The organism is uncultured Sphaerochaeta sp., from assembly GCF_963676625.2.
Lineage (GTDB): Bacteria > Spirochaetota > Spirochaetia > Sphaerochaetales > Sphaerochaetaceae > Sphaerochaeta.
This window is the reverse complement of sequence record NZ_CAXXYB010000008.1, coordinates 230,687-346,029: the sequence shown is the minus strand read 5'-3', so window position 1 is coordinate 346,029 and position 115,343 is coordinate 230,687. Positions and strand designations below refer to the sequence as shown.

At 42.4% G+C, this 115,343-nt stretch carries 109 protein-coding genes (2 of these 109 running past the window's edge); 75 read left to right on the top strand and 34 right to left on the bottom strand.

Annotated elements, in window-relative coordinates; all coding sequences use genetic code 11:
• The 7 genes from ACHZBG_RS12230 to ACHZBG_RS12200 form a co-directional block, all read left to right on the top strand.
• Positions 1 to 225 carry the 3' end of a uroporphyrinogen decarboxylase family protein gene (locus ACHZBG_RS12230; protein WP_320129741.1) on the top strand. Its footprint begins 735 nt before the window's first position, so only the last 225 of its 960 coding nucleotides appear in the window; its start codon lies off the left edge, out of view; its stop codon occupies positions 223 to 225.
• Between the two features lie 244 nt (positions 226 to 469).
• A complete protein-coding gene (locus ACHZBG_RS12225) occupies positions 470 to 1,129 on the top strand; it encodes a GntR family transcriptional regulator (RefSeq protein ID WP_320129740.1) in 660 nt (219 codons plus the stop codon).
• Between the two features lie 38 nt (positions 1,130 to 1,167).
• Positions 1,168 to 2,439 (top strand): L-serine ammonia-lyase, iron-sulfur-dependent, subunit alpha, encoded by a 1,272-nt coding sequence (locus ACHZBG_RS12220; RefSeq protein WP_320129739.1) that lies wholly within the window; start codon positions 1,168 to 1,170, stop codon positions 2,437 to 2,439.
• A 131-nt stretch (positions 2,440 to 2,570) separates the two neighbouring features.
• A complete protein-coding gene (locus ACHZBG_RS12215; RefSeq protein ID WP_320129738.1) occupies positions 2,571 to 3,524 on the top strand; it encodes a uroporphyrinogen decarboxylase family protein in 954 nt (317 codons plus the stop codon).
• A 120-nt stretch (positions 3,525 to 3,644) separates the two neighbouring features.
• Positions 3,645 to 5,006 carry an ABC transporter substrate-binding protein gene (locus ACHZBG_RS12210; protein ID WP_320129737.1) on the top strand — a complete coding sequence of 454 codons (1,362 nt, stop codon included), beginning with the start codon at positions 3,645 to 3,647 and terminating at the stop codon, positions 5,004 to 5,006.
• An 88-nt stretch (positions 5,007 to 5,094) separates the two neighbouring features.
• Positions 5,095 to 5,964 (top strand): sugar ABC transporter permease, encoded by an 870-nt coding sequence (locus tag ACHZBG_RS12205; RefSeq protein ID WP_320129736.1) that lies wholly within the window; start codon positions 5,095 to 5,097, stop codon positions 5,962 to 5,964.
• A gap of 13 nt (positions 5,965 to 5,977) precedes the next feature.
• The gene (locus ACHZBG_RS12200; RefSeq protein ID WP_320129735.1) at positions 5,978 to 6,814 is read left to right on the top strand and encodes a carbohydrate ABC transporter permease; all 837 of its coding nucleotides are present in this window, start codon (positions 5,978 to 5,980) and stop codon (positions 6,812 to 6,814) included.
• A 211-nt stretch (positions 6,815 to 7,025) separates the two neighbouring features.
• Here ACHZBG_RS12200 and ACHZBG_RS12195 read toward each other — a convergent pair whose 3' ends face one another.
• The gene (locus ACHZBG_RS12195) at positions 7,026 to 7,988 is read right to left on the bottom strand and encodes an AEC family transporter (protein WP_320129734.1); all 963 of its coding nucleotides are present in this window, start codon (positions 7,986 to 7,988) and stop codon (positions 7,026 to 7,028) included.
• Between the two features lie 195 nt (positions 7,989 to 8,183).
• Here ACHZBG_RS12195 and ACHZBG_RS12190 point away from each other — a divergent pair, with 195 nt between their 5' ends.
• The gene (locus ACHZBG_RS12190; protein ID WP_320129733.1) at positions 8,184 to 8,780 is read left to right on the top strand and encodes an N-acetyltransferase family protein; all 597 of its coding nucleotides are present in this window, start codon (positions 8,184 to 8,186) and stop codon (positions 8,778 to 8,780) included.
• 89 nt (positions 8,781 to 8,869) lie between these two features.
• Here ACHZBG_RS12190 and ACHZBG_RS12185 read toward each other — a convergent pair whose 3' ends face one another.
• Entirely contained in the window at positions 8,870 to 9,742 is an 873-nt protein-coding gene (locus ACHZBG_RS12185) for an AraC family transcriptional regulator (RefSeq protein ID WP_320129732.1), read from the bottom strand.
• Positions 9,743 to 10,061: 319 nt separating this feature from the next.
• Between ACHZBG_RS12185 and ACHZBG_RS12180 the strand changes: the two genes are divergently transcribed.
• The 5 genes from ACHZBG_RS12180 (at position 10,062) to ACHZBG_RS12160 (ending at position 14,441) form a co-directional block, all read left to right on the top strand.
• A complete protein-coding gene (locus ACHZBG_RS12180) occupies positions 10,062 to 10,634 on the top strand; it encodes a hypothetical protein (RefSeq protein WP_320129731.1) in 573 nt (190 codons plus the stop codon).
• A 61-nt stretch (positions 10,635 to 10,695) separates the two neighbouring features.
• The gene (locus ACHZBG_RS12175) at positions 10,696 to 12,009 is read left to right on the top strand and encodes an extracellular solute-binding protein (RefSeq protein WP_320129730.1); all 1,314 of its coding nucleotides are present in this window, start codon (positions 10,696 to 10,698) and stop codon (positions 12,007 to 12,009) included.
• Positions 12,010 to 12,079: 70 nt separating this feature from the next.
• A complete protein-coding gene (locus tag ACHZBG_RS12170; RefSeq protein WP_320129729.1) occupies positions 12,080 to 12,979 on the top strand; it encodes a sugar ABC transporter permease in 900 nt (299 codons plus the stop codon).
• A gap of 2 nt (positions 12,980 to 12,981) precedes the next feature.
• Positions 12,982 to 13,800 carry a carbohydrate ABC transporter permease gene (locus tag ACHZBG_RS12165; protein ID WP_320129728.1) on the top strand — a complete coding sequence of 273 codons (819 nt, stop codon included), beginning with the start codon at positions 12,982 to 12,984 and terminating at the stop codon, positions 13,798 to 13,800.
• 14 nt (positions 13,801 to 13,814) lie between these two features.
• A complete protein-coding gene (locus ACHZBG_RS12160) occupies positions 13,815 to 14,441 on the top strand; it encodes a hypothetical protein (RefSeq protein ID WP_320129727.1) in 627 nt (208 codons plus the stop codon).
• On the opposite strand, the gene ACHZBG_RS12155 is transcribed toward ACHZBG_RS12160, so the two are convergent.
• The 9 genes from ACHZBG_RS12155 to ACHZBG_RS12115 all read right to left on the bottom strand — a co-directional run bounded on the left by ACHZBG_RS12155 (position 14,438) and on the right by ACHZBG_RS12115 (position 23,400).
• Complete coding sequence (locus tag ACHZBG_RS12155) at positions 14,438 to 15,655, bottom strand: alkaline phosphatase family protein (RefSeq protein WP_320129726.1); 1,218 nt, start codon at positions 15,653 to 15,655, stop codon at positions 14,438 to 14,440. The two genes, ACHZBG_RS12160 and ACHZBG_RS12155, sit on opposite strands and share 4 nt — an antisense overlap.
• A 296-nt stretch (positions 15,656 to 15,951) precedes the next feature.
• Entirely contained in the window at positions 15,952 to 16,323 is a 372-nt protein-coding gene (locus ACHZBG_RS12150; protein ID WP_320129725.1) for a hypothetical protein, read from the bottom strand.
• Between the two features lie 166 nt (positions 16,324 to 16,489).
• On the bottom strand, positions 16,490 to 17,248 hold the full coding sequence (locus ACHZBG_RS12145) for an ImmA/IrrE family metallo-endopeptidase (RefSeq protein ID WP_320129724.1): 759 nt from the start codon (positions 17,246 to 17,248) through the stop codon (positions 16,490 to 16,492).
• Entirely contained in the window at positions 17,245 to 17,592 is a 348-nt protein-coding gene (locus ACHZBG_RS12140; protein WP_320129723.1) for a helix-turn-helix transcriptional regulator, read from the bottom strand. Before ACHZBG_RS12140 ends, ACHZBG_RS12145 begins: the two co-directional genes overlap by 4 nt.
• A gap of 617 nt (positions 17,593 to 18,209) precedes the next feature.
• Positions 18,210 to 19,127 carry a DUF1861 family protein gene (locus ACHZBG_RS12135; RefSeq protein WP_320129721.1) on the bottom strand — a complete coding sequence of 306 codons (918 nt, stop codon included), beginning with the start codon at positions 19,125 to 19,127 and terminating at the stop codon, positions 18,210 to 18,212.
• Positions 19,128 to 19,133: 6 nt separating this feature from the next.
• Positions 19,134 to 20,189, bottom strand: a complete 1,056-nt coding sequence (locus tag ACHZBG_RS12130; RefSeq protein WP_320129720.1) for a glycoside hydrolase family 130 protein — start codon at positions 20,187 to 20,189, stop codon at positions 19,134 to 19,136.
• A 65-nt stretch (positions 20,190 to 20,254) separates the two neighbouring features.
• Positions 20,255 to 21,079, bottom strand: coding sequence for a carbohydrate ABC transporter permease (locus tag ACHZBG_RS12125; protein WP_320129719.1), 825 nt, complete (start codon positions 21,077 to 21,079; stop codon positions 20,255 to 20,257).
• Positions 21,080 to 21,091: 12 nt separating this feature from the next.
• A complete protein-coding gene (locus tag ACHZBG_RS12120) occupies positions 21,092 to 21,979 on the bottom strand; it encodes a sugar ABC transporter permease (RefSeq protein ID WP_320129718.1) in 888 nt (295 codons plus the stop codon).
• Between the two features lie 35 nt (positions 21,980 to 22,014).
• Complete coding sequence (locus ACHZBG_RS12115) at positions 22,015 to 23,400, bottom strand: ABC transporter substrate-binding protein (RefSeq protein ID WP_320129717.1); 1,386 nt, start codon at positions 23,398 to 23,400, stop codon at positions 22,015 to 22,017.
• A gap of 440 nt (positions 23,401 to 23,840) precedes the next feature.
• Between ACHZBG_RS12115 and ACHZBG_RS12110 the strand changes: the two genes are divergently transcribed.
• Positions 23,841 to 24,842, top strand: coding sequence for a LacI family DNA-binding transcriptional regulator (locus ACHZBG_RS12110; protein ID WP_320129716.1), 1,002 nt, complete (start codon positions 23,841 to 23,843; stop codon positions 24,840 to 24,842).
• 514 nt (positions 24,843 to 25,356) lie between these two features.
• Positions 25,357 to 26,529, top strand: a complete 1,173-nt coding sequence (locus ACHZBG_RS12105; protein WP_320129715.1) for a DUF4143 domain-containing protein — start codon at positions 25,357 to 25,359, stop codon at positions 26,527 to 26,529.
• A gap of 223 nt (positions 26,530 to 26,752) precedes the next feature.
• Here the strand turns inward: ACHZBG_RS12105 and ACHZBG_RS12100 are convergent, their stop codons facing one another.
• Both ACHZBG_RS12100 and ACHZBG_RS12095 read right to left on the bottom strand, forming a co-directional pair.
• Positions 26,753 to 27,733, bottom strand: a complete 981-nt coding sequence (locus ACHZBG_RS12100) for a TAXI family TRAP transporter solute-binding subunit (protein WP_320129714.1) — start codon at positions 27,731 to 27,733, stop codon at positions 26,753 to 26,755.
• Positions 27,730 to 29,700 (bottom strand): TRAP transporter permease, encoded by a 1,971-nt coding sequence (locus ACHZBG_RS12095; protein ID WP_320129713.1) that lies wholly within the window; start codon positions 29,698 to 29,700, stop codon positions 27,730 to 27,732. Before ACHZBG_RS12095 ends, ACHZBG_RS12100 begins: the two co-directional genes overlap by 4 nt.
• Before the next feature lie 692 nt (positions 29,701 to 30,392).
• Here ACHZBG_RS12095 and ACHZBG_RS12090 point away from each other — a divergent pair.
• Both ACHZBG_RS12090 and ACHZBG_RS12085 read left to right on the top strand, forming a co-directional pair.
• Positions 30,393 to 30,674 (top strand): hypothetical protein, encoded by a 282-nt coding sequence (locus ACHZBG_RS12090; RefSeq protein ID WP_320129712.1) that lies wholly within the window; start codon positions 30,393 to 30,395, stop codon positions 30,672 to 30,674.
• Positions 30,671 to 31,762: a helix-turn-helix domain-containing protein gene (locus ACHZBG_RS12085; protein ID WP_320129711.1), complete on the top strand. Its 1,092-nt coding sequence runs from the start codon at positions 30,671 to 30,673 to the stop codon at positions 31,760 to 31,762. Before ACHZBG_RS12090 ends, ACHZBG_RS12085 begins: the two co-directional genes overlap by 4 nt.
• A gap of 161 nt (positions 31,763 to 31,923) precedes the next feature.
• Here ACHZBG_RS12085 and ACHZBG_RS12080 read toward each other — a convergent pair whose 3' ends face one another.
• Complete coding sequence (locus ACHZBG_RS12080; RefSeq protein ID WP_320129710.1) at positions 31,924 to 33,087, bottom strand: ROK family transcriptional regulator; 1,164 nt, start codon at positions 33,085 to 33,087, stop codon at positions 31,924 to 31,926.
• Between the two features lie 259 nt (positions 33,088 to 33,346).
• On the opposite strand from ACHZBG_RS12080, the gene ACHZBG_RS12075 reads away from it, so the two are divergent.
• The 7 genes from ACHZBG_RS12075 (at position 33,347) to ACHZBG_RS12045 (ending at position 42,336) form a co-directional block, all read left to right on the top strand.
• Positions 33,347 to 34,828 (top strand): sugar ABC transporter ATP-binding protein, encoded by a 1,482-nt coding sequence (locus ACHZBG_RS12075; RefSeq protein ID WP_320129709.1) that lies wholly within the window; start codon positions 33,347 to 33,349, stop codon positions 34,826 to 34,828.
• A gap of 22 nt (positions 34,829 to 34,850) precedes the next feature.
• On the top strand, positions 34,851 to 35,813 hold the full coding sequence (locus tag ACHZBG_RS12070; protein ID WP_320129708.1) for an ABC transporter permease: 963 nt from the start codon (positions 34,851 to 34,853) through the stop codon (positions 35,811 to 35,813).
• A gap of 126 nt (positions 35,814 to 35,939) precedes the next feature.
• A complete protein-coding gene (locus ACHZBG_RS12065; RefSeq protein ID WP_320129707.1) occupies positions 35,940 to 36,887 on the top strand; it encodes a sugar ABC transporter substrate-binding protein in 948 nt (315 codons plus the stop codon).
• Between the two features lie 66 nt (positions 36,888 to 36,953).
• Positions 36,954 to 37,715 (top strand): ThuA domain-containing protein, encoded by a 762-nt coding sequence (locus tag ACHZBG_RS12060; protein ID WP_320129706.1) that lies wholly within the window; start codon positions 36,954 to 36,956, stop codon positions 37,713 to 37,715.
• 17 nt (positions 37,716 to 37,732) lie between these two features.
• Entirely contained in the window at positions 37,733 to 38,902 is a 1,170-nt protein-coding gene (locus tag ACHZBG_RS12055; protein ID WP_320129705.1) for a Gfo/Idh/MocA family oxidoreductase, read from the top strand.
• A gap of 434 nt (positions 38,903 to 39,336) precedes the next feature.
• Positions 39,337 to 40,638: an MATE family efflux transporter gene (locus ACHZBG_RS12050; protein WP_320129704.1), complete on the top strand. Its 1,302-nt coding sequence runs from the start codon at positions 39,337 to 39,339 to the stop codon at positions 40,636 to 40,638.
• 555 nt (positions 40,639 to 41,193) lie between these two features.
• Entirely contained in the window at positions 41,194 to 42,336 is a 1,143-nt protein-coding gene (locus tag ACHZBG_RS12045) for a DUF4172 domain-containing protein (protein ID WP_320129703.1), read from the top strand.
• A gap of 251 nt (positions 42,337 to 42,587) precedes the next feature.
• Here ACHZBG_RS12045 and ACHZBG_RS12040 read toward each other — a convergent pair whose 3' ends face one another.
• Positions 42,588 to 43,745: an ATP-binding protein gene (locus ACHZBG_RS12040; protein WP_320129702.1), complete on the bottom strand. Its 1,158-nt coding sequence runs from the start codon at positions 43,743 to 43,745 to the stop codon at positions 42,588 to 42,590.
• A 217-nt stretch (positions 43,746 to 43,962) separates the two neighbouring features.
• Entirely contained in the window at positions 43,963 to 45,240 is a 1,278-nt protein-coding gene (locus ACHZBG_RS12035) for a DUF4143 domain-containing protein (RefSeq protein WP_320129701.1), read from the bottom strand.
• A gap of 496 nt (positions 45,241 to 45,736) precedes the next feature.
• Between ACHZBG_RS12035 and ACHZBG_RS12030 the strand changes: the two genes are divergently transcribed.
• A complete protein-coding gene (locus ACHZBG_RS12030; protein WP_320129700.1) occupies positions 45,737 to 46,198 on the top strand; it encodes an outer membrane beta-barrel protein in 462 nt (153 codons plus the stop codon).
• 350 nt (positions 46,199 to 46,548) lie between these two features.
• Here the strand turns inward: ACHZBG_RS12030 and ACHZBG_RS12025 are convergent, their stop codons facing one another.
• Positions 46,549 to 47,610, bottom strand: coding sequence for a Gfo/Idh/MocA family oxidoreductase (locus ACHZBG_RS12025; protein ID WP_320129699.1), 1,062 nt, complete (start codon positions 47,608 to 47,610; stop codon positions 46,549 to 46,551).
• Between the two features lie 353 nt (positions 47,611 to 47,963).
• On the opposite strand from ACHZBG_RS12025, the gene ACHZBG_RS12020 reads away from it, so the two are divergent.
• From ACHZBG_RS12020 to ACHZBG_RS12000, 5 genes are all read left to right on the top strand, one after another.
• Positions 47,964 to 48,878 (top strand): sugar ABC transporter permease, encoded by a 915-nt coding sequence (locus tag ACHZBG_RS12020; RefSeq protein ID WP_320129698.1) that lies wholly within the window; start codon positions 47,964 to 47,966, stop codon positions 48,876 to 48,878.
• A gap of 5 nt (positions 48,879 to 48,883) precedes the next feature.
• A complete protein-coding gene (locus tag ACHZBG_RS12015) occupies positions 48,884 to 49,732 on the top strand; it encodes a carbohydrate ABC transporter permease (RefSeq protein WP_320129697.1) in 849 nt (282 codons plus the stop codon).
• Between the two features lie 27 nt (positions 49,733 to 49,759).
• Positions 49,760 to 51,040 carry an extracellular solute-binding protein gene (locus ACHZBG_RS12010; RefSeq protein ID WP_320129696.1) on the top strand — a complete coding sequence of 427 codons (1,281 nt, stop codon included), beginning with the start codon at positions 49,760 to 49,762 and terminating at the stop codon, positions 51,038 to 51,040.
• Positions 51,041 to 51,111: 71 nt separating this feature from the next.
• Complete coding sequence (locus ACHZBG_RS12005) at positions 51,112 to 52,017, top strand: glycoside hydrolase family 43 protein (RefSeq protein WP_320129695.1); 906 nt, start codon at positions 51,112 to 51,114, stop codon at positions 52,015 to 52,017.
• Positions 52,014 to 54,089 (top strand): hypothetical protein, encoded by a 2,076-nt coding sequence (locus ACHZBG_RS12000; protein WP_320129694.1) that lies wholly within the window; start codon positions 52,014 to 52,016, stop codon positions 54,087 to 54,089. Before ACHZBG_RS12005 ends, ACHZBG_RS12000 begins: the two co-directional genes overlap by 4 nt.
• Before the next feature lie 171 nt (positions 54,090 to 54,260).
• Here the strand turns inward: ACHZBG_RS12000 and citG are convergent, their stop codons facing one another.
• The 5 genes from citG to citD are packed head-to-tail and all read right to left on the bottom strand — an operon-like array spanning position 54,261 to position 58,452.
• Positions 54,261 to 55,160, bottom strand: a complete 900-nt coding sequence (citG, locus tag ACHZBG_RS11995) for a triphosphoribosyl-dephospho-CoA synthase CitG (RefSeq protein WP_320129693.1) — start codon at positions 55,158 to 55,160, stop codon at positions 54,261 to 54,263.
• The gene (citX, locus tag ACHZBG_RS11990) at positions 55,132 to 55,722 is read right to left on the bottom strand and encodes a citrate lyase holo-[acyl-carrier protein] synthase (RefSeq protein WP_320129692.1); all 591 of its coding nucleotides are present in this window, start codon (positions 55,720 to 55,722) and stop codon (positions 55,132 to 55,134) included. The genes citG and citX overlap by 29 nt, the downstream gene beginning before the upstream one ends.
• Positions 55,709 to 57,247 (bottom strand): citrate lyase subunit alpha, encoded by a 1,539-nt coding sequence (gene citF, locus ACHZBG_RS11985; RefSeq protein WP_320129691.1) that lies wholly within the window; start codon positions 57,245 to 57,247, stop codon positions 55,709 to 55,711. Before citF ends, citX begins: the two co-directional genes overlap by 14 nt.
• A 9-nt stretch (positions 57,248 to 57,256) precedes the next feature.
• Positions 57,257 to 58,153, bottom strand: a complete 897-nt coding sequence (locus tag ACHZBG_RS11980; protein ID WP_320129690.1) for an aldolase/citrate lyase family protein — start codon at positions 58,151 to 58,153, stop codon at positions 57,257 to 57,259.
• The gene (gene citD, locus ACHZBG_RS11975) at positions 58,153 to 58,452 is read right to left on the bottom strand and encodes a citrate lyase acyl carrier protein (protein ID WP_320129689.1); all 300 of its coding nucleotides are present in this window, start codon (positions 58,450 to 58,452) and stop codon (positions 58,153 to 58,155) included. The genes ACHZBG_RS11980 and citD overlap by 1 nt, the downstream gene beginning before the upstream one ends.
• A 360-nt stretch (positions 58,453 to 58,812) precedes the next feature.
• On the opposite strand from citD, the gene ACHZBG_RS11970 reads away from it, so the two are divergent.
• From ACHZBG_RS11970 to ACHZBG_RS11940, 7 genes are all read left to right on the top strand, one after another.
• Positions 58,813 to 60,396, top strand: a complete 1,584-nt coding sequence (locus tag ACHZBG_RS11970; protein WP_320129688.1) for an ABC transporter substrate-binding protein — start codon at positions 58,813 to 58,815, stop codon at positions 60,394 to 60,396.
• A gap of 74 nt (positions 60,397 to 60,470) precedes the next feature.
• Complete coding sequence (locus tag ACHZBG_RS11965) at positions 60,471 to 61,415, top strand: ABC transporter permease (protein WP_320129687.1); 945 nt, start codon at positions 60,471 to 60,473, stop codon at positions 61,413 to 61,415.
• Between the two features lie 13 nt (positions 61,416 to 61,428).
• Positions 61,429 to 62,250: an ABC transporter permease gene (locus ACHZBG_RS11960; protein WP_320129686.1), complete on the top strand. Its 822-nt coding sequence runs from the start codon at positions 61,429 to 61,431 to the stop codon at positions 62,248 to 62,250.
• Positions 62,251 to 62,261: 11 nt separating this feature from the next.
• Complete coding sequence (locus tag ACHZBG_RS11955; RefSeq protein ID WP_320129685.1) at positions 62,262 to 63,218, top strand: ABC transporter ATP-binding protein; 957 nt, start codon at positions 62,262 to 62,264, stop codon at positions 63,216 to 63,218.
• Between the two features lie 5 nt (positions 63,219 to 63,223).
• The gene (locus ACHZBG_RS11950) at positions 63,224 to 64,198 is read left to right on the top strand and encodes an oligopeptide/dipeptide ABC transporter ATP-binding protein (protein ID WP_320129684.1); all 975 of its coding nucleotides are present in this window, start codon (positions 63,224 to 63,226) and stop codon (positions 64,196 to 64,198) included.
• Between the two features lie 15 nt (positions 64,199 to 64,213).
• A complete protein-coding gene (locus tag ACHZBG_RS11945) occupies positions 64,214 to 66,046 on the top strand; it encodes a CocE/NonD family hydrolase (RefSeq protein ID WP_320129683.1) in 1,833 nt (610 codons plus the stop codon).
• Between the two features lie 19 nt (positions 66,047 to 66,065).
• On the top strand, positions 66,066 to 67,103 hold the full coding sequence (locus ACHZBG_RS11940) for a LacI family DNA-binding transcriptional regulator (protein ID WP_320129682.1): 1,038 nt from the start codon (positions 66,066 to 66,068) through the stop codon (positions 67,101 to 67,103).
• 133 nt (positions 67,104 to 67,236) lie between these two features.
• Here ACHZBG_RS11940 and ACHZBG_RS11935 read toward each other — a convergent pair whose 3' ends face one another.
• Positions 67,237 to 67,986 carry an NERD domain-containing protein gene (locus ACHZBG_RS11935; protein ID WP_320129681.1) on the bottom strand — a complete coding sequence of 250 codons (750 nt, stop codon included), beginning with the start codon at positions 67,984 to 67,986 and terminating at the stop codon, positions 67,237 to 67,239.
• A 519-nt stretch (positions 67,987 to 68,505) separates the two neighbouring features.
• On the opposite strand from ACHZBG_RS11935, the gene ACHZBG_RS11930 reads away from it, so the two are divergent.
• From ACHZBG_RS11930 to ACHZBG_RS11850, 17 genes are all read left to right on the top strand, one after another.
• Positions 68,506 to 69,492, top strand: a complete 987-nt coding sequence (locus ACHZBG_RS11930) for a hypothetical protein (protein WP_320129680.1) — start codon at positions 68,506 to 68,508, stop codon at positions 69,490 to 69,492.
• A gap of 110 nt (positions 69,493 to 69,602) precedes the next feature.
• Positions 69,603 to 70,877, top strand: coding sequence for an extracellular solute-binding protein (locus ACHZBG_RS11925; protein ID WP_320129679.1), 1,275 nt, complete (start codon positions 69,603 to 69,605; stop codon positions 70,875 to 70,877).
• 78 nt (positions 70,878 to 70,955) lie between these two features.
• Positions 70,956 to 71,843: a sugar ABC transporter permease gene (locus ACHZBG_RS11920; RefSeq protein WP_320129678.1), complete on the top strand. Its 888-nt coding sequence runs from the start codon at positions 70,956 to 70,958 to the stop codon at positions 71,841 to 71,843.
• A complete protein-coding gene (locus ACHZBG_RS11915) occupies positions 71,836 to 72,669 on the top strand; it encodes a carbohydrate ABC transporter permease (RefSeq protein WP_320129677.1) in 834 nt (277 codons plus the stop codon). Before ACHZBG_RS11920 ends, ACHZBG_RS11915 begins: the two co-directional genes overlap by 8 nt.
• The gene (locus ACHZBG_RS11910) at positions 72,669 to 73,397 is read left to right on the top strand and encodes a glycerophosphodiester phosphodiesterase (protein ID WP_320129676.1); all 729 of its coding nucleotides are present in this window, start codon (positions 72,669 to 72,671) and stop codon (positions 73,395 to 73,397) included. The genes ACHZBG_RS11915 and ACHZBG_RS11910 overlap by 1 nt, the downstream gene beginning before the upstream one ends.
• Positions 73,398 to 73,502: 105 nt before the next feature.
• Entirely contained in the window at positions 73,503 to 74,186 is a 684-nt protein-coding gene (locus ACHZBG_RS11905) for an ABC transporter ATP-binding protein (protein ID WP_320129675.1), read from the top strand.
• Positions 74,183 to 74,806: a hypothetical protein gene (locus tag ACHZBG_RS11900; protein ID WP_320129674.1), complete on the top strand. Its 624-nt coding sequence runs from the start codon at positions 74,183 to 74,185 to the stop codon at positions 74,804 to 74,806. Before ACHZBG_RS11905 ends, ACHZBG_RS11900 begins: the two co-directional genes overlap by 4 nt.
• Before the next feature lie 173 nt (positions 74,807 to 74,979).
• Entirely contained in the window at positions 74,980 to 76,491 is a 1,512-nt protein-coding gene (locus ACHZBG_RS11895; protein ID WP_320129673.1) for a sulfatase, read from the top strand.
• 10 nt (positions 76,492 to 76,501) lie between these two features.
• Positions 76,502 to 78,199, top strand: coding sequence for a glycoside hydrolase family 3 N-terminal domain-containing protein (locus ACHZBG_RS11890; protein ID WP_320129672.1), 1,698 nt, complete (start codon positions 76,502 to 76,504; stop codon positions 78,197 to 78,199).
• 12 nt (positions 78,200 to 78,211) lie between these two features.
• Positions 78,212 to 78,865: a beta-phosphoglucomutase gene (gene pgmB / locus ACHZBG_RS11885; protein WP_320129671.1), complete on the top strand. Its 654-nt coding sequence runs from the start codon at positions 78,212 to 78,214 to the stop codon at positions 78,863 to 78,865.
• 15 nt (positions 78,866 to 78,880) lie between these two features.
• Complete coding sequence (locus ACHZBG_RS11880; RefSeq protein WP_320129670.1) at positions 78,881 to 80,002, top strand: anaerobic sulfatase maturase; 1,122 nt, start codon at positions 78,881 to 78,883, stop codon at positions 80,000 to 80,002.
• A 42-nt stretch (positions 80,003 to 80,044) separates the two neighbouring features.
• Positions 80,045 to 81,562, top strand: a complete 1,518-nt coding sequence (locus tag ACHZBG_RS11875; protein ID WP_320129669.1) for a sulfatase — start codon at positions 80,045 to 80,047, stop codon at positions 81,560 to 81,562.
• 179 nt (positions 81,563 to 81,741) lie between these two features.
• On the top strand, positions 81,742 to 83,406 hold the full coding sequence (locus ACHZBG_RS11870) for an ABC transporter substrate-binding protein (protein ID WP_320129668.1): 1,665 nt from the start codon (positions 81,742 to 81,744) through the stop codon (positions 83,404 to 83,406).
• Positions 83,407 to 83,469: 63 nt separating this feature from the next.
• Entirely contained in the window at positions 83,470 to 84,444 is a 975-nt protein-coding gene (locus ACHZBG_RS11865) for an ABC transporter permease (protein ID WP_320129667.1), read from the top strand.
• Complete coding sequence (locus ACHZBG_RS11860; RefSeq protein WP_320129666.1) at positions 84,437 to 85,324, top strand: ABC transporter permease; 888 nt, start codon at positions 84,437 to 84,439, stop codon at positions 85,322 to 85,324. Before ACHZBG_RS11865 ends, ACHZBG_RS11860 begins: the two co-directional genes overlap by 8 nt.
• Positions 85,325 to 85,335: 11 nt before the next feature.
• The gene (locus ACHZBG_RS11855; RefSeq protein ID WP_320129665.1) at positions 85,336 to 86,322 is read left to right on the top strand and encodes an ABC transporter ATP-binding protein; all 987 of its coding nucleotides are present in this window, start codon (positions 85,336 to 85,338) and stop codon (positions 86,320 to 86,322) included.
• A gap of 2 nt (positions 86,323 to 86,324) precedes the next feature.
• A complete protein-coding gene (locus tag ACHZBG_RS11850; RefSeq protein ID WP_320129664.1) occupies positions 86,325 to 87,272 on the top strand; it encodes an oligopeptide/dipeptide ABC transporter ATP-binding protein in 948 nt (315 codons plus the stop codon).
• Positions 87,273 to 87,366: 94 nt separating this feature from the next.
• On the opposite strand, the gene ACHZBG_RS11845 is transcribed toward ACHZBG_RS11850, so the two are convergent.
• Together ACHZBG_RS11845 and ACHZBG_RS11840 are read right to left on the bottom strand one after the other, a co-directional pair.
• Positions 87,367 to 87,852 carry a hypothetical protein gene (locus ACHZBG_RS11845; protein ID WP_394699393.1) on the bottom strand — a complete coding sequence of 162 codons (486 nt, stop codon included), beginning with the start codon at positions 87,850 to 87,852 and terminating at the stop codon, positions 87,367 to 87,369.
• Between the two features lie 3 nt (positions 87,853 to 87,855).
• Complete coding sequence (locus tag ACHZBG_RS11840; RefSeq protein WP_320129662.1) at positions 87,856 to 89,085, bottom strand: ROK family protein; 1,230 nt, start codon at positions 89,083 to 89,085, stop codon at positions 87,856 to 87,858.
• A 387-nt stretch (positions 89,086 to 89,472) separates the two neighbouring features.
• On the opposite strand from ACHZBG_RS11840, the gene ACHZBG_RS11835 reads away from it, so the two are divergent.
• The gene (locus ACHZBG_RS11835; protein ID WP_320129661.1) at positions 89,473 to 90,306 is read left to right on the top strand and encodes a MerR family transcriptional regulator; all 834 of its coding nucleotides are present in this window, start codon (positions 89,473 to 89,475) and stop codon (positions 90,304 to 90,306) included.
• A 97-nt stretch (positions 90,307 to 90,403) separates the two neighbouring features.
• Positions 90,404 to 91,387, top strand: a complete 984-nt coding sequence (locus ACHZBG_RS11830) for a serine hydrolase (RefSeq protein ID WP_320129660.1) — start codon at positions 90,404 to 90,406, stop codon at positions 91,385 to 91,387.
• Between the two features lie 235 nt (positions 91,388 to 91,622).
• On the opposite strand, the gene ACHZBG_RS11825 is transcribed toward ACHZBG_RS11830, so the two are convergent.
• The gene (locus ACHZBG_RS11825; protein ID WP_320129659.1) at positions 91,623 to 91,775 is read right to left on the bottom strand and encodes a lmo0937 family membrane protein; all 153 of its coding nucleotides are present in this window, start codon (positions 91,773 to 91,775) and stop codon (positions 91,623 to 91,625) included.
• A 366-nt stretch (positions 91,776 to 92,141) separates the two neighbouring features.
• Here ACHZBG_RS11825 and ACHZBG_RS11820 point away from each other — a divergent pair, with 366 nt between their 5' ends.
• On the top strand, positions 92,142 to 92,465 hold the full coding sequence (locus tag ACHZBG_RS11820; protein WP_320129658.1) for a hypothetical protein: 324 nt from the start codon (positions 92,142 to 92,144) through the stop codon (positions 92,463 to 92,465).
• A gap of 13 nt (positions 92,466 to 92,478) precedes the next feature.
• On the opposite strand, the gene ACHZBG_RS11815 is transcribed toward ACHZBG_RS11820, so the two are convergent.
• Complete coding sequence (locus ACHZBG_RS11815) at positions 92,479 to 93,402, bottom strand: mechanosensitive ion channel family protein (RefSeq protein WP_320129657.1); 924 nt, start codon at positions 93,400 to 93,402, stop codon at positions 92,479 to 92,481.
• Between the two features lie 294 nt (positions 93,403 to 93,696).
• Positions 93,697 to 93,969 carry a hypothetical protein gene (locus tag ACHZBG_RS11810; RefSeq protein ID WP_320129656.1) on the bottom strand — a complete coding sequence of 91 codons (273 nt, stop codon included), beginning with the start codon at positions 93,967 to 93,969 and terminating at the stop codon, positions 93,697 to 93,699.
• Positions 93,970 to 93,997: 28 nt separating this feature from the next.
• Here ACHZBG_RS11810 and ACHZBG_RS11805 point away from each other — a divergent pair, with 28 nt between their 5' ends.
• The 7 genes from ACHZBG_RS11805 to ACHZBG_RS11775 all read left to right on the top strand — a co-directional run bounded on the left by ACHZBG_RS11805 (position 93,998) and on the right by ACHZBG_RS11775 (position 102,976).
• Positions 93,998 to 94,759 carry a MerR family transcriptional regulator gene (locus ACHZBG_RS11805; RefSeq protein ID WP_320129655.1) on the top strand — a complete coding sequence of 254 codons (762 nt, stop codon included), beginning with the start codon at positions 93,998 to 94,000 and terminating at the stop codon, positions 94,757 to 94,759.
• Positions 94,760 to 95,049: 290 nt separating this feature from the next.
• The gene (locus ACHZBG_RS11800) at positions 95,050 to 96,204 is read left to right on the top strand and encodes a BMP family ABC transporter substrate-binding protein (protein ID WP_320129654.1); all 1,155 of its coding nucleotides are present in this window, start codon (positions 95,050 to 95,052) and stop codon (positions 96,202 to 96,204) included.
• Between the two features lie 65 nt (positions 96,205 to 96,269).
• The gene (locus tag ACHZBG_RS11795) at positions 96,270 to 97,766 is read left to right on the top strand and encodes an ABC transporter ATP-binding protein (RefSeq protein ID WP_320129653.1); all 1,497 of its coding nucleotides are present in this window, start codon (positions 96,270 to 96,272) and stop codon (positions 97,764 to 97,766) included.
• Positions 97,751 to 98,818, top strand: a complete 1,068-nt coding sequence (locus ACHZBG_RS11790; RefSeq protein WP_320129652.1) for an ABC transporter permease — start codon at positions 97,751 to 97,753, stop codon at positions 98,816 to 98,818. Before ACHZBG_RS11795 ends, ACHZBG_RS11790 begins: the two co-directional genes overlap by 16 nt.
• The gene (locus ACHZBG_RS11785) at positions 98,815 to 99,771 is read left to right on the top strand and encodes an ABC transporter permease (RefSeq protein ID WP_320129651.1); all 957 of its coding nucleotides are present in this window, start codon (positions 98,815 to 98,817) and stop codon (positions 99,769 to 99,771) included. Before ACHZBG_RS11790 ends, ACHZBG_RS11785 begins: the two co-directional genes overlap by 4 nt.
• A 63-nt stretch (positions 99,772 to 99,834) precedes the next feature.
• Positions 99,835 to 101,595, top strand: coding sequence for an adenine deaminase (ade, locus tag ACHZBG_RS11780; RefSeq protein WP_320129650.1), 1,761 nt, complete (start codon positions 99,835 to 99,837; stop codon positions 101,593 to 101,595).
• A 16-nt stretch (positions 101,596 to 101,611) separates the two neighbouring features.
• Positions 101,612 to 102,976, top strand: coding sequence for an amidohydrolase (locus ACHZBG_RS11775; protein ID WP_320129649.1), 1,365 nt, complete (start codon positions 101,612 to 101,614; stop codon positions 102,974 to 102,976).
• 481 nt (positions 102,977 to 103,457) lie between these two features.
• Here ACHZBG_RS11775 and ACHZBG_RS11770 read toward each other — a convergent pair whose 3' ends face one another.
• The 4 genes from ACHZBG_RS11770 to ACHZBG_RS11755 all read right to left on the bottom strand — a co-directional run bounded on the left by ACHZBG_RS11770 (position 103,458) and on the right by ACHZBG_RS11755 (position 105,763).
• Positions 103,458 to 104,492, bottom strand: a complete 1,035-nt coding sequence (locus tag ACHZBG_RS11770) for a nucleotidyl transferase AbiEii/AbiGii toxin family protein (protein WP_320129648.1) — start codon at positions 104,490 to 104,492, stop codon at positions 103,458 to 103,460.
• Positions 104,493 to 104,502: 10 nt separating this feature from the next.
• Positions 104,503 to 105,237 carry a DUF6577 family protein gene (locus tag ACHZBG_RS11765; protein ID WP_320129647.1) on the bottom strand — a complete coding sequence of 245 codons (735 nt, stop codon included), beginning with the start codon at positions 105,235 to 105,237 and terminating at the stop codon, positions 104,503 to 104,505.
• 179 nt (positions 105,238 to 105,416) lie between these two features.
• Positions 105,417 to 105,674 (bottom strand): hypothetical protein, encoded by a 258-nt coding sequence (locus ACHZBG_RS11760; protein ID WP_320129646.1) that lies wholly within the window; start codon positions 105,672 to 105,674, stop codon positions 105,417 to 105,419.
• Entirely contained in the window at positions 105,653 to 105,763 is a 111-nt protein-coding gene (locus ACHZBG_RS11755; protein WP_394699404.1) for a type II toxin-antitoxin system YafQ family toxin, read from the bottom strand. Before ACHZBG_RS11755 ends, ACHZBG_RS11760 begins: the two co-directional genes overlap by 22 nt.
• A gap of 65 nt (positions 105,764 to 105,828) precedes the next feature.
• Here ACHZBG_RS11755 and ACHZBG_RS11750 point away from each other — a divergent pair, with 65 nt between their 5' ends.
• Positions 105,829 to 106,098: a hypothetical protein gene (locus tag ACHZBG_RS11750; protein ID WP_320129645.1), complete on the top strand. Its 270-nt coding sequence runs from the start codon at positions 105,829 to 105,831 to the stop codon at positions 106,096 to 106,098.
• 144 nt (positions 106,099 to 106,242) lie between these two features.
• Here the strand turns inward: ACHZBG_RS11750 and ACHZBG_RS11745 are convergent, their stop codons facing one another.
• Positions 106,243 to 106,368 carry a hypothetical protein gene (locus tag ACHZBG_RS11745; RefSeq protein WP_320129644.1) on the bottom strand — a complete coding sequence of 42 codons (126 nt, stop codon included), beginning with the start codon at positions 106,366 to 106,368 and terminating at the stop codon, positions 106,243 to 106,245.
• Positions 106,369 to 106,834: 466 nt separating this feature from the next.
• Here ACHZBG_RS11745 and ACHZBG_RS11740 point away from each other — a divergent pair, with 466 nt between their 5' ends.
• The 8 genes from ACHZBG_RS11740 (at position 106,835) to ACHZBG_RS11705 (ending at position 114,366) form a co-directional block, all read left to right on the top strand.
• A complete protein-coding gene (locus ACHZBG_RS11740; protein ID WP_320129643.1) occupies positions 106,835 to 107,929 on the top strand; it encodes a C4-dicarboxylate TRAP transporter substrate-binding protein in 1,095 nt (364 codons plus the stop codon).
• A 105-nt stretch (positions 107,930 to 108,034) separates the two neighbouring features.
• Complete coding sequence (locus ACHZBG_RS11735) at positions 108,035 to 108,568, top strand: TRAP transporter small permease (RefSeq protein ID WP_320129642.1); 534 nt, start codon at positions 108,035 to 108,037, stop codon at positions 108,566 to 108,568.
• Complete coding sequence (locus ACHZBG_RS11730) at positions 108,565 to 109,893, top strand: TRAP transporter large permease (RefSeq protein ID WP_320129641.1); 1,329 nt, start codon at positions 108,565 to 108,567, stop codon at positions 109,891 to 109,893. The genes ACHZBG_RS11735 and ACHZBG_RS11730 overlap by 4 nt, the downstream gene beginning before the upstream one ends.
• 32 nt (positions 109,894 to 109,925) lie before the next feature.
• Positions 109,926 to 110,570, top strand: coding sequence for a cysteine hydrolase (locus ACHZBG_RS11725; RefSeq protein ID WP_320129640.1), 645 nt, complete (start codon positions 109,926 to 109,928; stop codon positions 110,568 to 110,570).
• 176 nt (positions 110,571 to 110,746) lie between these two features.
• On the top strand, positions 110,747 to 111,547 hold the full coding sequence (locus ACHZBG_RS11720) for an N-acyl homoserine lactonase family protein (protein ID WP_320129639.1): 801 nt from the start codon (positions 110,747 to 110,749) through the stop codon (positions 111,545 to 111,547).
• Positions 111,548 to 111,569: 22 nt separating this feature from the next.
• Complete coding sequence (locus ACHZBG_RS11715; protein ID WP_320129638.1) at positions 111,570 to 112,811, top strand: Tm-1-like ATP-binding domain-containing protein; 1,242 nt, start codon at positions 111,570 to 111,572, stop codon at positions 112,809 to 112,811.
• Positions 112,808 to 113,431: a class II aldolase/adducin family protein gene (locus tag ACHZBG_RS11710; RefSeq protein ID WP_320129637.1), complete on the top strand. Its 624-nt coding sequence runs from the start codon at positions 112,808 to 112,810 to the stop codon at positions 113,429 to 113,431. The genes ACHZBG_RS11715 and ACHZBG_RS11710 overlap by 4 nt, the downstream gene beginning before the upstream one ends.
• Positions 113,432 to 113,709: 278 nt before the next feature.
• Complete coding sequence (locus ACHZBG_RS11705; protein WP_320129636.1) at positions 113,710 to 114,366, top strand: GntR family transcriptional regulator; 657 nt, start codon at positions 113,710 to 113,712, stop codon at positions 114,364 to 114,366.
• Positions 114,367 to 114,716: 350 nt separating this feature from the next.
• On the opposite strand, the gene ACHZBG_RS11700 is transcribed toward ACHZBG_RS11705, so the two are convergent.
• Positions 114,717 to 114,839, bottom strand: a complete 123-nt coding sequence (locus ACHZBG_RS11700) for a hypothetical protein (RefSeq protein WP_320129635.1) — start codon at positions 114,837 to 114,839, stop codon at positions 114,717 to 114,719.
• Here ACHZBG_RS11700 and ACHZBG_RS11695 point away from each other — a divergent pair.
• The gene (locus ACHZBG_RS11695) at positions 114,789 to 115,001 is read left to right on the top strand and encodes a transposase domain-containing protein (protein WP_394699403.1); all 213 of its coding nucleotides are present in this window, start codon (positions 114,789 to 114,791) and stop codon (positions 114,999 to 115,001) included. The two genes, ACHZBG_RS11700 and ACHZBG_RS11695, sit on opposite strands and share 51 nt — an antisense overlap.
• 332 nt (positions 115,002 to 115,333) lie before the next feature.
• On the top strand, positions 115,334 to 115,343 hold the 5' portion of the coding sequence (locus ACHZBG_RS11690) for a hypothetical protein (protein WP_320129634.1). Its footprint extends 485 nt past the window's final position; the window shows 10 of its 495 coding nt (coding positions 1-10); it begins with the start codon at positions 115,334 to 115,336; its stop codon lies off the right edge, out of view.

The following is a 115,343-nucleotide window of genomic DNA, read 5'->3' as shown; positions in this document are numbered from 1 at the left end:
TTGGAGGAAGGTCGTTCCTTGTTTTCTGGAAAAACCATCATGGGAGGGCTCCCCAACCGCACAGGCGTTTTAGTTGATGGAAGCCAAAAAGAAATTCAGGATTCCGTAAAGGCCATTATACATAAGATGGGAAGGACAGGCTTTATTCTTGGCTCTGATTGCACCTTGGCTACTGAACAAGACCTGGGTAGGGTTCGCTTTGCTGTTGAGGCTTGTCGGAGATAATACCAGGGAAAATCTGGTTTTTATTATGCAACTATTTAAAAAAAGGAAAGTAACATGTATGTTTATGGACACAACCGTCTGAAAATATTCTATAGTGTTATTGGTTTCTGGTAAAAAGTTTCGCGAGCTGACATAAAATGCTGGCTGTTATTTGTTGGATCACGCGACACATGCAGTTCAAACCAAGGGTTTGCTCTGGATGGAGTCTGGGTGTAACTGCAATTAAGAGTGTTGGGAGAGTTGAATGGATACGAAAGGATCACTTAAAGAAATGGTGTACAACAACTTGGTGAAGGATATAACCTCAGGTGTCATCCAGCCAAATGAAATCATCACTGAAGGATCTTTGATAAAACGTTTCCAAGTCAGCAAAGCTCCTGTTCGCGAAGCTCTCATTGAACTCTGCAAGGATAACTTTTTAAATAGTTTGCCAAGGCTGGGCTATCAGGTGGTTGTTTGTTCCCTCAAGGAAATCATAGACATCCTGGATTTTCGGGTGGATCTGGAGATTAGCAATTTACGAAGGGCTTTTCCTCATATTACGGAAGATTCCCTAAAAGTCTTTGATACCTATAAACTTTGGGAATTGGAAGAATTTTCCCATAAGGACATTGCAGAAAATTGGTTTCATAACCAGAAATTTCATTTATTGCTTTGCTCGATCAGTGGGAATGGTTATACCTATAGAAGTCTTGAACAGTTATTGAAGCAGAATTCTCGGTTTTTTTCCCAGTATTATTCGTATGCCTGGGTACATGAGACAGAATCCATGGGAAAGTTCCATGAATCTATTTTACGTGCGTTACGAAACGGTGACTTGGAAACAAGCTGTAATCTCCTTTCTGCTGATATCAATGCAGTAAAGGAACAAATTCAAAGAGTGATACTGAACAGCACTACCTGACGTTTCTTGATTGCCTTCTATTTGAAAAGGTAATAAGAATGCTTGTATCTGAAGACTATCTGCAAATTCTCAGGGAGGAACTAGTTCCTGCCCTAGGCTGTACTGAGCCTATCGCCCTTGCTTTTGGCGCTGCCAAGGCCAGGGAAGTCCTGGACCTTGTTCCCGACCATATTCAAGTGGCCTGTAGTGGCAATATCATCAAGAATGTAAAAGGAGTCGTTGTTCCCAACACCCAAGGGATGAAGGGAATAGAGGCTGCTGTAGCAATCGGGATGCTTGGAGGTTCCTCAAAACTGGGGCTGGAAGTTCTTTCCTCTGTATGCCCTGAGCATATCGGCTTGGCCAAGGACTATCTTGGGACCCATGCAATTGAGGTGTCGCTCCTGAATTCCAGGGAAAAACTTCATTTTGTCATTACGATGTCAAACGGTGACCATATCGCAGTGGTCGAGATTGTGCGACAACACACGAATATCGTGCGAATCGAGCATGATGGAAACGTTGTATTCTCCAAAAAATCAGAAGAAGACATAACCCAAGAGATTGTGGATAAGCGAACCTTTCTCACGATCAAGGGAATTTTATCGTTTTCCCAACAGGTTGCCTTGTCTCAATTGCTTCCCATCATTGAACCTCAAATAGTTTGCAACAGTGCAATCTGTGAAGAAGGGTTGTTGCACAAGTGGGGTGCGTCTGTTGGCAGCAATATACTCAGGACTCTTGAACCAACGGTCCAAACCCGGGCAAAGGCAGTCTCTGCCGCAGGTTCTGATGCGAGGATGAGCGGGTGTGAAATGCCAGTGGTAATCAACAGTGGAAGTGGTAACCAAGGTATAGCAGTTTCAATTCCTGTCATCGAATTTGCCAAGGCTCATTCCATCGAAACTGAACGGCTGGTCCGTGCCCTGGCACTCAGTAATTTGGTTGCAATCCGGCAAAAAGTAAAAATAGGGAGACTGTCGGCTTACTGTGGGGCAGTCAGTGCCGCCATTGGTGCAGGTGCAGCCATTACCTGGCTTTCGGGAGGTTCTGCAGCGCAGATTGATGAGACAATCTCCAATACCCTGGCCATTATTTCCGGAATGGTTTGTGATGGGGCAAAACCTTCTTGTGCTGCAAAGATCTCTGTAGCGGTGGATGCTGCCTTTCTTGGCCATTCCCTGGCAATGGCTCAGGATAATTTCATTGCGGGAGAGGGGTTGGTCTCTTCCAATATCGAGGATACCATCGATGGTATAGGAAGGCTTGCAAGTGAGGGAATGGAACAGACTGATTCGGTGATTCTTTCCCTGATGGTCAAAAATAGATAGACTACCAGACTTTTGTTCCAGAACAAATCAAATAAAAAACTTGACAATACCAATGCTGTCGAGCTTATACTGATATTACTAATATGATTAGTAGGCATATGAATAATAATTTCAATGAGAGTGTATGAAGAATGGATAAACGAGAACTTTTGCTTGCGACATTACAGGGAGAAAAAACAGAGCGAATTCCTTGTGGATTTTGGTACCATTTCGATGATTCCTGCAAGTACGGTCAAGCCGCGATACAGGCCCATGTTGATTTTTATGAAAAGATAGATGCAGATATTCTGAAAGTAATGAACGAATACAGTTATAGGATAGACCGTGAGATCAAAAATCCCCGGGATTGGAGAGCTGTTCGTCCTTCCTCTTTTTCCGATAGTCCCTATACAGGGTACTTAGATGAGTTCAAGGCCTTGAAGAAAGCTCTGCCCAGCGAGGTTCCATTGTTTGCTACGGTCCATGGGGTTTTGGTTTCTGCCTACCATGCAACGGAAAAGCCTGGGAATTTCTCAAATCCCGACAATATGGTGTCACGACATCTGAAGCAGGATCCAGAATCCGTAGCTGTCGGGTTGCAAGCGATTGCCCAGACGTTGATCGCTCTTTGTGAGCACCTTGTCGAGGCTGGGGCCGATGGCATCTACTATGCGGCCTTGGGAGGGGAAGCGTATAGATTCGAACGGAGTTTGTTTGAATCGTATGTAAAACCTTTCGATAAGCAGGTCATTGAAGCCATCAATGGTATGGGAGCCAAGAGTATCCTGCATATTTGCAAGGACCAGATAGTCTTGCCAATGTATCAGGGAATTCCTGCGGATATCATTAACTGGGATATTCATGATTGTCCCTATTCCTTATCTGATGGCAGGGCTCTCTTCCCAGGGAAAACCCTACTTGGTGGTTTTGACGATAGGTCAGGGGAATTGGTTGATGGGTCTCTTGCAAGTATTGAACAAGCGGTTGAGGACATGGTAGCCGTGGCTGGGCGAGAACGTTTTATTATCGGATCAGATTGTACTTTGCCCACTGATGTTGAACCTTGGCGATTGAATGCCGCCAAGAAACAGGCATCTTTATACTAGGTTTCTTACTGCAAAAGCTATTGTCTGCGTTTGCAGGAGAGGTGATAATCAGGGATGTTATAGAGGAAATCCCTGAAAAAAATCTAAGAGGAGAGCCGAGTCCTCTACTCGGGACACACTATGAAAAGAGCGTTGGTCATTGCAATCATGGTCAGTTTGTTGGTTGTGCCACTGTTTGCACAAGGATCCAAGGAAGGGCCGAGTCCATCTGATACTTCCAAACAGGTTTATCCTGATGGCACCCTGTTGATCTGGTCTACAGGTCAGCCACAGTTCCGAAAAATGTATTATCAGGATTGGATTGAGCGTAATCGCGATATCGCCCCTGGTGTCAATATTGCGGTAGAGACCATTTCGACCATGTCGGAGGGACAGCAAAAATTGGCAATGTATGCATTGTCCGGTGATACCGGTTCCATGCCAGAGGTCATCATGCTGGATGCCGTTGGTATCGTCAATCTTGTTTCTGCCGGATTGCTTCAGGACATGACATCCTTTTATACTCCCCTTGCCAATGAGTTCGTTGATGGAGCTGTTTCTGATGCTACCATTGGCGGTAAGGTTTATGGTCTGCCAGATGCTGTTCGTCCACAATTGCTATTCTATAATGCAGAGATTTTCAAGAAATATAATGTTGATCCTTCCATGATGTCCACGTTTGAAGGTTATTATGAAGCTGGAAAACTCTTGAAAGAGAGAAGTAATGGAGAGGTCTATCTTTCCTATATCGATCCTGGTACGTATACCTGGAGATATTGGGGCAGACGTGGTTTGATGCCCCAGGCAAATGCCCGGATTTGGGATGAAAAGGGAAATATCGTAATTGGACAGGATCCCGGAGCGAAACGTGCCCTGGAGTATTTGGCCAAGCTCAATGAAGCAGGTCTCTTGTACAAGACTCGTATGATGCAACAACCCTTGTATGAGGCTACCGACGACGGAAAGATTGCTACATACTATATCGGTGCTTTCTGGGATGAATTCCTGCGGAAAAACATCACGACCACTGCCGGGGACTGGAAAGTAATGAATGTTCCTGTGTTCAAGGAAATTGGTACGGGAGGAGCACCTGTTTCCACTTCTTTCTGTTTGGTTGACACTGGATCCAATGAGTATACAAAATTGTTCCAGATGTTGTGGTATGATTTCCAGACCAATACTGAAGAGAGAAATTCCTGGGTAGCGGAGATGGAAAAATTAAAGGGACCGTATAGCAACCCTGTTGCCAAGAATGTTCTTGCCGATTCGTTCTGGCAGGCTCCTTCTGAGTTCTATGGTGGGCAATCCTTCAGGAAAGCGGAAGGGGATGGCTTGGCCAATTCATCCAAGAATATGACGGTTACCGCCTCCGATGCTGAAGCCGATACCATCATCAGTGCTGAGCTTGAGAAATATATTGCCGGCGAGCAGACCATGGACCAGGCTATAGCCAACATGGATAAAGAATTGAAGATAAGAATCAAGAAGGTTCTCATTCCCTAGATTTTGATTTTTGAATGTCGACCGGAGTGGCCCACTTCGTACTGAAGTAGGGCCACTCTCCTTGGAAAACGTAAAGTGGGGAGGGATAATGTTTAAAATCCTAAAAAAGTACCGAATGCCATACCTGTTTATCAGTCCTTTTTTCATTCTGTTTTTTTTGTTTCAGTTGATTCCCATCGTATGGACTGGTTATATAAGCTTTACGGAATGGAATGGGTTGAAAACACCCAAATGGGTTGGTCTGGATAATTATAAGCTCATGATGCAGGATTATATGTTCAGCGATGCATTCCAAAATACAGTGGTCTACTGGCTTGCCGGCATCATCGGTATTCTTCTGTTTGCCCTTTTGATTGCACTCAGTCTCAACAGCGATCGGTTGAAATTTGGACGATTTTTCAAGACAGTGTCCTTTCTTCCCTATGTATGTGCTTCCGTAGCCATGGGATTGATTTTTGGCATGCTGTTTGATGAGAATGCAGGGTTGATCAACGAAATACTGATTCATCTAGGTGGTGGCAGGATTCCTTGGCTGACCAGTAGTGCCTATGCAAAGATTCCAGTAATTCTCTTGTTCAACTGGCGAATTACTCCCTGGTTCACAATCATTATCCTTTCAGGCTTGCTCAATATCTCCAAGGAGTACTATGAGGCTGCCACGGTTGACGGAGCCAGTATCATTCAACAGTTTTTCTATATTACGCTTCCCCTTTTAAGGAATATCCTGTTTTTCTGTACATTGACGATTACCGTCGATACCTGGAAGATGTTCAACGAATCCTATATTCTCCCGGGCCCCGGTTCCTCAAATACCTCCCTGTTTCAGTTGGTGTACCAATATGCCTTCAAGACGTTTAAGCTTGGCTATGCTTCTGCGTTGAGTATGGTTTTGATTTTTGTCCTTCTGGCAATTTCAGTAGTGCAATTTGCTGTTCGACGACGACAAGGTGAAATCTAGAAGGAGCCTAGCAATGAGAAAATCCCAACAAACCTTCAATACTGTCTTGGTTAATGGTTTTATGGCACTGGTGGTCATTGTCTGCCTATTCCCGGTGCTTTGGATGTGTATAATTTCCATCAAGACTGTCGGTGAAAAAGTCTCCGGCTTTCATGCCTTGGTGATTGGCAACCCGACTTTTGAAAATTTTCGACGCTTGTTTGATCTTATTCCTATTTGGAACAATTTGTTCAATAGTATGTTTACCACGGTAATCGGCACCATCACCACCTTGTTCTTTTGTGCTTTGGCAGGGTTTGCCTTTGCCAAGTATAAATTCCCGGGCAGAAATTTTCTTTTCTACTTTGTCATCGCAACGATGATGATAAGTGCCGAAGCCGGTGCCATTCCCTTGTTTGTGATCATGCGGAAATTGCATCTTATCAACAGCCTGTGGTCGTTGATCATTCCAAGAATCGCCACTGCCGTAGGAATTTTCTATTTGAGGCAATATATCCTGGAAGTTCCCGATGAACTGATCGAGGCCTCCAGAATTGATGGTTGCAAGGATTTTGGCATTTTCATACGAATTGTGGTTCCCATCATCAAGCCTGCACTGGCTTCCTGGGCTTCGATTACCATGATTGCAAGGTGGAATGATTTCTTCTGGCCCTTGTTGTTCTTGAACAAGAATACGAAGTATACCCTTATGGTTTCAGTATCCATGCTGCCCGTCAGTGATGGACTGGCCACTCCCTGGCAAGTCATCCTGGCAGGTACTACCTTGGTCATTGTTCCCAGCATCTTGTTGTATCTTGCCATGCAGGGATTCCAGAAGTCAGGAAGTATGGCAGGCGCGGTTAAGGGATGATGCAAGGGCGTTGAGACTTTGGATGTCGTTGATAGACAAGATTTCACCCAGGGGACTGTTTTCGGTTCCTGTGGACGAGAGAGAATCTGGTACGTGCCGGGTTCTCTTTTTGATGCATCGGGAATCAGTTGAAATGTCAGAAAAGCGAAAATACGCAGTTGAATCCTATCTAGGCACACCTATCTTCTTGCAAAGGACCATCCCTTGATCCCTAGGCCAACAAATATAGGTACAGCGGCAATACGGCCAGGAAGACCAGGTTGCTCAAGGCCACTGCCCTGGTTGCAAAGACCCCGTCGCCTTTGCATTCTATCGTGAGAAGTGCACTCTGGGTCATTACACAGGCAGCTACCTGGATGATCAGTACATCGGAAGTTACTTTTGAGATGACACCTCCAAGCTGCCGGGTCAATCCTATGGAGAAATACATAAGAAGAGGTGCCAATAGAAAGCGAATGAAAAAGACTGCCAAGGTGTCTTTGTCAGGCATCATATCTTTCCAGTTCATGGTAGCAAGGTACATGCCGGTATAGAGCATGGAAAGAGGGGTTACCATGCTGCCGATGTAGGCAAGGGTATTGATGACAGGAGTGGGTAGCTTGATGTTCAGCAGGGAAAGGGCAAGTCCGATTATCAGGCCAAGGATAGGGGGGTTGAGCAGGAATTTCTTGCTGCGCTTCCAAAGGCTCAATTTCTCCATCGCAATTCCTGAGAGTATTGTTCCGTCTTTCATCAGACCTGAGATCCCGAGGGTCCAGCAGACGAGTGTCGAGGACAAAAAGGTGAGCATGACTCCTGGCAAGCATTCCTCCCCGAAAAGAATCATGCTGATGGGCAATCCAATGAACAAGGTATTGCTTATAGCTCCCATCATGGCAAAGGTTCCCCTCCTGCCTTGTCGCACTTTCAACAGGACGGCAATAAGGTACGAGAGGTAGTATAGACAGATTTGCATGATAAGAGGCATTGGCAAGAGGGGAAGCAACTCCAATAGTTGCTCATGGGAGAACATCGAAGTCAGACTATTGATCAACATGGCAGGGACTGCGACCAAGACGATGAACTTGCTGAGAAAGGCCATGGTTTCCTGGGTGACCCAATTCTTCTTGTAGATAATAAATCCACAAAGGAACAGGAGCATTATTGTCATGATTGCTTCGAAGGCCTTGGCCATAGTAGTACTCCTTATCATGCAAAAAGGCTTGAAAAGGGAGAAGCCTCTTGTAGAACTGGTATCAGGATACTAGCAAGAATCCAAAGATTTTGGAACCTGGCCAGGAGCGCGAATTGTCAATCCTTATGTATACGGTCATGGCAAAAGACTTCTGAAAGTTGCTATACTTGTATCATCGCGATAAGAAAGGTATCCATGATGAAGACAATCAGGTTTGTGCAAAAAGCAGATGCTGCAAGGATTTTGGGTATATATGAACCCTATGTCAAGGAAACGGCGATTACCTTTGAATATGAAAGTCCTTCCTTGGCAGAGATGCAAAATCGCATCAAAAAAATATCAGCTGACTATCCCTATATCGTCTGTTTATTGGACGAGAAGATCATCGGCTACGCCTATGCGCACAGACAGATGGAAAGATCCGCCTACCAATGGAATGCGGAGCTCTCGGTCTATGTCGATGAAGACTATGTGCATTGTGGGGTGGGCAAGGCACTGTACGGCGCCCTTATCGAGATATTGAAATTGCAAAATATCCAAAATGTATACGCAGGTATCACGTCACCCAATGAAAATAGCGAAAGACTGCATGAGTATTTTGGGTTCAAGAAATTGGGCGAATACCATAACACGGGGTATAAATGCGGAGCTTGGCATACGGTAGCCTGGTTTGAAAAGACCCTTGGTGACTACACTCTCGATCCTGGACCTTTTGTATCGATCAAGGAGTTTGACAAGAGAATGCTTGGGAAAATTCTCGATCGTCACTGTACTATGGTCCATTTTGCTTGAATGCGGTGGAAAGAGATTCTGTAATTGCGTAAGGGTTTCTCCAAGAATATGTATTCAAACTTGAAAGATTTGCTTGCTTTTGCCAAGAGTCATTGTTGTTTTTCTTTGCGGAGTTCTCGGGGAGAAACGCCGAAATGGTGCTTGAATGCGGTGGAAAGAGCTGCTGGGGTGGAGAAACCGATCATCTCTGCAACCTCTGAGAATACCAAGTCCGTGTTCTCTATCAGAACCTTTGCTTGGTCCATCTTTATTGTCCTTACTCTTGCAGCAGGAGAGGTTTGATAGAGTTTCAGGCAAAGTCGGGTGAGGTGGGCTCGGCTGAGGTGCATTTCCTTGCATAGCTCGTCGATACCCCAGTTTCTCGATAAATTTGTCGAGACCTTTTGCCAAAGAAGCGAGAATTGTTTGCGATATCGAACAAAGTGATGTTCTTCTGACCATTCCAGTCCCCGTTTAAGTGTAATGAGAAAGAGCTGGCAATAAAGTTCCTGGGCTTTCGGGCTGTCCTGATCGAAATAATGATCTTCCAGGATAGCGGAAAGAAAGAAATCCTTTATGGTGTTTTGTTGAGATAATTCATAGACTTTCCAGTCATCAATGGCAGGAATGAACCAAGGGGAACTCTGATCGAAATTCATCCAGATGCTTTCCCATATATCAGGGCCATGGGTTTTTTCAAAATGTGCTTGTCCCGTAGCGCAAGAGAGAAAAGCCTTGCCTGGTTCGAGAAGAAAGGTTGTACCATCCTCCATGATGAATTCCCCGCACCCTGAAAGGCAGAGAACCAGAACATGGAATCCCCTGTTTGCTATTCGCTGGATCCAGAATTGCGAGTCAAGGAGGCAATAGGCTCCTTCAATGATTTTGGCAGAAGCATAGGGGGCTTTTGCCAGTAGGGGGGCTGTCAGGTATCGTTCCTTGCACCCCGGGGAGGCATGTACAATTTCTTTCTGGGCTTTCATGCTCTGTATATTAGCATTCACCAAAACCGGGATACAAGAATAAAATGAGTCAAAATGAAAAGTTTTCGATTCAATCAAGTATTGTGATGCCAATTCTTTATAAGTATGATAAAGAACAATAAGCTGTACTATAAATTGTTCTAAGTTCTTTATTTATAGTATGTTGTATTTTTTTGTATTAAAATAAGTTTTTTAGGATTATACGAATTCATTTACTGTTTCGCTGTGTTTCTGATAACACATTTGATAGATTTTGTTTTTATAAGGAAAGAGGGAAGTTATGTATCTTACTTTCCTCAATATGCAAGGAGCATGAAGTATGGACAATTTTCCGTATGACCATTGGCAGAAATACCAGACCCGTTCGGGAATGCCTGCTGATTTGGTGATTTCAGCGGTGCAAAAAGAGATCAGGAGAAATCATCCTGAGAATGCAGCCACTCTGGCTTATGAAATGTTGATTACCAGTGAAGAACTGGAGGAATATCTCTGGTTCAGGTTGAAGACCATCAGTGTAGAGGATGTTGGCTTTGGCAATCCCATGGCACCTGTGATTATCAATAGTCTGGACCAGATGCGCAAGACCATCAAGCAAAGTGGTGATCGCGGGCTTATGGCTATACATGCTGTACGGTATCTTTGTCAATCGGTCAAGGATCGTAGCAGCGATGAGATGTATTGCTGGATACAAAAAGAGTATGCAAAGGGTGCTCTTTGTCCTAGTATTCCAGATTATGCAGTGGATAAACATACGCTCAAAGGTCAGGAATCAGGGCGGAATGAAAAAGATTTCTATATGGAAGGTTCCAAGGTTGAACCTGAGTGGGAAGGGCGTGATCGTACCTATCGTGAACGATTGCTCGCAATGCTTAAGGAATCAGAGATCCAATAATCAAAATACGGTGCCGTCCTGTTGGGATTGGGCACCGTTTTGTTATAGGTGAGGAGTAAAAATGAAAAGAAAAGTGTTACTGATTTGTATGCTGGGAATCGGGCTGCTTTCTTCCGTGTTTGCCGGGGGGGCACAGGAAACGAAAGCCCAGAATGCCGAAAAAGTGGTCACCACGGCAACCCGTTCAACGTATGCCAATGAAAAATGGTATAATGACATGAATGCTGCCTTTACCGCGGAAACGGGTATCAAGGTCCAGGTAGAGGCTACACCTGGAACAGGAGACGATCATGTCACCAAAGTCAATATTGACTTGCTTGCCGGCGGTACCGTTGACGTCATTGAAACCCTCGGCCCCCGTGATTATGGTGCCCGACTTGATGCAGGGTTCTTCATGCCTTTGGGTAAAGCCCTTTCTGATAGAGGAATTGATGTAAAGTCCATCTGGGGCAAGTATATTGAATACCAGAAGGATGGTTCTTTCTACGCACTTCCCTACAAGCAGGAAATTTTTTGCATATTCTATAACAAGAAGGTTTTCGACCAAGCAGGGGTCGCCTATCCTAAAGCTCCCTGGACCTGGGATGATTATGTACGTATCGCCCAGGAGATTACCACAGCTTCCGATGGCAAAGCCTATGGTTCCTTCATGAATCTGGATACTCCTTGGTTGTATATGGTTGCCTCCCAGAAAGGAATTCCTTTTTATAAGGAGGACGGTAGTTGCAACTTCGACAATCCGGAGTTTGCCAAGTCTCTCAAATGGTATAAAATGCTGGGAAATGATCTCAAGGTACAGATGGGAGTCAAGGAATTGAAGGCCTCTGGGGCCGAGTGGAATTATTACGCAACCGTAGACAATCTTGGCATGTTCTTGCAAGGCAACTGGTATACCCGGCTATTGAACAGTCAAGAGGATTATCCCAAGGATTGGAAGTATGGAATCGTGGCAGTTCCTACAAGTGGTACGGCCGAGAGCATGAATAATTTCAATTCAATGGGGTACATCTCCATCAACAAGAATGCAATCCATCTTGACACCGCGCTTACGTATGCCGTTTGGCGTGCAGAGAACCAATGGAAGTTCGAAAGTGGCATTCCTGCCTTGGTCAACCTCAGCGCCGAAGAGCAAGATCAAATCTTCAAGGCCACCGCCGATGCTTCCAACCAGAGCATAACCACTGATGATTTGTATGTTGCCTTGATTGACAATGGCTTGAATGTCATTCCTTCGGATATCTGTGGTTCCGTCGGTGCGGAGTATAATAATATACTCAAGCAAGAAGCTGAATTGTATCTTATGGATCAACAGAGTCTTGAAGTCACTATCAAGAATATCTGCAGTCGGGTCAACGAAGCAATCAAGAATACGTAATAATCGTTTTCGCCTGTTCCATCGAGTGCCCGATTCGGGGCACTCGATGATGTTTCAACGAGAGGGAGCAATGCAAAGAAACCTTCGATACAAGCAAGAGACCTGGACGGCAGTGCGATTCATCTCTCCTTTCTTCCTATTCTTTATTATCTTCAAGTTTTATCCCCTGGTGTACGGGATAGTTGTCAGTTTCCTGGACAGGAATTCAATACGCAAGCTTAATTCCACTGTTTTTATGGGGATTACCAACTATGTGAGAGTACTCAGCTCCGCTACGGTTCGCCTTTCTTTCTTGCATACGCTTCAATATTCGGTGATTTATGTGTCCCTTACCATGATTCTCGCACTTCTTATGGCAGTTTTCCTCAACAAGAAATTTGTTGGCCGAACTGCGGTCCGTACCATGTTCTACATACCTTACGTTACGAATCTCATCGCGGTGGGTATTGTCTGGAAGTACCTGCTCAATCCGTTTGAAGGGCCAATAAACACCTTTTTGGGAAATCTCGGATTACGTGGGGATCGTATGCCCCAATGGCTTTCAGGTACTTCGATGGCATTGCCTACCACTGCCTTCATCAGTACCTGGGTTACTCTGGCTTTCAGTGTGATAACCTTGTTGGCTGCCTTGCAGGAAATTCCCGCTACTTTCTTTGAGGTTGCTGAAATAGAGGGAGTATCAAGAGCCCAAAGACTTCGTTACCTCATCCTTCCCGCGCTTAAGCCTACCTTGGGGTTCTTGCTGATGATGAATGTGATCAATTCCTTCAAGAATTATACCGTGGTGGTCGCCCTGACCAATGGGGGACCTGGCAATGCGACACGGGTAGCCTCTTTCCAGATTTACGAGGATGCCTTCCAGTATTATAAGTTCAGTTATTCTTCTGCGTATGCGGTGTTGCTTACCCTTTTTATCCTGTTGGTTACCTTGGTTTTGATGAAACTGAGGAAATGCTGGGAGGAGGATTGAATATGCCTGCCATAAAAAAGAAACAAAGATTCTTTACCCTTTGTATGTGGATCCTTGCCCTGTTGATGATCTATCCGTTCATTATGATGGTCGTTCTTTCCTTTAGGCCCCAGGGATTGGTCTATAAAGGCCTTCTCTATCCGATCAAGCCGATTGCATCCAATTTCCTGACAGTCCTTACCAATGAGTATTTTGGCTCCTGGTATCTGAATACGATAGTGACGGTAGTGCTTACGATTGTCCTGCGTCTGATAGTAACGCTTCCTGCAAGCTATGCTCTATCACGATTACGATTTCCGGGGCAACGTGTATTGATTCTTTTTTTCCTGGCTACCTATATGGTTCCTGCAGAAACCACCATGGTTCCACGCTATCTTTATTTCAAGAATATCGGACTGCTCGATAGTTTATGGTCAATTGTTCTGCCGGAGATGACAGAAATTCTATATCTAGTGCTTCTGATGGAGTTCTTCAGGGCTATTCCCAAGGATTTTTCCGAAGCCGGTTATATTGATGGGGCTTCCCATCGTCAGATTCTCACCAAGATTTTCATTCCTCTTGCTGGTCCGTCTCTGGCAACTGTCATCCTGTTTAGTTTCATCAATATTTGGAATAACTTCCTCGATCCGTATTTGTTCATCACGACGACCAGTCGGCAGCTCATTACTCCTGCGTTGAAGTATTTCCAGGAACGGGGAGGAGCAAATATTCCTGTTCAGATGGCCGGGGCAAACCTGGCAATCATCCCGGTAATCATACTGTTTACCTTTACGCAAAAGTATTTCGTGGCCGGAGTCTCGTCTTCCGGCATAAAAGGTTAGAGAGGAGAGCATAAATGAGTGAGTTCATGTCATATGATCCTTGGTCAAACATCAAGACCAGAAATGGAATCGCGGGAGATGAAATCATCTCCATGCTGCAGAAATCAATCAGGAGGGGTATGGAGCATAATGCGCTCTGTGCTGCCTATGAGATGTATATTACCAGTCCCCAATTCGAAGACAAGATGTGGAGACGGTTATTGGCAATCAGTGTAGAAGACATCGGGTTTGGCGACATTGGGGCTCCTGGGCTCATATATACTTTGTCAAACATCAGAAAGGAGTTTCTGTATACCGACGGGGACCGCCCGATGTTCTTCGTCCATGCAATCAGATATTTGTGCAAGCTTCCCAAGGAACGTAGCAGCGACAACGTAAAGAACATGCTTATCAAGGAGTTTGCCCATGGGAGAGGGGCGGAAGTGCCTGATTATGCCTATGATATGCATACGGTAAAGGGAAGGGAGATGGGACGGGATGAGGTTCAATTCCTTACCGAGGCGAGCAAGGTGATTCCCCAATTGGAAGGAGAGGATATAAAGCAAATCTTTCAGGAGTACCTTGCTTATTGCGAAAAAGAAAAGCAGGATGTTTCCCGGCCTGAAGTTCAACCCTTTGAGTACAATAGCTGGCAATTCTAGCAAATAGGCAATACAGTGCCATCCATCCCTTCTGTTTCGATTTCAAGCAGACTAAGGATGGTCGGGGCTTCATCTACCATGCGGGCTTGGTCCAGGACCAGGCTTTTTTTATTGCAAACAATAAACGGAGGTTCGGGTCCCGTATCAGAAAGATAGCCATGGTTCGCCATGGAGAAATCTTGGGGAGAGGGGTCGTCAAAGAGGATTGAATCCTTCTTGCCGAAGGCATAGCCATTGCCAGCTTCCAGGACAAAGGAAAATGGTCCATCGAGGTGAAAGACTTGAAAGTCCTTGCGATCCATGACGCTGGCAATGGCCATAGGATAGTCTTTTTGAATTTCAACAAGGGCTTCCTTGGCCTGTTGTTGATCGATGTTACGGATATGGATTTGGGAAGAGCAACCACAGGAGTAGCCAAAGATTTGCCAGTCTTGCGCATCATGGTAGTAGCCTCTTTCCTTTAGTAGTGCGTTGAGGTTGCATAGGGTATGGATATCTTTTTGTCCATGATCGCCCAGGAGAACAAAGGTTGTCTGCTCCAGAATTCCTGCTTCCTTGGTGGCTTCAAGGATTTTTCCCAGACATTCGTCAATAAAGACATACGCATGGGAAAGCCCTGTTGGAGAAGTGCCAAGTTGATGTTTCTGGTGATCCAGATAAGAGAGATGAGTGCATAGCAGGTCAGGTTTTGCCAGCTTGATGATGTCAGCGGTACAAGATGTGGCAAATAGGTCGAAACCAGGGGTGGTCATCCAGGTCAGCAAGTGCTTGTGTTTCTCGAAAATTGGTTTGGATAGAGGGGAGTCGACAGAATCAAAGATTGGCGTCGGGTCCTCCCCTGGATTCTTGGCCCAGATTTCCGCAATGAGGTAGTCGCTCGGAGCGCCGCCCATGACAGGCCAGCAAACGCAGCCACTTGTCAAACCCTTTTGCCGGATAATGTCGATCAAGGTTGGTCTTTTGATATCCTCATGATACCAATTCCACTTTCCTGTCCTATAGTCGGTGTTATGGAAGATACCTGTCTTGTCAGGATAACAGCCTGTCATGATAGTTGCATGACAGGGATAGGTAAAGCTGGGATAGGGACTGTGTACCTTCAAGGCTCCCGAAAACCCTTCAAGCAATTCTTTGCAGTGGGGTTGCGCAAAGAGTTCTTTCAAGTCTTCTGTGGATAAGGCATCTATGCTGATGACAAAAACATGGTTGTGCATATGCCCTAGTATAATGGATTTGCAGTTTGATACATACACCCATATCGGATATACAATCAAAAGGAATGGCTTTTATGGTAGGCAAATCCAATTGAGTTTGTCATGGGAATTGTTGATTGGAAATTGTACTGCCGGGAGATCTGAGCCGTAAATAACAGGAAGTTGCGACGGTTGGATACCTGTAATACTTTTATATTTAATGCTTGGAAACAATATTTGTACATATTGAGGGATGAAAAAAATCATAGGGGTTCATCAATGGTTTCATGATTTTGAAACTGAAAATAGTAAATCATTTAGGAATGTGAGTGACAAGAAAGATAATCTGAAAACGTCAGAGCCCCTAATTTTCTCTTTTTCTGAAGCATGGAAGCCCATATTGAATTTCCTTCAGTTTCAGAAATAAATTGCTGGTGAAAAGCTTCAACCATAATCATTCCTGTTGTCGTATGTTTTAACGTAAGTTCTTGGGTGTAGGCAAGGACATCAGATAAATTATTGCTTGCAACGATTCCTCCATTGGTTTTTGCCAAGGCAATTGCTGCTGCTTCTCCTTTGCCGATTATGGTGTGATTGTTTCCTGGTTGGGTTGTGAGTTTATCATATAATTCATATTCATCAGTTCCTACCATGATAGCTTTCTTGATGAATTGTTTGTTGTTTATCATTATATCGATTCTATTCCTCAATGCCCTGATCCTGGGGTTATTGAAAGATAATTCTGTATAAACTGGAGTAGGTAGTACGAGTCTTCCCGGGTACAATTTGTGCAATAGGCCCTCTTCTTCCACCCATAAAAAAGCAGATAGACAATCGGTATCGAAAAAAAGAGGATCAGTCAATGTTTTTCTCTCCCGTTTCCAAATCGTCTCCATATACAATGTCATCCCTGAAAGCTTCTAAAAGCAATTCTTCATATTTTCCGGAGGAGACCACATTCGAATTAAAGAGATCATCTGCCAGTTTTATATAATGTCCCAAGGTTGTTTTGTTCTTGTCCGTGGGAGTTGGTTTATAAAGGGAAACATCATAACCCAACTTTGCGGCAGATAAAATGACATTTCTCTTCATTGTTTCCGCTTCGGTTGCTTTGAGTTGTTTTTCTTCTAGCAAACGTATCAGCATGGCTTGCCTGCTGACACCAAAGTGCTGTTCCAATTCAACTACGTCGGCAACGGTAAGTTTTCGGTTTTCTTCCCCTCTTATTTTCATGATTTTATCGTAGAGTCCTGTTTGTGGCATAAGCAGATATGAAGCAAATATATCTGCTGAGCGTTCAATTTCATTGCCTTTGCCGATAGTGATTTGGCAAATTACCGATGAAGAACCTTCGTCATAATAATAATGGTATAACTCATGTGCAAGAGAAAATCTTTGACGCCCCAATGACATGCTGGAATTTACTGCAATAACGGAAGACTCATCCTCATGGAGAAAAACTCCGCTAATATTATTTCCCAATGGATAAAATACGATGGTTAGTTTTTTAATGCTTTGTACCAATGCAAAAATATCGATGGGAGAAGAACTATCCTCTTCCAGTCTTTTTCGTACGGCAGAGGCTTTGTTGCTAATGGACATTCTATCAATCATGCCTTGACACCTTTTGACAATTTTTCCATCTGTACTTGATTCAGCGCAATTTTGTTTATGATTGCCAATGCCTCTAGATCTTCTTTATCCAAGGCTGTAGTCCGGAAAGCAAATTCAATTGGCTTAATGCAATCATTGTTTGAAATAAGTGCAGAGATAGAACAGCAAAACAAGGCAGATAATGCATCAAGCATGTCTGAGCTGATCACCCGTTCCCCTGATTCGAATTTCGATACGAGGCTTTGATCTACATTGAGATACTCGGCAATATGTTTTTGTGTCAAACCAATTCTTTCGCGTGAGACTTTTAGTCTTTCTCCGATAATTTTCATATCGACAGCCATGGTATGTTACTCCTTCTATGTCAACTCCATCCATAGTATATCGTATTTTTGTCATAATTACAAATATAATAATATAAATAATTATGACAAACTCATGTTATATAAATCTATGTATAGCAGGCAAAGTAGGCCTGTGTTGACTACTTTTCCTTGATGCCAGCAGTTTATTTGCAAGTTGAATAATGAAATATTGGATTGAATCCGAAGTGTTTTATGTACCTGTGAAAACGACTTGCAGAATTAAGGTGATGTATTTGCTATTTTGCTGATTGTGGGATGATATAAAATCATATTTTAGATTGTCCCATTATTAAGGAGATTTTCAATGCCATATATCAATCGACATATCACCAAGGCCCTTGATCTCCTCTCTTCTTCTTTCCCGTAGAGATAAAGAAGACAGCTATGCCAAACAAGCAGGATGCATCAAATTTCTACATCATGGAAAGAATCAAGGGAAAGAAGATTGGTCCAAAGATCGTAATCTGTGGTTCTGATGCAGTAGGAATCCTGGGTAAGAATACTTTTTCTTTGCCGGTGAGTTATCTTTAGGAGTTATTTGTTTATGGTAGGAGGATCTTCCTTTGTCATTGTTTATAGCTGCCTTTCAAGGTTCCTCAGGCAAACAAATTCTTGAATACGACGGTCTGGACCTCGGCATCGCCTACACCCAGATAGAGCTTTGAGTTTCCATCCTTCTGTACACAACCACCAGGAAAGATGACATCCTGCAAGTCAGGACGTTTGGAAGGGCCTGGCAATAGATCCCTGCGTTCCAGGATGATCGAAGGTTCCTTCATTAATTTGCCCGTTGCCGGGTCAAGGGTGAACGTCATTGGATAATAATGACGTTCCATATCGGAAGAAAAACAGGCAATGTGTCCCAGTATTCCCAGCAAACCATTGGGCAGCACTTGCACCTGATTCACTCCTCCCCATTCGTCCTCGGCAAACAATCCCAGTAGGGGAGCCTGCTCAATTGCTTCGATCGAGAGTTCTTTGAGGGAATCCAGCACCATGAAACCAATCTGTCCCCTGCCGGCTCCCTGGGTTTTCTGTGGGCGAGAGAAAAGGGCGATCTTTCCGTTGGGCAAGGAACAGAACCGCAGATCCTTCATGCCCCTCGGTCCTGTGAAGAATGGTGTATTGATTGTAAGCTCGTCATAGTTCATAAATACCGTTTTCCAGCCTTGAACTTCTTTCTTGGAAGAAAAATCAACCTGGACACCACCAAGCAACAACGAGGTTCCCAAAGGTATCCAACAGGGATCCTGAAGAGGTAAGGAGGGTGAGCCAGGAATTCTTTTCCAGCAATCGCACGCCTTGTCCGGTTCAAATAACAGGATTCTGGAAACTTCGCTATTCCTGCATTCAACACGTGCAGGAAGCACAAATTCTCCGTCAAGAAGCAAAGGGTAGGCAGGATTATACACATCCTTACCTTCCTGTCCCTCAAAGGACAACCGCTTGTTATCAAAGAATTGTATACCCTTTGCCCGATAGGCTTTCAGCAATGCCTCTACTGTATAGTTCATGGATTTCTACTCCAGTATGGTTTCCAGGGGAATGTCAACACGACATACGCTGTTGTCCGCAGCTCCATAATATATCACGACATCCGGTCCTTCGAGAAATGCAGTACAAGGAAAGACGGTTTCTGCAAAGAATCCCGAGCGTTCATAGGTTTCCTCCGGGGTAAGGATCGGTTGGCTCGTCCGTGATAGAACTATGGAAGGATCATCCTTATCAAGAAGAAGAGCACCCATGGAATATCGTTGCTGTGCATCCACTCCATGATAGAGTACCAGCCAACCTTGGGGAACACGGAGAGGAGGAGCTCCTGCCCCTATTTTCCTGCTTTCCCATTCATTGCCTGTTTCGCATCCGCATAGCGGAGTATGATTGCCCCAATGCAGCAAATCAGGTGAATCGGCAATCCATATATCAGAATCTCCGATGGTTCCCTCAAGGCTCGGTCGGTGCAAAAGGTAATACCTTCCGTTGATTTTCTCGGGAAAGAGTACTGCATCCTTGTTTGGTGGCGGCAAAATCATTCCCATCCGTTCAAAGACTTGGAAATCCTTGGTGGAAGCCAGGGAAACCCCGACTCCATGGCTGCTTACCGAGGAATAGGTAAGGTAGAGGCAATCTTCAAGAGAGGTTACCCTGGGATCTTCCATACCCCATTCCTCAAGGAGGGGATTAGGCATCATACAGGGTTTCTCACCAATCGAAAAATGGACCCCGTCTTCTGAAACGGCAAGTCTGAAGCTGGAGAGACTGGTCAGGGCTATGACTTTTCCGTTCATTTTATTCTTTACTATTCGATTATCGGAAAAATCCAGCTCAGGATTGTTCAGCTTGAAAGACTGGGAGGCAAGCTTTCCTTCTGGCCCTATATACGGGACAGTCAGGTTGTCAGGAAGCGGTGAGTCGAGGATTTCCGCCGTTCGACAAACCAGATAGGTCTTGCCGTTCAGTCGGGTTCCTCCACAATTGAATATTCCCACGACCTGCATGTTTGGTGTGGTAGGGGTTACTTCATCGATAGTTATGACAGGGTTTTCCCTACATCTACGAATGGTCTTGTTATACATGATTGCTCCTTGCCAGGGCACGGAGCATTGTCTGTGCCTTTGGAATTAGAATTGCTAGTTGAATGCTATTTGAATTGCATTGTAATTCCTTGCTTGAAGTACTTCGAAAAAGCAAGGAACAGGATAAGGACAGGGAATGTAAGGATTACGGAAGCCGCATATAACGGACCGGGAAGATTGCCCATGGGTTTAAATTGGGTCGTAATGAGTACATTGAGGGTTTGCATTTGTATAGAGGGTGCCATCAACATATCCCACATCAGTTCTGACCACCTTCCTAAGAAGATCGATAGGAATACGATGACCGAAATAGTCCTGCAGATAGGGAATGCAATAGTGAAAGCGATACGCACTTCACTGGCCCCGTCGATTCTGGCTGATTCAAAGATAGAAGTTGAAAGGGTCTTGAAATAGTTATAGTACATCAATACGCCCCATAGGGAGACCGTATAGGGAATAATCAGGCCCAGGTAGTTGTTGACCAGCGGTCTGAGGAGCATGTACTGGGGTACCAGCAGGATTATGGTCGGGAAGAACATCTGGAACAGAAGCAAATTATAAATGGTCTTTGCCCCGTTGAACCTGATTTTGGTCATGGCATAGGCGATCAACAGTCCAGTTACCAATGAAACCGTAGTCGAGACGGTGCTGACGAAGATAGAATTGAACATTGATCGAATCCACATCATGCGGTTATCAGCTCCCCCGTTGGTCATCAGGTACTTGTAACTGTCCGCTACCAAATGGTGGGGAACCATGCTTGCATCGACTTCTGTCCAGGGTGTGAACGATTGGAGGAGAATATAGTAGTAGGGGAAGAGCGATATAAAGGCCAGGACCAAGGCAATGACCAATGCAATTCTCATACTTTTTCGTTTTTGTCTATTCATCGTATTTCCTCCCTATTCCATGGTTTCCACGTAACGGTTTGTTATGGCTATGACGATACGTAACGTAACAAAGATACAAATCCCGAGCAGGATGGCAATCATGGCCCCATAGCCGGATTTGAAACTGACAAATGAGGTGTTGTACAGCAGTAATTGCCAGGACAAGGTTGATTTTGCCGGGCCTCCACCTGTAAGCAGGTAGGGCTCGGTAAAGATGCTGTACACCAAGCCAGTGGCGAGGATGATGACACTCTGCATGGAAGTGGTGATCATCGGTATCACGATTTTCCAAAACCGCTTGAAGCCACTTGCCCCGTCTATTTCGGCGGCTTCCAGGATTTCTTGCTGGATGGCTTCATAGGAGGCGAAAAGAAATAGGGAGTAGTATCCGGAGACCTTCCATATGATAATTACCACAATGACCCAGAAGGCTACCGCCGGGTCGGTGAACCAACCAATGTTCAAGTTCCAGCTGGTGCGAAGATAGGTGTTGAATGCCGAGCTATAACTGAAGAAATAACGAACAAATACAGAGGTTGCGACTCCTGAGGTAAGAAACGGTACGAAAAAAATAACCGAGAAAATACCTTTGAATCGTGCAGGTAGATTGTGCAATACCGCGGCGATGCCTATCGAGAATATGCAAACAAGCGGTACAATCGCCACAAGATATTTCAATCCATTGAAAAATACCTTGTGCACGTTCGGATCGGAAACCGCTTTTTTAAGATTGTCGAGGCCAATCCAATTCCAGGAAAGTGCCATCAGGTTCCAGTCTGTACCGGCCAACCAGAATGCCCAGACCAAAGGTACGGCAAACAGGATGATCGCATAGAGTAGATACGGGGTGACGAAGGCCCACCCCGTTGTATTTTCTTTGCCATGGAACTTTCTTTTCATTTTGGAACGACCTCTTCAACCATTTGTTGATATCCTTATTGCAGGGAACCTGCGGCCTTCATATCTTCCATTGCCTTCTGTACATATGTTGTGGCATCGGGAGCGGTGAATGGCTTGAGGGTGGCAGTTTTCAGGATATAGGCACAAAGTCCATTTTCACCCAAGGCGGTAAGGATGTCCGACATTGAACCATTTGCCATTGCCGGGATCGAATTGGGAATGAGCTTTGCCTGATCTTGAAGAATCTGCTTGCCGGCGATGTACTCAGACAGGATCGGGTTGGTGGTTGTATCCCCACGCATCGGAAGCATCCCGGTGGTCTTGAACCAATCGAGATCGGTCTGGGCGTTGCGTTGTTGCGAATAGACCCAGGATATGAAAGCTATGGCACCTTTGTGCATTTCTTCCGTTACGTTACCACCTTTGTAAAAGACAATGCCTTTTGCATCAGCAAAGGTGTAGGGGGTATCACCCTTTTTCAGAACGATTGGTGGCCCGTAGATATAGTCACCGTCAAGTCCGTACTTCATACCTGCGGCATCGTATTTTGATACATCCCAGGGAGCAGTGATCTGCACGACATACGGTACATCTGTTTTTTCGAAAGCTGTGGTATCCTCAGCCATCTGGATGGTATCGCCAAACATACCCAAGAATTCGAAGACTTGTTTTGCTGCTTGAGGATCCATTGTCAGTTTATTACCTGTCACCAGACTTTTCCCCTGGGAAAAGGCATCGTACTGCATCTCGAAGTCATACCAACGATTCCACCATAATTCAGGGCGTCCGAGTTCGGAACGAAGGAATACATGGCTGATTCCCAGCTCTTTCATACGGGTATCCTTGAGTTTCTCGAAATTTACCAACAAGGTCTTTATATCGTCCACGGTTGTCGGGACACGGTCGGCGAATCCCAATTCCCTGAGAGCCTTGGAATTCCAATGGTACCCCATGGCATTGGCATAGATGGGAATTACATATTGTTTACCATCGATCTGCCAACCGGGTATGATGCTCTCCATATTTCTCGCAGTTATGATGTCCTTGAAGAACTGGTCGTCCTGCAAGTCATAGATACGACCTGAGGCAACCAGGGTAGAAGCAAATCCCCTGTTGATATTCGTGGAGAGGGCGGGTGCAGTATTGGTTGCCAAAGCATTCTGGATCCCTGCTTCCGAAGATGGGGTTTCCGGCATCATTTGTACTTTGACTTGTACTGTTTTGCCATCAACTTGAATGTTTGCTGCATTGAACTGCTGGACGATGGCATCCCAGAAGTTATATTGACCTTGGTTTGGAGCAGTGGAAAAATTTACTGTCACTGATTTTTGTGAAGCTGAAGAGGTTTCAGAATTTCCGTTGGCATAGGCCATGCTTCCAAGGGTGGCAAGTGCCACTACCCATATAAGCATTTTTTTCATAGATATCTCCTTTTGTTCGATACATAGAATTGCTTTACATATTAGTTATATATCTACTTTACACTTCTGTCAAATATTATATTTGTAACGTTAAATATTACGTTACAAAATACTTGATGGAGTAATTTCCGATAGAAATAGGCATGTTCTTGTATTGCATTATTGAAGGAGTTTACCAGTATCGGCAGGTCTGTTCAGCTGAATAATGAAAAAATAACTTTATATATTTAAATATGATATAAGAATATGAAGGACAGTGGAAGCATTTGTATGAAAAGCTTTTGGAAAATACAGGAAATGAGTTTGTTGTCTGTTTTTCCAAACAATTGATATGTTTCTAGGTAAGGGGCGTAGGCCATGAGAAATTGTGACTGAAATCCATTTTGTAACGTTACAAATCTACGTTACTATGGTATAGTAACCACCAGGAGTGGATTGTCATGGGGAAAAAAGCTACGCTTGAACAGATTGCACAGCAGGTTGGGACTAGCAAGATAACGGTTTCCCGTGCCTTGAAAGGACAGAGCGGTGTAGGGGATGACCTTCGGCAACAAATCTGGCAGGTCGCTTCCTCCCTTGGCTATGAGCATCAGCGACTCAGATCGAATGGACGTAAGTTGCATATTGCCTTTCTGGTTCCCAAGCGATTCTATTTGATTACCGATTCTTTCTATCATGTCATCTACTATCATTTGAATATTCTTTGCAATGAGCAAGATTTGGATCTGTCTCTTTTCATTATGGAAAAAGATGATGAGGAACAGGGACGCCTGGTTGATGGCATTGAAGCTTGTGACGGTATTATCGTGGGAGGGGAAGTCTCCCGGATGGCCATGCAGGCCGTTACAAAGACGGCAAGACCCTATGTCGTGGTGGATTACGATCCGATGGATGATCATTCTGATTGTGTTATCATCGATAATTACCGTATTGGTGCAGTATTGGCTGAATATCTTTACCAGAGAGGCTATGGTCGAATTGGATTCGTAGGTTCCTTGACGCAATCATCCAATATTGCCGATAGAATCCTGGGATATCGTAAGATACTATATACAAAGCATCTTACCCTGCAGGATGAATGGCTTGTGGATAATTACGACAAGGATACGGATAATTACCTGCTCGATATCCGATTGCCGGACCCGTTGCCGGAGGCTTTTATCTGTCAATGCGACAGGGCTGCCTACTATTTTATGGAACGGCTGAAAAGTCGGGGAGTTCAGATTCCCTCGCAAGTGGCTATCGTCAGCATTGATAACACGGAGATGGCTGCTTCAACGACTCCCTCCTTGACCAGTATGAGCATCGATAAGCGACTGTTTGCCATCGAGGCCCTCACGCTTTTACAGGAACGACGTCAGGGACGAACCCAAGTCAAGCGAATCTATCTGGACGCCCAACTTGTGGAGCGGGATTCTGCGCCGAAAAAAGAACGGAAATAAATGTTGTTACCCAGCAGAATAACAGGGAAGCTGCGAGTAAGGTTATTCCCTTTTGAAGGATTTCAATAGGTTGTATCTTTATATTTTGATACTGACCAAGCTTTTTGAATTTTTGTACATTGATGTCTTGAAAAGCTTGGGGTATTCGAAAACCAGTGACGGGGAAAAGATGTCCAAGATAGACCTGGTTTTGTTTGCAGGTGAATAGTTTTTTTGGTCTCGCTTACCGAAAGCTTGTTTTTTGTACCCTGGTCGTAAGCTTGGCGACGGTGTCCAAGGTCTCCGTATATGTCGGCATGTTTGGCTTCAGGCATATGGTGATACTGTAGCGATACTTTTGACAGAGCTCCTGGAAGTTGCCCCAGTTGCAATTCTTTTTCATCCCTATCCTTTGTACTGTAGTAAAATCAGGCATTTTTTTTACTTTTTATCATTTTCAGAAAAAGTCAGTCTGTATTTGACGTAAACATTAATTGCGTTTATCATGATATATGTTAAATAGGAGTTGTTTAAAATGGAACATGATATTTACATACAACGAACTCTTGCACTGAAAGAGAAGCTCGAGTCCAAGTCGCAATTTCTTCTGGGACCCCGGATGACAGGGAAAACTTCCTATATACGTAATGAATTGAAGGATATGGTTAGCCTTGGCTGGAACCTGCTTGACGGTAGGCTTCGCATGAGGGTTCTTTCCGATCCTGGATTGCTTCATGAAGAGATTGAAGCGCGTGATTTACATGATTGCATCGTGGTGATTGATGAAATCCAGAAAGCACCGCTGTTGCTGGAGGAAGTGCACCTTCTCATTGAGGAGAGGAATATCAGGTTCCTACTTACTGGTTCAAGTGCAAGAAAACTTCGCTCAGGCGGTGTTAATCTTTTGGGAGGAAGGGCAGGTCATGTCACCATGCATCCCTTGGTTTACCCGGAGATACAGGAAACCGGCTATTCCTTGGAAAGAATTTTCGAGTCAGGACTGTTGCCGGCATGTTTTTGCGCAGACAACCCATCTGAGGCTCTTGGCGATTATGTCGACTTATATTTGAACGAAGAGATACAGGCCGAAGGTGTGACCAGAAAATTACCTCATTTCTTTCGATTCCTGGAAATGGCTGCATTATCAAATACGGAGATGCTCAACTTTACCAATATAGCCAGCGATGTGGGGGTTACCCGACAGGCTGTTTCCGACTGGTATCAGGTTCTCATCGACACGCTCATAGGGTATGAGCTTCCATCCTTCAAGAAAGGGAAAAAGAGAAAGACCTATGGGATTTCGAAGTTCTACTTCTTTGATCTTGGAGTTGCCAGGGCCTTGCAGAATGCCCCTGTTCCGACTGTAACCCAGACCGAATATGGAAATTTTTTTGAGCACTATATGTTCATGGAACTCAGGGCTTATCTTGATTATGTCCAAAGCAAGTTGGTGCTGAGTTATTGGAGGACTACAAGTGATTTCGAGGTTGACTTCGTAATAGGAGAAAGAATAGCTATAGAGACAAAGACTACAAAAAAAACAGATGCCAGGGATTACAGGGGATTGAAGGCTTTCATGGAGGAAGGGATATGTAGCAAATATCTTTTGGTATGCTGTGAGGAACGTCCAAGAAAGCTGGAAAATGGTATTGAAGTCATGCCTTGGAAGTATTTCCTGGATCTTCTCTGGAGTGGAAAAATCCTCTAGACCCAGATTTTTGTCATGATAATCTGATCTCTATATCCTGAGGCTGTGGAGGACTTTCTTGCCTTGCATTCGGTAAGCAATTTCCCATGATGAAGAATGCCCGTTAAAATTGGATGGAAGAATAGGTATAATGTTTACTGATGTAGATGATTCGAAAAATATTGGGGCCAGTTTTTACTGATCCCAATAGAGAACCCGGAGGTTTCGCTCCGGGTTGGTACGTTTACAATAATCCGATTTCCCTGTAGTAGCGTGCAGCCCCTTCGTGAAGAGGAAGTCCCGCAAGATCCTTGACGGCGTCTTTCGAGTTTACCTTCTTCAGCGGTGCCTGGGTAGCTTTCAGTTCATCGAAATTCTCCCAGAAAGTTTTGGTCAGTTCATATACGACGTCTGCATCAACCCTGGCATCGGTACAGATGGTAAGTTTGATAGCTGAGGTAAGCACATCGCTGTCCTGTTTGGGATAGGTTCCCGCAGGTATTGTATAGGCACCATACCAGGGATATTTTTCCTTGAGCTTTGCAATAAGGCTTTCATCGATATTGAGCAATTTTCCTCCTGCAGTGGAGAGCATCTCGGTTACTGCGGCATTCGGGATTCCTGCCATGATCCAAGCTCCGTCGAGCTGTTTGTTGCGCATGAGGTCGATGGCTTCGGTAAAGCCGACATACTGTACTTTCAGTCCATCTGGATAATCGATGCCACTGGTCTTGAGGTGAATGCTGGTTTCAACTTCAGTAGTTGATCCAGGGGCTCCTGAGGCGAAACGCTTGCCGGCCAAGTCTGCAAGTGAGTTGATACCACTGCTGTCGGTTACCACAACCTGATTTGGATTGGAGTAGAGGCCGATCATAACCCTGAGGTTGGGGTTTGCCCTTCCCTCGAAAGACCCGATTCCATTATAGGATTCATACATGATGGAAGTCACGGCCACGCCAAGTTGGGCTTCTCCGTCAGCAATCATGTTGAGGTTTGCAATTCCTCCTGCGCTGGCTTGGGCACTGGCGCGCACATTTGGAAGCTTGGTGTTCCATAGGTTGCACATTGCAGCCCCGAGGGGGTATACGGCCCCTGTGGTTGCCGCGGTCGGGAAGTTGATTACCGTCTTTTGCGATTTTGCACCGGATTCCTGCGTTCCTGCCGCGAACAACGTAACAGGAATCAAGAGCGCGACGAGCAATAGAAGTACTCTGGATTTTTTCATGTTTTTTCTCCTTGCCTAGTGTTTTTTTTCTGCATGTATTGGATGAAAATGATAGTTGCGGAAATGAGCAATGCAATGATATCGGTAACGAGGTTTGTTGCGATGAACAACAACCCGGCGATAACAATCAAGATTCTTTCAAGGATGTTGAGTTTTGCGAACAGGTAACCCTGCAACCCTGCGGATAAGGCAATGACCCCGATTGATGAGGTCAGGATTGCCCTGAGTGTTAGCCAGAGAGGAGTGCCTGCGACTGTACCCAGTAAAAGGATGGGATTATTCAAAAAGAAGAAGGGCAGGATGAATCCAGTCAGTCCCAGTTTGACCGCTATGAGACTCGTTTTTGTCTGATCCGAGTCTGCTATTCCGCTGGCAACATAACTACTCATTGCCACTGGGGGAGTGATGTTGGAAAGGCAGGCATAGATAAGGCAGAACATGTGGGCTGCCATGGGAATGGCCCCGGCCTGTATCAAGACAGGTACGGCGACGGTGGAGACAATGACATAGGCCGCAACCCCGGGAACACCCATGCCCAGGACTATGCTCATGAGCATGACCATGAAACCACCGAGATAGAGTTGCCCGTCACCGACAACTCTCAGCATGATATAGCCGAAGTTCAACCCTAGGCCGGTAAGGGAAACCGTACCGATTATCACGCCGATGAGTGCACAACTCATACCAACGGTGATGGCTGAACGGGAGCCCTCGACTGTAGCCTGGACAATGATTGACCAGGTCATTCTCGTCTCTTTTCTGAGCCAAGAGGCGAATATCGTGGCAAAGATTGAGACTACTGCCGCAAAGAGGGGAGTAAAACCAAAACAAAGTAGGGTGATGAGAACTACCAGGGGAATGACCAAATGCCCTTGTTTCTTGATTACCTGCTTTGCTATCGGGATATTCTCCTTGCTCAGGCCTGAAAGGCCAAGGCGTTTGGCTTCAAAGTGAACTGCAAAGAGGAGTGTAAGGTAGTAGAGAAAAGCTGGGATGCAGGCAGCCAGCAATACGGTTGTGTAGCTTACTCCCATGAATTCAGCCATCACGAAGCCTACGGCACCCATGATCGGGGGCGCAAATTGCCCTCCGGTTGAGGCAACTGCCTCGACTGCCGCGGCGAATTCTTTTTTGTATCCGGTTTTCTTCATCATCGGAATTGTGATGGTGCCTGTAGTGGCAACATTGGCAATTGCCGATCCGTTGATCATCCCCAACAGTGCACTGGCGAGAACGGCAACCTTAGCCGGTCCTCCGGCAGTTCTCCCCACCAAGGTCAGGGCAAGGTCATTGATGAACTGGCTGAAGCCACTGTATTTCAGATAGGAACCGAAGAGCACAAAGAGAAAGATGTAGGTTGCACTGACTCCGATACCTACGCCAAAAATTCCTTGGCTGCCCCAAATCATATGGTTGAGGACTCTCTTGAGGCTGAAACCGACATGCCCCAATTCTCCGGGGATGAATTTTCCTAAAAAATTGTACAGCAAAAAGATCAGGCCAAGGATTGCCAGGTTCTTGCAGGCACGTCGGGCTCCCTCAAAGAGGAGGATGAGCACGACTGCAGCGATTACCAAATCGAGTGTCAGCAAATACCCTCCGCGTTTGGCTATTACTGTGTAATTTTTCAAAAGATAGGCAAAGGTAAAGATGGTCAATGATAAAAGAATGATGTCCCAAACCGGAGGAAGGGTGCGAGAGAGTTTCTCCTTTCTATAGGTCGGGAATAATAAAAAGGTAAAGCTCAAAAGGGCAAAAAGATGCCAGGTACGCAAGGTCATCACATCGATTGTTCCGAGGGTGTTTGCGTAGATCTGGAAAATTGCCCATATCATGAAGAGGACAGTCACAGCCTGTCCAAGCGGTCCGGTATAGGTGCGTAATTTGCTATCGGGTTCTTTTTCTCCCAAGAGTTCCTGAGCCTTGATCTCTTCTTCCGTCAACAAGGCTTGTGTGTGTTGTTCCATGAATACTACCCCAAAAGTTTACTCCAATCTATTGGGTGTTCAGCCTTTTGTCAATTTAGATATACGGTGTTTTGTATATTTATGAGAATGTCATACTAAATCTGATGGAAATAGTGTCCATATCCTATGATACATGATTTTCCGATCCTAAATAGTGTAGCTAACCTTTCAAGGTTTCTTTGTGATTTGAGAAGACGAGTGTTTGATAGGGAGCCTGGTTGTCGGAGGAGTTTCATGCCATCAAACGCGTTTTTAGAAGTTTCATTAGGTTATACTGCTTAATTATGACACCAGCCAAGTTTCTTGACTTTTCTGTACGGAATTAGCTTGAAAAGCTTGGTTCCAGTTATATGGCATTGGTGTTGATGAACCATTCTTCCTAAATGTGGTTTCAAATTAGGGTGTTTAATAGATTCCCAGGAAAATGCTGGTTTTTCAATTGTTTCCACAGAGAAAAATACTTTTTGAAGCGTAGTAGGTAATATTTGAGTAGGGTAATAGTAATCGGATTTGCGGGTTTTTCGGTTTTCGCCCTCTCTCCAGGAGCGTCTTGGGAAAATGTGTAAAATGATTAACATTGTATGTTAATTAAATATTGACATGGTAGGCTCATGAAAGTATATTTCAAGACGAGGAAGTTACAGAAGCAATGCTCTGGGAATCGAGAGATGATTAAAATCTTTGGTCAGAAAATGAGTAGTAAGATACAGCAACGTCTCATGGAATTGCATGCTGCTGATTCGCTTTCAGATATTTCTCATCTACCACCTGTACGCTGTCATGAATTGGAAAATCGGGGAGGTGTCTTTTCGATTGATCTGGAATACCCCAATCGCTTGCTCATTATTCCTGTAAATGATCCTATTCCCTTGAAAGAAGAGGGTGGTATCAATCATCAGTATGTCACTGAGATCGAAGTGATTGCCATAGAAGATACCCATGACAAGAAGAACCAACGGAGGGGCTCCAAATGAGCACACTAAAAAAGGCTAAACGTATGTATGAATATTCTCCGGATTATGCAGTTCCTCCAGGACAAACCTTGCGTGAGGTGATTGAAAACCTTTCCATGACGCAAAAAGACCTTGCCTTGAGAACTGGACTGACTGAGCAAACAATTGTACGTATCATCAAAGGTATTCAGGCCATAACGTTTGAAACGGCGAACAAGTTGGAAATGGTGACAGGCGTTCCTGCCCGGATGTGGAACAATCTGGAGATGCAGTACCGGGAGCAATTAAGTAGAATAAAGCAAGCCAAGGAGCTTGAACAGGGAATTGATTGGTTGCAGGACATCCCCACCTCTGAACTAATATCGCGTGGGGTAATTCATAGTGAAATCAATAAGGCAGGCTTAGTTCAAGAGACCTTGAAGTTTTATGGCGTCTCCAGTGTTGAAGCTTGGCACGGCGTTTGGTGTGATCCGAAAGTAGCTGCCAGGCGATCTGATTGTTTTGAGACCCAGAGTGGTTCTGCCTCTGCCTGGATTCGTTTAGGCGAGTTGCAATCTCAAAAAATTGCCTGCTTGCCATTCAATGAAGAACATTTCAAGAATGCAATACAGGGTATCCGCACCCTGACAATAAAAAGCCCGGATGTTTTTATTGATGAGATGCGTAAGGTATGTGCGGACTCTGGGGTAGCGCTGGCATTGGTTCGTGAGCTCAAGAAGGTTCCCTGGAATGGCGCCTCAAAATGGCTTTCCCCGAACAAGGCCATGATCTTGCTGAATTTGCGAGGAAAGGGTGAGGATATCTTCTGGTTTTCATTTTTCCATGAGGTCTATCATATTCTTCATGGGAGCAAAAAAGAACTCTATATTGCTGAAAAAAATAGTATTGATGGAGAAGAACAGGAAGCTGATAGTTTTGCTGCCGATATCTTGATTCCAGAAAAATACAATGTGCAGATTGCCGGATTTACTTCAAAGCAAGAAATACTTGATTTGGCAAAGAGTCTTGCTATCAGTCCCGGTATCGTAGCGGGACGGTTTCGGCATCTGACAGGAAAGTGGACGTACTTCCAAGACCTAACGAAAATATTTGATTGGACAGAAGGATAGTAAAGTAATGCAAGGCTGTTTCTTTACTGTGCAAGGGCAATAAGAGATCCAAGGTAATCTGTTTTATATCCTGGGCTCGCTATAGAATATTCCCTTCTCTATCCCGAAGCATATACAATTATTTCGTAAAGTTTATTAAAGACAAATGGCTTTAATGATTTTTAAATAGGTATAGTTTTTAAGGGCGTATCATGCAATTCGTCTTTGTTTCTTTTTAAGAGATAATCGTTTCTCACATAAAGGGCTACTCCTATTATTGATGCATTTCCATCCAATTGAGAACAAACAACATTATTCTCATCAGAGAATAATGTTGACTTTGATTTGTTGAGTTTTTCCACCATTTTTGGGAAAGAAGATTTAAGATTATATCCTCCAATAACAATTATATCAGGATCTAATACCAAAATGGTGAGTTGCATTGCAAAAACAAGATCATCGATATAATCATTTGCTACATCCAATGCAACGGGATCCCTTTCTTTTACCAAATCCCAAAAAGCTTCTCTTGTTTCCAATGTACGGCCTGTTTTCTCTTTGTATCCTTTTAGAAAGGAAGTATCATCCAAATATTCGGTTAAACACCCTCTCTGTCCACAAGAACACATTCTGCCATTTCTTTTCACAATTATATGACCTATTTCACCTGCCATATACTTGGTCCCTCTGTATAAGGAATCGTTAATAACAATGCCAGCACCAAATCCACCCATTATGGAGAAGTAAACAACATTATGATAATTTCTTGCTGCTCCTAATTTCCATTCCCCATAGCAACCTGCATTGGCCTCGTTCTCAAAATGAATAGGGACGTTTAAAAAGTAGTTATATTTCATTAAACTTTCATTTCGTATGTGAATTTTCGGGGCAATAACCAAATCATGGGACTCTTCGTTGATAATACCAGGAACAGAAATGCCTACGCCAATAAGTTTTTTTATCTGTATATTGTTATTCAAAAGAATATCTTTCATATTCTCGAATAATTGGTTCATCAATTTTTCTACACTAACATAGTTATCAGTTGATAGAATTTGTTCGACTACAGGGTTCAATCCAAAATCAAAAAGTGTTACAGCTAAAGTATCGACGCGAAAATCGATTCCAAAAACGTAACAGCTTGTATTGTTCAGACCTACAATTACAGGTTTTCTCCCTCCTGTAGATTCTCCGTGATTTTGCACCAACAGTCTCTCTTTGACTAAATGGTTTACATTTGTAACGACGGTCGGAAGGCTGATTGATAGTTTATTAGCTATATCTACTTGGCTTAATGGGCCACATGCATTGATTAACTGAATTATTTTATATTGTATTGTTTTCATTTTCTATTGTTAAGAAACATAATAAAACGAAATGAGTAAATCAATCAATATGTTTATTTGTAAACTTTTTATTTTTATTATTTATAAATATAGTTTAATAATTATATAAATTATTTAAATATAACATATTAAATAATAAATAAATATATAATAAACTATAAAAATAAAAATACTTGACAAAGTAAAATTGGGGGTGTAATAACATACTATGTAAATTGTATTTAGTAAGTTATGGAAGTTTTAAAAAGAGGGTAATGTGGTGGCTGAGTATATTCTTGAAATGAATAACATTAGCAAAATCTTTCCAGGTGTAAAGGCTTTGGATGATGTTAGTTTCAAATTGAAACCAGGGAGCGTGCATGCTCTTATGGGAGAAAATGGTGCAGGAAAGTCTACCTTAATGAAGATTCTTGTCGGTAAGTATGTTCCTGATAGAGGAGAAATTATCTATCAAGGAAGAAAAATCCAAAATTATTTTCCTGGAGAAGCAATTAGTATGGGAATTACTATGGTGTATCAGGAATTGTCTTATGTACCCCAACTATCAATCGCTGAAAATATGTTTTTAGGAAGAGAGCTTGTTCATAAGTTTGTGATAAACAAGAAAGAGATGGAGTTGGCAACAGAAAAATATTTAAGCAAAGTAGGAGTTCACTTGGATCCAAATTTATGTATGAAAGATTTGAGTGTGTCTGAACGGCAAATGGTAGAAATTGCAAAGTGTGTGTCTTGCAATGCAAAGGTTGTTGTTCTTGATGAACCTACTTCAGCAATAACAGATAACGAAGTTAGAGAACTCTTCAATGCAATTGGAACACTCAAAGCTCGTGGCGTAAGTGTCATTTATATTACTCATAAAATGGATGAAGTCCAAGAAATATCGGATGAAGTAACTGTATTGAGAGATGGTAAGCTTATCCATGTTTTTGAAACAAGTGAAATCCAAAAAGATATCATTATTAAGTGTATGGTGGGCCATGAGCTAAACCAGATGTTTCCTATTAGAAAAGCGGACATAGGCCAAGAAATCCTTCAAGTAAAAGACCTCTGTCGAGAGGGGAAATTCCAACATATTAATTTTTCTCTTAGAAAAGGAGAAATACTTGGTTTTTCCGGCCTAATGGGTGCGGGAAGAACTGAAATAATGAGGGCAATTTATGGTCTTGATAAATTTGATAGTGGTGAGATTTTTCTAGACGGAAAGAGGACAGAGATAAAAAGTCCTAGTGATGCTATCAGAAATAAGATTGGATTAGTTAATGAAGACAGAAAAGGGATGGGACTTGTATTGACTTTGTCAATTAAGAAAAATCTGACGTTATCCAATTTGGATAAATATTTCCATAGTATGGTCATCAATACAAAAAGAGAAAATCAGTTGGCGGAAAAAATGATTGATGCATTGAAAATCAAGACACCGAGTATGGACCAACTTACTATTAATTTAAGTGGAGGGAATCAGCAGAAAATAGTGTTGGGAAGATTACTATTGGATGAATCTGAAATACTTATAATGGATGAACCGACTCGAGGGATAGACATTGGAGCAAAAGCAGAAATTTATAAATTAATTTGTGATTTAGCAGAACATGGAAAGTCAATTATTTTAGTTTCATCTGAAATGCCTGAGTTGATTGGACTTGCCGACAGAATCATTGTGTTGCATGAGGGGAGGATTACGGGGGAACTTGAAAGAAAAGAGTTTTCTCAAGAAAAAATCATGGAACTAGCAATTGCCTAAATAGTAATGGGAATAAACAAAAATGAATAAGTATAAAAAAACTCAAAGTCTTAAAATTATAATAGCAAGGTATGGTATTTGGCTTGCTTTGCTTGCATTGATAATAATTTTGTCAATTGCTTCCCCTGTTTTTTTTACGGTCAAAAATTTTCTGAATGTTTTCAGGCAGATATCAATTACTTCAGTTTTGGCTATTGGCGTTACCTTTGTAATTCTTACAGGTGGAATTGATTTGTCATTAGGCTCGATTGTTGCAATTGCTGGTGTTTCAGCCGCCAGTTTTGCACATCCGGGAAAATTTCCGTTGATTGTTTCTATAAGTGCAGGTATTGGAATAGGTATTGTATTTGGGCTGTTTATTGGTGTCTTGGTATCAAAAGGTAAAGTGGCGTCTTTTATCGTTACGTTAGGTGTTACAACTATCGCCCGTGGTATGGCCCTTTTGATTGCTAAGGGAAGACCTGTCTCAAATCTTGCTGAAAACTTTAATTTTATTGGGAATGGAACTGTATTGTTTGTCCCAATTCCAATAATTATCGCCATAGTGGTATTGCTGTTGTCTGCCTTTTTGCTAAATAAAACAAAATTTGGAAGGTATGTGTATGCTATCGGGGGAAACATTGATGCTGCTTATGCATCTGGCATAAATGTTGATTCTATATTGCTTCTTGTATATGTGATTTGCAGCGGTTGTGCAGGATTGGCCGGAGTTATGCAGGCAGCGCGGATTCAAGTAGGACAACCAAGTATTGGCTCTGGCTATGAGCTGACAGCAATAGCAGCAGTGGTGATAGGAGGAACAAGTCTTGCAGGAGGAATCGGCACAATTTATGGAACAATAGTTGGATCATTGATAATGGGCTTTATTAGCAATGGTTTGGACTTGTTGAATGTATCCTCTTATTATCAGCAGATTATCCAGGGTTTGATAATTATTGGCGCTGTATTGTTGGATGTTACTACTAAAGGAAACAGACAAGCTTGATTTTCTCTATTAAGAAATGACCATACAAAAAAGGGTATAGGGGTTAACTAATTCAAAAACTAGTTGATGTATTAAAAAAGACATGAAATATTTTATGTCCAAGCAAGGTAAAGAAAAGGAGTTAAAATGAAAAAGAGAGTTTTCCTGATTGGTGTTATGTTGATGACATTAATGTTTGCGCCATCAATTTTTGCTCAGGGTAATACGGAAGCTTCTTCTGGTAAGAAGCAATTAGTATTTGGTTTTTCGCACAGTAATCTCTCCAATGAATTTATGGTGACTCTCCAAAAAGGGATTACCGATAAGTGCAAAGAATTAGGTATAAAAGTAATTTGCAATAATCCTGAGATGGATGCCAATAAACAGATGTCAGAAGTGGAATCTTTTATTGCGCAGGGGGTTGATTTGATCATTATAGATCCTGTTGATACTGATGCCAGTGGCCCTGCAATTGACAAGGCTCGGGCTGCAGGAATTCCAATTGTTTCCGTGAATTCTGTTACCACTAATCCTTCTGATGCTTTTATTGGTTCTGCCGATGAGGAAGCTTCGCAAATTGCTATCAATTATCTTGCAAAAAGACTTAACGGGAAAGGGAATATTGCCATGATTCATGGAAATCCAGGTCAATCTGCAGAGGTTAAACGGAGTAGTGGCGCCTATGAGATGTTGAAAAAATATCCGGATTTGAAATTGATTACTGAAGAAACTGCTAATTGGTCGAGGGAAAAGGCAATGTCTTTAACTGAAGATTGGATTCAGAAATACGGCAATAGTTTAAATGCGATTTTCGCGCAGAATGATGAAATGGCCATGGGATGTGTGCAGGCTGCGGAAAATGAGGGTATCAAAGACAAATTGATAATTATCGGTGTCGATGCCATTCCTGATGCTTTGCAAGCAATAAAAGAAGGCAGAGATGATGCAACGGTGTTCCAAGATGCTTACGGGCAGGGTCAAGAAGTTGTTGAAATTGCATATGAACTTATAAACGGTAAAAAAGTATCCAAAGAAACTTTTATCCCATTCCAACTTGTTACAAAAGATAATGTGGATAAGTTCATAAGCAAGTAATTTCCGGTGTTTACTATCCCTTTCTGTATGATCTTATATGTTTGTAAATCTATTGTATGAGGTGTAATGATGAAGAAGAAAGCATTAATTGTATGGGGTGGTTGGATGGGCCACGATCCTGACCAGGTTGCAAATGCCTATAAGGATATCCTTGAAGATGAAAACTTTGAAGTTGAAGTATCTAATACTCTTGATTCTTTTAAAGATGAAGAGAAGTTGATGAATCTTAGCTTGATCATTCCATGTTGGAGTCATGGTGTGATAACAAAGGAACAGCATGAACCTGTAATAAAAGCTGTGGCAAGTGGTGTTGGCCTTGTTGGGTGTCATGGTGGTATGTGTGATTCTTTCCATGATTGCATGGATTGGCTATTGATGACTGGGGGGCAATGGGTTTCGCATCCCAGTGGACAGCATGTGAAGTACAAAGTCCATTATGTTGATCACGAAAGTTATATCACAGAAGATCAGGATGATTTCTGGACAACTTCGGAGCAGTACTATCTTCTTGTTGATCCCTCTGTTCATGTATTGGCGACTACAAGGATGCCGATAGGAAAAGGCCCATTTGTTCCCAGCGACAAGGTTGAAGTGGATTCTGAATCGACATATGGGACATGGAACTTCAATGAAAAGGTTTTTGATGACACACAGATTGCCAAAGGGCCACATATAGGAAACGGAATTTTTGATATGCCGGTAATGTGGGCGAAGTATTTTGGAAGAGGAAGGGTATTCTATAATTCTCTTGGACATTCAATTGGGAACTTTATGGAGAAGCCAAATCTTGAAGTAACAAGAAAAGCTTTGCTTTGGGCTGCAAAATAATGAATAAGGGAAAAGATATGAGAAAAGTTAAAGTTGGTGTTATTGGTTGTGGCGTAATAAGTGATATTTATCTCACAAACAGCAAGAAGTATAACGTACTAGAAGTTATTGCTGTTTGTGATGTCATGAAGGAAAAGGCAGATGCTCAGGCAAGAAAATACAATATTCCTAAGGTCTATTATAATGTAGATAATATGCTTGAGGATAAAGAAATCGAGGTAGTTCTTAATATTACGGTTCCTCAGGCTCATTATGAGATTTCCAAGAAGGCTTTACTGGCGGGAAAGCATGTTTTTTCAGAAAAGTCACTTGCAATAACTATTGAGGAAGGAAAAGAGCTTGTTGCATTGGCTGATAAGAAAGGACTAAGGATAGGATGTGCCCCTGACACTTTCTTGGGGGGAAGACTTCAAACTTTCCGTAAACTTATTGATGATGGTTGGATTGGAAAACCAATTGCCGCTACTGCTTTTATGGCTTGTCATGGACATGAGTGCTGGCATCCTGGTCCACAGTTTTACTATAAAACGGGAGCTGGCCCAATGTTTGATATGGGACCTTATTATGTAACGGCGTTGCTCTCTCTCCTTGGTCCTGCAACTAGGGTTTCTGGGGAAGTACAGAAGACCTTCGAGCAAAGAAGAATTACTAGCCAACCCTGTTTTGGAGAGCTTATTGATGTTGAAATACCGACACATATAGCGGGAACAATCAATTTTGCTTGTGGCGCGATTGGTACTATTATTACTAGTTTTGATGTTTGGGATTCCCACCTTCCAAGATTTGAGATTTATGGAACAGAAGGAACACTTTCCATGGCTGAAGCTGATCCGCTTGCCGGTCCCAATGATTTTGAAGGCCAAATTCTGTTTAGGAGATATAACGAATCGGATTGGAATGGTTTCCCGACACAAATTCCACGGAGTAATGGCACTGAATGGAGATCTATCTCTTCGCTGTTTGGCTATAATGAAAATAGTCGGGCTTTAGGTCTTGCTGATATGTGTGCTGCAATTCAAACTGGACGGAAGCACAGGGCGCATGGGACCATGGCTCTTCATTCACTTGAGATTATGCAGGGAATTCACCTTGCTGCGGCAGAAGGAAAATATCATAATATGGAAACGACTTGTGATCGTCCTGAACCGCTTCAAATGAGTACTCCTGAATATGCATTTGAGAAATAGTCTTGTTTCTTGATATTTCTTGAGATGTAACGTTGAAGTGGGACAAGTTTTGTCCCACTTCTGTCATATAAAAGATCTTTGTATAGGTAAGTTGTATGTATCTATGTATTAAAAACTTTTTCATGGAGCTGAAGAGTTAATTTTTTTATACTGATTGGGGTAATAAGGAACATAAGAGGACAATTGTAAACAGAAGTAAATGATTGGGTTTGCATAGAAGAAACATGTGATGAAAGTATTTTTTTCTTCTAATGCTTAGGAAATATAATGATAGAAACAATACTGGCTATTGTTGTCGATTAGGACAAGAGAAAAAGAATAACATGTCCTAATAGTTTTTTATAAGCCAGAAACTCGAAAAAATGCATATTAGTTATTCACCAAAAAATTTTTTTACGCACGACAAAGAATTTTATACTACCTTTTTCCCACTAATGGGTATGTTAATACTTCAGAATATGGTTTCCTACAGTGTTAATCTTGCGGATAATATCATGCTTGGCAGTTACAGTCAATTTGCCTTGTCAGGTGCGGCAATAGTAAACCAAATTCAGTTTCTTTTGCAACAAGTTACCCTTGGGATAGGCGAAGGACTTGTCGTATTGGCATCGCAATATTGGGGGGAAAAAAAACTTGAACCGATTAACGAACTAATAGGTATTGCTTTATATGTTGGAATATTTATAGGAACTATCTTGTTTTTTTTTGTTTCTTTTATGCCTAAAAGAGTTTTGTCGATATTTTCTGATGATCCCGATATTCTTGAAACAGGAAGTGTCTATATTTCGTTAATAAAATATACTTATATATTGTTTATTATTACAAATATTCTCGAAGCATCATTAAGGAGCGTCGAAACAGTAAAAATAGCATTCAAAATTTCAATAATATCTCTTGTTGTTAATGTAATAATAAATTATATCTTGATTTTTGGTAGCTTTGGAGCACCAGAACTGGGTATCAAAGGTGCTGCCATCGGTACCTTGATAGCAAGGTGTCTGGAATTTGCAATCATTGTCTATTATGTAGTTTTTGTTGATGGTAAATTGCATTTGAGGATTAGTCAGATCCTAAAACCGCGCTTTACTCTCGTAAAAGATTTTTTTAGGATAAGTCTTCCTGTTGTAGCAACTCAATTCTTTTTTGGATTGTCAGTCGGATTACAGGCTGCAATACTTGGCCATCTTTCTGCTGATGCTATCGCTGCCAATAGTGCTGCTTCTACTTTGTTTCAGTATTTTAAGTTAATGGCAATTGGAGCCTCTTCTGCATCTTCGGTATTGATAGCAAAGAGCGTAGGGAGTGGAAAGATAGAAAAAATAAAAGAATATAGTAGAACTTTTCAGATTATTTACATTCTAATCGGAGTGCTTATTAGTGCTCTTCTTCTGGTTGTTAGAATCCCTTTTCTTAGCCTTTATTCTCTAACGCCAGATGCAAGGATTTTGGCAAACCAGATTATAATTATCCTAAGCTTTACATGTGTAGGGACAGCATATCAGATGCCAACATTGACAGGAATTGTTCGTGGAGGGGGCGATACTAAGTTTGTTCTTAAGAATGATCTTATTTGTATATGGTTGATTATGTATCCAATTTCGTTTCTTGTTGCCTTTTATTGGAAGTTACCTATATATATAGTGGTCATTTTTTTGAACTCTGACCAGGTATTCAAATGTATTCCTGCCAGTATAAAAGTAAATAAATACAATTGGATTAATAAATTAACGAAATAGATATACGGAACTGTAGATTCATGAACAGGACTCAGCGGAAAAGACAGTGCAGAAGTGGAAGGTATCCGTAAATTCGGCCTTCATTTTATAGTAAAAATCTTTTTTTCTTACTGGGTACAAAGGTTGACAACAACAGTAAGTTTGCTATTTGCATCAGGACGAAGGGAGTTCGTCTCGAGTTTGGAAGAGAAGGGGCCCCATAGATTATATTTTTATATATTTGATACTATTTTAGCTTTTTGTGTCCTCTGAGCAGGGTTTTCTTGGAGGGTTTAGTCAGTTGCCATGCTTCATGAAGTATGGTGAGCTTCTAGGTCAAGACAATTTTTAATAGAATTTTAGGTGGACTGCAAGATTACGTGCGGAAATTAAAATGCACAGGTTATGAAAAGAAAACAAAGAATCCTACTGACTTCTATTTTAGACTGGTTGTGCCTTTTTTTGTTGCATATTTGAGTCGAATGTAGAATAATGAGGATATTCGACTCAATATTGATTGGTAAATAGTGAATTTACTGGATAGTGTTCAGCTTTGAGTCGAAAAAAGAGAGGATTATGATGGAATGCATTTGGAATGTTCCCCGGTGGCCCTATGTAATCTATGATGAACGGCAAGTTGGTCCATTATTTGAACAATATCAATATGCAAAAGGTTCTGTAGATGCTTTGTTTTCTGTCCTTGATCGAGCAACCCAACAGAGAATTCATGCAGAAACCCTCGCTTGGGAAACTGTCAAAAGTAGTGAGATCGAAGGTGAACGAATTGCTTATGATTCAGTTCTTTCTTCTGTTGCCAAACATCTCGATATTGCCATGGAAATCAAGGCGAAGGATGATGCGTATGCAAAAAATGTTTCCCAGATAATCTTGGATGCAATTCTCAATACCAAAGATCCCATGAGCTTGGAACGATTGTTTGGATGGCATCGTCTTTTATTCAAGGCCTCTTCTCCTGCTTTTACTCCAAAGCAAATAGGTTCTTTCAGAACTGAAGCGGTGTATATCATGCAAGGAATGCAATTTGGTGATGGAGAGCCTGTTTTTGAAGGAGTACCTGAGAATCGGATTGAAGAGAACATAGAGTATCTGATTTCTTATGTGAATGGAGACAATGAGCAGAGACCACTTGTAAAGAGTGCTGTTGTATCCTTGTTGTTTGTTGCAATTCATCCGTTTTCCGATGGAAATGGCAGGTTGTCCAGAGCTCTTTCTGATTATGTCCTTGCCCGGGGAGAGTCCCGGACCCTCAAGAGTTTCAGCATCTCAAAAGCGATTATGCAAAAGCGAAAAGAATATTATGAGCAACTTCGCTTATGTACCGGTCAAGATACAAGCCTGGACATTACTTCTTGGATAATCTGGTATCTGCATCTGGGGATAGAAGGACTTGAAACTGCTAAAAAGACATTTCATACTGCCATTTATTTGGGGAATCTGGTCAGATCGCTTGATCCGATGTTGTTCAATTCTCGGCAAATCATGATGCTGGTTCGTTTGGTTGATGGTACTTTCTTTGGCAAACTCACCAAGGAAAAATGGATGAAGCTGACAGGATGTGCATCGCCAACAGCAGTCCGTGATATCAATGATCTTCTGGAACAGGGATTCCTGGTCAGGTCGGTTGAAGGAGGGAGGAGTACCTCCTATATGCTTTCAGAACAGCTTGAGAAACGCCTTGGACAAACAACAAGGATGTAATATGTTTCTTTCAATCAGCGTACGGTAATAAGGACTTTCTGATACGTCTCTTGGTCATTTAATCATGCCTCTGAATTGGTATTGCATTACGACCAGTCTGTATTTCTGGGTATTGGGAATATTTCCCAGGAAAAGAAAACGGTCATCTCATGAAAAAGTACCTGAATATTGGTATGCGATCATCTTTTATTTCTATCGGGAATGGGTACCTTCACCAAGGATTTGATCTCTTGCAAAGGTGAGGATGGAGATCAAGGTTTTTCATTGTCAGTAGCTTCTGGTCTTAGAAATGTGTCATAGTTTTTGGGGTTCAGTGTCCTGACTGACGCCTCAGGGTATCTGTTGGTAAAAGCTTTTGTTACCCGTCCCTGTTTCTTGGCGTTCCACGTGAACTCGAATGCGGACACTTTATTCATATTTGTTTCCAGATAATCAACTTCCATTTGATCTCGAGTTCTCCAAAAATACGATTCAGTACTGTTTTCAATATAGATATTGGCTTTTATCCGTTCTGAAACAAGATAATTCTCCCACAAGGCTCCGATATCCTTACGATTCGGCAATGGCGTAAAGTCCTTGAGTATTGCGTTTCGGATGCCATTGTCCCAAAAATAATACTTGCAGCCCTTTCTGAGTTCATTGCGTTGATTGGTTGAATAGGATGACAAAGGGAATATGATGAAGGCTTGTTGTAAGATCATAAGATAGGATTCCACTAAAGTTCTTGAGACGGAGAGTAGGGAGGCTAACTCAGTGCTGGAAACTTCGCTGCCACATTGATATGCCAATGCTTTGAGAAGCTGAGTGAGAATCTGCGGTTTCCTTATACCGTCATATTGGAGGAGGTCGCGATATAGATAGCTTTCTGCCAACAAGGTGAGGTGTTCTTCTTTCTGCTCGGGCTTGGCGACGATTTCCGGGTAGGACCCGAAAACTAAGCGGATTTCCAAAGCCTTGAGTTCTTCACTATAACCAAAGTGATTTGATAACTCACCATAGGACATTGGAAAAAGTCGGTATGCATATTTTCTTCCGGTAAGGGGTTCCTGAGTCTGCTCAGCAATGGAGAAGGAACTGGAACCTGTGACGAGAACCTGAATTTCTGGTCTGGCGTCGACAAGTAGCTTAATGCTTTTTCCCAGATTTTTAATCTTTTGCCCTTCATCAATGAACACAGTTTTCTTGGTTCCCAAAATCTGGTCCCAGCGGCTCATCGTGACCGTTTCAAAGAGAGCGGCATCCATGTCATCATCCCCTGTAAGGATGATAGGATCCAAACCTTGTTTCGTGATGAGGTGTTTCATGAGGGTTGACTTCCCACATTGGCGTGGTCCATAGAGCATAATCGCTTTTCCCTTGAAAAGACGGGAGGCAATTTGGGATTCTAAATATCTTTCTATATAATCCATATAAAGAGTGTATGGCGATTTTGTAAAAAAGTAAATAAAATGATTTTATAAATACAAAATAACTGGTTAAATTGTTTTTATAAACACATAATTACAGTTTATTTTAATGTGCATGGCAGTTTCCCAATAGTTCACTGATTCAGTATACAGTCCGTACTATCAATGATTTTCTGGGACAGGGATTCCTGGTCCGGTCGGTTGAAGGAGGGGTTTTGTTTTAGTTTTTCAACGCTGTAATAGGAACAACATATACTCCGTCTGGCCGAACATACGCTGCATTGGAAAGTCCGCATATAATGCATAGCATTTTTGGAGGTTTGCCTTTTGGATCTTTTTCGATGCCTTTCTTGATGCGTAGTAGGTTCTTTGCAGCCTTATCAATTTGGTTTGCCCCAAGTTTTATCTCAAAAGCTCCCCAGGTGCCATCAGGCATTTCGACTACGGCATCTATCTCGTTGTTGTTGTAATCCTGGTAATGGAAGAGTTTTGCATCATTTGTCTCTGCATAAATCCTTAGGTCTCTCACACATAGAGCTTCGAATAGAAAACCAAGTGTTTCAAGATCAGCAAAAAGAGTTGCTGGAGTGGCACCCAAGAGTGCACATGCAAGAGATGGATCGGAAAAATGTCGTTTCTCTGATTGTTTGACCCGTACAGAAGAGCGTATGTTGGAACTGAATGGTTTCTGGTTGTCCAGAAGAAATAACCTTTCAAATAGGTTGAGATATTCTGCTACTGTTGCTATGTCGATGTCTTTGTCATCTATTTCCTTGATATCGTTTTTGAGTGTTCTGTTTGTTGCACAAGTGCTTTCATTCCTTGCCAAGGATCTAAGAAGAAGTCGTATCTTTTTCAAGTCTCTGGTAACCCCGTCCATCCTGTTGATATCTTCGTTTATTAAGGCATCAATATATTGTTGAGGCACTAGGTGTGCTAATTTGTTATCTGTTTCAATGTTTCCTGGCCATCCACCACGGATGATGTAATCGATAAGTATATGAAGATTTACCTCTCCTGTGAGCAGCGTTGGTATTGGGTTGTCAAACAAATCTTTCAATGAAACTTTTCCTGATGATGCACCGGTTTCATACAGTGACATTGGTCGCAATCTAAGCATTGCGATTCTCCCAGCTCCACTGTGTAGGATTCCTTTGCGATTGGGAGTGGACGATCCTGTCAGTATGAATTGTCCTTTTTCTCCTCGCTGGTCAACGGCATACCGTACGGCATCCCAAATTGCAGGAACCTCTTGCCATTCATCGATCAAGCGTGGTGTATCTCCTTCTAAAATTACAGAGGGATCCATCTGCGCCAATGCCCTGTTGCTGAAATTATTTGCAGGAGCTCCAACAAAGAAAGTGCTCTTGCAGTGGTGCTGTGAAGTCATTGTCTTTCCGCACCATTTTGGTCCTTCGATGCAAACAGAGCCAAAAGCTGAAAGATATTGAGTTACTTTCACATCAATCAATCGTGGCAAGTATATTTTGTTACCCATAGATATCTCCGAATTCTCTAGATAAGAATACTACAACAATACGGATTAGGCAATATCAACACTATATATTAGGCAATACCATCAATACGGATTAGGAAATACAAACACTATATATTAGGCAATACCAACACTATGGATTAGGAAACATCAGTTTGCAATCTCCTGTTAGTGGCCGTCTCTTTCCAGTAGAAGGCTGTCTCATTTATAATCAAGAATTCATAGAGAGAGATACAACAGGATACTGATATCTGCAGGAAGAACGGGATTTAATTGGGGAAGGTCTTGGGGCAAATTTTTGTAGGTACAATACACCTCAGTTTTCTGAAGCAGTTGCTTGGACCTGCCCGAGTATAATCGTTGTTAAAAGTCCAACATACGGAATGTTACTATCGATAACGCCTTTGCAATACTGGTGACTAGCTATTCTATATATTTTATTTATGATATAGTAAAGAAATATTAAATTTAGCAGAATATCTCTCCAAAAGGAAAAAGTATGAAAAAAACTCTCTTGGTAATCATTCTAGTCATGGCTAGTGTCTTCACTCTATCAGCAGCACGGTATGATAGAACTGATGGTTTTGGAATTGGTCTCAGTGCAGGATACCCTGTCTCAGGGTTAGCCATAAAATACGGAATGGGCGATTTTAGAATCGTTGGAACACTGGGTTACAGTTTCGAAGATAATGTTGCTGTTGAAGCCGGAGTCCAATATGATTTGGATCGCTTCAATGTCGATAGACTTCCATTTTATTTAAACATCGGAATCACGGGTGCTGCAAACTTTAATCCCGCATTCGACGGATTTTCTATCAATGTTCCTATTGGAATCTCATTCTTTTTCAGGGATGTTCCTATAGAGACCTTCTTTAAACTCACACCTGGTATCAGGGTTCGGTCGAATGTAGTAGAACCTGATCTTGGAGCAGCGCTTGGTATATTGTTCTACGTCAGCTAATAGGGAATCCGAACATTCTAGGTGAAACTTTCATCTCATGCTATACGTCTCTGTTAATGTCTTGAATGAGTATAAAGTTCACAAATCATGGAAAGCGACCATCATTGATTATGAAGAATAATTGATGATGGTCGTTTTATGTCCATGACCAGCAGGATTTAAACGCTGATAATCACCTGGTTGTTTCCCGTTGCCATATTTGTTTCTCAAAGGATATGGTTTTTATCATTCCAACGATATGGTAATATCTCACAAATACAGTAATTGAAAGTAGTTATCAAAGGCTGGATATAATCTTTCGATAGTAGTCACTCTTCAAGGATAGCTCTAGGATTTGAAGCCAGTTTCTATCAATTATGTGTAGTCTCGTCCGCCCAGATCTGCTTTTCTGTGGTGATCAGTTTCTTCTCATCGCAACTTCTTTGGATGCATTGGGCAAGATAGGAATCCTGCAGTGCCTCTGATAAAGCATAGCCTTCGTTTCTGCCTGCCTCTTCCATGCATAGGGCTACGGCTATTTCATCGTCGTTGAAGGAAACCGGCCAATAAGCATTCCTGAATAGATAGGTGCTTCCCAAGGTTATGGCCCGTAGGGAAAGGGGATTGTTGTTGGTATTTCCATCCTCGATCCTCTGTAAATTCTGGCAAATTCCTTCATTCTCTTCGTTGAGATACCGAATGGTATCATCAGTTATCTCTCCACGTTCTCCAAACAAGCTGAAGTGGCTGCTTCGTATGGAGCTGTGATACTGGACATCGGCAAAATCAATATAGCCGGTCTTTCCGTCCTCAAATTCCAATGTGGCGGTAGTCCTGTCCGTTTGGATGCGAGTTCCTTCGGTATCTATACTATCCCGACCACCTGTTTTTACAATCCAGCTGGTTTGGCGAGAAGCCTGTATGGTGCAATTGTTGCATTTCTCTTCCAGGAAGTGACGAATGATACTAGTTCCATGATGACCATGCAGGCTGGCACTCCGTACTGAGGTTATGTCTCCCAGAAGATGGGTAAGGGCCTGACAGGATTGGAAGTAGGGGTACCGGTAATATTGTTCGGCAATGAATATCTTGCTTTGAGAGTTTTTATAATGCTCATAGAGGGAACCCAAGGTTTCCAAGGGAAGAGTTGTAAAGCTGGTCTCGCATAGCACTGTTTCGTTGTTTTGGATAAGGAAACTCAATTGGTCCTTCAAACTGGACGAAGGCACACAAAGAATGATGAGGTCATGGGGAAGGGAAAGGGCCGCACGGATATTGTAAGAGGTTTCAACCTGATACTGCTCCTGTACTTCCTTGGCCCGTTCCTCAGTTCTGAGAACCCAGTTTACCAAGGTAAACTGTTTGGGCAAGGCTTTTGCTATCCTGTAATAAAATAAGCTACGCCATCCATAGCCAATGAGTATCAAACGCATGGCATATGAGGAAAGGTTCTCTTTTTACAGGTTTCAATCTTTTCCATACCGTAATTATATCACCCATTTGGTATCCAAAGGTATTTTTTTTGACTGACTCGGTCAATAAAAATCGGAGATAGTGGAATTGCTGTCCTTTTTAAAAGGTGCAAATCAAGGAGTACAGAGGCTTTTCTTATCTTGTTTACCAGGTCTCTCCATTGGCATTTTCTGTAAAAGATGTTTACAAAACACTGAACCCGTTCAATAATTTGTATGAATGTGCACGGGCACAAATAATTATGTCTGCATATTCGGTATTGAAGATCCGAAAATTCCTTTCCTGCCACTTGTTTGAATTCTTGGAGGTCAACTTGAAGAAAAAATTGCAACAGAATCTTTCCTCCTACATGTTTCTGCTTCCTTGGCTCCTGGGATTTTTTGTCTTGACCCTCTATCCCATGGGTTACTCCCTGTACCTATCTTTTACACGGTTCAATATTCGTGAACCCGCACAGTGGATTGGGTTGCGTAATTATCTGGTCATGTTCTCCGGGACTGCCCAGATACCAAAAGATGAACGTTTCTTGAACTCAATTTTTGTTACCTTCAAATATGTGTTTGTCTCGGTTCCCTTGAAATTGATATTTGCCTTGGCCGTTGCCATGCTCATGAACAAGAAACTCAAGTTTATTCCTTTGTATCGCGCACTCTATTATATTCCTACCTTGCTTGGAGGCTCAGTGGCCATTGCGGTCCTCTGGAGAAGAATCTTTGCCGGAGATGGCCTCTTGAACTTGATTCTCCAACGTATATCTCCCACCTCCAGTTTCCCTGCCTGGATATCCAACCCGACCTATGCACTTTCGACGCTTATCATCCTTTCTGTATGGCAGTTTGGTTCTCCCATGATTATCTTCCTTGCCGGGTTGCAACAGATACCCAAGGAGTATTACGACGCTTCCAGTGTTGATGGTGCAGGGAAAGTCAGGCAGTTCCTGTCGATAACCTTACCAGGGTTATCCCCGATTATCTTTTTCAATTTTGTCATGCAAATGATTAGCTCATTTCAATCTTTTACCCAGGCGTTTATTGTTTCCGGTGGGTCAGGAGGTCCTTTGGACTCTACCATGTTCTATAGCTTGTACTTGTATATAAAGGGCTTTGGGTTCTCTGAAATGGGCTATGCGGCTGCCATGGCCTGGGTCCTGCTTATTCTCATCGCTGCCCTGACGGCCATAGCCTTCAAGTTCTCGGGTTCCTTGGTCTCATTTGGAAGTGGAGATTAACTGCCATGAAAAAAAGGACTTCAGAGACGATCAAGAGAATGTTGACCAATTTGTTCATTATCCTGCTGGGCCTGGGAATGTTGTACCCTATCCTTTGGCTTATCGCTGCTTCCTTCAAGCAAAGCAACTCTATTTTCAGTGACCCCGGCTTGTTTCCCAAACCCTTTACGCTGGAAAACTATGGCAAGGGTTGGAAAGGAATAGGAATTGTTGGGTTTGATGTTTTCTTTCGCAATAGTTTTACCCTGTGCATCCTCAGTTCCGTTGCCAATGTGGTTTTCTGCTCGCTTACCGCCTATGCCTTTGCCCGTCTGAAATTTGTTTGGAAGAAATTCTGGTTTGCGGCAATGATGCTTACCATGATGCTTCCAGCCCATGTAACCACCATTCCCCGCTACATTATGTTTCGCTCTTTTGGGTGGATTGATACATTCCTGCCAATTATTGTTCCAAAGTTCTTTGCAACAGATGCTTTCTTCATTTTCTTGCTTGTACAATTCATCCGGGGCTTGCCGAGAAACCTTGATGAATCGGCACTGATCGATGGTTGTGGCAAATTCGGTATCTATGCCAGGATAATCATGCCGCTTACGCTTCCTGCGTTGATAACGACAGTACTGTTTACTTTCCTATGGACTTGGGACGATTTCTTCAATCAGTTGCTGTACCTTACTTCGCCGAATAAATATACGGTACCCATGGGTCTCAGGCTCTTTCTGGATTCTTCCGGAATTTCCTCTTGGGGTCCCATGTTTGCCATGTCTGTGCTTTCCTTGGTCCCGGCGTTCGTATTGTTTTTCTCCTTGCAAAAGTATTTTGTGAGAGGAATCGCTACTACAGGAATCAAGGGATAAGATTCCTATAATTTTTGGAGGTTGAATATGAAGAGGATCTTACTGGTTTTATCCATTCTTGTATTGGGAGTTGCCACGGTATTTGCTACCGGTGCAACCGAAACAAATCAAACAGCAACAGGAGCCACCACGATTCGTTGGGCTTACTGGGGAAGCGGGGAGAGGGTTACGATCAGCCAGAAGGCAATCGATCTGTACCAATCCCTCCATCCAGGCATTATGGTGAATCCTGAAATATCAGGCGGTGCCGGCGACCACTTTGTAAAGGTCGATACCCAACTTGCCGGTGGCAATGGTCCTGACATCATCCAGATGGGCGGAAACATCTCTGACTATGCCAAGGTCTTGCTGAGCTTGGATCAATATGCCGGTACTGAGCTGGATACGTCTGTAATTGACCCCAGTGCAATTGCCTCGGGGACTATCGGAGGAAAACTTCTGGGTGTTTCCACAGGTGTCACCATGCCTTCTTTGGTGTTCAATAAATCCCTCATTGAGCGTTCAGGTGCTCCGTTGCCGAAGATTTCCATGACCTATGCTGAGTTCAGGGACTATCTTGTATTATTGAAATCCAAACTTCCTGCCGGGGTGTATCCGATGCAGGACATTGGCGTCATGTCCAGTAATTCAACTCCCTTCGGGTATTGGTTGCGTTTCAGTGGCAAGCCTCTCTATACTGCCTCCAATTCCTCGACGGCGGTTACCGCTGATATAGCCCAGAAGTATCTTGAACTGTTCAAGGACTATCGTGACAACGGTCTGGTTCCTCCTGCCGACGTTGCCGCTGGTTATGCGGAAAGCAATGCAGATTCCTCTGCCCTCATTGCCGGAAAGGCTGCCATCGGTTTTCTCTATACCAACCAGCTTGGTGGGTATCAGGCAGCAACGACTGATGAACTCAGTCTTATGGAATTCCCTGGCGCTGCTGCAACCAAGGCTCTTTGGCAGGCTCCCAGCCAGTTCTATACGGTAAACAAGGATTCAAAGAATCCTGAAGAGACTGTTAAGTTCATCAATTTCCTTGTCAACAATCCTGAGGCTGCCAAGATCCTGGGTAGCAATCGTGGAGCTTCTGCTTCCTCGTCGGCTCGTGCCGCAGGGGCAAGTTCTGCATCGGACCAAAAGGTTCTTGATTATATGCAGGTGGCGGGACCTCACTCTTCCTTGGAGACAGACCATGTTCCCAATGACACAGAGTTCAATAGTACGCTCTACCTGATCTATCAAAGGGTAGCTTTCGGCAAGATTACTCCGGTACAAGGCGGACAGCAGATGTTTGAACTTATCGTGCGAATGATTTCCAAGTAGATCAAGATGGTTTGAAGGGAGCTGAAAAGCTCTCTTCAAGCATGTATACAGTGCAACAGGGGAATAGATAGATGGTCAAAAGAGAGGATATTCAAATCAGGGATCCCTTTATATATACGATGCAGGAACGTGCAACGTACTATCTTTTTGGGACTACCGACAAGAATCCGTGGAACCAACAAGGAACTGGTTTCGAAGCCTATTGGAGCAAGGACCTTGAGCACTGGGAAGGTCCTCGTACAGTATTTTCCCCTCCTGAGGGATTTTGGGGAACTCAGGATTTCTGGGCTCCCGAGGTGCATTGGTACAAAGGCCGATTCTATATGTTTGCCAGTTTTAAATCCAAGACTCATCGAAGGGGTACGCATATCTTGGTCTCCGATTCGGTGCTTGGTCCCTATGTGCCCCTGACAGAAAATCCTGTTACTCCCTCTGAATGGGAATGTCTTGACGGAACTTTGTATGTCGATGAACAGAATACTCCTTATCTTGTTTTCTGCCATGAATGGGTGCAGGCAAATGACGGAGAAATATGGGCAGTTCAGCTCAGTGATGATCTCTCAGCAAGAACTGGGAATCCTGTGCTCTTGTTCAAGGCCTCTTCTGCTTCCTGGTCCTTTCCCTTGGTGCGTAGGGATGGTTCGGCCTTGAGGGATGCAAGGGTTACTGATGGGCCTTTCCTTCATAGGCAAAAAGACGGGAAATTGGTCATGCTCTGGTCCAGCCTGGGAGCACAAGGGTATGCAATGGGGTGTGCCATTGCAGATGCTGGAATGATTGCCGGTCCTTGGCGTCAAACAGAAGAACCTTTGATCTCCTCCGATGGAGGTCATGGCATGGTGTTTTCTGATTTTGAAGGCAATTTGTATGTAACGTACCATACCCCGAACAAGACTCCTCTCGAGCGTTTTGCCTATCGTTTGGTATCGGAAACCTCAGAGGCTCTTGTATTGGATTTGCCTAAGGAGCTGGGATGAGCGGTATCGATCGAAAAGCGTTGGTGCTTCGCCACAATCCCTGCCAGATTGGATGGGATGCAAAGAGTCCCTTGTCAGTCGGTAATGGCGACTTTGCATTTACCACTGACTTTACTGGATTGCAAACTTGTTCAGATACTCCACTAGGAGGAGTTCCTCGGTGTACTATGAGCCAATGGGGGTTCCATCGGTATCCTGATGCGCCTTTGGATGATCACGCGTTGCGCTTGCGAAAATGCAAGGTAGGGGATAGGGTAGTCGGCTACAAGACCGAAGCCACAGGACAAGAGGCTTTGTTTGATTCCCTGCGAAAGAATCCCCATCGGTTCAATCTGGCAAAAATTGGGTTGTATGGAGCATCATGTGCAGAAGAAGTTCTAAATCGGCAAGCTAGAGCCTTGGTTGCCAGTCCTATCGGGCAAGAACTCAATTTATGGACTGGGTTGCTCTCCAGTGTATTCCGTGTGGGTGAACAACCTGTTTCCGTACAAACGATATGCCATCCCCAGCTCGATATGCTGGCTTTTCACATGGAATCACCACTGCTGGAGTCTGGTCAGCTTGGGTTCGATCTCCGGTTTCCCTATGCTTCGCATGAGATCAGTGGGTCGGATTGGCAATCTGAGGATGCCCATGCTTCTGAGCTTGAGCAATTGGGCGATACTTCTTTTCGTATCAAACGTGTCCTGGACGATACTTTGTATTTTGTGTTGATTTCGTTTTACGAGGAAAAGTCCATTGAAGTGGAAAGAAAAGGCAACCACCATTGGGCGTTCACTACCAGTGGTACTTCTTTGGAAGCAAGCGTTCTTTTTACTGTTTCATCCGATGTAGTAAAACTGCCAAGTTTCTCTGAGACGAAGTATGCCTGCGCTACCTGGTGGCAACGGTTTTGGAGTGAAGGTGCTGCCATTTCCTTTCTCAAATGCACTGATGTCCGTGCCATGGAATTGGAACGAAGGGTAGTGCTCTCCCAGTATTTGACAGCGATTCAATGTCTCGGGTCGTTGCCTCCACAAGAAACCGGTCTTACGTGCAATAGCTGGTATGGAAAGTTCCATCTGGAAATGCATGTATGGCATGCAGCCCAGGCAATCTTGTGGAATAGGGAATCCCTCGTGGAACGCAGTCTTCTTTGGTATGAACGAATTCTTCCCGTTGCTCGCCATATTGCCAGGGAGCAGGGGTATCTGGGAGCTCGTTGGCCCAAGATGACCGATGTCTCGGGTATCGACAGTCCTTCTCCCATCGGTCCGTATCTTTGCTGGCAACAACCGCATATTATTTTCTTTTCCGAGTTGTTGTATCGCAAGAGGCCTTCCTTGGAAGTTCTTGGTCGTTATGCTGAATGTGTTTTTGAAAGTGCAATGTTTATGGCTGACTATGTGCAATGGGATGAGCTGACTTCGCAATTTGTCTTGGGACCTCCGCTCATTCCTGCCCAGGAGAATCATGCGCCTGAAGAGACTTTGAATCCTGTTTTTGAACTTGAATATTGGAGGTGGGCTCTCTCTGTTGCCATTGCCTGGAAAAAAAGGCTGGAACAGGAAGTCCCAGAGAAATGGGAAAGGGTAGTTGCCCAGCTCAGTTCCTGTCCCCTGGACGGGAAGCACGACCGTTATGCAGCCCATCAGCAATGTACCGATACGTATGGGGTCTTCTCCACTGACCATCCCTCGTTTCTCTTTGCCTATGGTTTTATCCCTGGTCCTACGATAGAGCAGAAGGTGATGTCGAACTCGTTCGATGCAGTACGGGAAACCTGGCATTTCGATACCCTGTGGGGCTGGGATTTCCCTGCTATGGCAATGACGTTGGCGAGACTGGGACGAGGTCAGGATGCCGTTGATATGGTATTGATGGATTCTCCCAAGAATACCTATCTTTCCAATGGTCATAATCGACAGGAAACTTTTTCTGCCTTGCCTTTGTATTTGCCGGGAAATGGTGGCTTGCTTTTGGCCATTGCCATGATGGCCGGTGGCTGGGATGGCTCGGAAGGTTCCTCTCCTGGCTTTCCCAAGGGATCTGCCTGGCAGGTTGAATGCGAGGGATTTGGGAGATATTTGTAGGTGGATGGAGTAAAAATTGAGTACGTATTGCATGCAAAATGGTAGACCAGCTGCTATACGGGAGCGAAAACGTTTTGTTACATAAAAATATTCACTCCAATATCCGTCTGGCATAGTCCAGGATGTACAACTTTGATAAAAATAGTATTTAGCTAATTGAGGGTTCAGTATTCAAGCAAGGTCAGGATTGCCGATACCTATCAGATTATAGTTTTGTTTTGTCTCGAGCTTATATACCAGTATTGTCAGACCCAATAAATCCGCGCATCCTCCAGCGCTTATATTCTTATTTGCAAATACAGTATCGAGTTGGTATAGTTTATCGATATTTTCAGTCTTTCGGGAACCTCCTTCCTCCAATATTTCATTAATCAAGAATTGCATCGTTTGCAAACCCGATAATCCAACTCTTGATAGAACAGTCGTATCTTCCACTTTACTCATCAAGACCAATAAGGCTTGGATCTTTGAATCGTTAAAAGAATGGTTTTCATCCAGCATTTCATGCAAGACAGGTAAACTGATATTCCGGACGGAGGGGAATCCTTTCATAGCCTCTCCCCTTGCTCCTGAAAATCCTTTATGGTAAAAAAGTTTTTCTCCATTGGTTGATGGATTTTTTTGTAATTTTATTTTTGACAGACTGCTGAAAATATATTTGTTGCAAAGGCTCCTGACTCTTTCAAATAAGTCATTGGTTGAAAATGCAGGATTTTCTCTCAAAAGGCATCCTGCAGCTGTTGCCAGTATTCCTAGTGAGAATATTGCTCCTTTATGTGTGTTGATGCCTTTTGTTGCTGTATACATAGCATTCTCAGCATTAATGCCGATCTTACGTATCGCTAGGAATAGGTTTTCATCACTCTCTTTTGATTTATACCCATATTCTGCCATCTCTCCCAGATAGGGTGATATTGAGCGGGAACTATCAATGAACAACTTGATATCCATATCCATATGAGCACCTGACGATGTACTATCCACCAATCCTGGCTTTGGGGTTGTCATGACTTCCTCAATCAAGGACTCATAACAAAGCATGTTAAAATAATTCGAAACATTTGGTATCATTATGAGTTTCTCTTACATATGATTGCATCTGTTGAATCGTGTAGGCAAAGAGTTCATCTATCGAGTGATTGCCTTCTCTTCTGCAAATCTTTGCCGGCTTGTCGCAAAGGAAGCAACGTCTTGGGGGTTCTTTCAAATCACTTCTGGAAATCTTGGTTTTCTTTTCGGAAATTACATCAATATCGAACCAACGACCCATTGGGTGTTGGTTTTCCAACGATAAGAGATCTTTCTTGACCGTGAGACAAGAGTTCGTTATCGGAACTAAAATATATGCCTCGGGACCGGTTGCCGGATTTTTCTCAAGAAAGGCAATGGGATTATAACATTCACACCTTTTCAATAACTCCATAAGCCCTTCCTGAAATATTGCCTGAATGATAGGATTCGATTTGATGGGTCCAGGAATATTCATTGTGAACATGACTATGTTTACGTTGAATTGGGTTATGACAATCTTTTGTGTAACAGCTCTCAATTCCATTGCTTCGAGCCAATCTTTCTGGCCAATGGGAGTTTCTAGTTTGTTTCCAGCTTCTGGATATTCCTTATTTTCTTTCAACCTGATACACCAAATCGATTATGCTTCCATCGCGATAGGTAACTACGCCGACAACTTTATTTGAATATCTGATTGGTTCAGGTTTACCTATCAATCTTTGGGCTTCTGTCTTTAGCCTTTCTATTGGAATAATTGGAATCGCTGATTGAGAAAGTTGTTCTACAAGGTCCGGGCGTAAAGGATTAACCGCTACGCCCCTGTCCGTTACAATGATATCCACTGTTTTTCCTGGCGTAACCACGCATCCTACCTTATCAACGATTGAAGCGATTCTACCTCTGATCAATGGGCAGACAATAATTGAGACTGATGCTCCTGCAGCAGTATCTTGATGACCTCCGATTGCGCCACGGATTACACCATCCGAACCTGTCAGTACATTGACGTTGAAATTTACATCCACCTCCAAGGCAGAAAGTATTACTACATCAAGCTGATTTGTCGCTGATCCAGGATTGCCGGGTGAAGCATAATACGAGGCTGAGATCTGTTGGTGAAACCGGTTGTCCTTAAGGCTTTTTGCAGCTTCCAAGTCAAAAGACTGGACATCCATTATTTTCTTGATCCAGCCTTCCTCATGCATTTTCACTATTTGTCCTGTGATTCCACCCAGGGCGAATGAGGCATGGATACCTTCTTTTTCCATTTTGCTTTTGAGGAAACGTGCAGTTGCCAACGATGCACCCCCGCTTCCCATTTGCAGTGAAAACCCTTCCTTTAATCTCCCTGACGCCGCTATTACTTCCGCAGCAGTCTCGGCGATCAACAATTCCTTGGGATTTTCTGTATAGCGGGTTGCTCCCTTCATTATTCCCGAAGGATCACCTACCGTATCTACCTTGACTATATAATCGACACAATTCTGTGGAATGCCAGCTGGAAGATTGGGGTAGGGTACTATGTTATCAGTCAATATTATCGTGACATCGGCATGCTCGGCATCTGTCCTGGCGTAGCCCATTGAACCACAGGTGATACCATTGTTATTATCCCTGGAATATCCGTTTGCATTGCCGAAACTGTCACAACTCGGTGCTCCCAGAAAGGCTACATCAATATGAATGTCGTCTTTTTCAATAGCATAGGCCCGTCCTCCATGACTTCTGAATACAACTGGAAACCCCATCATTCCTTGAGAAATGAATTCTGCGAGTTTCCCTCGCATCCCTGATGTTTCTATCCTGGAAATTACCCCATTCTTGATATGCTCTATCAAAGGTTCATGACAATCCAAGAGAGAAGATGCTGCAAGTGTCAGATTTCTGAATCCCATTTTTGCTAATTTATCCATGACTAGGTTCAGGACTTTATCCCCATCCCTGAAATGATGATGGAAAGAAATTGTCATCCCATCTTTCAACTTTGATAATTGGATGGCTGTCTCCAGGTCTTTTACTATCTTGCTTTCTGTTAATTCTCTTTCCTTGCAAGTCAATACATCCTTATGAATTGTATCAGGATTGAAATAACCATTGAAATGGGTTCCAAATACTTGAGTATTTTGTAATTGCTCAACTGCTTTCATCATAGGCTCCTAATAATGTAATTTTGCCGCATTCGCCAGTTCCAAAATGTGTCTTGCTCTTTCGACAATTGGCTTGTCTATCATTTTCCCGTTGAGGGAGATTACGCCACTGCCTTTTTGTTTTGCTTCTTTTAGAGCTTCTATGACTGCGAGAGCATTGGTAACGTCTTTTTCAGATGGTGTAAATATTTTATTGATGATTTCGATTTGCTTGGGATGGATTACGCTTTTTCCATCAAATCCCAGTTCCTTGATGAGAGTTGTTTCACGGATGAGGCCTTCTTCGTCGTTGATATTTGAGAAAACAGTATCCAGCGCCGCGATACCGTTGCTTCTTGCTGCATGAAGAATCATTGAACGGGCAAACAATAACTCAATGCCGGTAGAAGTCCTTTTGGTTCTTAGATCCGTGACATAGTCTTCTGCTCCCAAGGCAATTCCAATGAGACGGGATGAGGCACTGGCAATTTCCATGCAATTCATAATGCCTCTTGCACTTTCAATGGCAGCCAATAATGATACCGATCCAGGTTCTAGTGAGATTGTTTTCTCTATGCGACTGATTTGCTCATCACAAAACCGTATGTCATCAGCGGATTCTGTTTTTGGGAGACGGATGACACGTACCCCGGCACGTATCATTGTCTCAAGATCCATGAGTCCTGTCCGGGTTCTGGGGTCATTGATCCTGACAACAATTTCCTTGGTTCCGTGGCAAAGGGTTTTCAACCCTTGGAAGACCAGTGCTCTTGCAGAATCTTTTTCATTCAGGGAAACACTGTCTTCCAAATCAATCATGATGCTATCGCATTTGTAGATATAGGCGTCTTGGATCATGCCGGGATTATTGCCTGGGACGAATAACATGGTTCTTCTCAGTCGGGGTTCGTGTTTATTGGATGTCATCAGGATAGTACCTCCCATGTATTTTTATCATCACAGTCACATGATCTGAAGATTGCGGTCGTGGTTCTGGCAATTATGGTGTAATCCAAGGCACCCTGATCAATTGCCTTGACAGTTGCACTTTCCAATCCTGTCTGCTTGATTGTTGCGAGAATGACATCCCTGATTTGTTCGCCGAACTGGCTTTTTACTGGACTTTCGATGTCAATTTCAATGGCATTGTTTGGATTTTTTTCGATGGTTATCATTATATCGCTTGATTCAAAAGAACCTGCTGAAGCTAGATGTTTAATCTTCATCTTTCTTTTCTCTCCTCTTTCTGCATAGCAATATTCATTGGTGCATCCAATATGGATTATAGGCTCGGGTATTGGATAATGCAAGAAATAAAATGAAAAAATTAATTACACGTCATTTATACGTCATTTGAAGTTATATACAATAGTATAGAAGTGTATATACTGAATAAATCAATAAAAAATCATTTAAATCTTAATATAATAAAAAATTATAAAATAATTAATTTATAATGACTTGTAGAAATTGTATTCTTTTAGCTATATCATACTGTTGAATAGATGAAGCAAAAAAGAAAAATAATGATTGACAATAGAAAAAACATGATTCAATAATTACATAAAATACAAAGGAGGACTACAATGCGTAGAGTATTTTCGATCCTGGTTCTTTTGCTTTTTGCAACTGGAATTACTTTTGCCGGTGGAGCACAGGAAACAGAAAAATCAAAGACTGTCGCTAGTGATGTCAAAGTAGGGGAGCCAAAAATCGGAGGAGATTTGAGGCTGGTTTGGGAGCCAATGAACACTCTCGATGTGCATTGGACTGGAAATGATGCAGTTTGGGAAGTCGGATGTCATATCTGGGAGACCCCCTTGGCGCTGGATGATTCAAGTAATCCCATTCCAATGCTGACAGATTATGAATTCAAGGATGATAACAAGACCATCATTTTGAAAGTTCGAAAAGGTGTTAAATTTCATAATGGTGATACCCTGATGGCAGATGATGTCATCGCATCCTTCAATCGCTGGATGACAAGAGCGACGTTCGGTAAGGCAGCCTTCAAGGATTTGACTGCCGTGGAAAAGATTGATGATTACACAGTTGCCATAAAGCTGAGTCAACCATCTCCCACTGCATTGATTGCACTTGCCTACCCTGACCAAGGTCCGTATATCATGCCCGAGGAAGTGATAAAAGAAGCAGGCAACGGAGAGATCAAGCAATATATCGGAACAGGACCTTACAAATTGGATCAATGGATTCCCGACAGGCATATTCGTTTGGTTCGTTTCAATGAATATTCAAGCTTGCCAGGGGAGCCGAATGGTAATGGTGGAGCAAAAAAACAATACCTTGATTCCATTACTTTTGTTAATATCAATGATCCTATGACTAGAATACAGGCTTTGATGAGTAATGATTGTCAGGCTGGTGTATTCCCGATACCCTCGATTGAACAACTTACCATGGTCCCGAACATCATAATCAGCCCGACCGGAGAATATTCATCAGAAAGCATTACGATCAACATGAAGAGTAAGTTTATGTCTGATCTTAATATGCGAAAGGCCGTATTGTATGCTCTCAACCAAACAGAAATTATGTATGGGGCCTGTGCCGCGCGCGAAGATATGTACTCCACTGTTCCAAGTTGGGGAACCACTGGATCGATTTATGAAAGCACGACCGGGAAGGATGTCTATAATAAACAGGATATCGCGAAAGCCAAGGAGTATCTGGAGAAGACAGGTTATAATGGCGAACCATTGGTAATGTATACGAATGGTAGCTATGAAACTGACAAGAATGCTGCAATGGTCGTAGCTCAGGAACTGAGGACAATTGGGTTGAATATTGATTTCAGGGCTCCCGATTGGCCGACTGTAGTGGAAGCACGACAGGATCCGAAAGCGTTTGATATGATAGTCAGCGGATATGCAATGAAACCAGATCCTACACTGCTTGCGTTCACCAGTATCGGCTGGCCAGGCTGGTGGGAGACTGACAAGAGAATGGATTTGTATTATCAATTGCTTGAAGAGACCGACACGGCAAAGAGAGCAATGATTTGGAATGACTTTACTGGATTGATCTGGAGCGAACTTCCTGTCATCAAGCTCGGTGATTTCTATGGAGCCATCGGATATCTGAAAAATGTCCATAATATTCCTGTCAACTATCCTTGGAGAAGGTTCTACTGGAATACCTGGATGGAATAAGTTCTTGATTTCCGAGAGCCAGCAGCATGGTCGGCTGGCTCTTGGAATTGATATTCGAATACATAGAGGCTCGTATGGTAAAATTTATTTTCAAACGGCTACTGCAACTGATCCCGGTTCTCTTGCTTGTTGGTGTAGTGGTTTTTACGATTGTCCGATTAATTCCCGGTGACCCTGCGGTTGTTATGCTAGGTCCAGAGGCAACAACAGACGAAATTGCCATGATGCGTGAATCCTTGGGGTTGAATAAACCCTTTATATACCAGATGGGAATATGGTTCATGAATTCATTGCATGGCGATTTTGGGAGTTCCTACTATTACGATATGAAAGTTACGGCCTTGATTGTCAGTAGGTTGGAGCCTACGTTGCTTCTCATGTTCCTTGGATTGCTTGTTTCAATTGTAGTAGGAATACCTGTGGGGATAATTTCTGCAGTGAATCATAATAAATTCCTGGACCGATTTAGCATTATCTTTTCGATGCTTGGAATATCCATACCAAATTTTTGGCTGGGATTGATGCTGATCTTTGTCTTTGCACAAAAACTACATTTACTCCCCGCTATAGGCTATATCCCCATAGACGAGGGAAATCTGCTGAACTCATTGAAGTACTTGATTCTTCCTGCATTCACGCTTGGACTGCAAAAGGCTTCGGAAACGGCCAGACTCACACGGTCGAGTATGCTTGAGGTCTTGAAGGCTGATTATATCCGGACTGCAAAAGCTAAAGGCTTGTCCTATAGAGTTGTGATTATGAAACATGCCCTGAAAAATGCAATGGTACCGACGCTTACTGGTATCGGAATGAACATTGCCCGTTTGGCCGGTGGTGCAGTGGTCACAGAAGCTGTATTTAATATTCCAGGAGCCGGTAGCTTGATTGTGTCGGCAATATCAAGAAGGGATTATAGTTTGATTCAAGGTGACATCATGTATATTGCCTTGATGTTCGTAATTGTAAATCTCATTATTGATATTCTTTATAAAGTTTTTGATCCAAGAGTCGAATATTAGTAGGGATTTATAAATGAAAATAGAAAAACGAAAGCGTATGTTTATTTCAGGAGCATTTTTTGCCGGTGTTATTCTTCTACTTGCAATTTTTGGACCAATGCTTTGTCAATATGATCCTCTTGAAATGGATGTAACTCATCGACTGGTGGCTCCAAGTTTTCAGCATCCCTTCGGGACAGATTATTTTGGACGTGATTTGCTTGCCAGAATTTTATTGGGTGCCCGGATTACAATGATAATCGGAATCTCGGTAGTTGCACTGAGTTGTGTTTTTGGTGTCTTCATAGGATTGCTTGCAGGGTATTACAAGCCACTGGATATTGTATTGATGAGAATCATGGATTCCATGATGGCTTTCCCCTCGATCCTTCTGGCCATGGTCCTGGTCGCAGCTTTGGGCTCGGGTATTCCAAACATTATATTGGCACTTGCCTTATCAAATATTCCTGGAATCGGACGGATGACACGAGGCGTTGTCCTGACTGTCAAGCAATTGGAACATGTTGAAGCAGCTGAAGCTTCCGGTGCAAGTGATTTAAGAATAATTGTCAAACACATACTACCGCTATGTTGGCCTGCGGTGATTGTATCGCTTACCACAATACTTGCCAATACTGCCCTGGCAGAAGCTTCGTTGACCTTTCTTGGGGTTGGTCTGCAACCTGATATTCCAAGTTGGGGAAATATCATCAACGAAGGACGAATGTTGATGACAAGTGCCCCTTGGGTATCCGTCATTCCTGGTCTCTTCATAATGCTCACGGTTTTTTCCTTCAATATCATGGGAGATGCATTGAGAGATTTGCTTGATCCCAGACTCAATAATAATCAATAAGGGAGGTGAATATGGAAAATATATTGGAAGTCAAGAACCTCCGGGTGGATTTTGTTGGGGAAACGAAAAGGGTCCATGCGCTGAGGGGAATTGATTTTTCCATTGGAAAAGGAGAAACGCTTGGCTTGGTCGGAGAATCTGGTTGTGGGAAAAGCCTCACAGCATTGAGTATCATGGGACTTGTTCCCATACCTCCGGGGGAGGTTGTCAGTGGGGAAATTCTCTATGACGATAAAAATATACTGAAGTATACGGATAAAGAAATGCAGTTACTTCGTGGAAATAAAATTTCCATGATTTTCCAAGAACCTATGACCAGTCTCAATCCTGTTTTTACCGTTGGAAACCAGTTGAAGGAAGTCATCGGCAAGCATCTGGGGAAAAAAGGGCAAGAAGCTGATGAAATCGCTGCCAATATGCTTACAACTGTAGGCATTGCAGATGCAAAAAGAAGGCTGTCCAACTACCCTCATGAATTGTCTGGGGGACTTCGTCAAAGAGTCATGATTGCAATGGCATTGCTTTGTCGCCCTGCGTTGCTGATCGCTGATGAACCGACGACTGCCCTTGATGTTACCATTCAGGCACAAATAATGAATTTGTTGATTAAATTGAAAGAGGAATTCAATACTTCAATTCTCATGATAACCCATGATCTAGGGGTAATAGCAGAGACTTGCTCCCGGGTAATCGTCATGTATATGGGGGAAATTGTTGAAATGGCTCCGGTAAATGACTTGTTTGATAATCCGAGGCATCCCTATACAAAAGGGTTGTTGGAATCCATTCCTGTACTTGGTCAGAAAGGCAGGCTCAGCACCATTTCTGGTATGGTTCCTGACTTATCCGAAATCAAGGAGGGGTGTGCATTTGTTTCACGTTGCCCCTATAAGACCAATAAGTGTTTGGTGGAAGACCCTCAACTGGTTGGTAAGAATGGACATTTCGTAGCATGTTGGGAGGCGTAATGTACATGGAAAACAGCAGACAGCCAATAATTCAGATCAAGGGAGTATCCAGATATTTCCCTGTCAAGAATAGCAGCATGTTTTCAAGAAAAAAGGATTTCCTTAAAGCTGTAAACGATGTGAGTCTTAATATTTATCCTGGGGATACCATTGGAATCGTTGGGGAGAGCGGATGTGGTAAGACTACATTGGCAAAAATGATCCTGCACCTTCAAAAACCGACCAAGGGACAGATTTTATATAATGGGGTAGATATCTATTCCTTGGGCAAGAAGGAAACCAAGAAACTGAGGACCGAAATCCAGATAGTTTTTCAGGATCCTTTTTCATCCTTGAATCCCCGAATGAGAGTCGGGGATATTATTGGTGAACCCTTGAAGATTCACTATAAGCTCAGTAAGGATGAATATGTCAGGAAGGTTCAGGATATCATGGCCAGGGTGGGAATCAATCCCAAACATATCAATCGGTATCCCCATGAGTTTTCAGGAGGACAAAGGCAGAGGATCATGATTGCAAAGGCTTTGATCCTGAGACCCAAGGTACTAGTTTGTGATGAACCGGTCTCAGCCTTGGATGTATCGATACGCTCAGAGATATTGAATTTGTTATCCGATCTTAAGAAGGAAATGGAATTTACCATCCTTTTTATCTCCCATGATTTGACAGTCATTGAGTATATCTGTTCCAGGATTGCCGTAATGTACCTTGGGAAAGTTGTGGAGTCTGCTGGTGAATCTCAGTTATATAAGGATCCTATCCATCCATATACCAAAGCCTTGCTATCAGCCATTCCCATTCCTAACCCACACCACAAATCTACAAGAATCATCCTGGAGGGTGACGTTCCGAGTCCAATAAATCCTCCTATTGGTTGTTTCTTTAAGAATCGCTGTATTTATAAATCAGAAAAATGCAATGAACCACCAAAATTAGTTGAAAGAAGTGAGAATCATTTTGTTGCATGTCACAATTGTTGATAAGGTAGAAATGTCATGAATAAAAAAAGTAAGAAAATCACTGTTATGATACCCATGAGGGATTCCATTCATCTTGCCACGGATATCTATTTTCCTGACGGAGACAGTACTCCGAGGCCTGTACTTATCGAGAGGACTCCATATGGTAGAATGAATAAAACAGATTATGATATGGAGACCACGCAAATAAATGAGTATGTGAGGAAAGAGGATGTAGCCGACTATTTTGGAGAGGCTGGCTTTATTGTATGCTTTCAGGATGTACGAGGCAGATATGATTCCCAAGGGGAATTTGATAAATACATCAACGAAGGCAATGATGGACAGGATACCTTGATCTGGATCAAGGCGCAACCTTGGTGCAATGGACAAATTGGAATTATGGGGTACTCCTATACATCGCATGCTGCGGCTGCGGTTGGATGCCTGGCCCCTGCAGAGTTGACCACTTTGTTCATTGATTCCGGTGGGTTTTCAAATGCGTATCAAAGCGGTATCAGGCAAGGCGGAGTATTGGAGTTGAAACAGTTGCTATGGGCCTTCAACCAAGCCAAGGCAAGTTCAAAAGTAGTGAATGATCCTATAATTAATAATGCATTATCAGCAGAAGATGTATTTGCATGGATGCAAAGGTTTCCCCTTAAAAAAGGTCACACTCTATTACGGTTCGTGCCAGAATACGAAAAGATAGCGTTTAACTTTTGGAAAAAAGAAAAATATGATGATTTTTGGAAGCAATTGGGAATCAACACAAGTGAATTTTACGACCAATTTGCCGATGTCCCGTTATTCCTTATGACTGGCTGGTATGACCCATATGTAAAATCTGTTGTCGATAACTATTCAGCTTTGTTCTCGAGAAAGAAAACACCAACATATTTGCTTATTGGTCCTTGGACGCACAAGAACAGGGGGATAAGGATTGTCGGCGATGTAGATATGGGAGAAGAAGCTTTGATCCGGTTCGATGGTATCAAGGCGTATGAAGACTTAAGACGAAAATGGTTTGAATATACTTTGTCCGAAGTGAAAGGACCCTTTCTGCAACATAAGGTGAATATATTCATGATGGGAGGAGGTTCAGGTCGTAAGACGGAAGAGGGATGCTTGGCCCATGGGGGAAAATGGATTTTTGCCGATAAGTGGCCTCTGCCGGGGGTTAAGGAAAACCCCTTCTTCTTTCACAAGGATGGGAGTTTGTCTTCGACAATTTCCAGTGAGAGTTGCTGTTATCAGGAATATATATTTGATCCTAGCCATCCTGTCCCAAGTATTGGAGGGACAATTACATCAGGCGAACCTATAATGAGAGGAGGTGCTTACAACCAAGTTGAAGGTGAAGAGTTCTTTGGTTCACAGAAACCCTACTTGCCTTTGGAAGCCAGACATGACATCCTTGTCTATCAAACAGAAGAACTCAATGAAGATGTAAAGATTTGTGGAGAAGTTTCTGCACAGCTTTGGATATCTTCTGATTGCAAGGACACGGACTTTACTGTTAAATTAATTGATGTTTATCCACCCAATGAAGATTATCCTCAGGGGTATGCCATGAATATTACTGATGGAATAAAGCGTGCCAGATTCAGGGATTCCTTTGAAAGCCCGACGTTGATGGAACCTGGCCAGATATATGAAGTTAGGATTGATACTTTTGCCACGGCTAATCTTTTTAAGAAGGGGCATAGAATTCGTGTTGATATTTCAAGTAGCAATTTTCCTCACTTTGATATAAACCATAATACTGGGGATCCTGATGGGGAAGGCCAAGTATTGCTAAATGCCTTCAATAGAGTCTATATAGATTCAAGTAGGCCTTCACGAATAGTATTGCCGATTTTCGATTAACAAAGGGAGTAAAAATACAATGGGAATTAAAAGTCGAGTAACAATTAGCGAAGTTGCGAAAGAGGCGGGATGTTCAATCACAACAGTCTCTCGCGTTCTTAACAACAACACTACAGTTTCTGCTGAGACCTTTGCCATTGTTGAACAAGCGTGCAAAAAGACTGGGTATTTGCAACAGGCAAAAAAACCATCAGTGAAAAGTTCTCAGAAAAACAAACTCATAGGAGTGGTTGTCACTAATGTTTTGTCGTTGTATATGGGACGTTTTATTAAGGGAATAGAGGATTTACTTGCCATCAACGGCTATTCCTTGATTTTGTGTGGTTGCGATCATTCACTGGAAAAGGAGCGGGAAAATTATTCCCGCTTGGTGGCCTTGAATGTGAAGGGCATAATTATCATGCCTACTTTCGAGGAAAGTTGGGAATTGATAAGAAAGATTCCATCAAAGATTCCAATTTTGTTCCTAAGTCGTTCAATTGGACCTGAGAACAGTGGTATCCCATTCATAGGAACCGACCATGTGTATAACGGATATATGGGAACAAAATATTTAATAGGTCTGCAACATAGAAATATTTGTTTCATTGAGGGAAAATATAATGAATATATTAGTCCTGCGCATTTAAGGCTCAAAGAGGGATACAAAAAAGCCCTATCTGAAGCAGGTATCCCTTTTAATCAAGATTTAGTTGTTACCAGCCCTCCTGACCAGGTTTCCCTACAGGAGAACTTGGAAGCAATTTTCAAGAAGAAAATTTCATTTACCGCCCTGATGGTATGCAATGATGTCATGGCCTTCGATATTTATTTTATCTTGAAGAAAATGGGGTATCGGATACCTGAGGATTTCTCGATGATTGGATGCGATTCCCTTCCGATTTCCGAAGCCATCGGACTGACTTCCATTGAGCAAAATGGTATTGCGATCGGCAGGGAAGCAGCCTACACCTTGATCGATATTCTGGAAGGTAAATCAATATCTGCATATAATAACAAGCAAAAGGCAACTCTTGTTATAAGGGATAGTTGCAGAATGGTCAAAGAATCTCAGTGATACCTGATTTCGCAACAACCGGATTGTTTTCCATGTCTTGTAAGACAAGTGTTCCTGTTCCTTGGGCGGAATGAAAGATCATTATGCAGCTCACCGACAATGGCCGGTACGTATGGTTGACCAGGTATGGTCACTATGTCTTATAGGTTTTGGTATACCTGCACTCTGGGTAGTTTGCGCATCCATAAAACTTTCCATATTGTCCATTTCTGATAATCAATATTCCACCACACCTTGGACAGACCAGGGATTTTTCTTTTAGTCTTCTTTCACGGATTTGCGCATTGACCTGATCTACGTGAATTTTCCTTGCCTTCCCCCCTTGGATGCTTACTGTCCTCAGCTTGTTTGCGATAAATTTTATCTGTTTCTTGGATAAATTGGGGGCCCTTTGCTTCTCTATTATCATACTAATGAGTTGATTGCTATAAATAACGGGAATTCTTGAATTGATGTTTTTCAATACTGCTCTGCCCGAAAAAACAACGATGGGATGGTAGGATATTTGTTTGAAATCCGATAGTACTTCTTTTAAGGCATAAACATGTGCCCAATTTTGTTTTATAGGGTTTCTGAATTTTATTTTGTTTTTATATATTGATTGGGTCCAGAATTCTGAATTCTCGTTTCCGTGGATCCAACCACTGTAGTTCTTGGTTTCAATTACAAATATGCCATATATTGAAATGACAACATGGTCAATTTGGCTACTGCCTTTTTGTGTTTTCAGCAAAACATCATTGAGAACCATGAATTTTTCATTTTGAATTTTTTGTAATTTCCTTGCAATATTTGATTCACCGGCAATTCCCTTTATATTTATTCTGTCATATCTATAAGCTAATACAATAATTGCAAGTATGATTACAAATAAAATCACCATTAAGGGACATCTCTCCTATTAAATTTGTTTGGTTTAATCAGAAAACCCTGAAACCCATAAAGTTTTTGGATATCTTTTTAGGGTTGAGAAATAATAGTTCGATTGTATCACGACAAAAATGGGATTTGTTAAAAAAAATAATCTAAGTAAGTAGAAAAATGATCTGGTTCACATCCATGAGTTGTTTATTAGTTTCAAAGGTCTGATTTTCGGAAGGTTTGACCCTAGGCTTTCCAGTAGGACTTTCCTCCAACAACTTCGTAACCAGCTCTCTTTTCCGGTTGCAGTAAACTCCTGCCGCTAGGTTTCAATATCCAAAAATTTCTTTTAAAAGTGCTTTTTTGGAGACTGACACGATAGGGAGATGCCTGAACGTGGAATGAAGAGCTTTTTGCATCCTGAAATGATGGATGTCAGTAAAATCATTTGACAATGAGAAAAAGAGTCCTGATGATAGAAACTGGTAACGTTTGCAGGCCTAGCCTGTCAATACTATTCAGAAACATGAGGAAAGAACTGATGCAAACCTTTACAGCTCACAAACAGCTTCGTTTAAAACAGAAAGAACTGGTATTCACTATTCTGCGAATGTTCTCTGAGGAGTTGGAGAAGGAAGAGGTGAAAAACATTTGGGAGGTCTCCTTGAGCAGTTCCCAGATCATCCAGAATCTGAAAGAACGGTGTAACATCGACTACAAGACAAATTACTGGCTTTGGACCCAGTTAAAGCGGTATGAAGAGGAACTTAATATGCCTCTCTTCAAGAAACATCGGGGTAATGGGCAGGATATTCTCATTTCCCTATATTATCCGTATACGCATTTTCATCAAAAGAAACATCTCTACATCTCAGAGAAACTCAAGGTTGCCAACGGAGTCTATGATGAAATCCAGGATTTCTCCCAGAACAACGACTTCAGGAGACCTGTGAAACTAGTGTTGGGAGCAGGCGGGCTCTGCGACCATATTGCTTCCATCTTTGCAGAACATAGAGCTAGCCAAACCTATCATCTTGAGATTTACACTCATAATCTGGGAGTCATTGAACAACTTTCCGGGTTATTGATGGAGGATGACCACCTTTCGGTGTTTGTGCCAAGAGGAAAGATAGATTCCACAACCTATACGTTACTTGATGATGATAATGAATTCTATGGGGAAGGGGGTTTTGATTTTATTGTCCAAGGCACAAGTTTCATCTATGAAAATAAACTGTATATAGAGTCTGAACGAGAGTTTGCCCGAAAGAAAAGCATAGTGCAGGGAAATGCCGGGGTGAAGATCTTGGTGTTGAGCGGACATGAATTCATTGATGACCCTTTGGTGGTCAGCAAACTGACTTCATATGCCACCTTGTTTGATTATGACCAGGTAATAGTTCCCCGGACCAAGGTGAATCCCCAGGTTGAGAATTCACGCAACCTGATTTTTGATGGATACAAGAAGCATTTGCAGCCACTGGTATTGAATTGGAATTATGAGATCTACCAGGTAATCAAATCGTGAGTTGCCAGGAAAGGCATTATAACTTAACACCTTAATTTGACGTAGTTTGTAAATTTTGGCTAAAGCTTGTTTTGTGAATCTGGGGTGGTATGCTTTTTCAGGAGGATATTATGAAAAAATCGTTAATGTTTTTGTTGGTTTTATTTGTATCAGTTGTCCTGTTGTTTTGTGCAGGTACAACAGAGACCGCAACAAAAAAGATTACCCTTACCATTGCCGGGAGGGATGGCGCGTATGGGGATTCTCTTCAGTTGGCAGCCGATGCATATCAGAAATTGCACCCGGAAGTATCTTTTGAAATCTTGAAGCTCTCAGGTTCTAGCCTGTTTGAGAAGAGTGTCATCGACATGCGAAGTAAAACCGGAACCTATGACCTCATTCTCATTGATGATCCCAATGCCCCACAATTCCAGGAGGTTGGTTGGCTGGCAGATTTGGATGCCTTGTATGCCAAGAAGGGTATTGAAGTGGATAAGGATTTCATCAAGCCGGCTTTGGATTTGGGCAGGTATCCGTATACTGGCGCAGGAACGCTCTTTGCCCTTCCGTTTGCAGGTAATGTTGAGCTTTTTGCCTATCGTGCTGATTTGTTCGCAAAGTATGGTTTTGGAGAACCAAAAACCTGGACGGAATTGCTTAAAGCTATCAAAACCATTGATGCCAATGAGCCTGGCGTGGACGGAGTTGTGTTCAGGGGATCAAAAGGTAATCCCATCGTAACGGCATTCATGCCGATTTTCTGGGCCTTTGGAGGAAAGGTACTGGATGAGAAGGGAAACGTTACCATTAACTCTCCACAGGGTTTGGCATCCCTGAAATATTTTCTTGAAATGGCCAAGTACGCACCAGAGGGTGTAACAATGTATCAGTCTGCACAGGTCAGGGATGCCCTGTATGCAGGAACTGCAGCGGTTGCTCCTGAAGTATGGCCTGGTTGGATCGGGAATCTGGAGAATGAGAAAGAGTCCCATGTCGTTGGAAAGGTAAAGGTAACGAAACACCCTGCAGAAGTGCAGAAATCCTCACCTATGATCGGTGCTTGGCTGGTTGCCATTCCTGAGTCTTCGAAACAGCATGAGGCGGCCTTTGATTTCATGTTGTACCTTACCAGCTTTGACATGCAACTTGCCATGTCCGACCAGTTTGGTCTTCCCCCCTCACGTGCTTCAGTTTACGCTGTTGAGTCCCAGAGGGTGAAATATCCTTGGTATGATGCACAGCTCGATGCCCTTCAGAACAGTGTGGCCAGACCCCGTTCAGTGAAGTGGAAGGAGATTGAGGATCAGTTGGGTTCTGTCTTGCAGTTTACCCTTATGGGAAACCTGACTCCGGAGAAAGCTCTGTTAGATGTCGAAAAGAGTATCAATGACATTTTGAAGAAGTAACGCTTTTCCCTATGGCAGGTGATGTCTTTAGGCTTTGCCTGCCATTTCTCCATGTCTCTAAACTGTGAGGTTCAATTCATGCATAAACCTGGGTATTATCGTAAGAACAGATTCTATTTCTTTCTTATAGCGCCCTCAGTGGCCATCATGGCCTGGCTGACTTTGTATCCAGTATTGAGGGTCGTTATCCTTTCGTTGTTCGACTACAACTATATTACTGATATCAAGCTTTTTACCGGTCTGAAGAATTTTAGGGATCTTCTCGGCTCCTCCCTATTCCAGGATTCCTTTTTCAATACGCTGGTCTTTTCGTTGATCGCCACAGTTGCCGAGGTTCTGTTTGGGCTCCTTCTGGCCTTTGCCTTTGATGGTCATTTCCCGGGAAAGAAACCTTTCATGACCATTGCAATATTTCCCATGATGCTTTCGACCATGGTAGTCAGTGCAATATGGAAGACGCTGTATCATAACGACATTGGTCTTCTCAATTATCTATTGCGTTCCATTGGTCTCTCTCCTGTCGGTTGGCTGATTGATCCCAGTAGGGCGCTCTACTCGATTATTCTTATAGATATCTGGCAATGGACTCCCTTTGCCTTCATATTGCTTCAAGCTTCGATGCAGTCGATACCCAGGGAAATCTTCGAGGCAGCCCAGATTGACGGGGCACGATATTTCCAGATTTCCTTCAGGATAACCCTGCCAATCATTGCAAGCCAAATTCTACTGGTTGCCATGCTCAGGACCATTGATACTTTCAAGCTATTCGGTAAGGTCTATGCCCTTACCCAAGGAGGCCCCGGGAATTCTACGGAAACGCTCTCTACGTTCATTTATCGTGAAGGATTCTCCTATTTTAATTTGGGTAGGGCCTGTGCAGCTTCCTTGTTGACGCTTTTCGTGGTTGCCCTGATTTCCCTGGTCTATATCAAGAAAATTCTTGGAGAGGAGGGAATAAATGCTTAAGGTCAAGAAAAAGCAGGATAATCCTCTCTTCTGGTTATTTCTTATTCTCATGTTGGTGGTAACCCTGTTTCCCGTGTATTGGATTGTAGCCACCTCTTTGAAGAATCCCCTGGAAGTGGTGCTTCCCAATCCTACCCTTGTTCCCAAGGCTCCTACGTTGCAGAATTACGTGCAAGTATTGCAGTCCGGGTTCTTGAAAAACATGGGTAACAGCCTGATTGTATCCATTGGGGCAACGGTTTTGTCGCTTAGTCTCTCGTTTGCGGCAGCCTATGCACTTTCCAGGTTCAAATTTCCCTTAGCTTTCAACGCTTTCTTTATGGTCTGGATTCTGTTGGTGAAGATTCTTCCTCCTGTAGTACTCGCCATTCCTTTGTATACCATGTTCAATTCGATGCATCTGATAAACAATCTGCTTGGGCTTATTTTGGTCTATCAGGTCTATACCTTGCCGTATTGTACCTGGATGTTGTACGGGTTTTTGAAAGCGCTTCCCAAGACGTTTGAAGAGGCTGCCGAGATAGATGGTGCAAGCAAGGGAGTCACTCTCTGGAGTATAGTCGCTCCCATGACCCGGACCGGGTTGGTAGCCACCTCCATCTTTAGCATCATTGCCTCCTGGGATGAATTCTTGTTTGGTTTGTTGTTCATTCGAACCCCGGCGTTGCGGACGCTTCCGTTGGTAATCGTGGACTACATCGGGGAATATGAGACTCTCTGGGGAAACCTGATGAGCATTGGATTGATAACTGCCTTGCCTGTACTGATTTTCTCAAATTTTGTGTACAAATATTATACAAAAGGCTTTGCAATGGGTGACAAGTAATGAATACAAACCTCTTGATAACAGTACATAGTGGAGGGCTTTCAGCACTCCCAAATAGCTATGAATATCTTCAGCAAGCTTGTTTGCTTGCTCCCGATATCATAGAGGTGGATGTCCGAAAGACCTTGGATGACAGGATTGTGCTTTGGCATGATGCCATACTTCCTGGCTGTTTTGAGCCTATTTCACAAATGCCGTACAAGCAATTGCTTGAGAAATATCCTAAGCTTCTGGTATTGGAAACTGCCTTGGATTTGTGTGGTGAACATGCCATCTCCACCAATCTCGATATCAAGGAGTTTGCGGCTATTCCGGAGGTTTGCAGGATACTCCAAAAAGAGGATTGTCTCGATAGGGTTGTATTTTCGGGGTGTGGGAAGGCAGAGATAGAGCTCATTTATTCTTTGTTGCCAAGTGCCAGGGTGTTGTTCAATGTGCAAAGTTGGGATCGTGAGGTCTTTCCCCAGTATAAGGACTATGTACTTTCCATGGTTCAACAGGCACAAGATTTGAAGGCCTTTGGGTTGAATGTTTGCTACAAGGACGTAAAAAAAGAATTTCTTCAGTATGCCCATAAGCATATGCTTCCTGTATTTGTCTGGACCGTGGATACCAGGGAGTTGATGAGGGAGATGATTTTGATGGGAGTCTATTCGTTGACTACGCATAATGTGGAGTTATTAAGAAATGAGATTGCGTATCTCAATGATTGTATGAAGGTTACCTGACAACAGTATTCAATTAATTGAATTTTCTTTACATCGTTTACTGGTTTTATGCATCAGCGAAAACAATCTGGACAAGGGAAAGGGTGTGCATGGGGAGGTAAGGATGTGCTTGAAGTTGGAAATATACGTAAGTTTCTCGATCAGAAACAAATACTGCATTCCTTGTCTTTCTCTACCAAGGACAATGGTATTATCGGAATACTAGGGCCTAATGGAAGCGGTAAAACGACATTGTTCCGTATCCTGGCTTCGTTGATGAAGCCTGATTCGGGTACCCTTGTCGTTGATGGTCACAACCTCAGGAAAATGGATTGTACGGTTGTCTTTGAAAGTGCTCGATGCTTTAATCTGGCATTAAGCGTGAAAGAGAATTACAGGTACTGGGCTGCCTTGAAGGGCATCGATCCAAATGCTATCGATGAAATAATTGAAACCGATGCGAATTATGGCCTTGCAAAGAAATTATGGAAAAACAAGGTAGGGACTCTGTCTGTCGGTGAGAAACAGATACTTGTCGTTCTTGCTACGTTGTTGACCGATTCACCGATTCTTTGCCTTGATGAACCCTCAAATGGATTGGATATCACCAACTTGCAACTTCTTAAGGATATCATCCTGCAACAGAGGGAAAACAGACTTATCCTTGTTTCCTCTCATGATGTTTCATTCATCCAGGAGATTGCGGATAGGGTATTCATTTTTTCTCAAGGGACAATTGTCAGGGAAGTAAACAACAGGATCTCCTATTCTGAACTTTCCCAGCTATATGCCTCCGAGGTAATTACATGAAGCTATCAAGAAACAGATATTTTTCGACTCTGGTAGCGGAGATTCGGATGGGCATGGTGGAGATGTTCAGCTACAACTTCAGTTTTTTCCTCGATATTGCCATTGTGTTTGGTTTATTGGCTTTCTTTTTTATCTCGAATTCCGGCTATCAGTTGACGCAATACTATAAGAGCGGAGTGCAAAATCAAAAAGAGCTTATCCTTTTGGGCTATGTAAACTGGATGCAGGCAAATTTGATAATTTCTGCTGTTTCCACGGGAATTCGTACTGACAATGTCAGAGGGACTCTGGAAAACAAATTCATGGCCATCGTTCCGTATGCTTGGCTTTTGTTTGGTGATGTACTGACCACCATCCTTATATCGCTTGTTGAAGTCTTGGTTGTGTTATTGCTTACCTCCAATACCTTATTCATGACCGATATTCCTGTATATTCGAAAATATTGCCACTGGGAGTATGCAATCATCTCATTCATTTGTCGTATTCCGGGATGGGGGTCAGCACTGCAAATTATTTATCGGCCTTTGGCCTTTCCCTGGGATGGCTGGCAATTGGGATAACTCTTTTCCATCAATCTGTGCAGCATGCAAGGGAAAAGGGGACTTTGTTCTTTTACTGATAAATACATATTTCTTATCCTATGATAATACTGTCACTTCAGATTACAACTGGGACTCTTAAAAACTGTACAAAGAAGCTCTTGACAGGGAATGAATCTGTGTTAGTATAAAGATAATTAATTTAATTAAGTATATATCACATGTGATAGTTCCTTCCTTATAGGGTGAATATATGAAAGCTATAATGGTAATGTTTGATTCTTTGCGCCGGGATTTGCTATCTGTTAATGGTGGGCCAATTTATACTCCGAACTTTGAGCGTCTTGCTGCTTCATCCGTGCAGTTCGATTCTTGTTATGCTGGTTCACTTCCCTGTATGCCAGCACGCCGCGAGCTTCATACTGGCAGATATAATTTCTTGCATAGAAGTTGGGGGCCTTTGGAACCGTTCGATGATTCCATGCCAACAATTTTATCTGAAAATGGAATTTATACGCACCTTACGACAGATCATTATCATTATGTACAGGATGGTGGTGCAACATATCATGGAAGATATAATTCTTGGGTTTGCAATCGAGGACAGGAAAGCGACCAATTTGTTGCGGATCTTGCTCCTCATACATCACTTGATGCTCCGAATCAACTTACCCCAGAGGCAGCTAACGAGAGAATGCGACAGGCGAGGAGGGTCGGTGGGTGGCAGAACTTAAAAAACCGGAACGTAATAAAAAGGGAAGATGAATATCCTATGGCAGAGACCTTTGCCAATGGCTTGGATTTCCTTGAACGCAATTCTATGTATGATAACTGGTTTTTGCAGATTGAAACTTTTGATCCACATGAACCATTTACCTCACCTGACAGCTTCCTTGAGAAATTCTTGGACCCTGATGATTTCCTTTCGCCAGATTGGCCGCAATATGCACAAGTGCAAGAATCAAAAGCTGCGATTGAAAAGATGCGAGCAAAATACTATGCCCTTACCTCTTTTTGTGATACAGAGCTGGGAAAAGTATTGGATATGATGGATAAAAGAAACCTTTGGGAGGACACAATGCTTATTGTGAATACTGACCATGGGTTTTTATTATCAGAACATGAATGCTGGGGAAAAGGGACCTCCCCTAATTATGAAGAGCTTGTGCATAATCCCTTATTTATTTATGACCCTAGAAGCAAATGTAAAGGTGAAAGACGAAATAGTCTTGTGCAAACGATAGATATCGCTCCTACGTTGCTTGAATTCTTTGGTGTTGCCCGTCCGAAGGATATGCTTGGTATTCCTCTTGGCGATACCATTCAGTCAAACTGTACTGTGCATGACTATGCACTCTTTGGATATTTCGGGGCTCCCTTGGGAATTACGGATGGGAGATATGTGTTATTCCGCAATGTTAAAAACCCGGATATCAAGGTGCATGAGTATACTTTATTTCCTACTCACATGAAGAGTTTTTTTTCTCTCGATGAATTACAGAATGTAGTTCTTTCAGAGCCCTTTGCGTTTACGAAAGGGATTAAGTTAATGCGAATGGATGCTAAAGTGAATCCCCGGTTTTTACACTCGGTGAAAGATGGTGATTTGCTTTTTGATGTAGTCTCGGACCCAAGACAACAATGTCCCCTTGTTGATAAGGAAATAACAGAGAGACTACTTGAAGCAGCTGTTATGTTGTTTGATGAAAATGACGCGCCGGTGGAACTGTACGAGTACTTTGGTTTCCCAAAATATACATTGTAGAAGAGGTATTATGATTGATTTTAAAGCAAAACCATTCAACTTATCTGAAGAAGATATCAAATGGGTTAAAGATACGTTGCATGGAATGTCTATAGAGGAAAAGGCTGGCCAGTTGTTTTGTGTTCTATTCAAGAACTGTGTAACCGAAGAATTTGAATATGTATTCAAAATTCTTTCACCTGGCGGTTGTATGTATCGTGTCCTTCCAACTGAAATCGCAGTGAATGCGACAAATACATTGCAAAGCAAGAGTAAAATTCCTTTATTGATTGCTGCAAATTTAGAGAAGGGTGGAAATGGTATCGTAACCGAAGGCACCCTTGTAGGTTCTCCTATGGAAATTGCTGCAACTGGTGATATCTCCATGGCTGTAAAAATGGCTACAGTATGTGCAAAAGAAGCTATGGCAGTAGGCAGTAATTGGGCTTTTGCTCCAATTATTGATATTGATTCCAATTTTAGAAATCCAATTACGAATACAAGAACCTTTGGTTCGAACCCCGAAACAGTCAAGAAGATGGGTAAAGCTTATGTAGAAACAGTCCAAAAAATGGGTATGGCTGCTTCTATTAAGCACTTTCCTGGTGATGGTCAGGATGAAAGAGACCAACACTTAGTAACTTCCATTAATAATATGGATGCAGAAACATGGATGAATACCTATGGTATGGCATATAAAGCTAGTATTGAGGCTGGTGCTTTAACGGTAATGGCTGGGCATATCATGCAGCCAGCTTGGTCTAGGCTTTTAGATCCCTCTTTGAAAGATTCGGAGATCAAGCCGGCTACCCTTAGCAAAGAACTTTTGCAAGGCCTGCTTCGGGGGAACCTGGGATTCAATGGTCTGATTTGCACAGATGCAACAACAATGGCAGGTTTTATGCTTCCGCTTTCACGTCGCTTGGCTGTTCCTTATTGTATTGCCGCAGGATGTGATATGTTTTTGTTTGCAAGAAATCTTGAAGAAGATTTTAATTTCATGCTTGATGGAATTAGGAATGGTATTATCACTTCAGAACGTCTTGATGAAGCAGTCTCTAGAATTCTTGCGACAAAAGCAGCTTTGAAGCTACATACGCATATTCCAGAAATTAGCCTAGAAAAGGCAAAGTGCATAATAGGTTCTGAGGAACACCATGCTTGGGCTAAGGAATGTGCCGATAAAGGCATTACCTTGGTAAAAAAACAAGAGGGGATTTTGCCTCTTTCTGTAAAAAAATATAAAAAAATTTTATTTTACACCATTGAACCGGCTATTGGAGGAGAAGGCAATTATCAGGTGAGTCCTGCGTGTAATAAAGTAAAATTACTCCTTGAAAAAGAAGGTTTTGAAGTTGATGACTTTGTTCCTCAACCGTATGGCGAAGGCTTTACTACAAAATATATGGATTTTGTAAATACCTATGATCTTATCGTCTATGTGGCAAATCTAAGCACTAAGAGCAACCAGACTGTGGTGAGAATTGAATGGAAGCAACCCATGGGAGCTGATTGTAGTTATTATATTCATGATATTCCCACAATATTCATCTCCCTCGAAAACCCGTATCATCTTTTGGATTCCCCAAGGGTCAAGACGTATATCAATACCTATAGCAATAATGATAGCTGTATTGATGTGCTTGTAGAAAAACTGATGGGAAGAAGTGAATTTATAGGGCAGAGCCCAGTTGATGCTTTCTGTGGCAAGTGGGATGCAAGGCTGTAAAGGGAGAACGGTATGAAGCAGTATAAAGGACTTCTATTTGACTTGGATGGAGTAATAGTAGATACGGCAAAGTATCATTATTTGGCATGGAAAGCGCTAGCTGACGAACTGGGCATTCCTTTTTCGCAGACGGATAATGAAAGATTGAAAGGTGTAAGTCGAATGGCTTCTCTTGAGATAATTCTGGAAATTGACAAGAGAACGATGAGCAAGGAAGAAAAAGAAGCCAACTGTACAAAGAAGAATGATTTGTATGTGAGTTACATCAAAAACTTGGAAAAACATGAGATTCTACCAGGTGTTGAAGCCTTCTTAACAGATGCAAGGGAAAAAGGGTATAAGATTGCATTGGGATCAGCAAGTAAAAATTCTGGATTAATCCTTGATCGTCTTGGTATACGATCCTTGTTTGATGAAATTATTGATGGTACAAAGGTAACTATTGCAAAGCCAGATCCTGAAGTGTTTGTCAAGGGTTCAGAAGCCCTGGGACTTGAAGTTGGTGAATGCATTGTCTTTGAAGATGCAATTGCAGGAATTGAAGCTGCACACAACGGTGGCATGAAGGCCGTTGGCATTGGGTTGAAGAGTATCCTGGTAAAAGCAGATGAAGTGCTTCCTGGCTTTAAAGGGATAACGATTGATGATGTCATTGCGCTTTTATAGCAAGAGAAAAATTAGATGAAACGAAAACACCTTCTTATAAAACCAGCTTCCAGTAACTGCAACATGCGTTGCAAGTATTGTTTCTATGCTGATGAGGCTCAGAATAGAAAAGTACAGAATTTCGGTATCATGAGTAAAGAAATCGCTCATACCGTAATAGAGCGAACTATATCAGAGGCTGATGATGTTACGTTTTCGTTTCAAGGTGGAGAACCCACTCTTGCTTCGCTTGATTTCTTTAAGGATTTTGTTTCGTATGCAACAGCAATAAAGGAAAAAAAAGTCGTTCATTTTACTATACAGACAAATGGTTATATCATTGATAGAGAATGGGCTAAGTTCTTCCATGATAATAATTTTCTTGTAGGGCTTTCCCTGGATGGCAATAAAGCTATTCATGATATTTACCGGCGTGATTGCAAAGGCGAGGGATCATTCAAAAAGGCCTTTAGGACAAGTCAGTATTTCCAAACAGAAGAAGTTGACTTTAATATCCTTGTTACCGTAACAAAAGATGTTTCCTTGAATATTGAAAGACTTTATGCTTTTTTCAAGAAAAATAATTTTCGCTTTCAACAGTATATTGCTTGTATCGATCCTATTGCGGAAGAACGTGGTTCCTTGGATTATTCTTTGACCCCGGAACTGTTTGGTAAGTTTCTTTGTACGTTGTTTGATCTCTATTTCAAAGACTGGCAGAATGAGGATTTTGTATCTATCAGGTACTTTGATAACCTTGTACTTAGGATGGCTGGATTGAAAGTTGAATCTTGCGGAATGCTGGGATTTTGTCCAAAGAATTATGTCTTGGAAGCTGATGGGTCTGTATATCCCTGTGATTTTTATGTACTTGATAATTACAAAATCGGAAATCTCACTACTGATAGTTTTGCGCTTATTGATGAAAATAGGGAAAACCTCAAGTTTACGGAAAAATCTTGTGTAATAGACGAAAAGTGTAAGACCTGCACGTACTTTCCTATTTGTCTTGGCGGTTGTCGCCGTGATAGAGAGGATTTTAATACAGGTGAGATAAAGCTTAGTTTTCTTTGTCAATCTTATAAGTTTTTCTTTTCTCAAGCCATGGAAAGACTCGAGTATATGGGTCAAAAAGAAAGAGAGAGCAGAAGTCTATAGCACAAGTTCACTACGATAAGGTTATGAAAACAGGAGGAAAATATGCGTATTCTTTATGTTGATATTGATACAATAAGGCCCGATCATCTTGGGTGTTATGGGTATACGAGAAACACAAGTCCCAATATTGATAAAGTGGCTCAAGAAGCAGTTCGCTTTAACGATTACTATTGCTCCGATGCTCCCTGTCTGCCCAGCCGAGCGGCTTTGGCGACTGGCAGGTTTGGTATTCATACTGGATGTGTTGGCCATGGTGGAATCAATGCGGAAATGCGTCCAGAAGGTAAAGAGAGAGGAATGGCTGACTTCAATGGTCGATATAACCTTCCTGCCGTTATGCGAAGAGCCGGTATGAAAACCGCATCAATCAGCAGTTTTGCCGATAGGCATGCTGCCTGGTGGTTCAATGGAGGATTTGATGAAACCTATAATATTGGCAAACGTGGTCTTGAGCTGGGAGATGAAGTAATAGATCTCGCTCTTGATTGGCTTCAGAGGAAAGAGAGTATAAAAGACTGGTTTTTGCATGTGCACGTATGGGATCCTCATATTCCTTATAGAACACCTGAAGAATTTGGTAAACCTTTTGAGAATTCACCACTTCCAGATCCTTGGATGAATGAAGAACTTCTCGCCCAACACAGAAACTCAAAACCAGGTGCACATAGTGCCTGCGAAGTGAATGGCTATACTCCTGCAGAGGATATTGCGCATCCAAGGCAGATTACAGAAATCAAGGATCTATCTGATTTCAAGACAATGATCGATGAATATGATACTGGCGTTTTATTCGCAGACTACAATCTTGGTAAAATGTTTGATCTGTTGAGAGAGCAGAAAATTTATGATGAAACAATCATCATAATCTCTGGTGATCATGGCGAGTGTCTTGGTGAAAAAGGTGCATATTGTGAACATGGCGAAGCTGATTACATCACGACTCACATTCCTTTGATCATCAAATGGCCAGGATGTCCTCAGAATGTTGAGTCAAACGGTTTGCACTATAATGTGGATCTTTTACCGACACTCATTGATATGATAGGCAATATACCACCATTCAAATGCAATCGTGTTGTGGGAAAACCTAACCCGGCTGTCTATGATGGTGAAAGTTTTGCGCCGTGCATCAAGGAAGGAAAGAACGGAGGAAGAGAATTCCTTGTAGTGAGCCAATGTGCCCATGTGTGTCAACGTGCTGTCCGTTTTGACAATTGGATATACATCCGCACATATCACGATGGTTACCATCTCAGCGAGGCCGATGAACTATTTGATGTTGAAAAAGATCCTCACGAAATAACGAATGTTGCCTCCTTATATAAGGATGTTTGCTGGCATGGTGCTTGGTATCTGGAACACTGGGTTGCAGATAATATGCTAAGCAATATCTACAATTATCATGAAGATCCTTTATGGTCAGTAATCGCAGAAGGTGGGCCTTTCCATTGTCGAGGGTACTTACAGAACTACTGTACCCACCTCGAAGAAACAGGAAGAGGTAATCTTGCCAAAGAGCTCAGTGAAAAGCATCCGGAAGAATTCAGAGTAAGCTATTAGTAAAATGACTGGAAGAAAAGTAATCGGTAGCCGAACCTTAGTTATCTGAAATAGATGATTTGTACTTTTTTTCTTGACAAAGTAAGGATGGATGATAATCTATTAATACTTAATTAATTTAATTTAGTATTAAGAGGTTTCTATTTCTCTCAGGTAAGAAAAAAAGAGGAGGTAATTCCATGAAAGGAATTATGAAGAAATTTACGGTTTTGTTACTGGCAGCCAGTGCTGTAGCGATGACCTTGATTGGTTGTTCTGGTAACACAAAAGGCAGCAGTTCAAGTTCAACTTCTACTGCAACATCGATAGCAAAGGATGCCAGCACTGTCACCAATCTTGCTCAGTCAACTTCTGAAGTAAGTGAATCTTCAATTTTGACAGATCAGACAATCAATATTGGCTATGGTACTACCCTTGATTCCTTGACACCCTTCAGGTCAAATACGGCGAGAAACTCTCCCTATTTTGTACAGCTTTATGAAACACTCGGAGTCATGGATAGTATGAAGGAAACTCAGCCGTATGCAGCTAAGTCATGGGTCTCAAATGATAATGGATTTACGTATGAGATTGAAATCTGGAATACTATCAAAGATAGCGCAGGTAATAAGATTACAGCTTCCGATATTATCTGGTTTTTGACAGAATCTAAAAAGAAAGCCTTGAAGCCAGTATTTGCAAAAATCGAAAGTGTAGAAAAGACGGGTGATTATACTTTTACGATAAAACTTAAGTCAAATATCGTCGGTACCTTCCAGACCCTTATGGCTGATACGTATATTATTAGTGAAAAGGCTTTTAAAGAGAGCAAGGATGAATTCGGTACTTCCTGCATAACTACATCTCCTTACAAAGTAGTGGAATTTGTCCCGAGTGCATCTTTGAAGTTTGAGAGAAGAACTGACTATTGGCAAGATATTGAAAAAATGCCCGAGGTTGCACGTCCTCTTGTGAAGAATGTTAACTATTCCATTATCACTGAAGCGTTCCAGTTAGGTGTCGCCCTTGAAACTGGAAAAGTCGACGCAGTAATCGATATTGCTTCTACTACAGGGTCCCAGTTCATTGATAACAAGAACTTCACGGTTGATCTCTCTGATGGTCCCCAGGGCTGGCAAGTTTTCTTCTCTGGAGCTGATACATCCCTGCTTGCCAATAATGTAAAACTGAGACAGGCTATCTGCTATGCAATCGATGCCAATGGATTGATTACCGCTATGTGTTCAGGGTTTGGTACACAGATGTGGGATGTTGGCTCGCCAAGACTCATTGGTTTTAATGATGCCTGGAAAAATGAAGACTATTACAGCTATAATCTGGAAAAAGCGAAGCAACTCTTGGCCGAATCTGGTTATAAGGGTGAAAAACTGATTCTTCTCTCCACTTCTTCAGCCTTTGCTTCCCGTCTTGGACAGCTTTTACAGAATTATCTTGCCGCTGTAGGGATAAATCTAGAACTGAATGCTATGGATATGGCACTATATACTGCAGTCAGACTTGATGGAACCAAGTATGATATGACAATTAATACTGTTGGTGGTACTTCTTTGGCTGACCAGTGGTCCATCAGATTTGATCCTGCTGCCTATGCTGCAGGCGATGCAACTAGTCGTAAGGATTATACTCTTGGCAATATGCTATACAAGACCTGGTCTTTAGATGGTTGGACAACTGAAAATATTGATGCTGTGCATAACTATCTTAAAGAGAATGCCATTGCGTATGGTCTTGTCAATCCTCAAGTTTTTACCATCTGGAGCAACAAGTTGAACATGAAGAAAGTTGTCAAAGGTGGCATTTCCGGATATATGATGTTTCCTAGTAGCCAATTCGATAAGCAATAAGCATTTATTTTTCCTTGATGTTCCGACTTAACTCGGAACATCAAGCTATTCATGAGGTTCAAAATGTTAAAATATATAGGGAATAGGATTCTTTGGATGATTCCCATCATTCTTGGTGTTACTATTTTGGTCTTTACCATGATGATGTTTTGTCCTGGGGATCCAGCAGAAATAATCATAGGGGCATCTGCGACCCAACAAGATTTAGTTGCCAAGAGAATTGAACTTGGTCTGGATAGAGCATATATCGTGAGACTTGCCGAGTACATGAGCAATGTATTTTTGCATTTTGATTTAGGTTCTTCCTGGATTACTAATATCAGCATTGGGTCTTCTATTGCTGAAAGAATGCCAAGAACGCTTGTTCTCACCGTTGTGACCCTGTTTATTGCTTTTGGCCTTGGAATACCTCTTGGCATTACTGCCGCAACGCATCAAAACAAATGGCAGGATCATATTTCAATGATTTTGGCTCTGGTTGGTGTTGCAATACCGAATTTCTGGCTTGCGCTTATGCTTATTTTATTATTCTCAGTTAATCTCGGCTGGCTTCCTGCCATGGGTATTGGTGCAGGTATTACTGGACTTCAGTTTTATATTCTGCCAGCAATTTCTAACTGTGCAGGAGCACTCGCTAACTGTGCTCGTCAAACGCGTTCTTCCATGCTTGATGTTATCAGGGCCGATTATATTACTACCGCTCGTTCCAAGGGTGTGCCAGAACGTGAAGTTATTTTAAAACATGCCCTTAAGAATGCGCTCATCCCAATCATTACCATGATGGGTACCACTTTGGGGCGCCTTCTTGGTGGTGCAATGATTATTGAGACAATCTTTGGAATCCCTGGTATGGGTTCCTATATTATTGGTGCTGTCAGTAACAGAGACTATCCGATTGTACAGGGTGGTTCCATTGTCTTGGCAATTGCATTTAGTATTGCCATGCTTTTGATTGACCTTTTATATGCTGCGGTAGATCCCCGGATTAAAGCGAGATATGCGTCGAATAAGAAAAAGAGGGTGACTAAGGATGCGTAACAACAATGCTGCTGTTCTTTATGGTAACAAGCTCAAGAAACAGAGTGAATTTGTACGTGTTATCAAGCAACTCGCAAAAAATAAAGTTGCTGTTCTTGGCTTGGTTATTCTTCTTGTTGAAGTTCTGATTGCAGTCTTTGCGAAATACATTATTCCTTATGACTATATTTCAATGGATTTAACTGCTTGCTTTGCAAAGCCCTCGTTTGCGCATCTCTTTGGGTGCGATGATATGGGCCGTGATATCTTTTCTCGAGTGCTGTATGGTACCCGTTACTCACTTTCCATCGGAATTTTTGCTGTTAGCATTTCTCTTGTGTTTGGTGTTATCATTGGGTCCTTTGCAGGATTCTTCGGTGGGCAAATTGACAATATTCTTATGCGTATTCTCGATGTCATCCAGGCAATCCCGGGTATGCTTCTAATGATTGTTATCTCCGCAGTTTTGGGACCTGGATTTGGAAATACCATTATTGCACTATCGGTGAGTAACATTTCTGGTATGGCAAGAATGCTTCGTGCCCAGATGATGCGGGAAAGAGGTAATGAATATATTGAAGCGAGCCAGTCTATCAACTGCAGTAAGCTGAGAATAATTTTTGTTCATCTTATGCCGAACTGTGTCTCTCCACTTATTGTTCAGGCAACAATGGGTGTTGCCCAGACAATTACCATGGCTGCGGGTTTGTCTTTTATCGGCCTGGGTGTTCAGCCGCCGACTCCCGAATGGGGTGCAATGCTATCAGCAGCACGTCAGTTCATAAGGCAGGCCCCACATCTTGTTATATTCCCGGGGCTTGCGATTGCAATTACTGTTCTTGCCTTGAACCTCCTTGGCGATGGATTGAGAGACGCTTTGGATCCAAAGCTTAAAAACTAAAGAAGAGAAAAATGAGTGAAAATACTACTAACTTTTTAAATATTAAAGACCTTGTTGTCGAGTATGTCTCCAATGGACAGATTGTACATGCGGTGAATGGCGTTTCTTTACAATTGGAAAAAGGCAAGACTCTTGGCCTTGTTGGTGAAACAGGAGCAGGCAAGACTACTATTGCGAAGTCAATATTACGCATTCTTCCCGATATTAGTAGCAAAATCATATCTGGTGAGATTTTTCTGGATGGTGAGAATGTCTTAAAATTGACTGAATTGGAAATGCGGAAGATTCGTGGAAGTAAATGTTCCATGATTTTCCAAGATCCAATGACAGCTCTGAATCCAGTTCAGAAAGTAGGAGACCAGATTGCCGAGGTTGTTGCACTCCATAAAGAGGATAAAGTCAATCCGGAAGTGAGAGCAAAGGAAATGCTTGAGATTGTCGGCATTCCTGCTGAACGGTATCATGAGTATCCTCACCAATTTTCTGGAGGTATGAAGCAGCGTGTTATTATTGCCATTGCACTTGCTTGCAATCCCGATTTGTTGCTTGCTGATGAACCTACGACGGCTCTTGATGTAACGATTCAGGCGCAAATTTTGGATTTAATCAAGGATCTTCAGAAAAAATACAATACGGCAATGCTTCTGATTACCCATGATATGGGTGTTGTCGCTACAGTATGTGATGATGTTGCAGTTATCTATGCGGGCGACATTATTGAATATGGTACAAAAGAACAAATTTTCGACCATCCCTCACATCCTTACACCCTTGGCCTTTTCGGTGCAATTCCAGCTATGAATGATGAACAGATGTGGTTGCATCCTATCGATGGACTTCCCCCAGATCCAACAAACCTTCCAATAGGTTGTTCCTTTAGTCCCAGATGTACGTATGCTACGGAAAAATGTAAGGCTGGTGCTATTGAAATGGTAAAAACCGTTGATGGTCATAATTGTAGATGTTGTAATCTCGATTCCATAAGAAAGGAAGGCTAATTATGGAAAATCTTATTGAAGTAAAAAACCTGAAAAAGTATTTTCCTACCCCACATGGAATGCTCCATGCTGTCGACGATGTCAATTTCATCATTGAAAAGGGAAAAACTCTTGGTGTAGTAGGAGAATCAGGTTGTGGAAAGTCTACGCTTGGTAGAACTCTTATTCATTTGCATGAGAGTACCTCAGGACAAATCTTTTTTAATGGTAAGGATATTACTTTTGTGAAAGGAAAGGCCCTTAGGGAAGCACGTGAACAGATGCAGATTATTTTCCAGGATCCCTATTCCTCCATTGATCCAAGAAAAACAATTGAAGCGACTATTCGTGAACCCTTGATTGTTTCCAGAAAGTTTGGCAAGAGTGAGATTGATGAAAAAACTTCTGAGCTTATGAATCTTGTAGGAATTGATGAACGCTTAAGAGTTTCCTATCCACATGAGCTTGATGGTGGGCGACGTCAGAGAGTAGGGATAGCGAGAGCTCTTGCTCTTGATCCTCAGTTTATTGTTTGTGATGAACCTGTATCGGCACTTGATGTATCAATTCAGGCACAGGTTTTGAACTTATTAAAAAAATTACAGATCGATAGAGCTCTTACATATATGTTTGTTACGCACAATTTGTCTGTTGTACGTTATATTTCCGATGATATCTGTGTTATGTATCTTGGGCAGGTTGTTGAGAAATGTTCAACTAAAGAGCTTTTCGTCTCTCCTTTGCATCCTTATACAAAAGCGCTGCTCTCCGCAATTCCTTCCGTTGATATTCATCACCCGATGAAACGTGAACTCTTGAAGGGTGAAATTACATCCCCAATCAATCCCAAGCCCGGTTGCAGGTTTGTAGCCCGATGTCCTTATGCTAGAGAAGCATGTCTTCAACCCCAGAAACAGGAAGAAGTGGTAAAGAATCATTTTGTAGCTTGTTGCAGAGTACATGAAATCTAAACACTAAAAAGTAGGAAAGCCCCTTTGGAAAATTTTCAAGGGGGCCTTTTTTAGGATAGAAATTCTTTGTCTGCAACAGCTTGATCAAGAAAGGTTATATTTCAATATCTCCTGCATTGTATGTCTGAATTTCACTGCTATAGCTGAGTTGAATTGCTTCAAGTCGCTCTTTGTCATAGGTTAGGAATATCTTGTTCTTTGGTGGCCAGGAAAACACGAGGTCAAATCGTTCTTGTTTGGATAATACAGTTTTGGAAATGTAAATATACAAAGTACCTGTATGTTTATTCTTGGCAAATGCCTTGGTGCCAATTACACCGACTTCTTTTATTTCATTCCATTTATATTCAGCTAGTATTCTTCTTGAAAAGAGGCGTTTTACGCTTTCCTCAGTTAGGACTATAAGTGAACCGTAAATACTGGCCATATAGCAAAAAATCAGCATAATAACAAAGAAAAGCAGGGCAGAAAATGGACGAGCAATATAGATTAGCGTACTACCAAGAATCAATGAGACAATGGCAGTCATAAGACTTACGCCGAGCTTCAAGGGGTCACAAATATATGATTTTGGTTTCATGCCTTATCCTATATAGGTCCCCAAATCTTTTTGGATTGCAATGGCTGCAGCCCCTTTTGCCCCATATTCGTTTTCTGGAGTGATGAAAATGAAATTTGCCTTGTCTTCTTCTGGTCCGAATAGATTCTTTTGCAGTGCCTCAAGGAAGGGCGTTTTGTTGATTTCATTGTTAAATAACTTTGCTTCTACAAGGATGCAATCAGGCCTGAACATGTTGTCAACATTGGCAATGGCGATTCCTAAATAGGATGCAGCTTTACTTAATATTTCATGTACTGCGGTATTGCCTTCATTCTGAGAACGAAGAATATCCTGCATATAAATCTTATTGTTAGCATCAAGTATGGCTTTTAATGCAGGAATATTCCCCGTATTTGCTTCTTTGATGCATTGTTCCTTAATGACTCGTTCTCCTGAAAAACTGCTGAGCTTTCCAGTAGAGCCAAATTCATCATCGGGTTTATTAGGATCCATAATCATATATCCCAGTTCTCCGGGGCCCACCGAGGTACAGACAAAGTTAGGATTGTTCATCATCAAGGGGCAAGAAATACCGTCAGATACAAAAAGATAGGCAAAAATATGACTATCACCTAGTAAGGTATTATTAAAAAGATTGAACATGGTGGCCCTTGCTATTGCATCGTTTTCAAGGGTGATATTACCCTTGAACTTTGTCAGCCTAAGAATGTCTTCCACCATATTTTTATTTTTCCAATGAAACTGACGTTGTACTTTGAGAATTCCCTTTTGAGTATCAATAATACCAGGAGTGCATATGCCAATACCAAAAATTTTTTCTGAATTGACTGTAGGCGTATGAAGCATAGTATTGATCAAGGATGCACAGGATTGGATGATATTCTCATAATTTGTTGTATCTGTATCATCTTGAATGCTTTGAATTATATTGCCTTTATAATCTGTTAAAACAGCAATTCTATAGGATTGTTTAATTTCTACTCCGATGAAGTATCGTGAGGAGGGAATTATTTCCACTGGATTTGATTTTCTTCCCATGGCTTTTACTTGTGTCGTAGTTGTCTGACTTTCTTGTATGATTTCATTATGAATCATATTGTTTATATTTGTCGTGATGGTAGGAAGGGTTAGATTCAATGCTTTTGCAATTTCAAGTCGTGTAATAGGGCCATAAAGATAGACAATTCTCTTTATTGCAGCTTGATTAGAAATTTTGACACGGGGTAAATTATTTCCAGGTTCAATTAACATCTATAATCATCTCTTTTTATTAATTAATTTAATAATCAAATTATAACAGTTGTTATTTTATGCAGTCAACAAAATTGAGCATCATAGTTACTATTTACGTACGAGTTGCTTTTGTAACGGGAGTCAACACTGCAAGGTATTTATCGGCCTTTGGCAGTTCCCTGGAATGGCTGGCAATTGGGATAACTCTTTTTCATCAATCCATCAAAAAGCCAGGAAGAAGGGGACTTTGTTCTTTTACTGGTGGGAACAATGCAATAATGAAGGTTTTTTTTAAAAATGTTGCTTCTATTTAGTATCAAGTGCTTTATTGCGTTGACTTTATCCTTAGGGCAAGGTGTACGTTAAGGATAGGTGCTATAGGATTCGCCAAGAGGAGTATAATCCATGTTGTCCATCGGAGAATTTTCAAATATATGCAAGGTTTCCACCAAGACCCTTCGCTATTATGCGGAGATGGGGCTGATTCTGCCTGATAAGGTCAACCTGGAGAATGGGTATAGGTATTACTCCATCGAGCAATTGGAAACTATGCTGTTTATCAATCGGCTGAAAACCTACAATTTCTCTTTGGATGAAATCAAGGCGATACTTGAATCAAAAGAAAACCAGGATGAAAAACTCTATCTGGCACTTACCAAAAAGAAAAAGGAAATTGAGAGACAAGAACAAGAACTTGCAAGGACCCTCGACCAATTGGGCCAGGATATTGAAGGTCTGGAACAAGGCAAGTCGATTATGTCCTATCTGGAAGGTATTGATGTCCAACTTACGGAAGTCCCTCTGATGTATCTTCTCTCTATCCGGAAAATGGTTGCGGAATGCAATTTCACCGAAGAGTATGGTAGCTGTTTTGGTACATTATTCAGGAAAATTGCAGATGACAATCTAACCATGACTGCTCCCCCGATGGTACTTTTTCACAGTGCAGAATTCAGTCCACTTGGTTTGGATACTGAATTTGCCATTCCCATACAAGAGTATGTTACCGGTACAAGGGATTTTTATCCGGCTCTATGCTTGAAGACTGTTCTCGTCGGTCCATATTCCGGCCTCTCTTCTGTATATGCCAAACAACGTGAATGGGCAGAAAGGGAAGGCTATGAATCCAGCAATGCCCTGTATGAAGTATATGTAACTGACCCTTCCCAAGTTTCCAGGGAGAGTGAACTTATAACAGAGATTTATTATCCGGTCAGAAAAAAAGCGCCCAATAGGTAGATTCGGAAAGTACGGGCATTCAATTTTTGCATGGTCAGATGAACCAGGGAAAAATGCTTGGATTGAAAAGGTCTTTTATGATAAAGGAAAAAAGTAGATGAACCAAGAAAAAGTAGCAGAGTTGGAAAAGAGAATAAACAAGGATTATGGCAATATAGTAGGTCTGGTCGTACTGAAAGACGGCAAGACGCTCTATGAGCATTACTTTAATGGATGCTCAGATACTAGCCGGATTCATGTCTATTCAGTGACAAAAAGTATTGTTTCCCTATTGATTGGGATTGCCCTGGACAAGGGATATATTAACAGTCTCGACCAGAAAGTATTGGATTTTTTCCCGGATTACCTAGTTAAAAAACGAGAGGGAACAATACAGAAGATTACGCTTGAGAATCTGCTGACAATGACAGCTCCGTATAAATATAAGCACGTTGTCCCTTATATAAAGTATTTCACGAATGATGACTCGGTAACGTTTACGCTTGATTTATTGGGAGGCAAGGGACAGATAGGGGAATTTAGATACACCCCCCTCATAGGACCAGATATCTTGTCAGGTATTCTTGCAAAGGTTACTGGGCAATCGGTATTCGATTTCGCGACAGAGAATTTATTTTCGCCACTGGGAATTACTGTTGAGCGTACTGTGACTTTTCATAGTAAAGAGGAGCAGCTTGCATTCAATGAAGCCAAGGATATCAGCGGCTGGGTTGCTGACTCAACTGGCGTGAATACAGGAGGCTGGGGGCTTACTCTCTCTGCTGTGGATATGGCAAAGATAGGACAGTTATGCTTGGATGACGGAAGGTGGAATGGAAAACAAATTGTACCGGCAACCTGGATCAGTGAGAGTACAAAAGAACATAGCCGATGGAAAAAACTTGATCTGCCCTATGGCTACCTATGGTGGCTTGTCAATGAGAAGGAGCAGGCCTGTGCAGCGATGGGAGATGGAGGGAATGTGATTTATTTCAATGCAAAGAAAAAAATAGTAATTTCCATTGCTTCTACGTTTGTACAAAATGCAAAAGATAGATTGGAACTTATAAAGGAATATATTGAACCAATATTTGAGGCTTGAGGATTATAGTAAGCCTCCTAAGCCAAGACAATTCTTGATAGAATCTTCGATGGGTGGTCCTCCTTGCCTACAGTTGTTCCCTTCCTTCAAAGGTTCAAGAAAATGTCTTCATCTCCTTCTCTGTGGAACCAGTCATTGTTCGGGCCTGGGGGCTATCAAATCGAGATTACTTTTCCTGCCAGTTGAAGGTCAGGCGCCCGGATGAATCCGCCACGCCGGACGGGAAAAGAGTCGTCTAGTGGTTTGTTCGCGCTCTTTGTATAAAGCCTATGACCAACAGGATAACCCCGATGACCAACGCCACATAGATAAAACCACCAAACGTATACGTCGTGATCAGTCCAACAAGCCACAGTACCAAAAGAATAATGCCAATAGTGAATAACATATTCAGCTCCTTTTAAAAAAATTATGAATCGTTTTCGATATCTATCTACACAAATATACAAGGAAATAGAATTACCATCTGTACGGTAGCGCACACTGTGACTGAACGAATGGCAGGAAAATTAATTGATCGAGTGGCGCAAGGACGAAGCTGGGGTGCATTATGCACACAAAGACCCAATCGGCCGTCAAAAAAGCGTAGTCTAACGACAGGTTGGAAATGAGAAATAAAAATCAGTTTAGCGAGGCTGAATCATAACCTGAAGTGCTATATATGGGGCAGGCGTTAATGATCAATGACAATTTGTTATGATTATGGAAGCTGAGGCTATAAGGAACAAGATATTTATTGAATTGGAGGGTAGCGATGAGTAATTCTGCAATGGACTCTCTCAAGGAAACTGTAAGAGATCTTGATGCAATTGGTGTAAATACTGCTTTCAGTAAACGTGCTCTAAAACGACTGGGGCTATATCAGCCAAATGGGAACAGGGACAAGGGTACTTGGTCTTCTGCTTTTCCAGCACGGAAGTTTTTTGTATACCCACATAGAGTATTACTGCGAGAATGGGATAGATGCTTCAGAAAAGATAAAAATCCCTTCGGAACACAGACTCATCGCTGGGCCTTGCATGTCGCTCAGAGTCCTGTTTATCAATATCACTCTAAAGCACCTTTAAATCAATTGTGAAAGTGTTTAGTGGTTATTCTGACACTTGATTATTGACATCTAATTTTAAGGGATTTATTGCATCATCCCAGCAAACAGTTGTATGTGGAAATGGTATTTCGATATCATGCTGGTCGAAAGCATATTTTAGGCGTTTTCTGTATTCTCGGCCTACTGCCCATTGTTGAATTGGTTTAGTTTTTAAACGGGCTTTAATAATAATTGCACTGTCCGCAAATTCGTCTACGCCAAAGATATCTATTGGTTCAATAATTCTATCCTTAAATTCCGGATCGTTCTCTAGCTCTTCTCCAACTTGTTTCATTAAATCCATCACCACCTGTGGGTCTTCTTTATATGCAACACGAATATCAAATATCATTGCAGACCATTCTTTTGTCATATTGGACATGTTACTAATTTTGTCATTTTGGAAAATATGTACAACTCCTGAAAAATCACGAAGGATGGTAGTTCTAAACTCTATCTTTTCAACTAATCCACCTGTTCCATTTATTATTGCCACATCACCAGAACGAATTTGATTTTCAAGAATGATAAAAAATCCGGAAATAAAATCCCTTACCAGTTCTTGTGCTCCAAAGCCAATAGCCAATCCAATGACACCAGCACCTGCCAATATTGGGGCAATATTTATACCGAATTTTTGCAGTATAATCATTACAAATATTACCCAGAGAATAATCTTTATTAAATTATGAATAATAGATGTTAGGGTAATAATCCGTTTTTCTGTTTCATCAGTATCTAGCTTATCATTCTTGTCAGCTCGGTTTAAAAGAGTTTTTTTTAACTTTTTAAGAGAAAAATTAAGAATTTTTAATGCTATAAAAAACAGTACTAACGCAATTAATAATCCCGGCAACTCATTAATCATCCAGTTTTGACCTGCTTTTAAAAGGTCTGTCCAAAAAGTGGACTTTAAAATTTGTTCCATGATTATTTATTCCTGTTTTTCAATGAAGGCCTGTAAATGCCCTTGTTATCTCAAGATATTTTGCACTTCAACTAGCTTCCCGGTAAAAGGAAACGGGTCTTTAACAACCGTACGCAGCAACTCCTTCTATAACTATCCTGACATTATGATAACCCTCTTCTCCGTTACCGTCTGTGCGTTATCGCACAGACAGTAAACGTCGTTTAACTTGTAATTGAGACAGGTTTCAACCCATATTTCTTAGCAATTCGGTCACGAGCTCTATCTGCTTTTTGAATTCTTTTTGTTATCTTTTCAATCTGGTGATGCAGTGTATTTTTTTCTCATAGTTTTAGTTGTTTCTCTTTTGACCTTTATTGCTTCAAGAGCATCAAGTTTATCTTGTTTTAAAGGATCCCTATCTTTAGCACCTCTAAATATATAAGGCTCTGTTCTATCTAGATTTATTGTTGCACTGTTTCTTGTGCTATGCATGTGCCAAGGAAGCAGATTGTCCCAAAGGGCAATTGGCTCAAGAACGTATTTATTTGGTATTTTAAAAATAGGGAATTCTTCTGCCGTTGACACCCTTTTGTGTGCTGGATACCATGCTTCTATGCAGGAATACTTTACGACCGGTGAATTGAGTGAATTGTTTCATATCAATGTACAAACACTCCATTATTATGACTCTATAGGATTGCTTACTCCTACCATTCGAGATTCCCACATCGGAAAGCGGCTGTATTCCTTTGAACAAGTCTATAAATTCACCACCATTCGGTATCAACAAAAACTGGGAAAAAGTCTCAAGCAAATTGCCGATTATATGGGGTCGACTGATATGACGGATGTGCTCAACGACTTGAAACAGCAACTGGATATTGTTCATCGAAAAATGGACGAATTGCGTGTCGTTGGGCAAACGATTGAAGAAAAAGTCTCCTTCATTGAGCAAAAATTTGAGGAAATGAACAGTGTCGATGTCGATTCGATCAAATATGAGACTTTCCCCGAACGACCTTACTTCGCTGCCGAAGGAGATGAATTTCAATTTGGCAACGATTTCTTCTATGTCTATCCTACGGTGGTTTTTCATGAGCATGGTAATAAAAGCTTCGGGGTTTTTGTTCCCGATGATTTTTATGAAAAGCATCCCTTATCCCAATTGACCTGTATATCGGCAGGGACCTATATTTGTGGCTATCATCTCGGCACCTACGAGACCATCTTCGATTCCATTGATCGGCTACGCAATCTTGCTTTGCAGAAAGGACAAAAAGTTTCTGATCGGACTGTCTGCTTCAACATCATCGATCAATTTGTAGAGCCAGATAGTACCAAATATCTCACCCAATTGCAGATACAAATTCTGTAAGTTTGCTTGTCATCTACAATGAATTGCAGAAAGGTCAAAAATATCACTTGCACATCTAGTTACTAGATGTACTATCATCGCAAATATCTGGTACAAATTATATGTTGCAATGACGCTGCATGATCTGAATTTCCTCAAGACCTTACCAGAAATGATTTCTTCGGTTTGATATTTTCCATCAACTTCTTTGGAACTTCTACGATGTTCCTTTTATATCGAACCTTTTGCATTGTATCACGGTACAAAGATGTATCTGAAACCATATGAATCATTGAGGGAGATTTTAGGACATGAGAAAACACACTATTGCATTGTTACTTTGCGCTTTGATGTTTGTTACTTTCACTGGTTGTTCGAAAGACAAGTCGGAAAATGTTGCTCCTGCAATAAAGGCAGATACTACGACGGCTCCTGTTGCAACGGCAACGGCTTCCAGTCTGCCTGCGTTGACAAAGGATACGATCAAGGTCGGATTCATCTACGGGAGTTCCATCGGGAACGAGGGATATACCTATACCCATAACCTTGGCCGATTGGCTTTGGAGAAGGAAGGTATCAAGACAATGTATCTTGAAAATGTTCCTGAGACAGCCGACTGCGAAAAGGCAGCACGCGATCTCATTGAACAAGGATGCAATGTCATCTATGCAATCAGCTTCGGGTATATGCAATATATTGCCAATGTTGCTGATGAGTACCCGAATGTCTACTTCAACCATGCCACCGGGTATATTACCAAACCGAACATGTCCACCTATATGGGACGGATGTATGAAGCCCAATATCTGACAGGCATAGCCGTTGGACTCAAGACTAAGACTGGCAAGATTGGATTTGTCACCACCTTTCCTATTCCCGAATGCGTAAGGCAGGTAAATGCCTTTACCCTTGGTGTCCGATCAGTCAATCCAACCGCCGTGGTTGAGGTAAAATGGACTAGTTCCTGGTATGATCCCGCAACTGAGAAGAGTGCTGCCACAGAACTGATCAACAAGGGTTGTGACGTTATTTCCGCCTACTGTGATACCATGAATCCCCAGATGGCGGCAGCTGAGAAGGGACTCTGGGCAACCGGTTGTTCTTCTCCTGGTGGCTCTATCATTCCTGATGCTTATTTGACTGCTCCGATTTTTCATTACGATGTTTTCTACAGCAAGGATGTACAGCGTATTCTCGATGGGACCTGGAAGTCAGGTTCCTCCTGGCTTGGCTTGGCTGATGGAGTTGTCGGTTTGGATGAATTGACGAAAAACTGTGCTTCAGGGACCAGTGAGAAGATTGAACCAGTCAAACAGAGCCTTATTAATGGCAGTTTTGATATGTGGACTGGTGAAATCAAGGATAATCAGGGAAATGTACGTGTCAAGGCTGGAGAAACTATGGACGATTCTCAGTTACTTGCGCTTGACTGGTTCGTCGAAGGTGTCATCGGTTCGGTAAAGTAGAAAAGTAGTTTAGGCAAGGGGTCGGGGGTACCCGACTCCTTGATAGACAAGAATCCGGAAATTATATGAAGAATAGACAAGAATATCTCCGATTACAGAATATCAGTAAATCGTTCGGTTCAGTTTTGGCGAACGATGATGTTTCTCTCTCTTTTTGCAGAGGGGAAATCCATGCGATTCTCGGAGAGAATGGTTCCGGTAAAAGTACTCTGATGAATATCCTCTCAGGAATCTATACTCCCGATAGTGGTAATATCTCTATTGATGGTGTTCTCCATTCCATACTTTCACCACGGGAGGCTCTTGCTCTGGGAATCGGTATGATTCACCAACACTTCAAGCTTGTCGATAGCTTTACGGCAACGGAAAATATCATTGCAGGACGCTCTGGTTCGTTATTTCTTGATTCCGGGAAGGACCGAAAAATCATCAAGGATCTTTGTCTTCAATATGGTTTTTCCATAGAACCGGATAAGAAAGTCCAAGACATGTCGATTAGTGAAAGACAGATGGTAGAGATTCTCAAGGCTTTGTATCGAGGGGCTGATGTCTTGATTCTGGATGAACCCACGGCTGTTCTTACCCCTCAGGAAATTGAATCTTTGTTTGCGATTCTTGAGAATATGCGCAAACTGGGATGTCTGATTATCCTCATCAGCCATAAATTGCAGGAAGTCCTTTCCTATAGCAATCGGGTGACTGTTCTGAGAAAGGGACGGTACATTGCTACCGTCGAGACAGAGCGGACCAATGCTTCTGAGTTAGCCGAACTGATGATAGGCCATGTCATCGATTTGGATATTCCATGGGTCGAGACGAAGGCAGAACAAAAGACCTGTCTGGTCGAGGTTGATCATATATCTGTTCTTGGCCCTCATCATAAAAACCTGCTTGACGATGTTTCTTTCTCAATCTTCTCACATGAGATTTTGGGTATAGCTGGTATTGCCGGTTCCGGGCAGAAAGAACTCTGTGAAGTCCTGTCTGGTATGAGAAGAGTAGATTTTGGTACTGTTATTCTGAAAGAAGGCCATCGTTTTGGTACTGATATCGGGTTTGTTCCTGAGGACCGATTGGGTATGGGACTCGCCGGAGGATTGAATATCACGGATAATATCCTCTTGCGTTCGTATCGTCTTACCCCCGGACCGTTTGTGGATAGAAGAAATGGAAGGAAAAAAGCTCATGAAATTGTCGACCGATATAGCATAAGTACTCCAGGGATCGATCAGGTGGTCAAGCGTCTTTCTGGCGGTAACATCCAGAAAGTTCTGTTGGGTCGGGAAATTGACAGGAATCCTATATTCCTGATTACCGCCTATCCAGTCCGTGGTCTTGATGTTGGTTCGTCTCAATTTATCTATGGAAAATTGAACGAAGAAAAACAAAAGGGTGTCGCTGTCCTTTTTGTGGGAGAGGACTTGGATGTGTTGCTTGCTTTTTGTGATAGGATTGCCGTCCTTTTTGAAGGACGATTGATGGGAATTTTCGATACCGGAGCTATTACCAAAGAAGCTGTGGGAATGCTAATGATGGGATGTCAGCCATGCTCAAGACCATAAAGAAAGCCGAAACAATGCGGCAGGTTGCAATATTGCAATATATTTTGTCAATTGTTACGGCCTTGTCCGTAACTGCCTTGGTGATGGCCGTCTGGGGGTATAATCCCATTTCCGTTTATAAGGAGATTGTGTTCGGTTCCCTTGGTTCAGTCTATCGTATCAGGGAAACGGTCAATACGATGATCCCTTTGTTAGTGATGGCTCTTGGTGTGGCTGTTTGTTTCAAGGCTAATTTTATCAATATCGGTGCAGAAGGGCAGTTTTTTGCTGGAGCTGTGGCTGCCACCTGGGTTGTCAGGATTGTCGGGGAATCGGCGACGAGGGCAATTTTACCTGCAATGATGATCGCCGCCTTTGTTGCCGGTGGCCTTTGGTGCATGATTGCGGCCGTTTTGAAGGTTCGCTTGGATGTCAATGAGACAGTCGTTACCTTGTTGCTGAATTACGTGGCGGTCAAGGGAGTCTCGTATTTGCAGTATGTGCACTGGAAAGATTCTAAGGCATATGGGTTTCCTCGGATTGCCAACTACCCGAAGGTGGCCTTGTTGCCAAAGGTTTTTGGTGTTCATTGCGGTTGGATAATTGCCGTGGTATTGGTGGTATTGGTTTGGCTGCTGTTTGCCCGTTCTAAGAAGGGGTATGAAATTTCCATTGTGGGAGACAATCCCAGGACTGCCCGATATGCAGGAATTTCTTCTGGTAAAGTCTTTGCTTTTGCTGCGATGGTAGGTGGCGGGCTCTGTGGCCTTGCCGGGATGATTCAGGCCTCGGGAATTGAACGAACCATGAACGACCAGATGTCGGGAGGCATGGGCTTTACGGCCATTGTGGTGGCCTATATGGCGAAGCTTGATCCTCGTTTCATTGTTGTGGCTTCTGCTTTTTTTGCCATTATGGTGCAAGGTGGCTCGTATATCCAAAGCTCGTTGCAGGTTCCTTCTGAAACGGCGGACATCCTCCAAGGTATTATCCTGCTGTTTCTTCTGGGAAGTGAATTTTTCACTAAATACCGGATTGAGGGAAAGCTCAGGCATAGGGGGGTAGCTAGATGAATGATTTGGCATTGTTCCTCCGGCTTTCCTTCCAGCTTGGTACTCCCTTGCTTTTTGCCACTTTGGGTGAAATTCTCACTGAAAAGGTAGGTCATCTGAACTTGGGAGTAGAAGGGCAGATGATGCTGGGCGCCTGCTTCGGATTCTATGTGGCCACCTATACCAATAATCCGATGCTTTCTTTGTTGGCTGCCATCCTTGCAGGAGGGATCGGTGCCTTGATTTATGCCATCATTACCGTTTCGTTGCTGGGTAATCAGACAGTCACAGGTTTTGCCATTACTATATTTGGGGCAGGATTGTCCAATTTTGTCGGCAAGCGGCTTGCAGGACAGACTCTTTCGGCCGAATACATAACTTCAATGGGTTCTCGATCCATTCCGTTCCTGCATCGTATTCCATTTCTTGGAACCGTATTATTTGAACAAAGCCTGTTGTTTCACTTGGCCCTTCTTGTGGCGATTGTCATGTACCTCTATCAGAACAAGACTCGAGCCGGACTTATGATGCGAATGGTCGGAGAGTCTCCCTCTGCTGCAGATGCAAGTGGTATCAAGGTAACTCTGATAAAGTACGTCCATATCGTAATCGGTGGATGCCTGTGTGGTCTCGGGGGTGCTTTTCTATCCTTGGTCTATATTTTCCGCTGGCAGGACAACATCACCTCAGGGAATGGATGGATTGCAGTGGCCTTGGTTATCTTCTCCATGTGGAATCCCCTCAAGGCCATCGGGGGAGCTTATTGCTTTGGCATGCTACGTGCCCTTAGCATCAAGTTCCAGAACATTTCTTTTTCGGTTCTGGGAATGTCCATTTCGTTTCCTGTACAGATTATGGATATGATGCCCTATATAATGACCATTTTTGTGTTGATTTTCACCTCGTTTTCTAAACGATCAGGGGACCATGGTCCGGTATGGCTGGGCAGACCCTACTTTCGGGAAGATCGGTGAGATACGTATTTCAAAATGCCTTGTGTTTCGAGTTCATATGAAAATACTGAAGGAGAGAAATCTATGGATGTTTCGTTGATTGAAGTTGCTTTGGGAAAGAGACCTGCCGATACCATCATCAAGGATGGGTCGTTGGTCAATGTCCATACCGGAGAGATCTATCAAACAGATATCGCGGTGTCTCATGGTCGTATTGCCACTATCGGTCCTATCCTGGAAGGTGCCTATGGTCCTGATACGATGATTCTCGATGCGAAGGGTTTGTATCTTGCTCCTGGTTTCATGGATGCACATATTCATATCGAGAGTAGCATGCTTACCTATACCGAATTTTCCAAGATGGTCGTCAAGCATGGCACTACCGCCGTTGCGACTGACCTGATGGAAGTTACCATTGTTTCCGGGTTGGATGGAATGAAGGAAGTGCTAAATGAGGCAGGAAAGACTCCTGTTCATCTTTATTATCCCATTCCTGCTTTCATGGATGAGGATCAGTTTCAGACTACTGGCAGTACGCTCCATCCATCTATGATGGAAGACTTGATTACCTTGCCACAGGCCGTGGGCTTGGCAGAGGTGCTTGCCTATCCCATTCTTGCCGGTAGCCAGAATTCTGCATCTATGCTTGATCTCGCCGAAAGATATCATAAGACGGCAGAAGGGCATGCCCCGGGTCTTTTGGGAGAAGCCCTGAATGCCTATGCCAGCGCAGGTATCAACAGTGATCATGAAAGTACCAGTAAGGAAGAGGCTTTGCAAAAACTTCGTTGCGGCCTCAATGTCCTTATGAGGGAAGGGTCGGCTTCGACTGATCTTGAAGCATGCCTGAAGGTCCTGGTGGAGAATCATATTTCTTCCAGATTCTGTTCGATGGTAAGTGATGATATCGATGCTTTGCATATCAGTACCTACGGGCATCTTGATCATAAGGTCCGAATGGCTATAAAGGCTGGTGTCGATCCCGTTTCAGCCATTCAGATGGTTACGCTCAATCCTGCGACGAACTTTCATCTGGAACATGAAAGAGGAAGCCTCACCCCCGGGAAAGTGGCAGACATTGTATTTCTTTCCTCTTTGGAAGCCTGTAAAGTCGAGCAGGTCATGTCTGACGGGAACTTGGTCGTCAAACAAGGAAATCTATGTATCGACATTCCTGCCTATGAATATGCTCCTGTATTGCTGAATACTGTCACGTTATCCAAGGTCATTGAACCTGCGGACCTGCTTCTTACGGTAGATCCAGAAGCGACTTCGGCTCATGTCCATGTCATCGGAGCCTCAAAGGTTTCTCTCCTCACTGAAGCGATGGAAGCCGATTTGCCGGTAATCGATGGAGTAGTCCAGGCAGATACTGCACAGGATGTCTTGCATATTGCCTGTATCGAACGCTATGGCAAGAATGGTAACATCGGAAAAGCCTTTGTCCATGGTTTCGGCCTAACGCATGGAGCAATTGCCCTGAGTGTCGGTCATGACCATCATAACATCAGTGTCATCGGTAGCAATGCTGCTGATATGGCTTGTGCCGTCAATAGGATCGGAGATCTTCAGGGAGGTTTTGTCCTGGTTGATGATGGTGTGGTGATCGAAGAGATTGCCTTGCCGATTTGCGGTCTGCTTTCTCCTGATGATGGAGAGGTGGTTGCAGCCAAGTTGAAAAAGATGATTGAGGTCCTCAAGTCATTCGGTTGCGATATGCCTTCTCCGAATGTGACGCTTTCCTTCCTTACCTTGATTTTCATTCCTGCCTTCGGCATTACCGACAAAGGTCTTTTCGATGTCTTTGAACAGAAAATTATCGACGCAATCATTCAGGTGAACTGATGGAGAAGGTGTATCAATGAGTCAAATATTGTTAAAGAACGGATATATCCTCACCATGGACCAGAATGATCAGGTGTATGACGGAGGGGATGTCCTTATAGAAAATGATGTAATAAAGGCTGTCGGTCTTGTCGCCCCCTCCCTTGTCAAACCTGATGCAGAAGTGGTGCAGCTCAATGGCAACTATGTGCTTCCCGGATTTGTGAATACCCATGTCCATACTTCTCAGCAGATTAGCAGGGGTGTTGGGGACGATGTCGATTTCAAGACGTGGCTTCATGATCGCATGTGGCCGTATGAGAGCAATATGACTGAGGAAGATTCGTATATATCCACCTTGATGTGTTGCCTGGAACTGATTAAATCGGGTGTTACTTCGTTTGCTGAGCCAGGTGGCCAGTTTGTTTCCGGCATGGTCAGAGGTGTCCGGGAGGCTGGCATTCGAGCCAAGCTTGCCAAATCGGTCATGGATTGCGGGGATGGTCTGCCAAAGATCTGGCAGCGGACTGCCGAACAGGAACTTGACCAACAGGTTGAGGATTTGAAACGGTTCGATGGAAGTGCCGATGGCAGGATACGGATATGGTTTGGATTGAGGACTATCTTCAATGATACCGATGACTTGATCGTGAAAACGAAAGCCCTTGCCGATGAGTATGGCGTAGGTGTCCATATGCATGTTGCGGAGGCAAAAAGCGAAGTTGAGTATACCCAGCAAGTATATGGGGAACCCACGGTTACCCATTTGCATAAGCTGGGAGTGCTGGACAAGAATCTGCTTGCTGTCCATACGGTATGGTTGACCAACGAGGAAGTTGAGCTTTTCAAGCGTTATGATGTGAAGGTGTCGCATAATCCTGCCTCGGCTATGCGGGTACTCGGGTTTGCTAAGATTCCGCGGATGCTCAAAGAGGGTATCTGTGTTTCCATCGGCACTGATGGAGCTTCTTCAAGCAACCGCATGGATATGGTTGATGAGATGTGGTTGACCTCCCTGATACACAAGGGTTGGCGACTGGATCCAACGGTCGTTCCTTCTGAGGATATTCTCAGGATGGCAACCAAGAATGGGGCCAGGGCATTACTTGATGATGGCGTCTATGGGAGTCTTACTCCTGGTATGAAGGCTGACTTGATAATAATAGACCCTCGTGGGCCTTCCATGATGCCGGTCAACGATCCTATCGCTGCTTTGGTTACGGCCATGCATTCGTCGAACATTACGTGTACCATGTGTGATGGAAAGTGGATTATGCGCGACAGGAAAATACTTACTCTCGATGAGGAGGCTATTCTTGATGAGGCTTGTCGTCGAGGTGCCGTCATCTACAAACGGGCGGGTATTACGTTGCCGAATCGGTTTCCTGTCATGAAGATGTAGGTTGCGATCGGAAACGATTGGTTTACTCCCAACATGACCAAGTAGAGGAAGTTGGGGGAGAAAATGAATTGGCATTGTCCATGAGAGGAAACTCTCATGGCTGCTTCGCGGTTCCTTGACGGGCTTGATTCATCAGGGCTGGGCAAATTTCTCGATCAAGGAATCTGCGAAGCTTATATTACAATATGGGGTGCAATGAGAAATTGGTAAAAGAGAAGCGGGTAGGCCTTCTTTGGTTTTATAACCATCTTTGGAGGGTATTCTAGAATCAGTATGTGCATATAACCTGCAATACATACCAAGGGAAGAGAAAAGAAAGGAAAGCATGGGGATGCGGACAAAATGTTGGACTTATCTATGATGCTAAATCAAAGCCCTTTGAAATTTTGATAATCCTGTTAGCATGGGGTGGAAACAATTCCCATATTACAACCTCTGGTTCACAATGGTTTGTCCTGGACCTTTGAGTGGATAAGACAATTTACACAGACAACAATTCAATCGCTTGAACCACATATGCAAACGCCTCTGCATCAAGTTTCCTGAGTGAGGATAGTTTCGCATACTTGGTCATCCCGATATTCCTGCCAATGAAGAAGGATGGGTCAGAAATCTTCTTGAATGTTTCACCTTTGAGCAAGCATGCTGCCAAGTACATGGTCTTACAGGCAGGCAGAACTGCTCTTTCCGCGCTGAACCTTTCTCCGTAGATATGATTAACAATTCCTCTGATGCCAGTCAAATATTGAGGGTAATCCTCTTTTAGATATCTTCCTCTGCTTGCAATACAGGCTGAAGCTTCTATGGTGTCTTGCAGTACCTCTTCATGGGAAATGGTTAGTCCTCGATAAGCCAGTTCTGCTTTTACTGTATTTACATAAGACGTATATATATCATCAAAGTTGTCGTGGGCATCTATGAGAGTTGCGATATCATATAATTGCTTTATTATTTCCAATTCCTTATCAACGCCGAATGGAATACCGGTCGTATGGGGTACAAATGCAGTTAATTTGTCACCAAGTATACAATTGAAACTTGGCATCGATACCTTTGCATAGGGTTCTTCAGTTATCAGGAAGCGATGTTCTACCTTTCGGCTGACCAGCTTGCTGTAATGGTTTTCTTCATAGAGAATGTCCAGCAGAATGTGAAATTGTGATCCTTGCACAGGTGAATCGTAGGTGAACTTGTAGTGAGCCTTGTCAATATTGTTCATTCCTTTCCGAACCTGTTGTTCCACTGTTAGAAAAGGATATATTTTTGCAGCCTGCTCAAGATAGGAATGTACATCAGTTCCCGGCTCAACGATGATATCAATATCGGTGGATAATCTCCTGGGTTTCTCAAGAAGGAGCAACAAACTGGTTCCACCTTTGAAGATGAAGGGCATTCCCACGTTTGCAAGAGCTTCGAGTAATGATAAAGCAAAAATGCTTCTCTCGAGGATAGCGCTGTCCACAGCGTAACTGCTACGTATTTCTTGGATATGTTCGCGAGTGAAACTTTCTGCCATTACCGTATGATTACTCCTCGATCAAGAGTTCTATTGTCGTCTTGTCTTGAAGGAAACCCATTACTTCTTTTGCTTTATTCCTTCTTCGTGCGTAACGCAGCATCGCGATCTGGTCAACCCTGTATTTAGAGAACATCATTTCAATTGCAGAGGGATAATCGGCTTTGGAGAGCATCAGATTCTTGTTGGCAAACAGATCCACGATCAATTTTTCCAGGGGAACCTGATATTTCGCATTATCCGATCTGGGAGCTTCTGTCACCAAGCGGTAAATGATTATTTCATCATCAGTACTATATTGCATGATTTCCTTGATGGTTGGGTTCAGCAGTACTTTGCCTGTGAATTCCTCAGCAAGAGCGGAGAAAACAAAATCAAGCCCATCTTTCTCAACTTCCAGAAAGATTTGATTGCGTGAGATGAGGTGATTGAAGAATTCATTCAGCCATGACAGTTCCCAAACCCTGTAGGAAAGCAAAGGAAAATGCGTATTCATGTTCTCGATCACTTGGCATGCTGTATTTGAATAAACTCCAGTGAAGATGCTTTTATTTGGTTCCTTCTCTGCTTTCTTGTATTGGTTTCGCCCAATCCTCACTATCAGTTTTGAATTGAGCAGAACCCCAATCAAGTACCTGAGTTGGGTATCCTGGAAGGATGGCTCGACAGCCTGTGCCGCATGGAGGATTTGTTGCCTTGAACAAATGCCATCAGGCAGTTTCTGGATGACTGCATGTTTTTCCATATCTGCTACCTCTTCAGCCATTCCGGCAATTTATTAATTGTTTGCCGTTTTGGCTTTTTTAGTATAGCAGGCATTCTTTCTGAAGTCATTAGCCACATCGGCAATTTTTAAATATTTTGCCGATATGGCTTTTATGTATACTTGAGACATAGATTACCTTGAGAATCTCAACTCTATTCTCACCCAAACGCTTTCTCCGTAGCTACCTTTACTGCATTGAATCTGTTCTCATTGGTATGGGCAGCATAGTGTTCCATCATGGCAGGAGTTTTATGACCTGTTGTTTGTCCCAGACTTCTGGCATCAACAAGATCAGACATCTTGGTTGTATATCGGTGTCGCCAGCAATGAAAAACAATATTTCGTTCCACATGTTTTTCTTCAGTGATTCCTGAACAACCTTGTATAGGAGCAATCAATCTGGCTGTAAATGGCATTCTCTTATGCCCATGTAATTTCTGGAGTTGGCAAGTACATGGTCTCTATATGCTTCAGGTAATGGTTGTTCATTGCAAAGAAGTGTGATTACCTCTTCACCAGATTCCTCAAAGACGTGGTACGCAAGCTGGATAACGAGACGGTTCCTGGTATTTGGCCAAATTGGAGAATGCCTATACTCTGTATAGATGTTCCCGGTTCGATATCAAGGGCAAGGAATTGCCCAGACGAAGAGAAGAGCATATATATGTGCAGGTGGCGAAAGAAATCCGTACTGAGGAGACCCGGGATCGTGAATATGGAAGACTGCTGGGAATTCAGGACAACCATTCCAAATATATGCTTTTGGCCAAAGAATATGCAGGAGGTACCCACAAGGGAATCAAGACAATCCATATTGCTGATTTCTTGCTTGGGGATTGATGCGGTTGTAGGGGGGGCTCTTACTTTTTTTTCTACGAGATTGCAAGGGTCTTCAAGCATTCAGTATTGTCCCTGCAGTGCGAAGAGACTATGAAGATTAAGAAATACGTATCATGGTCGAATTGATGGAGCATCTTATTGAGCCTATTTTTCATTACCGAATTTAAATTTTCCAGTTACGATAGCCAACTTTTTCTGTATATCCTCACTGGAGGAGGCACTTGTCAGAAATATATGTAATTTCAGGGCTTCTTTACCTTTCTTGGTCATGACTATCCTTCCATTCTCACAGATATGCAATTCTCCTGTTTTTGTATAAAAGAAACTAAAGGTTTTGATATGTACATCCTCCTTAAACTGGATACCTGATACAAGAAAGTTTACTTCATACGTGTAGTATGGGCCAAAGATAATTTCCAATAATCCTCAATTTAAGCAGAAATAAAAAAAGTTCAATAAAAACCCAGGTCAGAGTATTCTGAGGATTTCTTGCCTTGGCCCCGATTCTTTTGAATCCTACCAGGAATGCCTTATTTGGGTAATTCCTATGGAAGAGGTTCAAATTTTCCCCAGTATCGATACTATATGCTCCCATAGAGCATATATATTGCCATAAAAAGAATTAGGAGGAAAAAAGATTCTTGTTGACAAATGAAAAAATGATGATAGTATGAATTAAAAATTGTATCCAATGTCCAGTATCCACTGGAAAAAATTGGAGAAAAAAGGAGAAGACATGAAAAAGAGAGGTTTTGCTGTTCTGGTTCTTTTGCTTTGTGCTCTTGCACTATTCGCAAATGGATCATCTGAAACCGGTGGAGAGGGAAAGAAAAAAATTACCCTGAGAATTGGGTCTGGTCACTCTACTTCAAATCCTTGGATTACTGCCTTGGACGATTACTTCGTAAAAAATGTTTCTGAACGTGTGAAAAACGAAACAAATTATGAAATCAACTGGGTGAAGAACTATGGAGGTTCTGTAATTACCCTTGGAAATGAATTGCAAGGTGTGCAAGATGGACTGGTTGATATTGGATGCACGATTCTTGTCTTTGAAGCATCTCGATTGCCTTTGGTTGACATGGTATATAGTATGCCATTCTCGTGTTCCGATCCCCTTATCGTTGCCGACGTAATTAAGGTCATGTATAAGGAATATCCTGAATTCACCACAGTATATGAAGAGAAGTTCAATCAGCATTATCTTGGTATTGGTGTATCTGATCCGTATGGATTCTTCTCCACCAAAGAAGTCAAGTCACTTGATGACGTTGCAGGAATGAAGATTGGTGCCGCAGGCATAAATCTTGCTTGGATTGAAGGATCCGGTGCAGCTGGAGTCCAGACTTCCTTGAATGATACGTACCAGAATTTGCAGACGAACGTTTGTCAGGCAACTATTCAGCCCACTCATTCATGCATCAATTTAAAGGTTCCCGAAGTTGGCCCTTATTATTTGGATGCCAATTTCAATGTTGTTCCGTTTAATACCATTGCCGTAAATAAACAAACGTGGGATTCCCTTCCCAAGGAAGTTCAAACTATCTTGACCGAAGTTGGTGATGGATATCTTGATTATGAAGCCAAGTATATTAATTCAGTTCATGAAAAAGACCTGAGTGATATCGTAAAGATGGGTGGAAAGGTAATTGCCCTTTCAAGAGCAGAGCAAGTGAGATGGGCAGCATCTCTTCCTGACATTGTCAATGACTTGGTAAAGCGGTTGAACAATGCGGGATTCAGAGGCTCCGAGATTGTTGAACGTTATTATCAGCTTCTTGAAGAAAGAGGTGTTGAGCGTATCCGTAATTGGAACATCGCAAATACATAATAAAAATGTGAAGTGGCTTTGTTCACTGAGGATGAAGCCACCTCCATATCCTTTGGCTGAAGAGATGCAAAGGGTAGTGTCTACTCATTGATTGGAGGGCGATGTATGGATGTGCTACGGAAAATAAGTAAGGGGTTTGAAAAGTTTCTATCATGGATGGATGGTATTGCATCAATCTCGATCGCATTGATTATGGTGTTGATCACTGCCGATGTGCTTAGCCGATTATTGCTTAACAAACCTTTTGTAGGAACTGCCGAGATAGTGAGCAGCATGATCATCATTGTTTGTTTTTTGGAGATTCCCTACGTTTCGTTGAGAAAAGGGCATGTCAGGACAACTGTGTTGTATGACAGAGTAGGAAGAAAAGGGAAGAATATTATCGATATTGTTGCTTGTCTTCTTGGTATTGTTGCGTATGGATTAATAATCAAGGCAAGTTTCCCCGGTTTCTTGAATGCCATTGATATCAATGAGGCTGAGATTGCAGGATTCTTCCGAATTACAACAGTTCCAGGACGATTTGCCATTATTTTTGGATCAGTATTGATGATATTGGAATTCCTGAATCAGATAATCCAGTACTCCTATGACCTTGTTACGGGAAAAACCAGTGAAGGTAAAGGAGGAACTAAATGAGTCCAATTGCTATTGCTATTTTCTCATTGGCTTTGTTGTTGATTCTGATTTTCAGCGGTATACATTTGAATATTTCCTTGATGATCACCAGCTTCGTAACCGTTCTTCTGTTTACCGGAAGGGTTAATGTTGCAATGAATGTATTGTCCCAGTCTGCATGGGGTGCGGTCCGACAATATATGTTTGGAGTAATTCCTCTGTTCGTTTTGATGGGAATGCTTGCAAATCTATCAGGAGCCAGTGGTGATTTGTATGATGCAGCAGCGCTTATGCTGAAAAAAGTACGCGGCGGTGTGGGGATTGCAACTGTTATCGCGAATGCCATTTTTGCTGCAATTACTGGAGTTACTGTGGCTTCTGCTGCAATTTTTACAAAAATCGCGCTTCCCCAAATGAATAGACTGAAATATGACAAAAAGTTTTCTTTGGGAACGATTGCCGGATCTGCAATCTTGGGAATGTTGATTCCTCCAAGCTTGTTGATGATTGTGTATGGCTCTCAAGCGGATGTTTCCATTGGAAAGCTCTTTGTAGCGGCTATTGTTCCTGGTCTTGTCATGACAATCGCATTTATTTTGGTTATAGCCGTCGTAGGAAAAGTGAAGCCAGAATATATTCCTGTGGTAGAGGAGCTTTCTGAGTACGAGAAAGAAAATTATTGGAAAATTGTACTGAAACCTTGGCCGATTATTTTGTTGATTCTCGTTACCCTTGGAGGTATTTGGGGAGGCTTTTTCACTCCGACTGAGGCTGGTGGCATCGGAGCCTTCGGAGCTTTTCTTCTCGTTCTTTTTAAGAAGGGATTCAATAAAGAAGAGATTTGGGAAACTCTCTTGTCAGCAGGAGCTACTTCCGGGAGTGTCTTGATTCTTCTGATCTCAGCTTCCACCTATTCAAAAACGCTTTCTATGTGCGGAATTATTAATTCGATAAGCTTTTTTGTTGAAGGTCTTACCATTCCTTCTCTCGGTATCATCCTGATTTTCATGTTCATACTCATGGTTCTTGGATGTATCTTGGATTCCACTTCAATCCTGTTACTGACTACACCACTGATGTGTCCCATCGTACAAGATTTGGGATATGACATGGTTTGGTTTGGAATCATCATGATAATTGCAATTGAGACTGGAATGGTTACCCCGCCGTTTGGGATGAATGTATTTACGGTCAAGTCATCATTGCAGGGAATTGAAGGGTATGAGGATATTACGGTGAATGACATCTTCAAAGGATCAACCTGGTATCTGATTGCAATTATTGCTGTTGATTTGCTGCTGGTTCTTGTTCCAGTTCTTGTTACCTATTTGCCAAACAATATGTAAATAAAATTAATTCATGAGAGGAGAAGAGTAAAATGAGCGAAATTAGGATTCCGATGGAAAAAACTGCAATTGTGTTGATTGAACCCCAGAATGATTTTTTATCACCTGGTGGAACAATGTATGCACATATTAAGGAACAATTGGCTGAGAGAAACGTTATCCCCAATCTTCAGGATTTGCTAGCAAATGCAAGAGGGAAGGTAGCAAAGATTTTCTACTGTCCGTTTCATCCCTTTGATGCTGGGTTCCCGGAGTTGAAGAAAGGTGGCCCTGCTTATGAAGGACTTCGTGGAATAGAGATTGACATGGAAGCTGACTGGGGTACCGGTGCTTGGCTTCGAGGGACTCCTGGTCCGGAAATCATCAAGGAGTTGACTCCCCAACAAGGCGATGTTGTGGTGGAAGGAAAGAAAACGCTTGATGCATTCCATTCAACAGGCTTGGACTACTATCTGAGGGCCAATGAGATCGAGTATGTGGCTTTTACTGGTTTTCACACAGACTGGTGCGTTGAATCCACGGCAAGGTCAGCCTACGATAAAGGATATCGGGTTATAGTCATTGGCGATTGTACTGCCACTGATACGCAAGAGGAACAGGATTTCTGTGAGAAATGGATATTCCCCAAGATTGGCAAGGTCATGAATTACAAGGATTTTTTAAAGGCCTTGGTATAATTCCCATGCACTAATCTTGAATTTCTCGTATTGGTGAATCAAGGGTTGGCTTCAGGTACATTTTTTATGGATGATCGTATGCCAACCCTTGTTTCATGTACATGGCTTACATGCAAGCATGATTCCAAAAATACTGACATCACACAAATACCTTGGAACAAATTGGGAGAAGATAAGTGAATAATATAAGAATTAGACCGATTAATACGGGCTTTGTAACAATGATTCCCAGCCTGTATCTATATCACCATTCTACCGTCAAGTATTATCCGAATGCATCAAATAAAGAGGAAGAATTTCCTGTTTTCACCTATCTGATCGAGGGTGGAGAAAAATTGGTCCTTGTGGATACTGGTATGGCTGATACAAAACGAGCAGATACATACCATCATCCAGGTTCATATCAACCGAAAGGGATGTCCATCGTTGAGCAACTCGATACAATTGGGTATAAACCTACTGATATTGATATAGTTATATTTACGCATCTTCATTGGGATCATTGCTTCTACATGGAAAAATTTTCCAATGCCCAATTTATCGTACATAAAAAAGAATATGAATTTGCCATGAATCCAATTCCGCTTTATTACAAATCGTATGAGGCCCCTGAATTGGGAATCGTCAGGCCTTTCGAGGGCCTTCAGATGACTTTGGTTGAAGGTGAGACTGAGATAATCCCGAACGTTCGGGTTTTTGAAACCCCTGGCCATTCGGTTGGACATCAAGCAGTTGAGGTAGATACCAATACCGGTACCTATATTCTCTGTGGCGATGCCATCTTTATTTTGGATAACCTAAAACCTATTCCACAAATTCATTACAACATTACACCTCCTAATAGATATGCAAATATCGTTGAAACTTGGCGCAGCATTGAGAAGATCAAAAATCGGGCACAGAGTGAAGATCGAATCTTGACCTGTCATGATAGATCAATGTTGGAACGTGTGAAAGAAACGCCTGTACTTGGTTGATTGAATAATAAGGAGGCTGTTTGTGGCCATTATTGCTGTCATTGCTAGTTTTGATACAAAATACCATGAATTAGCATATGTCAAACGTCAAATTGAAGAACTTGGATGTACACCATTGCTGATAGATATCAGTACTGGATCGAATCCTCCATTGATTGCGATTACCGCAGATCTCCAGAGAGATGATGTTCTCAGGATGGGAGGATCTTCCTGGGAGACCATCAGGAAATTGGATAAAGGAAATGCGATCAAGGCTATGTCCGATTGTGTTTCCAAAGTGATACGTACCTTGCATGATGAGCAAAAGATCGATGGTGTTCTGGGTATGGGCGGATTGCAGAATACTATTATATGTTCAGCGGCTTTACGACAGCTTCCTCTTGGGTTTCCTAAATTCATTTGTTCAACCATTGCCAGTGGTAACCGCTATTTTGATACAATTGTTGGAGATAAGGATATTGTAGTAATGCCTTCCATTGTCGATTTTGCCGGTATTAATCCGATCAGTGAAGTCGTTTTGGCAAATTCCGTAGCAAGTGTTGTAGGAATGGTACAATATGGAAAGCATGAAATTGATACGCATGGAAAGCACTATATAGGGGCAACCTTGATGGGTATCACAAATGATACTGTCATGCGTGCAATAAATAATTTGACTGCAGAGGGCGAAAATGTCATCAGCTTCCATTCTACCGGTATAGGGGGAAGGGTGCTTGAGTCACAGATTCGTGATGGCAACATTGTTGCAGTGATGGATTTATGCTTGCATGAAATGACAGCGGAATATTTTGGAGGCCTTGGATACAGCAAAGGAGCCAACAACCGTTTGCTTGCTGCTGCAGAGATGGGAATTCCCAGTCTCATCTGCCCAGGGGGAATCGACTTTGCCTGTCTGAGCAAAGAAGATTTTTTTGCCGATGAAGAGAAACGGGGGTATGTGTGGCATTCCAAGGATTATTTGACGCATACAAGGCTCTGGGAAAGTGAGATTCTCGACATCACAAGAACGATTGTCCAAAGAATCAATTGTTCAAAAGGGATAACAGAGATTGTGTTGCCTCTTGGTGGACTGAGAACAATGAGCCGACCGGGGGAATTTTTCTTCAAACCAGATACCATCAAGAAAATGAATGCAATTTTCTTGGAAGAATTAAAGCCCGGAATAGTGTATAAAACTTTCGACTTGAATTTTGATGATCCTGATTTTGCAGATATTTGTTCGAACGAAATGTTGGCTCTTCTGGAAAAAGGGGGACTGCGATGATGGATATCATCTCTTTGTATACGGACCTTGTAGATTCGCTTATCCTTGCGGCAAGAAAGATGTATTCTTTCCGTTATGAAATGAGTGATGGCGGGAATCTGAGTATGCGAGTGCCCGGAAAGGATTGGATGATCGTGAAAGGCACGAATGTTGCATTTGATGAATTGGACATTTCCTCATTGGTAGTCACCGATTTTGAAGGGAATGTCATTGATGGAAATTGCAAGCCGTCAAAAGAGTCTTTGCTCCATGGGGCACTATACAACGCTTTGCCACAGGTAAATGCAATTATGCATTGTCACTCACCATATGCCACAGCATGGGCGGCTGCTCATGATTCTCTTGAATTTTCAACGCATCATGCGCGTGAAAAATTGAGCTATTGTCCTGTAGTGGATACTCACTCTTATGTTGTTCCGAAAGAATATTTTACCACGATCGTAGATCTGTTTCACGAGAACGAGAAGATGAAATCCTTTATCCTGAGGGGGCATGGGCAAGTGACGGTAGGAAAGACTATGAGGGATGCTGTATATCTGGCAGAATTGGTAGAAGAGACGGCACAGATATCAGTGCTCTCCCAGGCTATGAAATGCCAAGAGGAGAAAGCATCTTATTGATTTTTAAAGATGCGTCCTTTGCACTTGTTATGCTGAAACGTCTTTGCATAGTAAAAATTATGTAGATTTACAGTATGTACGTGACTTGTTATACTACCTCTATGTTTCTGATGGATTTTTATCAGTAGTGAATGTGTTCTCTGTAGGTTATTCTTATGAATGAAGACATTGGTTGTTTGGAGAGAACTGTATTGGATTCGGGATGTGGAAATTTGTTTTCTGACTATTGGCGCTGGAGAGATATATCTTTCATTAAATACGGAGTATGAAGATTGAGTATGAACCATGAAAAGATCCAAACCACGACAGTTGCTGATTCTGTCTACCTGCGGATAAAGAATGCAATCATAATTGGTGAATTGAAAGCAGGAGAACATCTTGTCCAAGAGGAACTCACGAAGGATTTTGGTGTGAGTCGTACTCCAGTCAGGGATGCTTTCAGAAGACTTGAATCAGAGGGGCTTGTGGTAAATAAACCATATTATGGTGCGACGGTGTTCAGGCCATCAAAAGAGCAAGTCTTGGAGATATATGAGATCAGAATACTCATTGAGCAATATTGTGCTTCGAGAGCCAGTAAAGTGGCTACTGATGATGAACTGAAAAGTATAAAAAGCATTAACGATAGGATGTCGAAAGTTTCTCCTACGTCAAAAGAGTATATGCAACTTGATTTTGAATTTCATAAGCGCATCGGTGAACTTTCCGGTTGTACGAATTCGACGTTGGAAATTCTGGAAGGGCTGCTGAATAAAAGTAGTAGTTTCAAATCAATATACTATTCTATGGTCGGTGGGTCCCAGGCAACCATTGCTATGCATTCTGATATCGTTGAGGCTTTGTTCAATAGGGATGAAGAAGCAGTGAAAAAGGCCATAGCTGATCATCTGAACCATGTTCTCAACAGAGTCATTTCATCGAATATTCTCGTGTGAATATGAATGGGCAGTATCACCTGTATTTTAGGGTTGGTATATAAATGATATACTTTGCTGACCTCAGTTCGGGTTAGTATTTATCCGCTCTTATTATTGCCGTCTTGTGGTTATCCTGTCTCAGTATGAGTGCAGTCTCCCCACGAAGGATCGCAAGGTGTACTCGTTTTGTGGATTTCCTTGTCAAAGGATGTCTCTGCAATAGAAATACTTGCTGAAACAAAAGGCCGAAACAAACAAATAGGCCTTCTTCCTTTCATAGGTAAGAGGCTTGTACAGGAATAGGCTTTTGCCCAACCAGTCCAGTTCAAGGACCTCCCCGGACTGAAAATGCTATAAGACCTCTTTACTCAGGAAAAACGAATTGGCTGTTTTCTGTCTCGATTGAAAGGACGGAAGTTTCCGTCCTTTATTACAGCCTCATTGAGACGGCAAAGGCGAACGGCATCAATGTCCATGATTATATCTGGCATATCCTCTCCGAAGTCCCGGAATACAAGACAGACGAGGATTTCGACCGGTTGCTGCCGTGGAATGTCGATAACGATTCACTCATGAGAATGAGAAACACCAGGGACTCAGGAAAACCCGATCCGACCAGGGCCGAACCCTATGTCTTCAGGGGTGTTCGCTAACTAAAAATGACCAATGGACGCTTACTAATTTTTAGGAAATAGGCTAGCAAAGAAGTCATTTTCATTGTCTGTCTATAGGCTATATTAATGCAACTGCTTTCGGCATCTATCGGATTGATTTGCTGAAAGATAAGCCATCTCAAAACAGATTATAAATTGCGCAATTATAATTTCTTGTATGTGCGGACCAGAGATTTCCTGATATACGATTCTACCTTTTTCTCGACATGAACTATTATTTCCTGTACTACTTTGAGTTGATAGCATCTCTACTTACAACTTTGTTGATAATCATATGAGAATAAAGCTATTCCAAAGGGAGGTTTTTGTATATGAATACTT

Excerpts from the sequence above, each read along its gene's own strand:
- ACHZBG_RS12225 (WP_320129740.1), top strand. The coding sequence starts at position 470 with ATGGATACGAAAGGATCACTTAAAGAAATGGTGTACAACAACTTGGTG.
- ACHZBG_RS12220 (WP_320129739.1), top strand. The coding sequence starts at position 1,168 with ATGCTTGTATCTGAAGACTATCTGCAAATTCTCAGGGAGGAACTAGTT.
- ACHZBG_RS12215 (WP_320129738.1), top strand. The coding sequence starts at position 2,571 with ATGGATAAACGAGAACTTTTGCTTGCGACATTACAGGGAGAAAAAACA.
- ACHZBG_RS12210 (WP_320129737.1), top strand. The coding sequence starts at position 3,645 with ATGAAAAGAGCGTTGGTCATTGCAATCATGGTCAGTTTGTTGGTTGTG.
- ACHZBG_RS12205 (WP_320129736.1), top strand. The coding sequence starts at position 5,095 with ATGTTTAAAATCCTAAAAAAGTACCGAATGCCATACCTGTTTATCAGT.
- ACHZBG_RS12200 (WP_320129735.1), top strand. The coding sequence starts at position 5,978 with ATGAGAAAATCCCAACAAACCTTCAATACTGTCTTGGTTAATGGTTTT.
- ACHZBG_RS12195 (WP_320129734.1), bottom strand. The coding sequence starts at position 7,988 with ATGGCCAAGGCCTTCGAAGCAATCATGACAATAATGCTCCTGTTCCTT.
- ACHZBG_RS12190 (WP_320129733.1), top strand. The coding sequence starts at position 8,184 with ATGATGAAGACAATCAGGTTTGTGCAAAAAGCAGATGCTGCAAGGATT.
- ACHZBG_RS12185 (WP_320129732.1), bottom strand. The coding sequence starts at position 9,742 with ATGAAAGCCCAGAAAGAAATTGTACATGCCTCCCCGGGGTGCAAGGAA.
- ACHZBG_RS12180 (WP_320129731.1), top strand. The coding sequence starts at position 10,062 with ATGGACAATTTTCCGTATGACCATTGGCAGAAATACCAGACCCGTTCG.
- ACHZBG_RS12175 (WP_320129730.1), top strand. The coding sequence starts at position 10,696 with ATGAAAAGAAAAGTGTTACTGATTTGTATGCTGGGAATCGGGCTGCTT.
- ACHZBG_RS12170 (WP_320129729.1), top strand. The coding sequence starts at position 12,080 with ATGCAAAGAAACCTTCGATACAAGCAAGAGACCTGGACGGCAGTGCGA.
- ACHZBG_RS12165 (WP_320129728.1), top strand. The coding sequence starts at position 12,982 with ATGCCTGCCATAAAAAAGAAACAAAGATTCTTTACCCTTTGTATGTGG.
- ACHZBG_RS12160 (WP_320129727.1), top strand. The coding sequence starts at position 13,815 with ATGAGTGAGTTCATGTCATATGATCCTTGGTCAAACATCAAGACCAGA.
- ACHZBG_RS12155 (WP_320129726.1), bottom strand. The coding sequence starts at position 15,655 with ATGCACAACCATGTTTTTGTCATCAGCATAGATGCCTTATCCACAGAA.
- ACHZBG_RS12150 (WP_320129725.1), bottom strand. The coding sequence starts at position 16,323 with ATGATAAACAACAAACAATTCATCAAGAAAGCTATCATGGTAGGAACT.
- ACHZBG_RS12145 (WP_320129724.1), bottom strand. The coding sequence starts at position 17,248 with ATGATTGATAGAATGTCCATTAGCAACAAAGCCTCTGCCGTACGAAAA.
- ACHZBG_RS12140 (WP_320129723.1), bottom strand. The coding sequence starts at position 17,592 with ATGGCTGTCGATATGAAAATTATCGGAGAAAGACTAAAAGTCTCACGC.
- ACHZBG_RS12135 (WP_320129721.1), bottom strand. The coding sequence starts at position 19,127 with ATGAACTATACAGTAGAGGCATTGCTGAAAGCCTATCGGGCAAAGGGT.
- ACHZBG_RS12130 (WP_320129720.1), bottom strand. The coding sequence starts at position 20,189 with ATGTATAACAAGACCATTCGTAGATGTAGGGAAAACCCTGTCATAACT.
- ACHZBG_RS12125 (WP_320129719.1), bottom strand. The coding sequence starts at position 21,079 with ATGAATAGACAAAAACGAAAAAGTATGAGAATTGCATTGGTCATTGCC.
- ACHZBG_RS12120 (WP_320129718.1), bottom strand. The coding sequence starts at position 21,979 with ATGAAAAGAAAGTTCCATGGCAAAGAAAATACAACGGGGTGGGCCTTC.
- ACHZBG_RS12115 (WP_320129717.1), bottom strand. The coding sequence starts at position 23,400 with ATGAAAAAAATGCTTATATGGGTAGTGGCACTTGCCACCCTTGGAAGC.
- ACHZBG_RS12110 (WP_320129716.1), top strand. The coding sequence starts at position 23,841 with ATGGGGAAAAAAGCTACGCTTGAACAGATTGCACAGCAGGTTGGGACT.
- ACHZBG_RS12105 (WP_320129715.1), top strand. The coding sequence starts at position 25,357 with ATGGAACATGATATTTACATACAACGAACTCTTGCACTGAAAGAGAAG.
- ACHZBG_RS12100 (WP_320129714.1), bottom strand. The coding sequence starts at position 27,733 with ATGAAAAAATCCAGAGTACTTCTATTGCTCGTCGCGCTCTTGATTCCT.
- ACHZBG_RS12095 (WP_320129713.1), bottom strand. The coding sequence starts at position 29,700 with ATGGAACAACACACACAAGCCTTGTTGACGGAAGAAGAGATCAAGGCT.
- ACHZBG_RS12090 (WP_320129712.1), top strand. The coding sequence starts at position 30,393 with ATGAGTAGTAAGATACAGCAACGTCTCATGGAATTGCATGCTGCTGAT.
- ACHZBG_RS12085 (WP_320129711.1), top strand. The coding sequence starts at position 30,671 with ATGAGCACACTAAAAAAGGCTAAACGTATGTATGAATATTCTCCGGAT.
- ACHZBG_RS12080 (WP_320129710.1), bottom strand. The coding sequence starts at position 33,087 with ATGAAAACAATACAATATAAAATAATTCAGTTAATCAATGCATGTGGC.
- ACHZBG_RS12070 (WP_320129708.1), top strand. The coding sequence starts at position 34,851 with ATGAATAAGTATAAAAAAACTCAAAGTCTTAAAATTATAATAGCAAGG.
- ACHZBG_RS12065 (WP_320129707.1), top strand. The coding sequence starts at position 35,940 with ATGAAAAAGAGAGTTTTCCTGATTGGTGTTATGTTGATGACATTAATG.
- ACHZBG_RS12060 (WP_320129706.1), top strand. The coding sequence starts at position 36,954 with ATGATGAAGAAGAAAGCATTAATTGTATGGGGTGGTTGGATGGGCCAC.
- ACHZBG_RS12055 (WP_320129705.1), top strand. The coding sequence starts at position 37,733 with ATGAGAAAAGTTAAAGTTGGTGTTATTGGTTGTGGCGTAATAAGTGAT.
- ACHZBG_RS12050 (WP_320129704.1), top strand. The coding sequence starts at position 39,337 with ATGGGTATGTTAATACTTCAGAATATGGTTTCCTACAGTGTTAATCTT.
- ACHZBG_RS12045 (WP_320129703.1), top strand. The coding sequence starts at position 41,194 with ATGATGGAATGCATTTGGAATGTTCCCCGGTGGCCCTATGTAATCTAT.
- ACHZBG_RS12040 (WP_320129702.1), bottom strand. The coding sequence starts at position 43,745 with ATGGATTATATAGAAAGATATTTAGAATCCCAAATTGCCTCCCGTCTT.
- ACHZBG_RS12035 (WP_320129701.1), bottom strand. The coding sequence starts at position 45,240 with ATGGGTAACAAAATATACTTGCCACGATTGATTGATGTGAAAGTAACT.
- ACHZBG_RS12030 (WP_320129700.1), top strand. The coding sequence starts at position 45,737 with ATGAAAAAAACTCTCTTGGTAATCATTCTAGTCATGGCTAGTGTCTTC.
- ACHZBG_RS12025 (WP_320129699.1), bottom strand. The coding sequence starts at position 47,610 with ATGCGTTTGATACTCATTGGCTATGGATGGCGTAGCTTATTTTATTAC.
- ACHZBG_RS12015 (WP_320129697.1), top strand. The coding sequence starts at position 48,884 with ATGAAAAAAAGGACTTCAGAGACGATCAAGAGAATGTTGACCAATTTG.
- ACHZBG_RS12010 (WP_320129696.1), top strand. The coding sequence starts at position 49,760 with ATGAAGAGGATCTTACTGGTTTTATCCATTCTTGTATTGGGAGTTGCC.
- ACHZBG_RS12005 (WP_320129695.1), top strand. The coding sequence starts at position 51,112 with ATGGTCAAAAGAGAGGATATTCAAATCAGGGATCCCTTTATATATACG.
- ACHZBG_RS12000 (WP_320129694.1), top strand. The coding sequence starts at position 52,014 with ATGAGCGGTATCGATCGAAAAGCGTTGGTGCTTCGCCACAATCCCTGC.
- citG (WP_320129693.1), bottom strand. The coding sequence starts at position 55,160 with ATGATACCAAATGTTTCGAATTATTTTAACATGCTTTGTTATGAGTCC.
- citF (WP_320129691.1), bottom strand. The coding sequence starts at position 57,247 with ATGAAAGCAGTTGAGCAATTACAAAATACTCAAGTATTTGGAACCCAT.
- ACHZBG_RS11980 (WP_320129690.1), bottom strand. The coding sequence starts at position 58,153 with ATGACATCCAATAAACACGAACCCCGACTGAGAAGAACCATGTTATTC.
- citD (WP_320129689.1), bottom strand. The coding sequence starts at position 58,452 with ATGAAGATTAAACATCTAGCTTCAGCAGGTTCTTTTGAATCAAGCGAT.
- ACHZBG_RS11970 (WP_320129688.1), top strand. The coding sequence starts at position 58,813 with ATGCGTAGAGTATTTTCGATCCTGGTTCTTTTGCTTTTTGCAACTGGA.
- ACHZBG_RS11965 (WP_320129687.1), top strand. The coding sequence starts at position 60,471 with ATGGTAAAATTTATTTTCAAACGGCTACTGCAACTGATCCCGGTTCTC.
- ACHZBG_RS11960 (WP_320129686.1), top strand. The coding sequence starts at position 61,429 with ATGAAAATAGAAAAACGAAAGCGTATGTTTATTTCAGGAGCATTTTTT.
- ACHZBG_RS11955 (WP_320129685.1), top strand. The coding sequence starts at position 62,262 with ATGGAAAATATATTGGAAGTCAAGAACCTCCGGGTGGATTTTGTTGGG.
- ACHZBG_RS11950 (WP_320129684.1), top strand. The coding sequence starts at position 63,224 with ATGGAAAACAGCAGACAGCCAATAATTCAGATCAAGGGAGTATCCAGA.
- ACHZBG_RS11945 (WP_320129683.1), top strand. The coding sequence starts at position 64,214 with ATGAATAAAAAAAGTAAGAAAATCACTGTTATGATACCCATGAGGGAT.
- ACHZBG_RS11940 (WP_320129682.1), top strand. The coding sequence starts at position 66,066 with ATGGGAATTAAAAGTCGAGTAACAATTAGCGAAGTTGCGAAAGAGGCG.
- ACHZBG_RS11935 (WP_320129681.1), bottom strand. The coding sequence starts at position 67,986 with ATGGTGATTTTATTTGTAATCATACTTGCAATTATTGTATTAGCTTAT.
- ACHZBG_RS11930 (WP_320129680.1), top strand. The coding sequence starts at position 68,506 with ATGCAAACCTTTACAGCTCACAAACAGCTTCGTTTAAAACAGAAAGAA.
- ACHZBG_RS11925 (WP_320129679.1), top strand. The coding sequence starts at position 69,603 with ATGAAAAAATCGTTAATGTTTTTGTTGGTTTTATTTGTATCAGTTGTC.
- ACHZBG_RS11920 (WP_320129678.1), top strand. The coding sequence starts at position 70,956 with ATGCATAAACCTGGGTATTATCGTAAGAACAGATTCTATTTCTTTCTT.
- ACHZBG_RS11915 (WP_320129677.1), top strand. The coding sequence starts at position 71,836 with ATGCTTAAGGTCAAGAAAAAGCAGGATAATCCTCTCTTCTGGTTATTT.
- ACHZBG_RS11910 (WP_320129676.1), top strand. The coding sequence starts at position 72,669 with ATGAATACAAACCTCTTGATAACAGTACATAGTGGAGGGCTTTCAGCA.
- ACHZBG_RS11900 (WP_320129674.1), top strand. The coding sequence starts at position 74,183 with ATGAAGCTATCAAGAAACAGATATTTTTCGACTCTGGTAGCGGAGATT.
- ACHZBG_RS11895 (WP_320129673.1), top strand. The coding sequence starts at position 74,980 with ATGAAAGCTATAATGGTAATGTTTGATTCTTTGCGCCGGGATTTGCTA.
- ACHZBG_RS11890 (WP_320129672.1), top strand. The coding sequence starts at position 76,502 with ATGATTGATTTTAAAGCAAAACCATTCAACTTATCTGAAGAAGATATC.
- pgmB (WP_320129671.1), top strand. The coding sequence starts at position 78,212 with ATGAAGCAGTATAAAGGACTTCTATTTGACTTGGATGGAGTAATAGTA.
- ACHZBG_RS11880 (WP_320129670.1), top strand. The coding sequence starts at position 78,881 with ATGAAACGAAAACACCTTCTTATAAAACCAGCTTCCAGTAACTGCAAC.
- ACHZBG_RS11875 (WP_320129669.1), top strand. The coding sequence starts at position 80,045 with ATGCGTATTCTTTATGTTGATATTGATACAATAAGGCCCGATCATCTT.
- ACHZBG_RS11870 (WP_320129668.1), top strand. The coding sequence starts at position 81,742 with ATGAAAGGAATTATGAAGAAATTTACGGTTTTGTTACTGGCAGCCAGT.
- ACHZBG_RS11865 (WP_320129667.1), top strand. The coding sequence starts at position 83,470 with ATGTTAAAATATATAGGGAATAGGATTCTTTGGATGATTCCCATCATT.
- ACHZBG_RS11860 (WP_320129666.1), top strand. The coding sequence starts at position 84,437 with ATGCGTAACAACAATGCTGCTGTTCTTTATGGTAACAAGCTCAAGAAA.
- ACHZBG_RS11855 (WP_320129665.1), top strand. The coding sequence starts at position 85,336 with ATGAGTGAAAATACTACTAACTTTTTAAATATTAAAGACCTTGTTGTC.
- ACHZBG_RS11850 (WP_320129664.1), top strand. The coding sequence starts at position 86,325 with ATGGAAAATCTTATTGAAGTAAAAAACCTGAAAAAGTATTTTCCTACC.
- ACHZBG_RS11845 (WP_394699393.1), bottom strand. The coding sequence starts at position 87,852 with ATGAAACCAAAATCATATATTTGTGACCCCTTGAAGCTCGGCGTAAGT.
- ACHZBG_RS11840 (WP_320129662.1), bottom strand. The coding sequence starts at position 89,085 with ATGTTAATTGAACCTGGAAATAATTTACCCCGTGTCAAAATTTCTAAT.
- ACHZBG_RS11835 (WP_320129661.1), top strand. The coding sequence starts at position 89,473 with ATGTTGTCCATCGGAGAATTTTCAAATATATGCAAGGTTTCCACCAAG.
- ACHZBG_RS11830 (WP_320129660.1), top strand. The coding sequence starts at position 90,404 with ATGAACCAAGAAAAAGTAGCAGAGTTGGAAAAGAGAATAAACAAGGAT.
- ACHZBG_RS11825 (WP_320129659.1), bottom strand. The coding sequence starts at position 91,775 with ATGTTATTCACTATTGGCATTATTCTTTTGGTACTGTGGCTTGTTGGA.
- ACHZBG_RS11820 (WP_320129658.1), top strand. The coding sequence starts at position 92,142 with ATGAGTAATTCTGCAATGGACTCTCTCAAGGAAACTGTAAGAGATCTT.
- ACHZBG_RS11815 (WP_320129657.1), bottom strand. The coding sequence starts at position 93,402 with ATGGAACAAATTTTAAAGTCCACTTTTTGGACAGACCTTTTAAAAGCA.
- ACHZBG_RS11805 (WP_320129655.1), top strand. The coding sequence starts at position 93,998 with ATGCAGGAATACTTTACGACCGGTGAATTGAGTGAATTGTTTCATATC.
- ACHZBG_RS11800 (WP_320129654.1), top strand. The coding sequence starts at position 95,050 with ATGAGAAAACACACTATTGCATTGTTACTTTGCGCTTTGATGTTTGTT.
- ACHZBG_RS11795 (WP_320129653.1), top strand. The coding sequence starts at position 96,270 with ATGAAGAATAGACAAGAATATCTCCGATTACAGAATATCAGTAAATCG.
- ACHZBG_RS11790 (WP_320129652.1), top strand. The coding sequence starts at position 97,751 with ATGCTCAAGACCATAAAGAAAGCCGAAACAATGCGGCAGGTTGCAATA.
- ACHZBG_RS11785 (WP_320129651.1), top strand. The coding sequence starts at position 98,815 with ATGAATGATTTGGCATTGTTCCTCCGGCTTTCCTTCCAGCTTGGTACT.
- ade (WP_320129650.1), top strand. The coding sequence starts at position 99,835 with ATGGATGTTTCGTTGATTGAAGTTGCTTTGGGAAAGAGACCTGCCGAT.
- ACHZBG_RS11775 (WP_320129649.1), top strand. The coding sequence starts at position 101,612 with ATGAGTCAAATATTGTTAAAGAACGGATATATCCTCACCATGGACCAG.
- ACHZBG_RS11770 (WP_320129648.1), bottom strand. The coding sequence starts at position 104,492 with ATGGCAGAAAGTTTCACTCGCGAACATATCCAAGAAATACGTAGCAGT.
- ACHZBG_RS11765 (WP_320129647.1), bottom strand. The coding sequence starts at position 105,237 with ATGGAAAAACATGCAGTCATCCAGAAACTGCCTGATGGCATTTGTTCA.
- ACHZBG_RS11760 (WP_320129646.1), bottom strand. The coding sequence starts at position 105,674 with ATGCCATTTACAGCCAGATTGATTGCTCCTATACAAGGTTGTTCAGGA.
- ACHZBG_RS11745 (WP_320129644.1), bottom strand. The coding sequence starts at position 106,368 with ATGACCAAGAAAGGTAAAGAAGCCCTGAAATTACATATATTTCTGACA.
- ACHZBG_RS11740 (WP_320129643.1), top strand. The coding sequence starts at position 106,835 with ATGAAAAAGAGAGGTTTTGCTGTTCTGGTTCTTTTGCTTTGTGCTCTT.
- ACHZBG_RS11735 (WP_320129642.1), top strand. The coding sequence starts at position 108,035 with ATGGATGTGCTACGGAAAATAAGTAAGGGGTTTGAAAAGTTTCTATCA.
- ACHZBG_RS11730 (WP_320129641.1), top strand. The coding sequence starts at position 108,565 with ATGAGTCCAATTGCTATTGCTATTTTCTCATTGGCTTTGTTGTTGATT.
- ACHZBG_RS11725 (WP_320129640.1), top strand. The coding sequence starts at position 109,926 with ATGAGCGAAATTAGGATTCCGATGGAAAAAACTGCAATTGTGTTGATT.
- ACHZBG_RS11710 (WP_320129637.1), top strand. The coding sequence starts at position 112,808 with ATGATGGATATCATCTCTTTGTATACGGACCTTGTAGATTCGCTTATC.
- ACHZBG_RS11705 (WP_320129636.1), top strand. The coding sequence starts at position 113,710 with ATGAACCATGAAAAGATCCAAACCACGACAGTTGCTGATTCTGTCTAC.
- ACHZBG_RS11700 (WP_320129635.1), bottom strand. The coding sequence starts at position 114,839 with ATGCCAGATATAATCATGGACATTGATGCCGTTCGCCTTTGCCGTCTC.